Genomic DNA, 114,923 nt, shown 5'->3' with positions numbered 1-114,923 from the left:
TCCTGCGCCAGTTCGAGGTACCAGTGCTGGTTGCTCCGGTTGGTGCGGACTGCGCGTGCGGTGATCTCGAAGTCGCCCTCGGCGATGGGACCCGCGAAGTTGATGGTCAGAGAGATCGGGTCGCCCAGTCGATCGGGGTGCTGCTCGATCGCCCGGATCAGGGTCGCGGAAGTGAGGCCCCCGAACGGGCCGACCATGTTGTTGTACGGCGCCGACGTGCGTCCCGTGTAGCGACCGTCACCGATGCTCTCCAGAGCGAGTGCGTCGTCGAACTGATGGGGCGTGGGGTCGGACATCGCTCTCCCGGCGTCGGCGGCAACCATGCGGGCAGCGTAGTCAACGCCCGCAGTCAGTCGGCCAGGGCCTCGTCCACCGCACCGACGAGGTCTCGGTAGATCTGCGCGTCGGGATCGACGACGGCGAAGTGCCCGCCCGGCCCGTCGACCCATCGCACCTCGTCCCCGGCCGCCCGCGCCGCCGCGACGTACGCGCGGGCGATTTCCAGCAGGTTCGGATCGTCGGACAGTGCGCAGGCCACTATCTGAGGCATACCGAGTGGGAGCAGGGCGCGCGGTGACGATGCCTCGTAGATCTCCCGCGCGTCGTCATACCTGCCGCCGATGGCGTTCGACACCGCGCCGTCGCCCAGCCAGCGCTCGTCGGCGATCTTCAGGTCGAGCACGCCGGCCAGGCTCACGGCCACATCGGGCTTCGGGGCCGCGTCGGCGGCGAGACGCAGGGCGAGTTGGCCACCGGCGGAGTGCCCGAACACCACCACCTTGCTCGACGGGAACTCGCTCCGAGCTGCTTCCAGGGCAGCGGCGATGTCCGCTCTCGTGGTGTCCCAGCCGTGCTCGTCGGGACGTCGGTACTCGACGTTGCACGTGGCGTAGCCGCGAGCGGTGAGGTCGACGGCCATGGCGTCGAGCGAATCCAGTTCCCACGGCGTCCGCCAGTACCCGCCGTGCACGAGAACGGCCACGGGGAAGGGACCGCCGCCCTCGGGCGTGCGCACGTCGATGCGCTGGTCGACGTGCTCGCCGTAGGTGACGACCCTCGCCGGGTGCAGTCGATGGAAGTGCACGGTGTCGATGGCGTAGCGCAGTCCGCCGAGGCCGCGGGCGCGAATGTGGGCGCGGATGCCGTCCGAGCGGTCCGGCGCAGCGGTCCCGAGGTCGACGCGCACGACGCTCTCGTACGCGGAGGTGTCGACGGGGCGGCCCGATCCGGGCACCACGATCACCTCACCCGATCCCGACGCCCGGTCGACGATGCCCCCGGTCCGACCACGAGCGGTGAGGGCCTCGGCCACCAGGGCGTCGGCGGTCGGGCGGTCGGCGAAGACGTCGGGGCCGGCAACGATCTCGATCGGGTTCATGCCGACCACGGTACTGGTATTACGCTGATCTAGCGCCCGCCACGAATCTGTCATACGCTGACGCCATGAGCGTTCACGCGAACACCCGCGCCATCGAAGAATCGGTGGTCACCGATTTCCGGGATCGGATGAGTTACGGGGGTTACCTCGACCTCGACACGCTGCTGTCCGCACAGAAGCCGGTGAGCACGCCGGAGCACCACGACGAGTTGCTCTTCATCACCGCGCACCAGACCACCGAGTTGTGGCTCAAGCTGGTATTGCACGAAACGTTGGCGGCCCGAGCCGCTTTCGATGCCGACGACATCGCGACCGCCCTCAAGTGCGTCGCCCGCGTCAAGCACATCCAGAAGACGCTGACCGAACAGTGGTCGGTGCTCGCGACATTGACGCCCACCGAGTACGCGCAGTTCCGGGGCTTCCTGGGCAACTCCTCGGGATTCCAGTCGTACCAGTACCGGGCGGTGGAGTTCGTCCTCGGCAACACGAACGCGGGAATGCTGACCGTGTTCGAGTCGGATCCCGCTGCGCATGAACTGCTCTCACGACTGCTGGAGGAACCGAGCCTGTACGACGCGTTCTGGTCCTGCCTGTCCCGTCGCGGCTACGACGTTCCGGAGTCGGCGCTGCACCGCGACGTCACGCAGGCCTACACGTTCAACCCGGATCTGCTGCCGTTGATCATCGAGGTCTACGAGAACCACGCCGAGCACTGGGCGGTGTACGAGGCGTTCGAGGAGTTCGTCGATCTGGAGGAGAACTTCCAGCTCTGGCGGTTCCGGCACATGCGCACGGTGCTGCGGACCATCGGGATGAAGGGTGGCACCGGCGGTTCGAGCGGCGTCGGATTTCTGCAGAAAGCATTGCAGCTGACCTTCTTTCCCGAACTGCTGGCCGCGCGTACCGAGATCGGGCGCTCGTGAGCCGGGCGAGCGAGCTCGACGCCGCCGACCCGCTGGCGTCGTACCGGTCTCGTTTCCTCCTCGACGACGCGGCGGTCCCGGCATATCTCGACGGCAACTCTCTGGGCCGCCCCACCCGCGCGAGCATCGAGCGGGTCACGGCGTTCATGACCGACGCGTGGGGCGGACGGCTGATCCGCGGCTGGGACGAACAGTGGTTCGACCTACCGCTCACCGTCGGTGACGCTCTCGCCGCCGCGGCGTTGGGAGCGGCACCGGGCCAGACGACCATCGGCGATTCGACCACCGTGCTGCTCTACAAGATCGCGCGCGGAGCGATCGCGATGCGGCCGGGCCGTACCGAGATCGTCCTCGACCGCGACAACTTCCCGACGGACCGCTACCTTCTCGAAGCCATCTCCGGTGAGACGGGGCTGACGCTACGGTGGATCGAGACCGACCGACGCGGGGGAGTGACGTCGGAGCAGCTGGCCGACGCGGTGTCGGACAAGACGGCGCTGGTGGTGCTGTCCCATGTCGCGTACCGATCCGGCTACCTCCTCGACGGCGCCGAGGCCGCCCGCATCACGCGGGACGCGGGGGCGATGCTGATGCTGGACCTCTCGCACTCGGTGGGATCGGTTCCGCTGGAACTGGATTCGTGGGGAGTCGACCTGGCCGTCGGGTGCACCTACAAGTATCTCAACGGCGGACCCGGGTCCCCGGCGTTCGCCTACGTCCGGAGCGAACACCTCGACGCGTTCTCCCAACCCATCTGGGGGTGGATGGGCCGGGCGGAGCCGTTCGAGATGGCGCAGGGGTACCAGCCTGCGTCGGGCATCCGACGCGTCATCAGTGGCACGCCCCCGGTGCTCGCGATGATCGCCATGCAGGACACGATCGAGATGATCGCCGAGGTGGGAATGTCCGCCATCCGCGCGAAATCCGTCGCCCTGACGGAGTACGCGCTCGACCTGATCCGAGAGATGTTGGTGCCGTGCGGCGTCGAGATCGCCTCGCCGGTGGACTCGGCACGTCGAGGCGGTCACGTGACCATCGACCACCCGCAGTTCCAGGCGATCACGGCGCGCCTGTGGGAGAAGGGGGTCATCCCCGATTTCCGCTCACCACGGGGCATTCGGTTGGGTCTGAGTCCGCTGAGCACGTCCTTTGCCGAGGTTGCCGTCGGGATTCACGCGATCCGTGACGAACTCTCCTGACCCCGCGGGCGCGATCCTCGACGACGTCGACGCGCGTCCCGGTAGCGTCACCTCGCTCGTGCGGACCGTGCTCGGCGCTCACGTGAGGCCGCGCGGCGGGTGGTGCGCGATCGCCGATTTCGTCCGCTGGATGGAGGCACTGGGCGTGCCGTCGGACAGCACGCGCATCGCGGTGGCGCGCCTGAAGAAGAAGGGCGTGGTCGAGAGCAGCGAGCGCGGCGGGCGTTCCGGCTACGCGATCACCACGGCAGCGGAGGCCATGTTCGCCCGCGGTGACGGCCGCATCTTCGGGTTCCGTCGCATGGCCGACGGGGATCCGTGGCGGCTCGTGTCGTTCGCGATCCCCGAAGCGGAACGGGCTGCTCGCCACCAACTACGACGGCGGTTGACTGCAATCGGTTGCGGGACGGTGTCACCCGGTTTGTGGATCGCGCCGGAGTACCTGGCGAACGAGGTGCAGAACATCGTCATGGCCCTGGGGCTCGATGCGTACGTCACCACATTCGTGACCGCCGAGCTCACCGTGCCCGGGACTCTGCACGAGGCGGCCGCGTCGTGGTGGGACCTCGACGATCTCGAGGGAAGGCATCGGACCTTCCTCGCCCGATGCGGCGAGGTGGGTGACGGCCCCGTCGACGGTGAGGGTGCGTTCGTCCGCTTCGTGACGTTGCTCGACGAGTACCGCGTCATCCCGTACCTCGACCCCGGACTGCCGCCGGCTATGACTCCCGACGAGTGGCCGGGGGAGCGGTCCGTGGCCGAGTTCGCGCGGGCGCGGGAGCGGTATCTGGAGCCGAGTCGGGAGTGGGTGGGGTCGAGTTCCCGCTAGCCCTTGCGCGGCAATTCATCGGCGAACTCGTACGAGCACCCGAGCTCGTCGAGCGCATCCACACTTCCGGCGTCACGGAACCACGAGGCGCAGGCGCTGGCCACGAGAGTGCGATCGCGGCTGAACAGGTAGCCGTCCGTGCAGTCGTCGAACAGACCGTCGTGGTGCCACCGGTCGAGATCGAGTCCGTCGACACCGTGATCGACGAGCCGGAGTTGCTGCAGGAGCGTGCGTGACCGGCGGATGAGGTAGACGCCGTCGTCGAGAACGTGGATCTGTGCGTTGACGATCTCCAGGTCCTCGGCGTCCTCCTCGGGGATGTAGGTGTTGGGACCGAGGTCGATGATCAGGCCCGACGGCTTGTCCACCATCGACTCGACCAACCAGGCGATCATTCCGTCCCAGGGATCGATGCGCAGCACGCGGCCGTCGGGTGTCTCGAAGCTCTCCAAGAGTGCGGCGGCTTCGATCGTCGCGGTCCACGCCCTCGAGGACTGGCCGATCTCGCGAACGTCGACCACGCCGGCGTCGTCGATCCACACCTCCTGGCGGGAGAAGGACGAGACGTCGGGTGTCCCGTCGACGTGGTTGTAGTGGATCGACCATCCGTCGAGGTCGGCGAGCTCGTCGGTCACGACGACGAATCTGGTGCTGTGGTCGTCGGACGCGAACTGCCAGGACGGAATTGCGGGGACGGTGTTCGTCTCGTTCGGTTCCATGTTCCTCGTTTCGACGGCGTTCGGCTGCTGTCTACCGTTCTACAGCAGGGCAGCCCGGGTGCCGGAGGCCCATTCACAGCCACCCCATCCCCATCAACGGTTGATGCTCGGCGCACATCGAATAGCCGCTCTCCCAGGGAAAGCGGCCGCAATCGTCGGGCCACACCACCTGGAGCGCACGAAAGTTCGGGTACAGCTGAGCGGTGACGCGCATGTACGTCGTGTCGATCACCTCCACGATCGCGACATCGTGGCCGCCGCCGATGATGTACGGGACGCGTTCTCCCGAAACGTAGGTCGTGCCCGTCCGCATGCGGTCGGCGACATCATGGATCATGGCGCCGGCGGTCTCCGCGGGCAGCCCACACAGCAACAGTTCCGGGAGACCGAGCGCGGTGAGCCCCGTGGTGTACGCGAAGTGCGTCGACACGTCCTCCTCGTCGTCCCCCACCGCTGTGATGCACATGCCGTATCGGTAGATCTTCTCCACCGCAGCACCCACTGGATCGCAGTTCTCGCACATGATGTTCCCCCCCGGAAGTCGTCGTGAGGGAGCGAAGTTAGCGCGGTGGTCCGACAGGTTCCGCGGGGTAGTTCAGCCGGCGAGCCTGCCGTCCAGCCACGCGACGTCGATCCGCAGGGGAACGACGTCCTGGCGTCCCCGCCACAGCGGCGAGTTCTCCGGTTGGCTCGCGTAGAGGCCGCGGGCGGCGGTCACGACGCGCGTGTACTGCACGGGCCACTCGATCTCCGTGGCGAGGGCGGACAGTCGGTCGACGTCTCGATCGAGCGCCCGCGTCACGTGCAGCCGATCGGGCAGCAACTGCGATTTGCTCGAGTTGCAACGGGCGCACGCCAGCACCAGGTTCGCGAGACCGTCGATTCCTACCCGTGACCAGGGCAGGACGTGATCGACGTGGGAAGTGTTTCCCACACGAGTTGCGCAATAGAAGCATCGGTCGCCGAATTCGCTGAGCAGCACCGCGCGCGGGCGCTGCAGAGCCACCCGGTCGGTACCGAAGAGATGTCCTTCGAGGTCCGGAACCGCCTCGGAGAGAAACGGGTTCATACGCCGCACGTCGTCGACCCACGCCAGGAGCAGTCCAGGTTTCAGCAACCCGGACAGACGGGCGAGCGCGAAACACACGCCCGGGTAGAGCACGATCGCGTTGTGGTGCTCGTCGATACGGGCTTTGCTCACCGCGTCGTGCATCCACGAGTCGTCGTAGAGAAACGTGCTCCCGCCCGCGGAGCCGGGAACCCTTTGCAACCGATGGAGCGGTTGACGCACGAGGGTGATGCGCACCGTCTCGATCGTCCGGCGGTACAACGCCGGGTCACGACGTGCGGCTATGTCAAGGGTGATCTCCCGACCGGACGAACGGGTCTCCGAGGCAAGGTGCCGCACGGCGTCGGGGATTCTCGCGACGGTGTTCGACGACTGCCGGAGATACTGGCCGTCGAAGTCGCGCACCTGCCGCCAATACAACGCGACCACTCGTTCGGCCAGCTCGGTCAGATCGACCGATACCTCCGCATCCGGGTGAGCCGGGACGTGTTCGACGCAGTGTTCGAGTAGCGCGACGAGCACCGCCAACTTGTAGGTCGCCACACGCGCACCGCTCTCGAGCACGCCGACCAGGTGTTGCCCGAGCGTCAGCGGATCCGCTGGCGGCTTCGGCGTCATGACGGCAAGCTACCCCGCATGGGCAAACTGGTGCGTGACCTCATCCCCGACATCATCGAAGCGTCGGGCCGCACCCCGGTGACGCGTGAACTCGACGCGGCGGAATACGAGTCCGCCCTGCTGGACAAGCTGTTCGAAGAGGCGGACGAGGTACGCCGCGCGGATCGCAGCGATCGACCGGACGAGCTCGCCGACGTGTTCGAGGTGCTCAGCGCCCTCGCCGCGTCGCTGGACCTGACGATGGCCGACATTGCCGAGTTGGCCGCGGACAAGAGGCTTCGACGCGGTGGATTCGGCGGGCGCGTCTGGCTGGAGTGACGTGCCGCGTGTGTCGGCACGACGAACGCACACGCCCCAGCACTGCGCACAGCGCCGGAAGTGTGCGTTCTGCTGGGGCCTGTGCGTCTGACGGATCACCTCGGGTCGTCGGGCAGACTGCTGCGTCCTCCGGTCAGGTCCGCACTGTCTGCGGCCCGACGTCCCGCGTACCACCCCGCGGAGTTGCTGCTCGAGAACGACACCGACTCGCACGCGGGGAACATCTCGTTCACCGCGTGCTCGACGGCCTCGTCGCGTCGCGCCAATAGAGGGACGAGCTCACGTCCGTACTGTTCCGTCGCCTCCCGACGTGCCTGCACGTGCACCGCGATCAACCGCTCGCGAATCCGGCCGGCGTAGGCCAGCAGAAACGAGCGCCGGAAACTCGCGACGCGGGTGGTGTGCGCGCTGCCGTGTTCGCGCAATGCGCTCGCCGACTGCACCAGAAGCGAGGTGAACAACAACTCGCAGAGGTCCAGGTCCACCGGCATCCCGATGACACTGACCAGACCTGGCCGTTTGTGCCACACCACCTTGGCTCCGTTGGCCTCGGAGACGGCGTGCAGCAGGCGTACTTTCGCTTCGGGGTACGGGTTGTCGACGAGCAGTCGGCGCGTGACGACCCCCTCGTTCGGCGAGGCGAGCGCCGCGTCGTCCAGCACCGCGCTGTCGATCGCGTAGCGGGTCATCAGTTCCTGCGCTTTCGCCGAGAACGTCTCCGCCTCGGCGGGGAACGACGTGGCCTCGGCCTTGGCGAGCAGGCCCCGGATTCGGCTCAGCATCTTGGGGTCCGACGATCTGATCGACCTGGTCGGTGCCGAATCATCATCCCACTGCGTCGGGATCGGGCCGATGATCGGGAGCGCACCGATCTGGTTCACGACCCCGGCCAGCGTGAACACCGCGTTCCAGGCATCGAGGTCCGTAGCCCCTTCTGCAGCTCGCCAGTTCGACAGTCGTCGTTCGGTGCGGGTCCAGCTCGGAGTGATCCCCAGCTCGCGGAGCTGGTCCTGCCAGCCCGCCGGTGCCGCGGTATGCGCGGACGTTCGTCCGGAGTGCGAGCAGAGGAGTTCGAGCAGCAGCCGCGTCGGGCGGGCACCGGCGTCGCGCTTGACTGCGTGAACCAGTTCGGCAGGCTGCCAACCGTGCGCGAACACACTGTCCATCATCGAGTCCAGGGCGGAGACGACGTGGCCGACGAACCTTCCGTAGGGCTCGAAACGTAGAGGTGGGAGCCGAGAGGTGAAGCGCCGCAGAACCTCCGGGTTCGATCGTGGTCCGTGCGCGGCGGCGGCGCCGTAGAGGAAGGCCGCTCGTGGGTCGGCCGGTTCTGCGTCGTGTCGATGGTGGTCGGTGCTCATGGTGGTTCCCCCGGTTCTCCGCGCGCCCCCCTGGCGCTGGATGGCGGAGACAGTAGGTCGGGGTACCGACACGGCCGCGCGGACCTACTCGGCCGAGCGGCATTTCTGCTCCGGTCACGCCTGGAGCGCGCGGGATTCCGCTCCGAACGAGCGGAAAGGGAGCAGAAATGTCGTCGAAGCGACTAACCCTCCAACGCCTGCTGCAACCTCTCCAGCCGGGCGGCCAAGTCCGCGAATCCCTGCTGCGTCAGCCCGAGTGCATCACCGTGCCGATCGAGCGCGGTCAGGAAGGAGGTGACGATCGGCGCGTACTTGGCGCTCAGCTTCGCCCGCTTGGCCTCGTCCGCGAGGTAGCGGAGGCTGCCGGCATTGTCGATGAAGTCGGAGACCTTGACCAGAAAGACCCGCGGATCGGCTGCGATCACGGACTCGACGTGCTCCGCATAGGCGAGGCGCTTGTCCTCCGGGCCCAGGCCGTCGGGCCGGGGCGGGTTGCTGACCGCGGCGACGATATCGGCGACCCCGGACCCGAAGTGCTCCGTCAACGCACTCACCGCGTCGGGACCGCCGAGGAGGTCGACGATCTGTTCCGGCTGGTCTTCGACGGTGTCGTGCAGCGCGGTGGCCGCGAGCACGTCGAGGTCGGTGCAGCCGTATCGCATCAGGCGCAGCACATTGCGGAACGGATGGATGACGTATGGGTCGACGGGGTAGTCCTGATGACCTGCTCGCCGCTGGCCCACGTGGGCGAGCGCGGCCACCCGCATGGCAGTGCGCATCGCTGTCGTCTCGGTGTTCAGCGCGTCGAGGGCGTCATCGATCGCGATGGTCAGGAGGGCCGGATCCATCTCGCGGAGGTGCATGGACGCGGCGACGGTCTGCGTTGAGTGGGGCATCGAGGTACCTCTCGTGGGGGTGTGCCGGGAAGTCCGTCGGAGCGGAAAAAGGGATGAGGAGGTGAGGGCACCTCGACTCGAACGGCCCCCATCTTAACGTGATGAGTCGACGCACACGTTTCGTACCCCGTCAGGCCCCGTCGTGACTTGTCCCTGTCTTCGATCCGGATGTTTCGGAGTAGCGTGAAGGGAAATGCCGGTGCAGTTATTTCTGGGAGTCGAATAGTGTTATGGGCAGGAAATGACAAGATTTCGCAATGGGCGGATGCCAACGATTTCGGGTCGGACGGCCCCGCAGCCGAACGCCCGGCGAGCGGTCTCTACCTGCTGAGATACCCCGATGATGCTGTGTACGTGGGATATTCGGCGAATCTCGACGCGTATCTGACCGTCCACGGCATCGATCCGGACGCCGTGCGCACGCGCGCCGAATCAGGAAGTGCGTTGGATCTTCGGACGGCGGCGGCGACGGTGGTCGCGGGTGCGACCGACGCCGGATTGGACGTGCGGAACACCCCCCGGACCGTCGAGAACGGTCACGTGTCGACGGACGAAGAACAGCAGGAGTGGTTGCTCGACCCGCCCGCAGCCAACCGCAGTGACACCGCCGACGGCGCCGTCTACGACGCGCCCACCCTCGCGCGGCACGCCGACGATTTCCGGCACTTCGAGAGCCACCCTCGCCACGACGAGATGGTCGCCGCACTGGCCCTGTACCTCGATCTCTGTGTTCCGCACCCGTTGCGCACCGAGTCGACCGTGTGGACCGTGAACTGTCACCCCGGGTCGTCCCCGAGTCGGCTCGCGACGCTTTCCATGGCGCACTTCGACATGTTCTTCCTGTGGCACAACGAGGAGTCGGGCGCGATCGAGGCGCACTTCGTCGTCGACGAGCGGGAACTGCCGCAGCTGAGTTTTCGGGCCCGCTTCAAGCAGTGGACAGAGCTGTCCGAGCACGCGAAGCGCGGTCCCATCGGCCACATCTCGGCCGGCACGTTCGAGCGCACCGTGGTGGTCGACGACATCGCACATCTTGCGGAGACGTTCCAGCAGCCGGGAGTCGCGCGCGCCGCGGCGGTCCAGGCGCTCGCCGTCACGCGTCGGCACTCGTCGGACCACGCTCGGGCGCACTGCCCCCAGCTCGCCGCCGCGGCCACGGCCGCCATGGGCACGGTCCGAGTGGAGACCGAGCCCGCCCCCGACGCGGTCGGAATCGGCCAGTGCCTCGACAACCTGCCGACCTTCACCGAGAACCCGACCGTGCCCGCGAGCAAGAGCGCGACGGTGACCTTCACCGATCGTGAGCGCGTCGACAAGGTCAAGGCTCTCGATCCCGGCGGTCACGCCCTCACCTGGTTGGCGAAGTTCGTCTCCGCCGCGCTGCCGCACCACGACAGCGACATGGCCGCCAACTGGTCGCTAGCCAGTCTGCCGACCACCAGCGGGAACGACGGATCCCAGCGTCTCTACGTGCTGAACGTCGCCGGTATCGAGGTGGCGTACGCCGTGGACCGCGGGGACGGATCGGTGCAGGGTCACGTCGTCGTGTCCGCCGCCGACCTGGAGGAACGCACCGGTCGGACGATCGAGCAGTTGCGTCTCGACCACCCGTCGTTCTCGTTCGACGCGCCGGGTCACACCGCAGCGCACGGCGACGACATCGCCATCGGCTGGTCCTACGGCGACACCTCGCTGACCGAGTTGGACGAGCTGCCGTGGCGCGACGCCGGCGCGGTGTTGGTCGACCGGATCCGCGGTCAGCAGTGCCCGTACGCGAGGTATCACAGCCACGCGTTGTGCGAAGAGGTGTTGAGTCGGGCGGAGTCGTTGACCGTCGCCTAGTCGCGCCGGGACGAGAACGGGCATCGGAGCGCGCACACTGACGCGATGAGAGAAAAAGTCGCGCGGCTGCGGGAGTCGTTCTGGTTCGTTCCCGGTCTCTTCGGCGTCGCGGCGCTTCTGCTCGCGCAGGCGCTGGTCTCGTTGGATCGCTACCTGCTGGACGCATCGTCTCTGAACCTGAATGCGTCGCTGATCTACGAAGTCGGCGCGAGCGGGAGCCGTGACATTCTCGGAGCGATCGCCGGGTCGATGCTCGGTGTCGCCGCGACGTCGTTCTCCATCACGATCTCCGTCCTCGCGACGACGAGTTCGACCTACGGGCCGCGGTTGGTCCGCAACTTCATGGCCGACCGCGGTAACCAGGTGGTGCTGGGCGTCTTCGGGGCGACGTTCCTCTATTCGTTGATGGTGCTGCGGTCGATCCGGTCCCTCGACTCCGACGGGTCGACGTTCGTCCCCGATATCGCCGTCAACGTCGCGGTGCTTCTCGCCGTCATCGGCGTCGGTGTTCTCGTGTACTTCATTCACCACATCGCGCAGTCGGTGCAGGTGTCCACGCTGTCGGCCCGCGTTCGCCGCGAACTGACCACCGCCGTCGACGAGATGTACCCGGCGGAGCATCCCGACGACTCCGCGTCGGCCGTGGGTCTGCGGTACCCACCCGTGCGGACCACGGTGACCGCTCGCGGGTCCGGGGTGGTGGTCGATCACGACGAATCCTGCGCCGTGGACGTCGGAACCGAGCTCGACGGTCTGATCGTCGTTCACCGGGCCCCGGGTGAACACGTCATCGAGGGGGAGGTGCTCGTGGAGATCTGCACCGAGGCCGGCACGACGCCCTCGGACGAGAGCATCGATCGGCTGCGCGACTCGTTCGAACTCGGCGACGCCCGCACGCCTCGGCACGACATCTCCTTCGCCGTGGAACAGATGACCGAGTTGGCCGTCCGCGCACTGTCGACGGGAGTCAACGATCCGTACACGGCCCGCAACGCCCTCGACGACGTGTCCGTCGGGCTGGTCTCGATGGCGCAGCGGCCGGGACCGTCCGGGGCGAAGATGGACGCCAACGGCACGATTCGGGTGGTTCTGCGCCGGATACCGGTGGTCGAGTTGATCGACCACACGCTCGACGCGGTGCGCATCTACGGGATGGGCAGCCCGATGGTTATCGAAGCCGGCATCCGGCTCGCCGAGCGGGTGGGGCGCGCGGCCCGCGAAGAGACCACGGTCGACGCCGTGCTCGCGCACCTCTCGCTGTTGCAGGACGCCGCGTCGCGCGGCGACGGTGATCCGACCCGCACCACCGCGCTCATCGCGCGGATCGGGCGAACGCGCACCGCGGTGACCGAGCGGATCCCGCTGGGCAGCATGCCGACCGGCTGATCGTGTCGGGCTCGCCGAAGGTCGTGTCGGGCACAGTGGAGGGGACTCTGCCGAAAGGAACCCGTCGTGACCCGTCGTCTAGCCGCCGTGGGGACAGCCCTGATCGTGGTCGGCGCACTCGTCGTCCTCGTGCTCGACGTCCACACCGCACTCGGCAATTCCGCGCACCTTCGACGCACCATCAGCGAGTACGGGCTCGGCGCGCAGCAGTGGGTGTTCACCGCCGGCGTGGCGTTGCTGGCGCTGGGATCGACGGCCGTGTATCTCGCGGCGATCCGGACGCGGCTCGCGCAGGTCACCTCCATTGCGTCGATCGCGATGACGCTGTGGGTGGCGGGACTGGTCGCGGTGATCGCCGTGCCCAAGCAGGACTGGAGCAACGACGCGACGCTCGGTCTGGGCGGGGCGATTCACCGCTCGGGGGCGGCGATCGCCTTCGTGAGCATCCCGATCGCGCTGCTCGCCGTCGCGCTTCCGTGGCGGAAGGACGGACGGTGGGGCCGTCGTGCGCGGGTCACCATCACCCTGACGGTGCTGGCGATCGCGACGCTAATGCCCATCGCCTACGCGTTGATCGTCGGGATGACCACCACGACACCCTGGTATCGCGCCGTCACGCTCGGATACGTACAGCGAATTCTCGTCGTGGCCGAGGTCGTGGCGCTCCTGTCGCTCGCTCTCTGGGTGCGGGCCGCGGAACGTCGGGAAGGGTCGGTCAGTCCGCGATCACGTCGGTCACTCGCTGTACGAGCGGGAGGTCCTGGACACCCATGATGTTCGCCCACAACGCCGGCGCCTCGCCGCGATAGGTGTGTCCGTGGCCGTCGGGGACGTCGGCGGCCAACGCCATGTCGAGGGTCACCTGCCAGAAGGTGACCAGCGGAATCCAGGTCATGCCCTTGTCGACGTCGGCCCCGATCGGCTCGTTCAGCCAGTCGGGAGAGTCGTAGAGCAGATCGAAGGACCACCAGACGATGGGATCGCTGGGGTGCTGCCAGTAGATGATGCGGGGGAACTCCCAGTCGACGAACCGGTCGCCGACCAGGTCGTCCGCCGCCGCGGCGAAGCGCACGTTCTGACCGCCGTAGACGACGGGGAGGATCTCGGGGCTGCCGACGTCGCGTTGCTGCGTGACCCGCTCCCACTGCTCGGAGAAGTTGGGGGTGCCCACCCAGAGGGCGCCGTCGGTCCGGGCGAGCATGTCCTGCACGCCGGAGAACGCGTCCTGCCCGCCGTAGGAACCGAGCGATTCGCCGAAGGTGAGCAACTGCGGCCGACTCTCCTCGGGTAGTTCCTGCACCCGTTCGTAGACCGCTTCGAACAGTGCGCGGCCGGCGAGCAGCGGGGTGTCGCGATCGGCGAGAAACGCCATCGGACTCGGTAGGAACGAGTACTGGATCGCGGCAATGGCCGTGTCCCCGCCTGCGAGATACTCCAACGACGACGCCACGCTCTGGTTCACCCAGCCGCGCCCCGTGGTGGTGGCGACGGCCAGATACTCGCGGTCGAAGGCGCCGGTGCGCTCGAGCTCGGCGACCACCCGCTCGGACAGTTCTTCGACGGTTTGCGCCGACAGATCCAGTCCGTCGGCGTCGACGGACTTGCGGCCGGCGTAGACGCGGATGGGGGTTTGCGCGGGTGCGCCCGTGACGTCGGCGATCTCGTCGGCCGTCGGACCACCGGCGACGAAGGTGCGGCCCTCGCGCCCCAGCGTGTCCCAGTCCTCCAGTGATTCCGGTGAACCGGTGCGCTCCGGCGCGGTGGGCTGCGTGACGCCCTCGGCGCTGCCCTGGTCGGAGACGGACGCCGACCCGTTCGCGATCCGCGAGATGCCGTTGGCCAGCAGGCCCTCGACCGCGAGGACCAGGAGGACGACCACCACGATCACGCCGACGCCCTTCGCGACCGGCCGCGGCAGAACGACGCCCGCGGCACGAACCATGAGCCCGATGAGTCGCCGAATTCCGCGCGCGATCAGGATCAACAGCAGGAACAGGACGACGGCGATGACGAAGACCCCGGGGTAGTCGAGCGAGCGGCTGGGATCCTCGCCGACCAGTTCGCGGGTGATGCTCTGCCACCACGAGCCGAGCAGAAGGAACAGCGGCAGCACGATCACCGCTGCGAGCGCGATGGCGTACCACCCCAGTCGCCTGAGCCGCGGTGGCCACTCGCGCGTGAGCTCCATCCTGCGCAGACCCCACACCACGAACACTCCGACGCCGTAACCGCACGCCGCGCTGATACCGGTGGCGACGCCCTGCAAGAACCAGGGCCGGGGCAGGAGCGACGGTGACATCGACCAGCAGTAGAAGAGAAGAGCGAACGACAGTCCGACGGGTTCGAACCGCTGGAACCACGGGGTGGTGCGGCGTGCCAGGCGACGCGTCACGGACGGCTTCCGAGTTTCCGGCGCATTCTCGAGGGTGGGGGCACTCACAGGTCTACCTCGATGTCGCCGGTGGTCGGCGATGAGCGTCGACCGTTGATGTGGGAAATCCTAGATGGTCAGGGGCCCCGGGTCCTTTCTCCTCGTATCCCGATCTCACCTGGCACGCTGGGGACATGAGAATCACTCGCTCGCGTGCCGTCGTCGCTCTCGCCGGGGCCTCCGTGCTGCTGGTCGGGGGCTGCGGATCGTCCGATCCAGAACCTGCCGCGCCCGACGCCGGGTCCGAGACGTCCGCGGCCGAGACGTCCGCGGCCGAGACGTCCGCGGCCGAGACGTCCGCGGCCGAGACGTCCGTCGATGCCGCGGACGGCGCAACGGTGTACGAACTCCCCGGCAGCGAAGTGTTCCCGGAAGGCATCACCGCCGACGACGGCACCTTCTGGGTCACCTCCACCACCGACGGCGCGGTGTTCCGCGGAACTGTCGGCAATCCGGACGTCGAGGTGTTCTTGCCGGGCGGCGAGGACGATCGCAGCGCTGCGGCGGGTATCGACGTCGACGACGATCGGCTCGTCATCGCGGGCGGCGCCACCGGCACCGTGTGGATCTACGACACCGAGTCCGGCGACTTCGTGGGCAGTTTCAGCAATGGACTCGGTGAGGGCGAGACGTTCGTCAACGACGTCGCGATCGCCGACAACGGCGACGCGTACATCACGGACTCGCAGTCGCCGAACCTGTGGCGCATCCCCGCCGACCAGGTGGACAGCGGTGAGGGCGGCGAGTTGGAGTCGTTCGTCGACTTCACCGGATCACCGTTCGAGTACGGCGAGGGGTTCAACGCCAACGGCATCGTGGAGACGGGGGACGACTCGGCGTTGGTGGTCGTTCAGTCGAACACCGGCAACCTCTATCGCGTGGACATCGAGTCTCGAGAGGTGACGCCGGTGGACATCGGAGAGGAAACGGTGGCGAACGGCGACGGGCTCGAACTCGCCGACGAGGTTCTGTACGTCACGCGCAACCGCGACGGCCTCATCACCACGATCGATCTCGACGACGACGGCAGCGCCGGAGAAGTGACGGGCGAGGTCACCGACGACAGCTTCGCGTACCCCACGACCGCAGCCGTGTCGGACGATCAGCTCCTGGTGGTCAACAGTCAGTTCGACCAGCGCGGCGGAACTCCGGTCGAACCGTTCACGGTGAGTGGTATCAGCGTTCCCTGATCGCCTTCAGCGGCTCCGCGGTCACGGGGAACATCGCCGGGCGGCGCTCCCCGATGTGGCGGACGTCCTTGAAGAGTCGCTCCAGGGTGCGGTCGATGGTGTCGAATTCGGCTGCGTGCGTTGCGTGTTGGATACCTGTTCTCATTGTTCGGCCCTCCGGCTCGGTGTTGTTCTCGTACACACAAGGCTAGGGAGCAAGCCTTCGAGGGCCTTGGGAGAAGTCTGAGGATTTGGACTGAATCCGGGTGCGGGGGCAATCCGCACGGGTTCCACGAGTGCGCACGGGTTGCAGCCGGCCGCAGGCGGTGCGGGGCTCTGGAGAGTGTGCGGATCAGCGGGGGGCGCGGGTGCTGGGGACTGTGCGGGTGTCGATGGTGTCGGGCGGGGCGGCCTGCCCGGAGCGATCCGCACCGGTTCCGTGAGCGCGCGGGGTGATCCGCACACGTTGCGTGAGTGCGCACGGGCTGCAGCCGTCTATAGGCGGTGCGGGGCGCTGGAGAGTGTGCGGATCAGCGGGGCGCGGGTGCTTCGCGATCGGCGCGCGTCCATCCGCACAGCTCCCGGCAGTAGGCGCAGGTCCCGGCGTGTGCGGACTGCTGGGGGCTGTGCGGGTGTCGATAGGTGTCCGGCGGGGCGATCTGCTCGATGCGATCCGCACCGGTTCCGTGAGTGCGCACAGTTTGCAACCTGCTGTAGGCGGTGCAGAGCGCTGGAGCCTGTGCGGTTCAGCGCGGCCCAGCGGCGCGGTTCAGGTGCGCGGCGTTGTCGTCCTCTGTGGCCTGATAACCCGCGCCGGCGGCGAGGAACGCGTCGCGGAGGTTGGTGGCGACGGCAATGTGTGCGATGAGCGTCGACTTGAGCGAGTTGTCGTCGCCGATCGCCAGGTCGCGGTACTTCTTTCCGACCGCGATGCCGGACGGGAAAGTGCCGAACCCGTCTCCCCAGTCGAGTCGTTGCGTTGACTGCAAAACCTTCCTGAGTCCGTCGATGTATTGGTCGCACGCAAACGCGCAGGTTCGCGCGTCCTCCACGCCGAGCGAAAAATGGGTCATCGGGCAATACCCCCTGGGTTGTGGCTGTACTGGCTGAATCTATTGTCAAGCCGGAATATGTGGTCCTAGTAGCTCAGTCAATTCAGTTGCGAGCAAACACGTTTCACGTGGAATCGGTTTCAGCGCTTGACTACTTACGACTACGAGCGAAACTCCTCGTGACCAGGTGAATGCAAGTGCGCACATCTCCTGAGGTGTGGTGCTGTCGAAGCGAAATGTGATGGATTCTCGTCGGTTTGGGACTCTTACCTCTCGGACATCTATCGACTTGGGGTTCGAACGAATGTCGGTCAGCGACAGTGTTGTGGATTGCACGCTGAGGAAAAACCAATCCCCGCGCCACGTGCAGTCCGCCCATGCGTCGGGCGGGCCTGGTAATTCGAGCGTCACCACCTCCGGCTCCGCCCCCGCGGCCACGACCGCCTCCGGCGGGATCACCTCACACGGATCGAACAACTCGAAAGCATCGGCTGCCGGCGCGGGCGTCCCCTCGACCTGCGCCCCACAGCCGCACAGCACGAGGGCGAGCGCCAGTGACGCCCATCGAAGCCTTCCGTCGGAGTGCACACAGGTAAGGACGCAGTGGCCGTCGATCGGGTTCCGGCAAATCCGGATCGGCCCCACACGTGCACAGCTCCCAGCAGCGCGCACAGGTCCGGGCCTGTGCGTAGTGCTGGGGGCTATCCGGACGTGGAACCGACGCTCAGGACCGCAGCAGCGCAGCAATCGTCCGCGGCAGTTCGGCACCCGGGGTGCGGCGATACAGCTCCGCCGGTCGACCACCCCCGGCCGCGCTGGTGCGCCCGGTGCCGGTGACGGCGTCGGACACCTGCCGTCGAAAGGTGTCCTTGGGCAGGGATCGATCGAACACGATGTCGTAGAGGCGCCGCATGTCGAGGAGGGTGAATTCCGGTCCGGCGAGGAGATCGGGATCGAGGCGCTCGGTGTAGCGGGTCCGCAGGTCGTGTACCGCGGCGACCACCATGTCGGCGTGGTCGAAGGCGAGTTCGTCGACGGGACGGTCGGCCTCGATGGTCACCGTCCGGGAAGCGGGGGGAAGCGCATCGAACGGCACGGCGGCGGAGTGCGCCATCGACAGCACCCAACCACGATCGTCGCGGGTGGGGTCGTCGAACATCGCCACGGGGTGGAAGTCCAGCCCGGTGATGCCGGCCTTGAGGTCGAGGGCCCGGTTCGCGGCACGCGTCAGCGTCTCGCCCGGATGCAGGAAGGTGCCGGGGAGCGCGGCGCCGAACGGGGACTCGACGACCAGCACGGCCAGGGCATCGTCGACGACGGTCAGGACGGCGACATCCACCGCGACGGAGGGGCGCGGGTAGTCGCCGAGATCGCGAATCGGAGGCACGACTTGACCTTAGCGCATTTACGATTTATATTTAGCGCAGAAACGATCTAAGGGGTGAACATGAGATTGACCGACACGCAGATCGATCGCGCCGACGGCGTGCTGCTGGGAACGGCGGCGGGGGATGCGCTGGGAGCGGGGTACGAGTTCGGTTATCCCGCAGACGATGTGGTGATCGACATGATCGGAGGCGGACCGTTCGACTGGGCGCCGGGGGAGTGGACGGACGACACCTCGATGGCGGTGTGCGTCGCGCAGGGTCTCGCCTCCGGCGGCGGGCTCGACGCCATCGCCGCGAACTTCGTCGCGTGGTACGACACGGCACCCGCCGACATCGGCAACCAGACCCGCGCCGTGCTGAGCCGTCGCAGCCCCACGGCCGCAGCCATGACGGAGGTGGCGTCGGGACTGACCGGGCGCACGGGTGGGAACGGTTCTCTGATGCGTACTGCGCCCGTCGCGCTCGCCTACCTGAACAACGCGTCGGCGCTCGACATCGCCGCGGGCGACATCAGCGCGCTCACGCACTCCGACCCTCGGGCGGGGGAGGCGTGCCGGCTGTGGTCGGCCGCGATCCGCTACGCGGTGCTGAACGGCACCTACTACGGCATCGAGCAGTTCCTGACGGACTCTCCGCAGGACGTCGCGTCCTTCTGGCGTCCGCTGCTGGACGCCGCGGAGTCCGGGGAACCGGCGGACTTCGCGAACAACGGGTGGGTGGTCCACGCACTGCAGACGGCGTGGTGGGCGATCGCGACGACTCCGGACACGGGGCCCGAGCAGCTCCCGGCCGCACTGGAGAGGTGTGTGCGTGCGGGCGGTGACACCGACACGACGGCCGCGATCGCGGGAGGATTGCTGGGTGCCCGCTGGGGCGCCTCCGCCGTCCCCGACGCGTGGCAGTCCATCGTCCACGGCTATCCGGGGATGGGCGGCGGCGACCTGTCGCGGCTCACCCGACGCATCATCGGAGGAACAGCATGACCGTCATCGAAGTGATTCGCGCCGACATCACGACGGTGCGCGCCGATGTCATCGTCAACGCGGCCAACTCGTCGCTCCTGGGCGGCGGCGGTGTCGACGGTGCGATCCACCGCGCGGGCGGGCCCGAGATCCTGGACGCCTGCAAGGTCCTCCGCGCGACGACACTGCCGAACGGGTTGGACGTGGGGGCCGCGGTGGCCACTCCGGCCGGACGCCTGCCGGCGCAGTGGGTGATCCACACCGTCGGACCGCGGTACTCCGCACGCGAGGATCGCGCGCCTCAGTTGCGTGCCGCCTACGAGCGATGCCTTCTGCTCGCGGCGCATCTGCGGGCGTCGTCGATCGCGTTTCCGTTGATCTCCGGCGGGGCCTACGGGTGGCCGGTCGAGGCGGCGGTGGCGGAGCAGGTCCGAGCCGTGGCGTCCGCACCGGTGTCCGTCGACTTCGTGACGTTGGTGGCCTTCTCGCCGGACATCGCGAAGCTCACGGAGAACAGACTGGGCTGATCAGCGCCGCGCGCGCCACGCGGCCCAGGCTCCGGTGCACCAGAGAGCCCAGGCGACGAGCAGCGGCTGGAACACCAGACGCGTCGCGCGCGCGGCGTCCGAGTCGAGGCCGAAGGCGTCCGTACCGGTGACGTACTGCGAGATGTTTCCGGGGAACACCGCCACGAAGAACGCGGCCACGATCCACCCGACCACGACGCGGTAGCGCGTCAGGAAGATCAGCGACAGTCCCAGAACCACCTCGACGACGCCCGACGCCAGCACCACGAAGTCGGCGTCGAGCGGCACCCACGTGGGTACCTGCGCTCGGAAGTCCTCACGCGCCCAGAACAGATGGCTCAGCCCGGCGAAGGTGAGGAACGCGCCCAGAACGAGTCGGCCGATGGTCTTCGGGGCCGTGGTGGCCGGGCGCGTGGTGGTCATGCGAGAAAACTACGCGCCCGGCCCCGATGCCCTCAGCGCGGGAACACGCTGCCGAGCACGGGCACCTCACCGTCGCAGTAGAGCGGGCCGCCGGTGCATTCCTCGTCGTCGCACGAGCACCAGGTGTCCTCCCACCGGTCGTCCTCGTCGCGGTCCTCGATCTCCCAGCGCAACAGCAACTCGAGCGCGAGCTCGTCGACCTCGCGCCACGTTCGCCACACCCCGTCGGCGCCGACGTACCTCGTTTCCCGGCTCCGCGCCTTCTTGCGTTGCGACCTGCGGTAACCACCCATCGAACTCTCCCCCCGGTTGTCGGTGAGGAGAAGGTAGGTCGGGGGTCCGACACGGAATGCGTCGACGCACGATCGATGGAATCACCGTGAGTGCAACGGTGGGGGCGACGCGGGATGTACGCGAGGGTCGTTCCATGACATCCACCATCAGAACTTCGGTCGTGCCGTTCGTCGTCGAGGCGTCGGGAAGCGGCGTGGCTCAGCATCTCACCGTGCGGGGCGACGCCGGTCACGAGTTCGACGCCGATGCCTACCCCGCGTTCGGCGGCGCGGATTCCGCACCGAGCCCGCTCTTCTACGCGCTGGGGGCCTTGACGTCGTGCAATCAGGTCACCGCCAGCCTGGTCGCCAAGGACCTCGGCATCCGGCTCGGCGCGTTCTCCTTCCGTGTCCAGGGGGACCTCGACACCCGTGTGCTGGTGGCGGGCGAGAACGGAAACGCCAACTTCGACGCCGTCACCGTCGAGGTGACCGTGGAGACGGACGCGAGTGGCGACGCCTTCGACCACTTCGTGGCCGAGGTCGAGCGTCGGTGCCCGGTGAGTCAGCTGTTCGTCCGCAGCGGCCTCGACTTCGTCAACCGCTGGACGCGCGCCGACCTGCCCTGACCCTCTAGCGTCGACGCATGACCGAAACTCGTCACCTGTCCGTCGTCGTGAACGCGTCCCGTGAGCAGGTGTACACCGTCGCGGCCGACCTCGATCGACTCCCGGAGTGGGCGTCGGGACTGGCGTCCGGCATCACGCGCGACGGGACGGACGTGCTGGCGTCGTCGCCGATGGGCGTCGTCCGTGTGCGGTTCGCCCCGCGCAACGAGTGGGGCGTGCTGGATCACGATGTCGAACTTCCCGACGGCACCGTCGTCAACAATCCCGTGCGCGTCCTCGTGCATCCGGATGGGGCAGAGGTGCTGTTCACCGTGCGTCGGCTGGACATGACCGAGGAACAGTTCGACGACGATTGCGCGACGGTCTCGCGCGATCTGGCGGCTCTGAAATCTCTCGTCGAGAACGGATCCGTCGGGGAATGAACCCGTAGCACCGCCGGTTGTTCATCAGTGACGGTGCCCGTATCAATGCCCCGGGTACCACCCCATAAGCCGCTGCGAGCGGCCACTTGCCGAGAGGCGCACTGGCGGGCACCGTCGCCGAACCACCTAAGCCGCCACCCTGAACAGGGTGGCGGCTTTCGTTCTTCGGACGTGCCTCAGACCTCCGACGGTGCGGTGCGGGACTTCACGACGCGGCGGTAGACCGCGTAGCCGGCCAGAACGACGACGAGTGCTGCGATCACGTACTTGAACATGGACGCGTAGCCCTCGACTCGGTACCAGTTCTCGCCCAGGAAGTACCCGGCCATCACGAAGATCGTGTTCCAGATCAGGCTGCCCAGCGTGGTGTAGATCACGAACTGCCAGACCGGCATGCGCGAGACGCCGGCGGGAACCGAGATCCCGGACCGCACCACGGGAATCATGCGGCCGAAGAAGACCGCTGCGCGTCCGTGGCGGGTGAACCAGTCCTCGGCACGTTCGAGCGCCTCGGTCTTGACCACCGGCATCCGGTCGACGATGCGGTACATCCGCTCTCGGCCGAACTTCATGCCGAGGAAATACAGGCACAGGGCACCGACGACCGAGCCGACCGTGGTCCAGAACAGCGCGCTGAACAGCGTGATCCCGCCCTGCGATGCCGTGAACCCGGCCAGGGGGAGGATGATCTCGCTGGGAATCGGCGGGAAGAAATTCTCGATGGCGACGGCCAGGCCCGCTCCGGGACCACCGATCCGGTCCATCAGATCGACCGTCCACTGGGCGATCCCGCCGAGTTCCGGGGTGTCCTGAGCGAGCAGGGTTACGTCGTTCACCCTGACACTGTACGAAAGGTCCCGTCGAACCGAACAATTCGAACTCCTCGGTCCAAGAGGACAGTTGTCAGCTCGCGTGCGCCTTCAGCTTCCCGAACCGGTACCGCAGCTTTCCGATGCGGTCGCGTTCCGTGGTGAGCATCGCGGTGCGCTCGATGTGCGCCTCCCCGAACCGGTCGAGCAACAGATCGTCGACCAAGCGCACCTGCCCGGGACGGTGTTGATAGTCCATGGCCTCGGAGACGAAGTCGACGCGGGACGGATCGAGCGCGGCCTCGAGTTCGGCGCCGGTGGTGATGCCGTTCGCGGAGACGAGGGCGAGCAGCCACTCGTAGTGACCGCTCTTGCTCGCGGTGTACCCCGGGAGGAGTTCGGTCACGATGGTGCGCAGTTGCTCGGCGGTGAGCTGCAGGTCCATGCCCCGCGCCCGGTCGGCGGCGCGCAGTTCCGCCATCATCGCCTTGTGGTGCAGGTCGGCCTGCTCGAACTGGGCGTCGGCGAGTTCGATCAAGCCGGCGGCCAGGGTGAAGGCGCGGTCGATGACGGGGGAGCCGGCGGTGCGCGAGTTCTTGAAGCGGATGTCGTGCTCGATCTCCGCCCAGGCGTGCTGCAGCACCGTGCGGATCTGGACCTCGAAGGACAAGCCCACGAAATCCGCGCATTCGTCGGGCACCCGGTCGCCGTCGGCGCTCATGATCAGATGTTTGCCGCCGTAACCGAACACGCCGGAGTGCTGGGCGAGTACCGACTTGTCGATGGTCTTGACCACGACGAACTTGTCCGCGATGGCGTCGACCACGCGGTCGATGTCGGAGGTGAGGTAGGTGATGACGCGGATGCCCACGAGATCGGTGACCTGCACCAACGGGTCGGTGAACTCCAGCGATCCGTCGCTGCGCAGTCGGCCGAACTTGCCCGCCGCGGACTCGACCGTCTTGGTGCGGGACTCGACCGCGTCGATGTCGATGTCGGCATCGGAGACGAAACGCTCGATCGCGGCGGTGATACCCGCCGTCGCGGCCACGAAGTAGTCCAGTCGGGCCTGGTACTCGTCGATCGCGGTGGTCATGGAACTCCTGAGCTCGGGTGAGTCGAATTGTGCCCCACGGCCCTCAACGGCGGTGCACCCCGCCGTGTGTGTCGTCGATCGTGGTGCAATGCGCAGGTGACTCTCGGCATCGACACCGCGCTGCTCGTCCTCGCGTCGGGACTGCTTCTCCTGTGGGCGTTGCTGCTCGGAGTCTGGAAGTTCCGCGGGATGGCGACCTCGGAGACCGGTACCGCACACCCCTACGTGGACATCGCGCACCGCGCGGCGCTGATGTACTCGTTCGCGACGCTGGTGCTCGCGGCGCTGGTGGAGTTCGGTGCGTGGTCGACGGCGGTGAACCTGGTGGCGTCGGGCGCGGTGGTGTTCTTCTTCGTGGCCGCCATCGCGAGCTACACCGTCCACGGCGCCCTCCGCGACACCGACAACCAGTTCGTGAACCCCGTGCCGGGCACGCACGCCTTCATGTACGTGCTGGCGGCGACGGAGATCGTGGGGCTCACGGTACTGATCGCCGGTTTCGCGAAAGCGCAGTTCTGGGCCTAGCGGCCGAGGGAACTAACGCGCCAACTCGACCTCGTCTGTCTCCTCGGCGAACGGATCTCCGTTGCGCGGAGCATCGAAACGCTCCCGGTCGAGGATGCCCTCCCGCTTGGCCACGATGGTGGGGATCAGCGCCTGGCCGGTGACGTTGAGGGCGGTGCGTCCCATGTCGACGATCGGCTCGACCGCGAGGAGCAGGCCGACGCCGGCGAGCGGCAGACCGAGCGTGGACAGGGTCAGCGTGAGCATCACGGTGGCGCCGGTGGTGCCCGCGGTGGCGGCGGATCCGATCACCGAGACGACGACGATGAGCACGTAGTCGGTCAGGGTGAGCTGAATGCCGTAGAACTGCGCGACGAAGATCGCCGCGATGGCCGGGTAGATGGCGGCGCACCCGTCCATCTTGGTGGTCGCGCCGAGCGGGACGGCGAACGACGCGTACTCCCGCGGGACGCCGAGGTTGCGCTCGGTCACGCGCTGGGTGAGGGGCAGTGTGCCGATCGACGAGCGGGAGACGAAGCCGAGTTGCGTCGCGGGCCAGACGCCGGAGTAGAAGCGGCGCACCGAGAGTCCGTGGGCTCGCACGATCAGCGGGTAGACGACGAAGAACACGATGGCCAGGCCGAGGTAGATCGCGACGGTGAACACCCCGAGCGATCCGATGGCGTCCCAGCCGTACGAGGCGACGGCGTTACCGATGAGCGCGGCCGTGCCGATGGGCGCCAGCCGGATGATCCACCACAGCACCTTCTGCACGATCGCCAGCAACGACGCGTTGAAGACGAGGAAGGGCTCGGCGGCCTTGCCGACCTTCAGCGCGGCGATGCCGATCGCGGCGGCGATCACCAGCAGCTGCAGGATGTTGAAGTTCAGGGTGGTGGTGACGGTGTCGCCGTCGAGGGTGCTGCGGCTGCCGAGGCCCAGGAAGTTGTTGGGCACCAGCCCGGTGAGGAACGACCACCACGAGCCCGCGGTGGCGGGTTCGTCCGCGGCGGCCGCGGAGACGCCCGTCCGCGAACCCGGTTGCGCCACAAGCCCGATGACGATGCCGATGATCACGGCGATGAAGGCGGTGATGGCGAACCACAGCAGGGTCTGCCCGGCCAGGCGGGCCGCGTTGGTCACCGCGCGAAGGTTCGCGATGGAGCTGACGATGGCCGTGAACACGAGCGGAACGACGGCGACGGTCAGCAGCTTGACGTAGCTGGAACCGATGGTGTCGAGGGTCTCGACGAGCCAGTTGGGGTTGCCGTCCGCGGCCGCGGACATGGATCGGGCGACGAGCCCGAGGAGAACACCGACGACGAGGCCGGCAACGATCTGGGGACCGAACGACGTGGCCCACTGGGGCAGTCGACGGCTGGAGGCAGCGCTGGGCGCAGACATGGGGGACCTTTGCAGGGGTGCAGAGAAGTGGTGAGCGAGATGCTCGAGGGACGCCGGCTCTAGCGCGGCATCAACAGATGGCGCTGGCCTGAAGGCGAAGGTCGACGTATCGACGCGAGGTCAGCAAGGGGGTCACCGGTGAAACAGTACGCCTCGGTCCGGTTCTCTCGCGCCCTCGCCCGAGCGATCCTCGTCACGCCCGGTGAGCGACCACCGTCGGCTCCGAAGCGAACACCGACGGGAGGTCCTCTCCCGACGCGAGGGCGGCCGCGAGCACGATGCGTGCCTGCGCGGGGCCGAGTGTCCCGGCGGACAGGGCGCCGGCGCGGACGAGGTCGGCTCCGCCCCCGCCGCCGCCGTACGTGGTGACGACGCCCCCGTCGGGCACCCGGGTCGAGAGCACCACCGGAATGTCGGCCTCGGTGCACCGGCGTACGGCGTCGACGATGCGCGCGTTCGTGTTTCCCGCGCCGAGAGCCTGCAGCACGATGCCGTTCGTGCCGTGCTCGCGAAGGGCATCGACGACCACCTCGTCCACTCCGGCGTACAGCGCGACGACATCGACGCGGACCCCGGCGATATCGGTGCGCGGCATGACCGTTCGAGGCAGGGGCGTGGTCACTCGGACCCCGTCGTACGCGTCGAGATCGACGGTGTGCGTCTTGCGGACCCCGCGGGCGTGCATCAAGCGGGGACCGAAGGCGACGAGGACGCCGTGATCGCGGAAGCGGGAGTTCGCCGCAACTCGCAGCGCCGCTTCGATGTTGGCGGGACCGTCCGGCCGGGCGTGGTCGGCCGTGCGCTGGGCGCCGGTGAAGACCACGGGGCGAGGGTCGGCGTGCATGAGGTCGACCAGCAGTGCCGTCTCCTCCAGCGTGTCGGTTCCGTGCAGCACGACCACCCCGACGATCGTCGGGTCGCGCAGCTCGCCCTCGACACCGCGTCGAACCCGGTCCATGTCGGCGGACGTCATCGCCGCGCTGTCGACGGACATGAGATCGACGACGCGGACGTCCACACCCGCCCGCGCGCCGATGTCGGCCAGGAACTCGACGGACGGCTTGCCGGCCCGACTCGTACCGTCGACCCCGACGCGGCTGGCGATGGTGCCACCGGTGGTGATGACGGAGACGCAGGAGCGTCGGGTCGAGGCGGGGGTCATCGGAGCAGCGTATCGGCAGGAACGGGCGGTCGGTGGTGGGGTGGCCGCGGAGTCATTCGCTCAGGTTCGCCAGATGCTCGGGTCGGAGCAGTTCCTCGAGCCGTTCGGCGGTCAGGAGGCCGCGTTCGAGGACCAGATCGGCGACTCCGCGCCCGGATTCGAGTGCGGCCATGGCGATCTCGGTGGCGGCCTGATAGCCGATGTGCGGATTGAGGGCGGTGACGAGCCCGATCGAGTGTTCGACCCCGTGACGCAGGTGCTCCTCGTGCGCGGTGATGCCGACGACGCAGCGCTCGGCCAGGACGCGGCACGCGGCACCGAGGTGGGTCATGCCGCGGGTGAGCGACTCCATGATGATCGGTTCGAACGCGTTGAGCTGCAACTGACCTGCCTCGGCGGCCATGGTGATGGTGACGTCGTTCCCGATCACCTCGAAGGCGACCTGGTTGAGCACCTCGGGGATCACGGGGTTCACCTTGCCGGGCATGATCGACGAACCCGCCTGCACGGCAGGCAGATCGATCTCGCCGAACCCCGCTCGGGGGCCCGAGGAGAGGAGCCGCAGATCGTTGCAGATCTTGGACAGCTTCACCGCGCACCGCTTCAGCACGCCGGACAGGTGGACGAACTGGCCCACGTCCTGGGTGGCCTCGACGAGGTCGGTCGCGCTGATCAGGTCCAGGCCGGTGATCTCGCGAAGGTGACGAACGGCGGCTTCGCGGTAGCCGGGCATCGCGTTGAGGCCCGTGCCGATGGCCGTGGCACCGAGGTTGATCTCCCGAACCAGGAACGACGCCTCCTCGAGGCGTTGACGGTCCTCCTCGATCATGACGGCGAAGGTGCCGAACTCCTGGCCCAGGGTCATGGGCACCGCGTCCTGCAGCTGGGTGCGGCCCATCTTGACGATGGTGCGGAACTCGACGGCCTTCGCGCGGAACGCGTCCTGCAGCACACCCATCGACGCGGCCAGTTCGGCGACGGCGTAGATGGTGGCGATGTTGCAGGCGGTGGGGTAGACGTCGTTGGTCGACTGGCCCAGGTTCACGTGCTCGTTGGGGTGCAGGTAGCCGTACTCGCCGGGACGGTGGCCGAGCAGGACGAGGGCTCGGTTGGCGATGACCTCGTTGGCGTTCATGTTGGTGGAGGTGCCGGCGCCGCCCTGAACGACGTCGACGACGAACTGGTCGTGCCACTGTCCGTCGAGGATCTCGCGGGCAGCGGTGGTGATGGCCTCGCCGCGCTCGGCGTCGAGCACGCCGAGTTCCATGTTCGCGGCGGCGGCCGCGTACTTGACCGCGGCGAGCGCGCGGATCAGACCGGCGTTCGTGGAGATCGGCTGACCGGTGATGGGGAAGTTCTCGGTGGCGCGGAGGCTGTGGATACCCCAGAGAACGTCTGCGGGGATCTCTCGGTCGCCGAGTAGATCGTGCTCGATGCGGGTGGTCGTCACGGTCCGGGTCCTCCGAGGGGTGGTTGCCTGTCAGGCTGTCTGACAGGTTGAGTGTGGGCCACCGTTCTCGGCCTGTCAACGGCTGAACGAGAACCGGTGTCGGCGGGCCGGGTTACGGTCGGTCGACGATCGGCCCACCGACGGGTCGTTCACCCGACGGGAGGCCGTGTTGTTCGAGCTCCACCGTGCCGAACGCTCCGACACTCTCGCCGACGGGCTCGCCGCACTGGTGACCGAGCCGTTGGCCGATCCGTTCGTCGCCGAGATCGTCTCCGTTCCCGCCAAGGGGGTCGAGCGATGGCTCACCCAGCGGCTTTCGCTCACCCTCGGGGTGGGGGCTCGTGGTCACCGCGACGGCATCGCGGCCAATATCGTCTTCCCCTCACCGTCCCGCCTGGTGGACGACGTCGTCGCCGGCGTGACCGGCGTCGACCCGGCCACCGATCCGTGGAGCCCGGGCCCGTTGATCTGGTCGACCCTGCGCGTGATCGACGCGAGTCTCGGCGAGCCGTGGTGCGGTGCGCTCGCTCGTAACCTCGGAGCCGACGGCGGTGATCCGGACGATCATCGCCGCGGGCGTCGCTGGTCCACGGCCGCGCACCTCACCGAACTGTTCCGCTCGTACGCCGCGCAGCGTCCCGCGATGCTCGTCGACTGGACCGCGGGACGCGACACGGACGGTGCCGGTGCGTCGTTGCCGACCGATCTTCGGTGGCAGGCCGAGCTGTGGCGTCGCCTCAGGACCTCGATCGGGCAACCGAGTCCCGCCGAGCGGGTCGAGGAGGTGACGGCCGCCGTGCGTCGCGATCCGGACGCCGTGGACCTGCCGGCACGGCTGTCCCTGTTCGGCCCGACCCGGCTGACGTCGATGCAGCTCGCGGTCTTCGATGCGCTGTCCGTCCACCGCGACGTGCACCTCTGGTTGCCTCACCCCAGCCCGGCGCTGTGGACCGCGGGGCGAGGATCACGGGCCGGTGTTCGCCGCGCCGCCGCGGCTCCCGCGCTCTCGTCGGGCCACCCGCTGCTGATCTCCTTCGCCCGCGACGTGCGCGAGATGCAACCGGCCCTCGCCGCGATCGCGACGGTCGACACCGAGCATCCCGGACCGGCGCGACCGCACACCCTGCTCGGCCGGGTGCAGGACGACATCGCGGCCGATCGCGATTCGGTCTCCCGTTCGCCCGTGGGTCTCGACGACACCGTGCAGGTTCACGCGTGCCACGGCGCGCCGCGGCAGGTCGAGGTCCTGCGCGAGTCTCTGCTGCACCTGTTCCAGAGCGACCCGACGCTCGAACCCCGCGACGTGTTGGTGATGTGCCCGGACGTGGAGACGTACGCGCCGCTGGTGCGCGCCGCGTTCGGCGGTGTCGGTGACGCCGCGCCGACAGACCTCGGCGTCGACCGCCACCCCGGTCACGGGCTGCGGGTGCGCATGGCCGATCGAGGGCTGAAGCGCACCAATCCGGTCCTGGCCGTTCTCTCGGCCGTCATCGATCTCGCGGGCGGGCGCGTCACCGCCACGCAGATGCTCGATCTCGCCGCGTCCGACGCGGTCCGGGCCCGGTTCGGTTTCACGGACGACGATCTGGAGCGGATACGCGAATGGACGCGGACCTCCGGGGCGCGGTGGGGGATCAGTGCCGCGCAGCGAGATGCGTACGGGCTCGGCGGCTTCGGGCAGAACACCTTCAACGCGGCGCTCGATCGCCTGCTGCTGGGGGTCGCGGCCGACGAGTCCGAGGGCGCGTGGTTGGACCTCGCTCTGCCCGTCGACGACGTGGACGGCAACGACATCGACGTGGTCGGGCGCTACGCCGAACTCGTCGACCGCACCGCGGTGGCCCTGCACGGCATGCGCGGAGAGCACACGTGCGCGCAGTGGGCGGCGCACCTGCGGCGGACCGTGGATCTACTGACCGACGTCGCCCCCGCGGACTCGTGGCAGTACGTCGATGCCCTGCGGGAGTTGGCGGCCGCGTTCGAGGGCGGCGACGAGGTGGTGCTGCGAGTCGCCGACATCCGGTCGATGCTGCGTCGCCGTCTCGACGGGAAGCCCACGCGGTCGAACTTCCGCACCGGCGAGCTGACGGTGTGCACGATGGTGCCGATGCGCTCGGTGCCTCATCGCGTCGTTGTGCTGCTCGGTCTCGACGACGACGTCTTCCCCCGCGCCGGCCATCTGGACGGCGACGACGTCCTCGCCCGCGACCCCGTCGTCGGCGAACGCGACGCCCGCAGCGAGGACCGCCAACTGCTTCTCGACGCGGTGATGGCGGCGGGGGAGACCCTGATGCTGATCTACACGGGCGCCGATCCGGTCTCGGGAACCGTTCGCCCCCCGGCCATTCCGCTGAGCGAACTCGTCGACGTCCTCGACCGCACGGCCGGGGAGTCCGTGGTGCGGCGGCATCCCCTGCAGCCCTTCGACCCGAGCAATTACGACGCGGCGCGCCCGTTCGGCTTCGATCGCGCCGCCCTCGGCGGAGCGCGCGCCACGCGGGTGCCGTCGACGCTGCCGCCGCTCTTTCTGGCCGAGCCGCTTCCCGCGCGGCCGGCCGGCGACGTCGCGCTGGCCGATCTGGTGTCCTTCGTGCAGAACCCGGTGACCGCGTTCCTGCGGCAACGCCTGTCGGTGCGGCTCACCGAGACGGACGACGATGTCCAGGACGCTCTCGACGTGGAGCTCGATCCGCTCGCCAAGTGGAACATCGGCGATCGGATGCTCACCGCGCTGCTGGCGGGGCAGGACGTGGCGGATTTCCGGGCAGCCGAGTGGCGCCGCGGGACGCTGCCGCCCTTCGCCCGGGGCCGTCGCCAACTCGAGGACATCGAACGGGGCGTCACGCAGATCGCCGCGGCGGCGCAGGCGGTGCACGTGGGGGAACCCGCGTCGCTGGACATCGCCGTCGACCTCGGCAACGGCCGCCGCCTCACCGGAACCGTGGGCGGGATCCACGGCCGGACCCTCGCTCGCACCCGCTACTCGAAGGTCGGGATCAAGCATCGACTCGAATCCTGGGTGCACCTGCTGGCCGTGGCGGCGCACGACGATGCGGCGAACCGCGACGGAGCCGGGGTTTCTGCGGAGCCGTGGTCGGCCGCGACGACCGGTCGCGGCCGGGGACACCGAGCCACCTGGCGCTCGACGCTCACGGCACCGGACTCGGCGTCGACCGTGCTGCGGGACCTGGTCGAATTGCGCGACGGAGGGCTGCGTGAACCGCTGCCGATGGCACCCGAGGCCACCGCGGCCTACGCCGACCGTCGCACGCGCGGAGTCAGCGAGGAGATGGCTCATGACGCCGCGGCCACCGCCTTCGCCGACACCTACGGCGACCACACCGACGCGGGGATCACCCTGGTCCACGGGACGGATGCCGGATTCGCCGCCCTGTACGGCTCCGGCCCGGCGGACGCCGGCACGTCGGACGAGAGCACCCGCTTCGGTGCTCTCGCCCTGCGGCTGTGGAAACCACTGCTGGACAACGAAAGCCAGGCGCAGCCATGACGTCCTTCGATCTCACCGGTCCGCTCCCGCTCGGGACCACGGTGCTCGAGGCCAGCGCCGGAACCGGGAAGACCTACGCGATCGTCGGGCTCGCGACCCGGTTCGTGGCCGAGGGTGTCGCCGACATCTCGCAGGTCCTGCTGGTCACGTTCGGCAAGGGTGCGACCGAGGAACTGCGGGAGCGGGCGCGCACCCGGTTCGCGCAGGTGGCCGCCGATCTCGCCGACCCCGACGCCGCGCGGAACCACCGGGACGAGTTGGTCGCGCACCTCGCGGCGACCGACGACGCCGAGGTGGAGCTGCGTCGTTACCGGTTGCTGAAGGCACTGTCGGAGTTCGATTCCGGAACCATCGCCACCACCCACAGCTTCTGCCAACGCATGCTCGACGGACTCGGCATCGCCGGCGAGCGGGAACCCGAGGCGACGTTCGTCGAATCGGTCGACGACGTTGTCACCGAGGTCGTGGACGATCTCTACCTCCGCGCCTACAGCGGCACGGAGGGTGATCCCCTGGTGACGGTGAGGGACGCGCACGCCGCGTGCCGGGCCGCGGTGCACGACCGCCGCGCTCACCTGAGCCCCGAGGCGCCCGAGGAGACGCCCGCCGGGCAACGGGTGATGCTCGCCGCCGCGGCCCGCACCGAGACCGAACGCCGCAAGCGGCTGAGGGGCATTCGCGACTTCGACGATCTGCTCGAGCTGCTCCATCAGGTGCTCACCGATCCCGTTCACGGGACCGCGGCCTGCGAGCGTGTCCGCAACAAGTTCACCGTGGTCCTCGTCGACGAGTTCCAGGACACCGATCCGCTGCAGTGGTCGATCCTGCGCAACGCGTTCCACGGACACGGCGTACTGGTTCTCGTCGGCGACCCCAAGCAGGCCATCTACGCCTTTCGCGGGGCCGAGGTGCTCAGCTACCTGGAGGCCGTCCGGCTCGCCGACCGTCACCTGGTGCTCTCGACGAACTGGCGCAGCGACGAGGCGCTGGTCAGATCCCTCGGCCATCTCTACGAGGGAGCGTCGCTGGGACACCCGGACATCGTGGTCGGCGAGGTCGGATCGGTGCATGCCGATCGGCGGATTTCGGGTTCGCCTCCGTTGCGCCTGCGCGTGCTGCCCCGCACCGGCATGGGCCCGCTGAACCGCACGGGCTTTCCCTTCGTGCCGGCCGTCCGGGCTCGGGTGGCGCGCGACGTCGCCGAGGACATCGTCGCGCTGCTCGCCGGCAACCAGGTCCTCACGACGGACGCTGAGCCGCGGCCGCTCGCACCCGGCGACATCGCGGTGCTCGTGCGTACGGGAAAGCAGTCGGAGATGGTGCGAGCGGAACTCGACCGCGCCGGCGTTCCGTCCGTCCTCCGCGGCGGCTCGAGTGTCTTTCTCACCGACAGCGCCGGGCACTGGCTCCGCGTCCTGCACGCCCTCGAGCAACCGCACCGCGCCGACGCCGTGCGCCGCGCCGCGCTCACCCCGCTGCTCGGGTGGACGGCCGCGGAACTGGACGCGGGGGGCGACGAGGCGACCTCGCAGCTGAGCAACCGGCTCCGCGACTGGGCCGCGCTGTTCACTCGATCCGGCTTCGCGGCGGTGGTCGAGAACCTTTCCGCCGCAACGGAATTGCAGTCCCGTCTGCTGGCCGTCGACTCCGGGGAGCGTCACCTCACCGATCTGCGGCACCTGGCCCAGCTCATCGATCGCGAGTCCGTCGAGCACGGGCACGGGTTGACGGCCCTGCATCGGTGGTTGAGCGACCGCGTCGCGGACCCCGGTGGGGGAAGCATCACCGACCGCAGTCGGCGCCTCGACAGCGACGCCGCCGCCGTGCAGATCGCGACCATCCACTCCAGCAAAGGTCTCGAGTACCCGGTGGTCTACGTTCCCTACGGCTGGGACGGGGCCAAGAACCCGAATCCGTCGACCCTGCTGTTCCACGACGAGTCCGGTCGCCGGGTGCTCGACGTGGGTGGCAAGGACGCGGCCGGGTACTCCGGACGCAAACTCGACCACGAGCGGGAGGAACTCGGTGAGGAACTGCGGTTGTTCTACGTCGCGCTCACCCGGGCGCAGTGCCGGATCGTGGCGTGGTGGGCGCCGACGGCCGGTACGTCCGCGTCGCCGTTGCACCGATTGCTGTTCGGTCGACTTCCCGGGGAGAGCGAACCCGAGCCCCGCCCCAAGGTGCACGCCGATTCGCCGCAGTGGACGGCGCTCACCGAGCGCGCCGGCGAATTCCTGACCCTCGAACCCGTTCTGGGGCATCGCGATGCGACAGCACAGGACATCGGCCGCGAGTACCCCGAGGGAGAACTGGCCGCCGCGGTGTTCGATCGGTATCTCGACTACCAGTGGCGTCGAACGTCGTACTCGGCGCTCACGGCGGGCGCCCACGACGCGGCGGCCGCGTCCGCCGAACAGGAGGACGCGTCGACCACCGACGAGCCGACCGAGGACCCGGCTGTCGCCGCCGATTCCCCGCGTTCCGCCGAGCCGTCCGGGGTGCCGTCGCCGATGAACGGGCTGCCCGCCGGGGCGGCGTTCGGCACGCTGGTCCACGAGATCCTCGAGTACGTGGACACCTCGGCCGAGGACCTCGACGCCGAGGTGCGCCGCCGCTGCCGTGAGGCGGTGTCCATCGGCGGCGCCGATCTCGATGCGGATCGACTCGCCGCGGCCCTGTCCGCCGTCCTGCGAACGCCGCTGGGCTTCGCCGAACCCGGCTCCGCCGCATTCGACACCCTGGGGGAGTTCCCACCGTCCGATCGGTTGTCGGAGTTGGACTTCGAGTTGCCGTTGGCCGGCGGGGACCGACCCGAGGCCACGTCCGCCACGGTCCGCGGGATCGCCGAACTGTTCGACCGGCACCTGCCGGCCGACGACGCGCTCGCCCCGTACGCCCGCGCGATGCTCGCTCTGGACGATCGCGCGCTGCGCGGCTATCTCACCGGCAGCATCGACACCGTGTTGCGCGTGGGATCCGGGGCAGCCGACGACCTGCGGTTCGTCGTGGTCGACTACAAGACCAATCGCATCACGGCCGGGGACCTCACGACCGAGAACTTCACCAGGCCCCGCATGGCGGAGGAGATGATGCACGCCCACTATCCGCTGCAGGCACTGCTGTATTCGGTTGCGCTGCATCGGTATCTGCGGTGGCGGTTACCCGGCTATCGTCCGGAGCAGCATCTCGGCGACGTGCAGTACCACTTCGTCCGAGGCATGGTGGGGCCGCAGACCCCACCGGGGTGCGGCATCTTCGACTGGCACCCGCCGACGGCATTGGTCACGGACCTGTCGGACTTTCTCGCCGCGGCACCGGGGGTGACGGCGTCATGAGCACTGCGTCCTTCTCGGCCTCGATCGCCCAGCGCGGCAAAGGAATCCTGCGCACGTTCAACGACGCCGGAGTGCTCTCCGCCGCGGACGTCCACGTGGCGGTGCGGTTGGGAGCACTCGGCCAGGAGTCCGACGACGGCGTACTGCTGGCGATCGCCCTCGCCGTACGGGCGGTTCGCGCGGGCTCGGTCTGTCTGGACATGACTCGGTTCACCGAGGTCACGCTGGACGGCGACGCGGGGGAGTTCGACGTGGAATCGCTGCCGTGGCCCGATCCGTCGGACGTGCTCGACGCCCTGCGCCGCAGCCCCCTGACCGTCGGCGGCGAGCGAGGTCCGCTGCGTCCGGTGCGGTTGGTGGACACCGACTCCGGGCCGTTGCTGTACCTGGAGCGGTACTACCTCCAGGAGAAGGTGATCCGGGATGTGCTCGATCGACGATCGGCGACGCTGCCGCCGGTGGACGTCTCCGTCGTCGCGGCCGCGCTCGACCGGTTCTTCCCCGCCGCGGCCGCTCCGGACCGGCAACGCATCGCCGCCGCCCTGGCCGCCACCACGTGGACGACGGTCATCGCCGGCGGGCCGGGCACCGGAAAGACCCACACCGTCGCGCGGATCCTCGCGCTGCTGACCGATGGTCGCGCGGAACGCTTGCGGATCGGGCTGGCGGCTCCCACCGGGAAAGCGGCTGCGCGCCTGCAGGAATCGGTGTCCGAGCAGGCGTCGGGCCTGGGACTGTCCGCCGACATCGCAGCCATGACGCTGCACCGGCTCCTGGGGTGGCAGCCCGGAAGCCGAAGCCGCTTCAAGTACGACGCGCACAACGCGCTGCCCTACGACGTGGTGGTGGTGGACGAGACGTCGATGGTCTCGCTGACCATGATGAGCCGTCTGCTCGAAGCGATGCGCGACGACGCGCGGCTGGTCCTGGTGGGGGATCCGGACCAGCTCACCTCGGTCGACGCCGGCGCGGTCCTCGCCGATCTGGTGGCCCGTCCCGTTGCCGTGGACGTGCCGCCGGCCCTCACCGAGCTGGTGGGTGCCGACCTCGAGGCCGCCGACGATCCCGACGAGAAGGCACTCGGGGACCGAGAGCGGCAACGGCTGGGGGCGGGCATCGTGCGGCTCAGCCGCGGACGACGTTTCGGAGGACACATCGCCCGTCTCGCCGTGGCCATCCGCGACGGGGACGACGACGAGGTGATGCGGTTGCTCTCCGGAGGGCACGACGACGTGGTCTTCGACGCCCCGACGGACATCGAGGCGCTCGAGCTCGACGTGGTGGGAACCGCCCGCGCGGTCACCGACGCAGCGACGCGCGGTGACGCCTCGTCCGCGTTGGCGGAGATGGAACGGCACCGGTTGCTCTGTGCGCATCGAGAAGGCCCGTTCGGTGTCGATTCCTGGGCGCGGTGGGCGGCCGAACGCGTCGGGACGGCGCAGGGAGTGTTCCTCGACTCCGCCCGGTGGTACCCGGGTCAACCGCTGCTGGTCACGGCCAACGATCACGACACGAAGATCTACAACGGGGACACCGGCGTGGTCGTCGACGACGGCCGCGGTGGGGTGACGGCTGCGTTCGCGCGCGGCGACGAGCCCTTCCTCGTCCACCCGAGTCGCCTGTCCTCGGTGCACACCGTCTACGCGATGACGATCCACCGCAGCCAGGGCAGTCAGTACGACACGGTGTCGGTGGTCATCCCCGGTGAGGAGTCGTCGCTGCTGACGCGTGAGCTGCTCTACACCGCGGTCACTCGCGCCCGGTCCACGGTCCGCGTGATCGGCACCGAGGCGGCCGTGCGGGCGGGTGTGCGACGGCAGGTCCTGCGCGCCAGCGGATTGCGGCGGCAACCGACACCGGACCCCGGGGTGCGCTGACCCCGCCGTCGAACCCGGCGCGCAGCGCAGAGGTGTGCGTTATATTGCACGCGGGAAAGGTCGGGGGGCCCGAAAGGGGACCGAAAACGGGGGGCGGGGAATGTTGGCGTACGCGTGTCGTGTCCCGTGCCCGGAATCTCGCCCGATGCGGAACGGAACCGGGTTCCGGTGATGGCGGTGTTCACCGATCGCGACGTTCGGCGCGCGCAGACGGCGCGTTCTCTCGCGGCCGGTCCCGCGCGGGAAGGTGGCCGCGGGCTCCTCAATACCGTCCTCGGTCCCGTCGGGATCGTTCCTCCCGGTCGGGGCGAACGGCGCAGTCGCAATGCTGCGACCTTGCTCTCCGGAGCCCTGCCGCTGCGCCACTGCATCGTGGTCGCGGACGTCGTGCCCGCGCCGTCGGGATGGAGTTCCGACGCGATCACCGCCGTGGCGGAGGCGATCGGCGACCGGCGCCGCGACGTCGTCGTCTGGGATCTCGCCGGGGGAACGACAGTCGGTGCGGGTCCGCACGCCGGCCGTCTCGCGGCGGACGCGGACCGACTGCTCGCCGCGGACCTCGAGCTCGCGCCCCCTACCCTCTCGGCCTACCTCGAACGCACCGCGCGCGGCGTCGAGACGTTGCCCGCCGACCCGTCGTTCCGGACGCGGGACGCCGAGGCCGTTCTCTCCGTCCTGACCCACCATCGCCAGATCGTGATGCTCCACGCCCGTCGCGGCGACCCGCAGTGGCTGTGGTCGCTGAGCCGGTCGACGGTCGTCGTGATCCCCGTACCGCACCGCGAGGAATCGATGGCGGATCTCGCCGCCACGATCGACGATCTCCGTAGCGCCGGCCTCGGTGAGGTGGTCGATCGCGTCGTGGTGGTCAACTGCACGATCGGTGGCGCGAACCCGAGGTCGGACACGATCGAGATGCGGCGCCGGCTGGGAGAGCTCGGCGTTCGTACCGTTCTCGACGTTCCGTACGCCCGGCCGCCGAGGATCGGTTCCGGCCGCGGCGGATCCGAGCGATCGGACACCGACCGGGCGTGGCTGCATGCTTCCGCGGTCATCGCGCGCACTCGTCCTCGGCCCGAGTCCCCGACGGTCCGCTCCGGTGGTGGATCGGATCTCCTCGGCTCCGCGGCGGTTCCGCCGTCGGACCCGTCACTGCTGGACCCGCGTCCGGATCCGACGTTCGAGGTGACCACGGCGACGCTCCGCGCCCACGTCGGCAGTGGATCGACCGAACGGAGGAGGCGTCGCCGAATGGGTCCGCGCTCGGCCGCGGCAGGCGTCCTCCTGGTCGTCGCCGCGATGGGGGCGGCCGTGGTGATCGGGCAGCCCGTCGCCGCCGACCGCGTCGCGGTCACCGCCGGAACTCAGCCGGTCTCCGTCGCGCGCGACGAGGCCGTCGTCGACAGCTCACCGAGTGCGCCGGACGTGATCGCGGCCTACGACGACTTCTACTATCGCGATCGCGACGCCGTGGGTGCGGCCGGACTGTGGGAGCTTCCCGCCGTCCCGGAACCCGAGTCCGCCGCTCGGATCGCGGACCTGCAGCGCGTCATCGACGCCGTCGATCCCCGCATCCGCCATCGCATCTCGGTGACCGACACCGGCGACCCCACGGTGTTCGACGCCGTGCTGACCCTCACCACCGCAGATGGATCGGATCATCGCTACCACCAACAGTTCACGATGCGCGAGACCCCGGACGGGATGCGCATCGTGAACAAGATCGATTGCGAGACACAGTGCCCCGCACCCTGAAGGCCGGTACGCCGCGACCTGACCGCCAGTGCCACGGACCTCGAAAGGCTGTGCCCATGACCGCGTTTCCCGGTGCTCGCTCCTGGCGGCCCGCCCTGATGTCCGCCGCCATCGCGTTCGGTGCCGTGACGGGAGCGGCGGTGGTGTGCGCACCCGACGCCGGCGCCGCACCGGTCAACGGACCCATCACCGAGGCGGAGAAGCGCGCGGAGAAGAAGCGGGTCGCCGAACTCAGCGATGCCGACCGCAAGGCCGAAGAGAAGGCCGCCGCGGCGATCGAGGCGGAAGCGGCGGAGGAAGCCGCGGAGGAGGAAGCGCGTCGAGCCGAGGCCGCCGAACGGCGTGCGGAAAGCCGAGAACAGGCCGCCGCGAACGGCGGTGTCGCACCGGCGCCGGGCTGGACGTTGCCGACGATCGTGCTGCCGCCGCTCCCGTTCGAGATCCCGGGGATCACGCCGCCGGTGAATCCGGTGGTCGGCGCGCCGCCCGCACCGGCGCCGACCGCCCCGGCTGCGCCCCCGCCGCCGCCGCCCGTCGACCCCGACGTCGTCACGCCGACCGCGCCGACCGACGCCACCGTGCCTCCTCGCGAGCCGGAAGCCCCGACGATCGCCGAGTCCGTCGAGACCCCGACCGAGCCCGCCGCGGTGGAGCCGCCCCGCGAACGTGAACGCGAACCCGAGCGCCCGGTTCCTGCGCCGACGCCGGGACCGGCCCCGCTGCCGCCCACACCGCAGGTGCACTCGGGTGGGGGGAGCGGACCGCAGCCGACCGGGCCCGACCCCGATCCGGAACCGGTCGACCCACCGACCCCGCCCGACGACGAACCGATGTCGAACCCGGCACCGCCGATGGACACCCCACGCTCCGACGACTCGGGGCCGCACGGAGCAGGGCCGTCGGGTCCGGGGTGGACCAACCCGACGCCGGAGTGATCGGACGCGACTCCTAGCGGCTCACCGCGTTCTTGTAGCGGTTGATCGCGAGCGGAACGAACACGGCCAGGATCAGCGCCGACCATCCGAGGGTCGCGAGCACCGGATTCTGCATGGGCCACGCATCCGGGGTGGGAATCGCAGGATTGGTGTTGCCGAACTGCTGGCGACTGGCCTGGGTGATCGCGGAGACGGGGTTCCAGTCGGCCATCGGTCGCAGGATGCCCGGCAGATCGCTGGACTGGACGAAGGTGTTCGCGATGAACGTCAGCGGGAAGATGACGATGAAGGTGGCGTTGTTGAACACCTCGGGCGTCCGGATCCACAGTCCGATCACCGCCATCACCCAGCTCAGCGCATAGGCGAACAGGAGCAACAGCAGGAACCCCACGAGCGCGTCGAAGAACGACGAGCGGATGCGCCACCCCACCAGCAGGCCGGTCACCGACATCACCACCAGGCTGATGATGTTGATGAAGATGTCGCTGCTGGTGCGGCCGACGAGCACCGCGGACGGCGCCATCGGCAACGACCGGAAGCGGTCGATGATGCCCTTCTGCATGTCCTCGGCGAGTCCGAGCCCGGTCCAGGTGGACCCGAAGATGACCGTCTGAGCGAAGATGCCCGCCACGAGATACTCGCGGTAGGACATTCCGGGGATCTCGATGGCCGAGCCGAAGATGTAGGCGAACACCAGCACGAACATGATCGGCGAGAGCAACGTGAACACGATCAGGTCCGGGACACGCTTGATCTTGATCATGTTGCGCCGCGCGATGGTGGCCCCGTCCGTCAGGGCCATGGTCAGCGAGCTCATCGGGACTCCTTGCCCGTAGCGGTGGCGGCGGGGTCGGACGAATCCGAACCGTGACCGGTGAGTGAGAGGAACACGTCGTCCAGGCTGGGCTTGCCGAGCGACACGTCGCCCGGAGTGACCCCGTGATTGCGGAGCAGGACCAGTGCGTCGACGAAGGTCTCGGTGCCGCCCTCGGCGCCGACGGTGACCACCCGGTTGCCGGCGTCCGACGACACCTGTCCGGGCGCGAGTTGCTCCATGACCGACACCGTGGTCTTCAGATCCTCGTCCGTGGCGAGGGTGAGCTCGATCCGAGTTCCGCCCACGCGAGCCTTCAGCTCGTCCGCCGTACCCCGCTCGATCACCCGGCCGCGGTCGATGACGGCGATCTCGTCCGCCAGCCGATCGGCCTCCTCCAGGTACTGGGTGGTCAGCAACAGCGTCGTGCCGCCGGCCACCAGCTCCTCGATGACCGCCCAGAGCTCGATGCGGGCTCGGGGATCGAGGCCGGTGGTCGGCTCGTCGAGGAACAGCACCGGGGGATCGGCCACGAGGGCCCCGGCCAGATCGAGGCGTCGACGCATGCCGCCGGAGTATCCCTTGACGGGTCGGTCGGCCGCATCGACGAGATCGAAGCGTTCCAGCAGCTCGCGCGCGCGGTCACGGCTGCGCTTCTTGCCCAGGTGGTACAGACGTCCCACCATGTCCAGGTTCTCGAAGCCGGTGAGGTACTCGTCCACCGCCGAGTACTGCCCCGACACCCCGATCTTCGACCGCAGCTCCGCCCCGTCCTTCATCACGTCGAGGCCCACGACGGTGCCGGTGCCGCTGTCCGCCTTCAGCAGCGTCGTCAGAACCCGGATGGTGGTGGTCTTTCCGGCGCCGTTGGGTCCGAGCAGGGCCATGACCGTGCCCTCGGTGACCTCCAGATCGAGCCCGTCGAGAGCGTGCACGTCTCCGTAGTGCTTGGTCAGACCCCGCGCGGTGATCGCGATGCCCTTACCGCCGATACCGACACTGCCCATGAGCGACGTCCCTTTCTCGAGAATGCGACCTGCCCCGGTGTGGACTCGGCTCGCCGCGCGAACTCATCGGATCACACTGCACCGACACGATGTCGACACGCGAGCGAATTTTCCGTGCACCGGCGGTCCGGTGTTTCCGAGGCACCGGGTTCGGCTACTCGGTCGACAACGGTGCGGCGATCCGAAACCGGTCGCGCACGTTCGACGAAGGAGTGTTCACCATGTCGCAGAACTACCAGTACGTGATCGTCGGAGGCGGAATGGTCGCCGACAGCGCGGCCCGCGGAATCCGGGAGCAGGACTCGGACGGGAGCATCCTCGTCCTCGGAGCGGACATCGACCCGCCCTACGCTCGACCCGCACTGAGCAAGAAGCTGTGGACGGACGACGAGTTCACCACCGACAAGGTGCCGCTCGGAACGGACGAGACGGGCGCCACGGTCAAGGCCGGAACCACGGTCACCGCGATCGATCGGGACGCCAGGACCGTCACCACCGACGACGGCGAGACCGTCACCTACGGTGAACTGCTGCTCGCCACCGGCGCGTCACCGACGACGCTCGACGCGGCGCCGTCCGAGCGCGTCATCTACTTCCGCACGTTCGCCGACTACCGGCGGCTGCGCGCGCTGGCCTCGGAGAGCACGCACGTGGCCGTCGTCGGCGGCGGATACATCGGGACCGAGATCGCCGCGGCGCTCGTCCAGAACGGCGTGTCCGTCACCCTCGTCAGCAGCGACGAGACCGTGGGCGGCCACATGTTCCCGGCGGATCTCGCGCAGACGTTCGACAAGGGGTTCGTCGACCGCGGCGTGACCGTGAAGCGGGGCACCAAGGTCGACTCCGCTGCCCAGCAGGGCAACTCGGTGTCGCTGACCCTGAGCGACGGTTCGACCGTCGACGCGGACGCCGTCGTGTTCGGCCTCGGGGTCACCCCGAACACCGACCTCGCGGACGGTGCGGGACTCGACGTCGACAACGGCATCGTCGTGGACGAGTTCCTGCGCACGCAGGACCCGCACGTCTACGCGGCGGGCGACGTCGCGAGCTACCCCGACGCCATCCTGGGGCGGCGTCGGATCGAGCACGTGGACAACGCGACGTCCATGGGTACGACGGTCGGCAAGATCATGGCCGGTTCGACCGAGCCCTACACCTACACGCCGTACTTCTACTCCGACGTCTTCGACGACGGCTACCAGGCGGTGGGGACCATGGACGCCTCGCTGACCACGGTCACCGACTGGAAGAAGGACGGCGATCGGAAGGAAGGCGTCGTCTACTACCTCGACGACGACTCGGTGCTGCGCGGTGTGCTCATGTGGAACGTCTGGGAGGGTCTGGACACCGCACGAGAGATGCTGGCCTCGAACGAATCCCGCACGGAGGAGTCCCTGCGCGGAGCGATCTGACTCCCCTGCGCGGAGCGATCCGACCCGACCGAACCGCGGGCACGTCCGAGAAGGGCGTGCCCGCGGTGCGCGTCAGTCCACCAGGCGCGGGGCCGTACGAAGATCGTCGACGTGCACGGCCCGTCCGTCGCCGTCCGCCAACGGGATACGCCAGTTCTCGTACTGCGTCTCGTCGGTTCCCGGCTGGTTCTGGATGCGATGCTCGCCGACCATGTCCACCAGCGCGACCCCGAGCAGCATCGAGGGGCTGCGCTGGATCAGCCGGTACAACGCCGTGACGGTTTCCTCGGTGTCGGTCACGTCGTCGCCGAGAAGGCCGCGTTCGCGCGCCAGATCCAGCACCGACTCTCGTTGGCGTCGGTCCTGCTCCTTCTCCGACTCGAGGTCGCGTTCCAGAAGGCCGAGCCGAGAACGTAAGTCGATGTGCTCACCGGCGAGGTACCCCGCCGTCGGCGGCAGGTCGTGTGTCGTCACCGACGTCAGGCACAACTCGCGGTAGGACTCCGGGGCGATGGGACCGTCCTCGTCGCGTTCGAACCACAGAATCGACGTTCCGAGGATGCCGCGCTCGGCGAGGTACTCCTGGACGACGGGTTCGAAGACGCCGAGATCCTCACCGACGACGACGGATCCGGCCCGCTCGGCCTCGAGCGCCAGGATGCCGATGAGGGCCTCGTGGTCGTAGGTGACATAGGTGCCCTCGGCGGGCGACGACGCGTCGGTGGGAATCCACCAGAGTCGGAACAGCCCCAGAATGTGGTCCACGCGAAGGCCGCCCGCGTGCCGTAGCACGGTGCGCAGCATGTCGCGATACGGCCCGTAGCCCAGCTCGGCCAGGCGCTCCGGATGCCACGGCGGCTGATTCCACTGCTGCCCTTGCTGATTGAAGTCGTCCGGGGGCGCCCCCACGGTGACACCGTCGGCGAGCGCGGAACCCAGCGCCCAGGCGTCGGCGCCGGCGAGCTGTACTCCGACCGCGAGGTCGTGCATGACGCCGATGTCCATACCGGCGCGCTCGGCGGCCACCCTGGCCTCCGACAACTGCTCGTCGCAGATCCACTGCAGCCAGCTGTGGAACTCGATGCGTCGGGACAATCGTTCCTGTTGGCGAAGCACCCAGGGCGCGTCGGGACCGCTCGCCTTGCTCTCCCACCGCGAGTCGTTCGGTCCGAGTTTCTCGGTGAGGGCGCACCACGTCGCGAAATCGCGCAGTCCGGGCCCCTCGACGGCGCGGTAGGTGTCGAACGCGGCCTGTCTGGACGCGCTCCGCGGTACCTCGAAGACGGCTTCGAGCGAGCGCAGTTTGGCCTTGAAGGTCCTGTTGCGAAACAGGTCTCGGGTCGCGTCGTTCGCTCGGGAGAACCGGCGCGCCGTCTGCCGCAGCCGGGCGTACTTCTCGCGCGGGAGCATCGACGTCTCCCGGATGTTCTCGACGCGAATGTAGAGCGGGTTGAAGAACCGCCGCGTGGTCGGCAGGTACGGCGACGACTCGATGGGCGGCCGGGGAGCGGCGGCGTGCAGCGGATTCACCAACACGTAGTCGGCGCCGTGCTCGGACCCGAAGATCGTGGCCATGTCCGCGAGATCGGCGAAATCGCCGACGCCCCAGGAACGCTGCGAACGCACCGAGTAGAGCTGGGCGAGGACTCCCCAGCGCTGCCGATCGGTGAGCGCCTCCGTGGTGGACAGCTTCGCCGGGGTGACGACCAGGGTGCAGGCGGCACCCGATTCGCCGTCGACCTCGGCTCGGAGCGTGTGCCACCCCAACGGCAGGTCGGACGGCACCGTGAAGGTCGCCCGTCCGCGCAGCGCGCCGTCGATCTTGCGGGGATCGACCCACACGTCGAGTTGCTCGGCGTCGACACGTCCGCCGTCCTCGAGATCGACGCTCACGGTGACGGATCGGCCGTGGGGGAGGTGTACGGGAATCTGCGGACGGGTTCCGGACGTGGTCACCACCACGGGCGGCAGCGTCCGTCGCCACGGGGCCTCGTCGTGAGCGTCGGTCGCCGCCGCGACGGCGTCGTCCGTCCGCGCGTCGACGTCGAGGGCCGCCAGCACGGAGACCAGCGTCTCCTCACCGACGTCACGACGGGTCTTGTCCCAGCCCTCGTACGACGTCGCGACGCCGTGGAGTTCCGCGAGTCGGCGCAGTGCTTCGATGTTTCTCACCGCCTGATCGTAGGCTCCGCGGTGTCCGGATCGCCCGGTAGCGCCGCTCGCAGGCACCGTTCCGGTGCACGGAAACGAAAATCTGGAACAGTGGAGACCGTGACGGGTGACGCGACGAACGAGCGGGCGCGGCGGGCGGACATGATCCGGACCATCGCCGAGTCGGCGCGCATCGAGTCCACACACGACCCTCTGTCCGATCGGGCCGCCCTGCTGATCGCCACGGCGCGACTCGACGAATCGGTCCGGACGATCGTGCTCGCCAGGCTGCGCGCCGGACGGAAGTTCCCGGCGCTCGGCGGTTTCGGACGGTTGCGGCTGATGACGGAGGAGCTGCGGTGGCTCGACGGCCGCATCGCCGAGGCACGCACCGGACCCACCAAAGTCGCGCTGACCCAGCGCCGCGCCCTGCTCGCCCGTCGGCTGGGGGGACAGCGCACGACGTTCGTCATGTCCTCCGGCCACTACGCCCACGGCGTTCGCGCCATCCGCCGCGAGCGCCGCGAGGGCGTTCACCTCGATGTCGACCAGCGAACGGCGTTGTTCGACGCGCTGTGCGCCACCCCCACTCCTCTCGGAGTCGGCCCCGGACCGCTCGGGCGCGTCCGGGAGATCGCAGGCACCATCGTCGCCGAACGGCTCGAATCGGTGCACGAGCGGTCTGCGGAGATGGCTCGCAGCGTCGCCGGTCGGGACGCGGACCGGTTCGCCGATCGCTACGACACCGTGCTGTTCCTGGCCGGGATGTATCACGACCGCATGCACGCGTCGCGCATGTGGGAATCGGAACTGTTCGCCATCGCCCGCGCTCAGCTCGATCCGGGGACCGAGCTGCTGCACATCGCCGTCGACGTGGTCGCGCTCGCGCAGATAGACGCCGAGCTCACCGCGGCCCTCGCGGTGCAGGGCGACTCCGCGGACGACGCCGGCCGCCGCGAGATCCTGGTCCGACGCGGTGATCTCTTCCCGGTGTGGGACCAGGTGATCGACCGCGTCGCGGCTCTGTCGCGGATCGTGGACGAGCTCGCCGTCGCCGAGGTGGAACACCGCAGCCTCGACGCCGTCCAGCGTTCGGTCGGGCTCGACGAGCGTATCGGTGAGCTTCTCGGCCGATCCGGCGATCGTGAGATCTCCGCGGACTCCACGCATGCGGTATCCGATCGGATCTCCCGCGACCAGCTGTGACAACGTGTGACCCACGGACTCGTGGGGTAGACCACAGTTCTGGCGTCGTCTTTTCGGAAGGATCCCCGTGATACCGGCTGTACTCGAACGCGCGCGCATCGTCGCGCCACCCGGATGGAGCCGTTGGCTCATCCCCCCTGCAGCACTCGCCATTCACCTCGCCATCGGCCAGGCCTACGCGTGGAGTGTGTTCAAAGCAGCCATCTCCTCCGAGAGCGCGATGGGTCTGAGCGGAACGGTCACCGCACTCCCGTTCCAGCTCGCCATCGTCATGCTCGGTCTCTCGGCCGCGGTTCTGGGAACGAAGGTCGAGGTCCACGGCCCGCGGTGGGCGATGACCGTCTCCCTGATGTTCTTCTGTTCCGGCCTGCTGATCTCCGCCTTCGGCATGAGCATCGGGCAGTTCTGGTTGGTGATCGTCGGCTATGGCCTCGTCGGCGGCATCGGTCTGGGCATCGGCTACATCTCACCGGTGTCGACGCTGATCAAATGGTTCCCCGACCGTCCGGGAATGGCCACGGGTATCGCCATCATGGGCTTCGGTGGTGGCGCCCTCGTCGCGTCGCCGCTGACCACCCAGCTGTTGAACACCTACGGCGGTCAGACCAATTCGTCCATCGCCGCCACCTTCCTCACCCTCGGCATCGGCTACGCCGTGTTCATGGCGCTCGGTGTCATCCTCATCCGGGTGCCGGCCGAGGACTGGAAGCCGGCCGGGTGGAACCCTCCTCCCGCTCCCGAGGGTCAGCACAAGCAGCGGGTCTCGGCGGCGAACGCGATCAAGACGCCGCAGTTCTGGTTGCTCTGGATCGTCCTGTGCTTCAACGTCACGGCGGGAATCGGCATCCTCGAGCGTGCCGCCGGCATCTACACGGACTTCTTCCCCGACCCCGCCGCGCCGGAATCGGTGGCCGCGGCCGCCGCCGGCTTCGTCGCGTTCCTCTCGCTGACCAACATGCTCGGCCGCTTCGTGTGGTCGTCGGCGTCGGACGTGATCGGGCGCAAGAACATCTACCGCATCTACCTCGGTGTCGGCGCGCTGCTGTACCTGTACATCACACTGTTCACCAACACGAACAAGGTGTTGTTCCTGGTCAGCGCCCTGGTGATCCTGTCGTTCTACGGCGCGGGCTTCGCCACCGCACCCGCGTACCTGCGTGACCTGTTCGGCACCTACCAGGTCGGCGCCATCCACGGTCGCCTGCTGACCGCGTGGTCGGTGGCCGGTGTCCTCGGACCGCTGATCGTCAACGCCATCGCCGACCTCGGTGATCCCGGCACCACCAGCCGGTACATCCCCGCGTTCATCACCATGATCGTGCTGCTGTCGATCGGATTCATCGCCAACGAACTGATCAAGCCGGTCGACCCGAAATGGTCCGAACCCGTACCCGGGGTCGACAAGCAAGGAGCACCCGCATGAGCGACGACACGAAGACCCCGGCGGCGTCGACCCTTCCCGTCATGATCGGCGCGTGGGTGTGGGTCACCGTCCCGTTCGCCTGGGGCCTCTACGAACTGATCCTGAGGGCCAGGAACCTGTTCGGTGTGTGATCGAGGACCGTCACTCTGGCCGCGGCCGCCTCGGCTGCCGCGGCCGGTGCTCCTCGATCAACACTGGGAACGACTCGTCTTCCTGCACTGGCGGGTCGACAGCACGCTCGTCGCGCCGTACCTCCCGTCGGGATGTCGGCCGGACGAGTACGACGGTTCCTCCTGGGTCGGGCTGATCGGATTCGAGATGGTCGGCGCCGGCTTGGGGTACGGGCGACCGGTGCCGAAACTCGGCACCTTCCCCGAAATCAATGTGCGGCTCTACAGCGTCGACTCCGAAGGGCGCCGCGGCGTCGTTTTCCGATCCCTCGATGCGGCCCGTCTCGCCGTGGTGCTGGCGACGAACGTGGCCGGCGTGAACTACCGATGGTCGGACATGAGCATCGAGGACGACGGCTCACGCATCGAATACCTCAGCCGGCGGTTAGCTCCCCCGCACCGCGGGGCGCGGACCGCGTTCGCCGTGCGGCGCGGCACCACCGACATGAGCGACGATCCGCTGGCGGTGTTCCTCACGGCGCGGTGGGGGATGCACACCGGCCTCCCGGGGCCGCTGCCGACGATCTTCGCGCCGAACGTCCACCGCCGCTGGCCCCTGGTCGACGCGACGCTCGAGCGGTGCGACGACGAACTGCTGGCCGCGGCCGGCTTCCCGACGGTCGCGGATCGGCCGCCGGAGTCCGTTCTCTACTCGGACGGGGTGCGCACGCAGTTCGGCCGACCCATCCCCGTGCGGCGCGACTGACCGAATCGGGTCACCGCGGTTCTGGCCCGGAAGGTCGGGTCACAACAGGCCGTGCCGCGGTGGGTGCTCACCGATGAGCGCGTACCGACCGACGTGCTGCACCTTCCACCGCGCGGGGTCGTGGAGGGTATGGGTGCGGGCGTCGCGCCACAGTCGGTCCAGCCGCAGAGATGCCGTCGCACTCCGCGTTCCGCCCACGTCGAACACCGCGGTCGTCGTGTCCACGGCCGCCCTCGCGGCCGTGACCTTCGCCGCGGCCGTGCCCACCGACGCCTCCGCGGTGGACTCGTCCGTCGGATTCGCATCCGCCAGGTCGACGAGATCCCCGGCCCGCAGCAGCAGGGCCTCGGCGCCGCGCACCGAGATCTCGAGCTCGCCGACGTGCTGCAGAAGCAGTGGATCGCGGTCGGCCCGGTCGACTCCGGCGTCCACGGCCGGCCGCGCGGACACCACGACGTCGCGTGCGGCATCCAGGGCGGCCCGCGCAATTCCGACGTCGATGGCCGCGTGCAGCAATTGAGCCTTCGCACCGTACGTGGTGGGGACGTCGAAGATGGGGGAGTACGGCACCACGGACTCCGGTGACACCACCACCTCGTCCAGCGTGACCGTGCCGCTGGCGGTGGTGCGTTGACCCAGTCCGTCCCAGTCGTCCTCGATCGCGACGCCGGCGGTGTCGGCGCGGATGTACGCCAGGACCTTGTGCTGCGGAGCATCGGGTGCGGAGGCGTGGTCGGCCACGGCCGCACGCACCACCAGCCAGTGCGCGAACAACGCTCCCGTGCAGTAGAACTTGCGACCGGTCAGGACGAACGATCCGTCCGCACGCGGGGTCAACGTGGTGTGATCGATCGCGATCGACGGCGTGCCTCGCTCGCTCTGCGCGTTGGCGAACCTCTCGCCCGCCGTGGCCGCACGGAACCAGCGCTGCTGTTGATCGGCGGTGCCCTGCAGTCTCAGCGCCTCGAGAAACGTCATGTGGCTCTGCGGAATCTGCGCGAGGCTGGCGTCGCCGCGGGCCAGGGACACGAAGACCGCGGCGAGCGTACGCGAGCGCACCGGTGATCCGCCGAACCGAGCGGGAACCGTGATACCCAGCAGGCCCGACGCCGACAGGTCGTCGAGTTCGGCCGCCGGCAACCGTCGGTCACGGTCCCGCTCGTCCGCGGTCGGGGCGAACTTCTCGCCCAGTGTCTCGGCGACGCGGCAGGCCTGCTCGTCGGTGAGGACGGGCACCGTCATCGGGACGCGGCCGGGAGGAACGGGGTGTGCGCGGACGTGCGGAGATCGCTCGGCGCGTCGAACAGGCCCCGCCGCCGGAGCTGCGGAAGAACTCCCTCGCCGAACCAGTACAGCTCCTCGAGGTGGGGGTAGCCGGAGAGGACGAACTCGTCGATACCGAGCGCCGCGTACTCGGCGATTCGGTCGTCGACCTCCGTGTGACTTCCGACGAGTGCCGTTCCGGCGCCGCCGCGCACCAGTCCGACGCCGGCCCACAGGTTCGGCGCGATCTCGAGTGCCCGCGGATCCTTCCAGGAGCCCGATCGCCGTGCGTCCTCGTGCAACGCGAGCATGGACCGCTGGCCCACGGATTCACTGCACGCGAGGTTGGCCTGCGCGGTGGCGACGGTGTCTTCGCCGAGGGCTTCCACGAGTGCCCCCGCGGCCCGCCACGCCTCGTCCGACGTGTCACGGGTCAGGACGTGAAGGCGGATGCCGAAACGTACCGTGCGACCTCGGGTTGCGGCGAGGTCGCGGATCCACCGAATTTTCGCGGCCACCGCGTCGAGTGGTTCTCCCCAGGTCAAGTACACGTCGGAGTGCTCGGCCGCGATCGGACCGGCGGCGGCCGAGGAGCCGCCGAAGTACAGCGGCGGGGTGGGTTCGGGGACGAAGGGGATCGACGCCTCGTCCACCTGGATGTGCGGGCCGTGGTGGGTGACCGATTCCCCGCGCCACAGGCCACGAACGACGGTCAGGAACTCGTCGGTGCGCGCGTAGCGCTCGTCCTTCGACAGATGGTCGCCGTACTGACGCTGCTCGTGCGCCTCACCTCCGGTGACGACGTTGAGCAGCAGCCGTCCGGGCGCGTGGTTGCTGAACGTGGCCGACATCTGAGCGGCGAGCGTCGGGCTGATCAGGCCCGGTCGGAAGGCGACGAGAAACGCCAGCTTCTCGGTTTCCCGTGCCAGCATCGCCGTCGTCAGCCACGCGTCCTCGCACCAGGCGCCGGCGGGCGTCAGAGCGCCGCGGAACCCGAATTCCTCGGCCGCCCGGCCGATCGACGACAGGTAGCCGATGCTCGCTCGCCGGTCGCCTCCCGCGGCGCCGACGCGGGTTCCGTGACCGCCGCCGACGATGGAGCGGCTGTCCCCGTACGTCGGAAGAAACCAGTGCAGGGTCAGCGGCGAGGGGGTGGTCGCGTCGGACCGTTCGATCAGCGGGTCGGCAGGCATTCGGCCAACGTAGGCGCCGCGCCCGCGCCGAGGAACGGTTGTGCTCGCGGTGATTCGAAACCCGGCCCGGTTCTCGGTCCGCGTCAGCGCACGACGGCGAGGGGCACGTACATCTCCGCCTCGGTCAGCGAGCCGTGGTGCCCGAGCAATTTCGACTGGTTCGGCTCGGCGCCGCGGCGAATCAGCGCACCGGAGCCCAGGGCCAACGCGAGGACGTCGCCGATCATCGGCTCGACGCGGGGGTGCACGGTGGGTCCGAACCACCCGCGATCGATCGCGTCGGCGCGGGTGACGACGAGGTAGCTCTCGCCCAGCTCGCCCTGCCACGCGGCGTGGACGTCGGCCGCCGCTCCGGACTCGGCGAACACGTGGCGAGCGCGCGGTTCGCCGGCGATCATGCGGACACCGTCGGCGAGGGGCGCCACGGCGTCGACGTCGAGGGGATCCAGTACGCGCACCATGCCGTGGTCGGCGGTGACCACCAGGGCCGCGTCCGACGGGAGGCCCGATGCGATGGCGCTCACGATGCGGTCCACGTGGGCGAGCTCGAATCGCCATGCGGCGGAATCGGGTCCGCGTACGTGGCCCGTCAGGTCGAGTTCGGAATAGTACGAGTAGACGAGCGAACGGTCACCTCGGCCGAGGGCATCGAGCGTCTCGGCGGCGAGATCACCCGCCGAGACGCAGGATCGAAAGTCCCCGCCCCGCAGCACCGCTCGGGTCAGACCCGACTCCCGCTGATACGACGGCGCCACTCGGGTGACCGTCACGCCGGCGGCGTCGGCGCGCTCGAACACCGTCGGGTGGGGTTGGAACGTCTCGGGCGGCAGGGCGGTCAACAGGTCCGTTTTGGGGCCCTGGCCGTGCAGCCGCCACTGCAGGGGATTCATCGGCCGGTCGAATCCCGGTACGGCCGTGAGGTATCCGACGATGCCGTGCGATCCCGGTGGGCTTCCGGTGCCCAGGGACGCCAGCGAGGTCGCGGTGGTGGAGGGGAAGGTCGCGGTGAAGGTCCGGGCGGCGACCTCGGTGAGAAAGGGCGCCTCGGCCGGGTGTGCGGCGAGTTGCCGGGCACCCAGACCGTCGATCACCAGCACGCACAGTCGGCGTATTCCGTCGAGCCCGAGGCCGACGGTGTCCGTCTCGCCGGGAACTCCGAGAGCGCCGAGTGCGGAGGGGAGAAGATCGGCGAGACTGCCGTCGCCGTATCGGGGAGTGACCACCATCGTTCAAGGCTATCCGGTGCCGTCAGTCGAACAGCGTGTCCTCGGAGCCGAACAGGTCGAGGGTGCCCAGGGGGTCCGGACTCCCGAAGAGTTCGAGCTGAGCGCCACGGGACCCGGCGTCGTCGGACGGGGAGGTGGTCTCGTTCCGAGCCACGAGGTGGCGGTGCGCGGAGATGAGCAGATTCGCGGTCACTCGCCAGATCCGTGCGTCGAGGCCCGCTGCGGCCGCCGCCCGCGGATCGTCCTCGGGCAGCGCGCGATCGAGTGCCGCGGCCTCGCAGTCGCGAGCGACCTCCAGGAACGAGGAAAGGACCGTCCGATCGTGCCCGCAGTGCCCCAGCACCTCCTCGACGTCGATGTCCGCTCCGCGCGCCCAGACGTCCTCGGCCAGTGCACAGAGCAGCGGCGGCAGCCGCGTCGACCCGGGCGAGGGCACGGACGGCTCGCCGAGCCGATCGAGATACGGCACGGCACCGAGCTTCGCGACCAGGTTCTCCGCGGCCTCGCCGACGAAACGCTCCATCAGGGCCAGCATGTCCACGATCTGCTGCGGCACGCACGGAACGACCGGCACGTCGATCGTGGCGACCACCCGATCCTGATCCAGCAGAACCTTCACGTGCGGCCAGCGACGGTTGACGTCCGCGATGACCACGGCGGCCCGCTGCGGATCACGCACGCCGGTGGCGATGGGCGCGAGGATCTGTACGAACGGTGCGTCGTACGTGGGGCACAGGTAGAGGAATGCCGGACCCAGCCGAAACGGGAAGTCACCGTCCTCGTCGGCCTCGGGGACGAACCCCAACAGCCGATGCAGGGTGTTCTCCACGACCTCGCGGCGATGATCTCCGCCCCCGGTGCGCACGGCGACGAACGGGTCGGCGGGCGCATGCGGCGGCTCGTGGATCCGCTCCACCAGCGCCGCGACGTCGAGGCGCTCCGGTGACTCGGGGCGGACGAACGCGGGGTGCGGCACGTCCCAGACCTCGCGCAGCACCCCGACCGCGGCCGCGGCCAACTGATCGGCGTGCGATCGCGGCCGATCGAGGAACCAGTTGCTGGGCACGTCGGACGGGACGGCCTCCGCATCGTGCGCGGAGACGACGGGCGGTGAGAACGCCCACCGGTCGAAGACCGCCACGTGCTCGGATCCCAGCGCGTACGACGGGCAGTCGTCCGGCAGGTACTCGACGGTCAGCGCCTCGCAGCGAACCAGGTCGATGTCCCACGCGTACAGCTCGACGCAGGGCACCTCGGCGTGGGCGGCCGACGGCAGGCAGTGCAGCACGAGAGACCCACCGATGGGCATCTCGTCGATGTGGTCCGCCAGAGCGGAGCGAAAGCGCGTCCATGCCTGCTGCACGGAGCGGTCGAAAGCGTCGACGTCGTTCATGATTCGCACGCTAGACCCGACCACCGACACGAACGGTTCGGTCAGGCCAGCAGGTCCTGATACGCCTCGTGCGTGGCGATGAAGTGGTCGACGTAGGAGCACGACGCGACGACCGTGGCGCCCGCGTCGCGGGTGTCGTCGAGTGCGAACGTGGTCACCTGGCCGGCGACGCCGCGACCGCGGAACTCCGGGAGGGTGACGGTGTGGTCGAAGTCCCGGACACCGTCCCTCTCGCGGTATTCGGAGTACCCGGCGAGCTCACCGTCGATCCGGAGCTCGAAGCGGTGCGCGGTCTCGTCGTGGGTCAGCTCGGTTGCCATGTCGCGACTCTATCCGCGGCGTATCACCGCAGGTGCAGTGCGCCGAGCAGTTCCCGCTCGTACGCGGCGAACGCGGGCGTCGTCACGGCGTCGATGCCGCGTGGACGCGGCAGTTCGATCGTCAGGTCGGCGACCACCGTCGCGGGCCGCGGTGACAGGACGACGACGCGATCCGACAACTGCACGGCCTCGCGGATGTCGTGGGTGATCATGACGACGGTCCATCGATACCTCTCCCACACGGACTGCAGCCAGTCCTGCATCGACGTGCGGGTGAGGGAATCGAGCGCGCCGAACGGCTCGTCCAACAGCAGCACGTCCCGTCCCTGGACGACGGTGCGCAGCAGCGCCGCTCGCTGCCGCATTCCACCCGACAGAGCCGACGGTCGCGCGTTCTCGAATCCGTCGAGACCGAACACGGGGAACAGCTCCTGCGCCTGCGCTCGGGCGGCAGCAGCCGGGACGCCCTGGACCTCGAGACCGAGGGCGGTGTTCGCGAGCACCGTCCGCCAGGGGAAGAGCAGATCCTTCTGCGGCATGTACGCGGACGCCTCGACCGTCACGGTGCCGGCGTCGGGCGAGCGCAGGCCGGCGACGATGTCGAACAGGGTGCTCTTGCCGCAGCCGCTGGGCCCGATGACGGAGACGAATTCGCCGCGGCGAACCGTGAGGTCGATTCCGCCCAGGACCGGGGTGCCGGGAAATGCCGTGACCACCGATCGGAGGTCCAGCACGACGTCGGTCATCGGGACCGCCCCTCTCCGGAATCGACCAGGGCCCACGGCGCGACGATCCGCTCGGCCAGGTAGGTGAGCAGGAACAGGGTGATGCTGAGCAGTGCGGTGACGAGGACGGCGGCGAGGACCAGATCGGTGCGGAACGAGTTCTTCTGCTGGCTCATGTAGATCCCGAGACCCGAACTGGCTCCGACGTATTCGGAGAACACCGCACCCACCACCGCGTAGGTGATGCCGATGCGCAGCGAGGTGAAGAAGCGGGGCATCGCCGACGGCAGTCGAACGTACCGGAACTGTTGACGCCGATTCGCCCCCATGCTGCGCAGCAGCGCGTCGGACTGCCGGTCGGCCGAGGCGAATCCCTCGATGAGACCGAGCGTCATCGGAAAGAACGTCACCAGCGCGACGACCAGCAGTTTGGGAAGGACGCCGAAGCCGAACCAGATGATCATCAGCGGTGCGATCGCGATGATCGGCAGAGTCTGCGAGACCACCAACAGCGGAACCAGCGCTCGACGCAGCCACGGCGAGAAGTCCACCGCCGTCGCCAGGGTCCACGCCACCGCCAGGGACAGCGCGAAACCCAGCAACGTCACCTGCAGGGTCGACGCCGCGTGGCCGGCGATCACCTCACGATTGGCGTACCCCTGTTCGAGCACCCGCATGGGCGACGGCAGGATCTGCGGTCGAATTCCACTGACCTGCACGTAGATCTGCCAGATCACCACGCCGACGACGACCAGCACGACGGCGGGCAGAATGTGCCGAATCCGCGGCAGGGTCACCCGAGGTAGTCGTCGGTGAAGTACGTGGACCAGTCCGGTTCGTCGGTGAGCGGTGCTCCGTCCGGTCCGGTCAGGACCCCGGCGTCGTAGAGGAACTTCGAGTACCCCGTCCACTTCTCCAGTGTCTGTGTTCCGACGCGACCAGCGTCGTCGAGCATGTAGTCCGCGGCGAGCATCCGCTGGCTCTCGAACACCAACTCCTCGTCGGTGAAGGTTCCGGGGTTGGCGTCGATCAGATCCTGCGCAGCGGCGTCGGGGTCCTCCGCCGCGAGCTGATACCCACGTTGCAAGGCCTGCACGAAATCTCGGGCCCGACCCGGATTCTGCGCCATCCACTCGTCGTTCCCGTTGACCACGATGGCGTACGCGTCGGGGAAGCCGTGATCGACGTAGTCGAAGTACTTCATCGGGGTGCCGCGGCGCTCGGCCTCGAGCCCTTCCCACGCGAAGTACGACACCGTGAAATCGGCTGTGCCCGAGTAGACGGCCTCGTAGGCGGACGTTCCGAGGACGACGGTCTCGAACGTGCCCGTTCCGCCGTCGGCCCGGATGACCTCCTGCAGGGTGACGTTCTCACCGGCGTCGCCGAAGCCGGCGTACGTGGTGCCGTCGAGGTCACGCGGGCTCGCGATGTCGTCGCGGTCCGCGCGCACGCCGATCCCGGTGGCCCAGTGTTGAAGTGGGGCCATGACGGAGGTGATCTGTGCGCCCGCCGCGCGGGCGAAGGTCGACGAACTCTGGAAGCTGATCCCGAATTCCGCGTTCCCGGAGTCGATCAGCGTGTCCGGCGACGCGGAGTTGTACGGCAGGACCTCGACGTTCAACCCGGCGTCGTCGAAGAACCCCTGCTGCTGCGCCACGAACAACCCGGTGTGATTGGTGTTGGGGGTCCAGTCCAGGGCGAAACGGATGGTGTCCGGGTCGGACGACGCGGTGGCGCATCCCGCCGACGAGCCGGCGAGAACGACGGCAGCCGCGGCAATTCCGGCGAGCCGCCTCACGAGGCGGGCCAGGGAGCGGTGTTCAGGGCGGTGTCCCAGAACAGCAGTTCGTAGCGCATCGCGATCGCGAAGGCCGTGGCCATGCGGGCGCGCTCGGCCTCGGTAGCGGCGTCGGCGGCGGCGTCGACCAACTCGCGGGCGCGGGCCGCGGAGACCTGGAACTCCTCGGCGTCGTACGTGGTGACCCACCGCGCGAAAGGGTGATTCGGATCGGCGTCCAGCACGGCCCGCGCCGACGCGGCCAGGGTGCGGCCTACTTCCGCGTAGATCCAGAAGCAGGGCAGGGCCGCGGCGGCGCCGACGGCGTAGGTGTCGGTGGCGGCCGTCGCCGTCAGGTACGAGACGTATCCCAGGCAGGCCGGGGTGTGCTCGATCGGTCCGTCGACGTCGACGGCCAGGGCGGGATCGGCGAGAAGTGTTGCGTGCAGTTCTTTCTCGGCGGTGATCGCCGTCGCCGACGACGACGCCCAGAAGGCTCCGGCGTCGGGATCGGTGGCCTTGGAGGCCAGGAGCGCGAGCGCCTTCGCGTAGCCCTCGAGGTAGAGACCGTCCTGCTCGATGTACGTCCGGAAGACCGGGACGGGCAGGGTGCCGTCACCCAGGCGGGTGAGGAATTCGAGTTCGTCGATCTGTCGGCGCACCCCGGAGGTGCTCTCCCACAGTCGATCGGAGAAACGGGCAGCGGCGTGCCCGGGTGAAGACGGCGTCATGGCCGTGACATCCCTTCGTCAGAATTACCTGCATCAGGTTCTCGGGTGTCATCTCAGCCTCGCCGTCGTGGCGAAGCACCCCGTGTCAGAACGTGCTCAACATAACACCGGCCTCCCGTCCGCGGTGCGGATGGGAGGCCGGTGAGCGTGAATCGGGAGCGGATCAGAACTTCATGTCCTCGAGTTCCATGCCCTTGGTCTCCGGAATCTTCGCCTTGACGAAGAAGAACGACACGACGGCGAAGAACGCGAAACCGCCGTAGACGATGGACAGGCCGATGGCCTCGGTCATCGCCGGGAACAGCAGCGAGATCGTGAAATTGGCGATCCAGTTCGCGGCGGTGCCGATGCCCAGCGCCATCGCGCGCATTCGGTTCGGGAACATCTCGCCGAGCAGAACCCACATGATCGGTCCCCACGTCGCCGCGAAGAACACCACGAAGAGGTTGGCGCCGATGAGGGCGACGACGCCCCACGGCTCCGGAAGGGACACATCGTCTCCGGTGCCGATCTGCTGGGAGAAGGCGATCGCGGCCATGATCAGACCCACGAACATGCCGAGGGATCCCGCCATGAGCAGGTTCCGGCGGCCGACCCGGTCCACGAAGAGAATGGCCACGAAGGTCATGCCCACGTTGATGATCGAGGTGATCACGGACGTCGTGAACGACTGACTCTCGCTGAATCCCACCGACTGCCACAGCGTCGTCGAGTAGTAGAAGATCGCGTTGATACCGACGAACTGCTGCAGGACGGCCATGATGATGCCGACCCACACCAGGGGCTGGAGTCCGAAGCGTGGTCCGCGGATGTCCGCGAAGGACGACTTCTGCTCCTTCCGCAACGTCAGCCGGATCTCGTGGATGCGCTGATCCGGGTGCTTCTCACCGGTGATGTTCGCCAGTACCTCGGCCGCCTCCTCGTCGAGGTGCTTGCCCACCAGGTAGCGGGGAGATTCCGGAATGAGCAGGGCCAGAACGCCGTACACCAGGGCGGGGATGACGCCGACGAGGAACATCCACCGCCAGGCCTCGATGCCGAACCAGAACTTATTGGCCGCGCCGCCCGCCGTGTTCGCGAGCACCGCGTTGGACAGCAGGGCCGCGAAGATGCCGATGGTGATTGCGAGCTGCTGCAGCGACGCGAGGCTGCCGCGCATCCGTGCGGGGGCGATCTCGGCGATGTAGGCCGGGGCGATCACCGAGGCGATACCGATGCCGAGCCCGCCGAGAACTCGCCAGAACATCAGATCGGGGACGCTGAACGCGAAGCCGGATCCGATCGACGAGATCACGAATAGGGCCGAGCCGAGCAGCATGACCTTCTTGCGACCCCACCGGTCCGCGAGGCCACCGGCGAACCAGGCGCCCGCCGCGCATCCCAGTAGCGCGACCGCGACCGCGAATCCGGTGAGGAGCTCGCTGAGGGCGAATTCGCCCTGAATGGCTTCGACGGCACCGTTGATGACGGAGCTGTCGAAACCGAAGAGAAAGCCCCCGACGGCGGCGGCGACGGTCACGCCGATGGCCTTGGCCGTGTGATTATTCGACGCTTGGGTCGTCATCGTTCCCTGCCTACGTATCGAGAGGCCGCCGACCCGGCGTCGACGGCGAAGCAGAACATCTCGTCGGACCATACGCTCGGTACGTGGTCGCCGAAACGGTTCCCATCGTCGGAGTCCGGTTTGTCCAGGGTCGATTCGGTGAACCCGCTGCGTATGCAAACAACACTGCGGCGAACGGGCCGCGCGTCGGCCGAGCTGGCCTGGGAGCGGTACATGGACACCTCGCTGTGGCCGGTGTGGGCTCCGCAGATCATGGGGGTCGACGCGTCCACCGATCGTCTGGAGGCAGGCACGACCGGCACGGTCCACGGGCCCCTCGGTGTCCGGGTGTCGTTCGAGGTTCTCGCGGTCGACGAGCCTGGCAAGGTGTGGAAGTGGCGGGCGTGGATCGGTGCGCCCAGCGCGGGGCTGACACTCGAGCACGGCGTCGAACCGGCCCGGTCGGGCTCGCGCACGTGGCTGACCGTGGAGGGTCTCGCGGTGTTCGTGATTCCGTACTCACCGGTGGCGCTGTTCGCGCTGGGCCGGCTCGTCGCCGCGCCCTGAGCGGCCATAGGTGGCGGCCCGGGTTACCCGTGGGTAACGTCGGACACCGTGTCGAGCAGTGATACCTCCCCGGTCGTGACGACGCGGGACGGCGCAGTGCGTGGTTCCCGGCACGGTGACATCGTCGGGTGGAAGGGCATCCCCTTCGCCGCCGCGCCCGTGGGCGACCTCCGATTCCGAGCACCGCGGCCGCCGTCGCCGTGGGAGGGCGTGCGTGACGGCGACCGATTCGGTGCCATGGCGCCTCAGGGACGTGGCGGTCCGGTGCCGATGGACGACAGCATCCCCATCGACGAGGACTGCCTGTCGCTGAACATCTGGGGACCCGAACTCGACGGCACGCCGCGACCGGTGATGGTGTGGATCCACGGCGGCGCCTACTGCCTGGGCTCGTCCGCTCAACGCATCTACGACGGCCGGAACCTGGCGCGGCTGGGCGAGGTCGTCGTGGTGACGATCAACTATCGCGTCGGAGCCCTCGGCTGGCTCGATCTCTCGTCGTTCGGGACCGAGGACGAGGTGTTCGAGACCAACATCGGTCTGCGCGATCAGATCTGCGCGCTCGAATGGGTGCGGGACTGTATCGCCGATTTCGGCGGTGATCCGGGCAACGTCACGCTGTTCGGGGAATCGTCGGGCGGGGCGTCGGTGACCACGCTGATGACCTCGCCTCTCGCCGAGGGGTTGTTCCACAAGGCGATCGCGCAGAGTGCGCCGGCCACGTCGGTCTACGGACCGGAGCGAGCCCGGCAGGTCTCCGCGCGTTACCTGGAATTGGTGGGGGTCTCACCCGACGAGGTGGGCAGGCTCCGCGAACTACCCGTCGACCTGCTGGTCGACGCCGCCGAGAAGCTCGTGTACGAGGTTCCCGAAAAAGTACCCGGCACACTCGGTTTCGCCCCCGTGGTCGACGGGGACGTGGTGCCGCGGTACCCGGTGGCCGCGTTCCAGAAGGGGTATTCGCACGACATCCCGCTCATCATCGGGTCCAATCACGACGAGGCGTCGGTGTTCCGGTTGATGAAGTCACCGCTCATGCCGGTCACGTCGGACACCGTCGCGGCGATGTTCGAGGCCATCGCCGTCGACCATCCGGATCTACCCCCGGATCGTGTCGCGGAGATCATGTCGGCCTACCCGGATCTGCCGAAGAGCACCGGCGCACTGGCGTTGGCCCGCGACGCGGGCTTCCGCATGCCGAGCCAGTGGATCGCGGATGCGCACTGCGTGCGATCGCCCACCTTCGTCTACCGGTTCGACCACGCGACCCCGGTGCTGCGTGCTGCTCGGATCGGAGCGGGCCACGCGACGGAACTGCCGTACGTGTTCGGCAACTTCGGCACGTTCGACCGCGACCCCACCTTCTGGCTCGGCGGACGCAAAGCAGCGCAGCAGGTCTCGCGCCGGATACAGAGACGGTGGGTCGCCTTCGCGTGGCACGGAGTACCCGCTGCGCTGGACGGCTCGAAGCACTGGGCGCCGTACGACGAACGTCGCAGGACCCTCGTCATCGACACCCACGATGCGCTGATCGCGGATCCCGATCGCGAACTCCGCGAGGTGTGGGGCGATCGAGTCCTCGGATTCAGTTGACGGTCAGGCCTTTTCGTAGGTGAGGCAGTTCGCGGTGTCGGACGCTTCGCCGGCGCCGATGCGCACGGCCGCGGCGCTGCACTCGAGGTTCGCGTTGAACGTGCAGTCCACGCGCTGGCAGGCGCCGACCTGAGTGGTGACCGTCTCGAGTCCGCCCTTGGTGTCGAGGGGGATGAAGGTGCCGCAGTCGGCGGTGCCGTTGCTTCCGCCGACGTTGATGGCGAAGGCGTGGCAGCCGTCGTGGTTGTAGGAGCAGCTGCTGACCGTGCACTCGCTGACGTGGGGCATTTCGACGGTGGTCATGGGTCCTCCAGGGGGAATCGGGTGTCGCTTCTCCCGTGACGGTAATACGAAAAATGGCTTCGCAACAGCAAGGTCAGGCTGACCTATTCGGCGTCGAAGTTCGGGAACACCGTTGTGCCGTAATGGTTCTGAGGCGAGGCTAACCATTGATCCGCGGTGTGGGGCGGGGGTGCTGGGTTATCGCGCGGCTGGGGTGCCGCGCACCCTGCAGTGAGACGCGCACGCTGCACGGTGCGCAGAGCGCTGGTGGGTGCGCGGGGGTGGGGTGCATTCCCCACTGCCGGCATCCGCACGGTCCGCGGAGCGCTGGGTTATCGCGCGGCTGGGTTGGCGGCCGCGCACCGTGCAGCGAGACGCGCACGCTGCACGGTGCGCAGAGCGCTGGTGGGTGCGCGGGGGTGGGGTGCGCTCCCCACTGTCGGCATCCGCACGGTCCGCGGAGCGCTGGAGGGTGCGCGGAACGGGCGAGGCTGTGGATAACTTTTCTCGGGGGTCCGGCCGTCGGGTCAGCATGTACGGATGGACATCACCGGGGGCGATGCACTGTTGCGACGCGATGCCGTCGTACGGGGTGTGACCGACAACGACCTGCGGACACACGTTCGCCGCGGCGACATCGAGTCCGCGAATCGAGGGCTCTATCTGCCCGCGGGTGCGCTGGCGTCCATGGACGATCGTGCGAAGCACCTCGTCGCGGTGCGGGGGAGTGTCGTCCGATCGGGGCCCGACGTCGTTGTCAGTCGCGAATCCGCCGCGATGCTGCACGGCTTCGAGATGTGGGAGCCGAACCTCGAGACGGTCCACTTGAGTTCGCCGCGAACGTCGGGTGGACACGTCAACGCGATCCGGCACCTACACGCAGATGGACTGCCCGCGTGGGAGGTCGCCGAGGTCGGGGGACTCCGCGTGACTTCCACGGCGCGAACGGTCGCGGATCTGGCGCGCTGTCTGGACTTCGAGCACGCGGTGTGTGTCGGCGACTCCGCGTTGCGAATGGCCGCCGTGTCCGTCGACGAGATAGGGAAGGCGCTCGCTTCCACCACGTCGAAGGCCGGGAAACGTCGCGCGACGAAGGTCCTGGAGTTCCTGGACGCTCGCGCGGAATCCATCGGTGAATCTCGGAGCCGCGTGTACCTCGATCGGTACGACTTCCCGGCGCCGACACTGCAGATCGACCTGTTCGACAGCGACGGTTCGTTTCTCGCGCGGCCCGACTTCTGCTGGGAGAGCGAGGGTGTGATCGGCGAATTCGACGGTGTGGCGAAGTATCGCGAGTTCGTTCGCGCGGGTGAGCGACCCGCCGACGTCGTGGTGCGGGAGAAGCGCCGCGAGGACCGACTGAGATCGCACGGGTGGGTGGTGGTGCGGTGGACGTGGTCGGACCTCTACTCCAGCGAGACCGCGGCGCGGATCGAGCGCTGCTTCGCCCTCGCTCGGGGGTTGCCCGCTCCCACCACGCACACCGTGCAGTGAGACGCGCACGCTGCACGGTGCGCGGAGCGCTGGAGGGTGCGCGGGAACCGGGCGGAGCGCTGGAGGGTGCGCGGGGGAGCCGCGGAGCGCTGGAGGGTGCGCGGGGAGCGCAGGTGGCGCAGAGCCCGCTACAGCACCGCCCCCGGGTTCAGGATCCCCGCCGGATCGAGGGCGTCCTTGATGCGCCGGGTCAGCTCCATGACGTCCTCGCCCACCTGGTCGGGCAACCACGCCTTCTTGAGTCGACCCACCCCGTGCTCACCGGTGATGGTGCCGCCCAACGAGATCGCGAGGCTCATGATCTCGCCGAAGGCGAGGTGGGCGCGGGCTTCCATGTCGGCGTCGTTCGGGTCGAAGACGATGAGCGGGTGCGTGTTTCCGTCGCCGGCGTGGGCGATGACGGCGACCACCACCTGCCGGGCATCGGAGATCTTGGCGATGCCCTCGACCAGATCGGCCAGCGCGGGGAGCGGAACCCCGACGTCCTCGAGCAGCAGGGAGCCGGTGCGCTCGACGGCGGGGATGGCGAATCTGCGGGCGGCGGCGAACGCTTCGCCCTCGTCGGGGTCGTCGGTGACGAACACCTCGGTGGCGTGCGCGTTCTCGCACGCGTCGGCCATGATCGCGGTCTCCTCGGTGCGATGCGCGCCGGGGGAGTCGGAGCGGGCGATGATCATCGCTGCGGCGGTGCGATCGAGCCCCATCTTCAGGGCGTCCTCGACCGCGTTGATGGACACCTTGTCCATGAACTCGAGCATCGCCGGGCGCAGCGATCGCGAGATGCCGAGGATCGCGTCCATCGCGTCGGCGAGGGTGGAGAAGGTGGCGACCACGGTGCTCGCGGGTGGTTGCGCGGGAATGAGCCGCAGAGTGATTCCGGTGATGACGCCCAGGACCCCCTCGCTGCCCACGAAGAGCTTGGTCAGCGACAGCCCCGCGGAGTCCTTCAGTCGGGCGCCGCCGAGTCGAACGAGCATGCCGTCGGCGAGCACCACGTCGAGACCGAGGATGTAATCGGTGGTGACGCCGTACTTCACGCAGCACAATCCGCCCGCGTTGGTGGCCGCGTTGCCGCCGATCGAACACATCTCGAACGACGACGGATCCGGCGGATACCAGAGCCCGTGCTCGGCCGCGGCCTTCTTGACCTCGACGTTCAGCAATCCGGGCTGCACGACGGCCGTGCGTGTGACGGGATCGATCGTCATCTCGCGCATCGCCTCGGTGGTCAGCACGATGCCGCCGTCGACGGCCGTGGCGCCGCCGGACAGTCCGGATCCGGCGCCGCGCGGAACCACGGGTACGGAATGCTCGGTCGCCCAGCGCATCACCGCCTGCACGTCCTCGGTGCTGCGCGCCCGGACGACGGCGAGTGGAGTGCCGGCGTCGGGATCGCGGGCCCAGTCCTGGCGGTATCCCGCGGTGACGTCCGGATCGGTGACGATGCAGTCGGCCCCGACGATGTCGGACAGGGCCTCGAGTCGTGGATCGATGGCGGTTCCCCCTAGCGAAGTGTCACGACCTGGCGAAGTGTGACGGCGGTCTCTGCGTCCGACGCTACTCGTCGGTGTCGGCACGACGCGGCGAATCGAGTGAGCGAACCGGCCGGTCGGCAAGCAACACCAGTAACAGCAGTAACTCTGTTACCAAGTTGTGGCCCGATGGCAGCCGATTCGTGTGCACCGCGGCGTTACCGTTCGTCGATACGGACGTCGGCACTCCCGCCGAAGCCGAGGGGGCGAGAAGGAGGCACTCATGGCACCGTCGAAGAGCACGTCGAAGAACACGGCACCGTCGAAGCTGGCGGCGGCACCGACACCGACGGCGTCGGGAAACGGGCCGGCAGAATGCGCGGCAGCGCTGTTCTCCTACGACTTCGGCACCACCGGGGTCGCGTACGACACCCTCGAGTCGCTGCACCGCGGTGAGGTCGACGAGTGGACCGACGCGTTGGAACGGTCCGGCCTGTTCGCCCCCGCAGAAATCGCGCACCTCGACCGCCAGTGGCGCGAACAGCCGTCCTTGCTGCTCGAGATCCTGCTCCGCGACGCCGATCAGGTCACCGCCCGGCGGTGCCGCCTCGCCTGGGCCTCGATGGACCGGCTCGCCCCGTTCGTCGTCCCGATCTCGCACATCGGCTGATCCGCCCTCCCGGAACCGAGCGCCCCCCAGAACCGAGCGCACTCACAGAACGGTGACCGTGTCCCCTCGGCGCAGGTAGACCTGACCGTCGGTCAGGGTCGCGAACGGCGTTCCGGCGGAGCGGTATTCGTCGACCATCACGGCGCCGGCGTCGTCGGGATCCAGTTCCGGCGAGCGCCAGTGCGGCACGAGAACGACGTCGACGACTCCGAGCCCGTCCCACAGCACCGGGCCACCGGTGGTCGGCTCGACCTCCTCCGGCGGGTCCGCGTGCTCGATGCCGCGCAGCGTCGGACCGAGAACGCACGATCCGGCGCTGTATCCGCCGTAGACCAGAGCGTCCTTCTCGAGCAGCGATCGGATCGCGACGTCCGCACCGGACAGCGCCATCTGGCTGCGCAACACGAAGGTGTTGCCGCCGCGCACCCAGACGGCGCCCGCGTCCGCGAGTACCTCCTCGACCTCGGCGCCGGACCGCACGCGCCGAAGATCGAGCTCCTCGGGAGCGAAACCCGCCGCGCGCAGCAGCGTCATGTCGGACGTCACGGCCGACGCACGCGCCTCGGTCGGAAACGCGTCGACCGCGTTGGCGATCACCACGATCCGACCCGGTTCCCCGGTCATCTCGAGGAATCGCTCGCGGTGCAGGCCGAACCGATACGACGCCAGGAAGAGACGCATCGTCGTCAGGTCGTTCGCAGCAACTCGTCGGCGGAGACCACCGTGGCGACCATGCTTCCCAGGGCGGCCATGATCGCGGCGTGCACCTGCGCCCCGGGGATCTCGGTGTCACCGAACGTGAGATCCGGTGCAGCGCAACCATCGTGGACCACCGTGACCCGGTACCCCAGATCGGCGGCCGCACGGACCGTCGCGTCGACACACATGCTGCTCATCATCCCGACCACCACGAGCTCGTCGACGCCCAGCGAGTTCAGCGTCTCGTGCAGATCCGTCTCGTGGAACGAGTTGGGGAAATTCTTCGACACCACGGTCTCGCCCTCGGCGGGCGTCACCGCCGCGTGGGTCTCGATGCCGTCGGTTCCCGGACGCATGAACGTCGCGTCCGGTCCCTCCCACACGTGCCGGACGTGGACGACGGGTGCGTTCGCCGCCCGCTGCGCGTCGAGAACGCGGGCAGCGACTCGCACCGCCGCATCGGGTTCGACGAGGGGAAAGGCCCCGCCGGGGAAGTAGTCGTTCTGCAGATCGATGAGCAGGAGTGCGGTAGTCATTCCTCCACTGTCCTCTCGAGGCTCGCTGCCCGACACGAAACGCCGGGATGCGACCGCACGACCTCGTAGGGTCGAAGCATGTCGCTGCAGAAGATGATCGATTCGCCCGCCGACCTGATCGCCGACGCCTCGCGCGCTGCCGCCGCCGCGGCGCCCGACCTCGCCTGGAACCCCCGCCCCGGGTACTTCACCCGGCGCACCCCCACCGACGAGGGTCGGGTCGCGCTCCTGTCCGGAGGCGGGTCGGGCCACGAACCCATGCACGCCGGCTTCGTCGGTGCCGGCATGCTCGACGGCGCCTGCCCCGGGCTGGTGTTCACCTCTCCCAACGCCATCCAGATCGAAGCGGCCACGCGCGCAGTCGATTCCGGTGCGGGCGTGGTGCACATCGTGAAGAACTACACCGGCGACATCATCAACTTCCGGGTCGCCGCGACCATGTGTCGCGACAGCGGCATGCGCGTCGGGACCGTGGTGGTGGCCGACGACGTGGCATCGGAATCCGACGACGGACCCGGCCGTCGGGGAACGGGCGCGACCATCGTGGTGGAGAAGGTCTGTGGCGCGTCCGCGGCCCGCGGTGACGATTTCGACACCGTGCTCGGCTGGGGACAACGCGTCGCCGACGCCTCGCGCAGCATGGCCGTCGCCTACCGCGCGTGCACCGTCCCGGGCTCGACCGAACCGTCGTTCGAGCTCGGAGACGACGAGGTGGAGTTGGGCGTCGGCATCCACGGCGAGCGGGGGACCTCCCGTGTCTCGACCCCGACGGCGCGCGAGTTGGTGGCGGCCCTGCTCGACCCGATTCTGGCGTCGTCGGGTATCGAGGAGGGTGCGGACGTCATCCTCGTCGTCAACGGTCTCGGTGCGTCCCATCCGCTCGAGCTGAACGTGGTGTTCGGCGACGCGGCCGAGCACCTGCGCGAGAAGGGAGTGCGGGTACGACGCGTGCTGGTGGGCACGTTCGTGACCGCGTTCGACATGGCCGGTGTCTCGCTCACCCTCGTGACGTGCGACGACGACATGCTCGAGCTGTGGGATGCGCCGACCGCCGCTCCCGGGTGGCCCAACGCCCCGGTGCGGGACATCGAGTGGGCCGACCGGGAGACGGACGACCGGCCCGTGGCGCAACTCGGTGACGGAGGCGAGCCCGACGCCGTCGTCTCCCGCTGGGTCTCGTCGTTCGTGCAGCGAGTGTCCGACGCCGTCGACGACCTCACCGATCTCGATCGCCGGGCCGGTGACGGCGACTTCGGCACCAACATGTCTGCCGGACTGGCCGGTGTCGAGCTGCGCGAGACCGATTCTCCCGCAACGCTGTTCGAGAGGTTGGCGCGGGGATTTCTCGAGGACGCCGGTGGTACGTCCGGTGCGCTCTTCGGGGTGTTCTTCCACCGACTCGCGGTGACCTTCGCCGATCACGGGGTGAGTGCCGAGACCCTCGCGGACGGAACGGCCGCGGGGCTCGATGCGATCACCGAACTCGGTGGCGCCCGGGTCGGCGACAAGACGATGGTCGACGCCCTCGCGCCCGCATCGGAGGCACTGCGCGCGGAGCCCGGCCGATCGCTCGCCGACGCGACGGCGGCCGCCGCCTCCGCCGCGGCGCGCGGAGTGGAGGAGACCGCCGACCTGCTCGCGCAGCGTGGGCGCGCGAGCTACGTGGGCGATGCCGCGCGAGGCGTCGTGGATCCGGGCGCGCTGGTGATCTCCTGGTTCTTCGAGGAGGCCGCGGCCGCCGCTCGCTGACACGAGTCGCGCAACTGGGGAACGGGTCAGGTGAGGGCGGCGCGAATGGCCGCGGCCGTGGCCTCCGGTTCGCTCTGCCTGCGAGTGAGGAACCCGGCGATGAACCGGACCTTGTCGCCGTGGTGGCGGGGGACGACGTGCAGGTGCGAGTGGAACACCGTCTGGAACGCGGCGCGCCCGTCGTTCATCGCGAGGTTCACCCCGTCTGCCGCGATGGTGCTGCGCCGCATGGCTGCGGCGAGCGTCTGACCCGTCGCGAACACGTCCGCGCCCACGGCGGGGTCCAGTTCCGCGAGCCCCGACGAGTGCGTCTTGGGAATGACCAGCGTGTGACCGCGGGTGACCGGTCGTATGTCGAGGAACGCCAGCACGGTGTCGGTCTCGTGGACGACCGTGGCCGGGGCGTGGCCGTCGACGATGTCGCAGAACACGCACTCGGTCATCGGCCGACCCCTGCCGCCAGCGCGGTCACCAGGGCGGGCAGCGCAACGGCGGCGCTCGCTCGCCATCGGTGGTGGGCGAGGTCGGACACCGCGGTCTCCTCGGGGTTGATCTCGACGACCGTGGCGCCGACGCTTCGCGCCATGCCGGGCAGTCCGGCGAAGGGGTAGACCAGCCCGGACGTCCCCACGACGAGAACCACGGACGACGCCTCGACCGCGGCCACCACGGCCTCCCACTGATCCTCGGGGAGAGGTTCGCCGAACCACACCACACCGGGGCGCACCGGGCTGCTGCACTCCTCGCACAGCGGCGGCGGCGACCGCAGCTCCTCGGTCTCGATCGTGTCGAGGGGTCCGACGTACGGGCGGTCGCAGATCGAACACCGCACCGCGGCCAGGGTGCCGTGGACGTGGGCGACGACCTCGGATCCGGCGCGCTCGTGCAGGTCGTCCACGTTCTGTGTGCCGATCAGCACCCGACCCCCGCGCACGGCGGCGTCGTTCTGCCACTGTGCGAGTGCGGTGTGCCCGGCGTTCGGCTGCGCCGCCGCGACCAGACCTGCGCGCCAGCGATACCACCCCCACACCAGGTCCGGGTCGCGGGTGAACGCGTCGGGACTGGCGAGTTCCGTCGGATCGAATCGCTTCCACAGACCGGTCTGCGCACCGCGAAAGGTGGGGACACCGGATTCGGCGGACATCCCGGCTCCGGTGAGGACCGTGACGGTGGCGGCCGCGGCGATCGCGTCGAGGACGGCGGCGTCCGGTTTCGGCGAGTCCACAGGGGGTTCGAGCGAGGTCATGAGTGCGAGTGTGCCAAAGGGCTCCGACACGACGGGCCAGGTCTATGAGTTCTCTCACATTCCGTGAACACAACGAACAAAACCTTGTCGTAAGTTACTTTTCGGTAGCCGCGCCTGGCTACGATCAGGCCCCCTCGCAGGGGTCACTGGAGCTTCGACAGGAAGAACTGAGCCGTTGGAAACAAGTCGTGAGGCAGGGCCGCTCGTCGGGGTCGTACGCGAGACGAACGCAGGGGAGCGGCGAGTCGCACTGGTCCCCAAGGTCGTCGCGTCGCTCGTCGGCAAGGGCGTTCGGGTGGTCGTCGAATCCGGCGCCGGACTCGGTGCGCTGATCCCGGACCAGTTGTACGTCGACGCGGGCGCCACGGTGGGCGATCCGTACTCGGCGGACGTCGTGGTGAAGGTCGCGCCGCCGTCCGAGGCGGAGGTGAGCAAGCTGAAGAGCGGTTCGACGCTCGTCGGGTTCCTCGCCCCGCGCAACGCGGACACCATCATCCCCACGCTCGCCGCCGCCGGCGTGCAGGCGTTCGCGGTCGAGGCCATCCCCCGCATCTCGCGCGCCCAGGTGATGGACGCGCTGTCGTCGCAGGCCAACGTGGCCGGGTACAAGTCCGTGCTGCTGGCCGCCTCGGAGTCGACTCGGTTCTTCCCGATGCTGACCACCGCGGCGGGCACGGTGAAGCCGGCGTCCGTCCTGGTTCTGGGCGTCGGGGTCGCCGGGCTGCAGGCACTCGCCACGGCGAAGCGACTCGGTGGCCGCGCCACCGGGTACGACGTGCGGCCCGAGGTCGCCGACCAGGTTCGCTCGGTGGGTGCGCAGTGGCTCGACCTCGGTATCGACGCGGCGGGCGAAGGTGGCTACGCGCGTGAACTGACGGACGACGAGCGAGCGCAGCAGCAGAAGGCTCTCGAGAACGCGATCACGGGCTTCGACGTCGTGATCACCACCGCGCTGGTGCCGGGTCGACCGGCGCCGCGGCTGGTGACGGCCGCCGCGGTGGAGGGCATGAAGCCGGGCAGCGTGGTGGTCGATCTCGCCGGTGAGACGGGCGGCAACTGCGAGCTCACCGAACCCGGCGAGACGGTGGTCAAGCACGACGTCACCATCTGCTCGCCGCTGAATCTGCCCGCGACGATGCCGGAACACGCATCCGAGCTGTACTCCAAGAACGTCTCGGCCCTGATCGAACTCATGCTGGACGACACCGGTGCGTTCGCTCCGGATTTCTCGGACGAGGTGCTCGCGCAGTCCTGCGTGACCCGTGACAAGGAAGACGCCTGATGGACTACACCGGCCTGCTGGCCAATATCGGCATCCTGGTGCTGTCGGGATTCGTCGGCTTCGCCGTCATCTCGAAGGTGCCCAACACTCTGCACACGCCCCTGATGTCCGGCACCAACGCCATTCACGGCATCGTGGTGCTCGGCGCGCTCGTGGTGCTCGGCAGCGTCGAGAACCCGTCGATCCTCATGCAGATCATCCTGTTCGTCGCCGTCGTGTTCGGAACCGTCAACGTGATCGGCGGCTTCGTCGTCACCGATCGCATGCTGGGGATGTTCAAGGGCAAGGCGCCGGAGAAGGTCTCGGCCGATCCCACGAAGGGTGACGCGCAGTGAACAACCTCGTCGCGGTCCTCTACATCGTCTCGTTCTCCATGTTCATCTACGGTCTGATGGGTCTGACCGGGCCCAAGACGGCCGTGCGGGGCAACAAGATCGCCGCCGCCGGTATGGCCCTCGCGATCGTCGCCACGCTCATCTCCATCCGTGACACGGGGAACTGGCTCCTCATCGTCGCGGGGCTCGTGGTCGGTGTGATCCTCGGCGTTCCGCCGGCCCGCCGCGTCAAGATGACGGCCATGCCGCAGCTCGTGGCGCTGTTCAACGGTGTCGGCGGCGGCACGGTCGCCCTCATCGCCTGGTCGGAGTTCCTGGACACCAGCGGCTTCTCCGACTTCCACGGTGACCGCGGCCCCACAGCTCCCGTCATCATCGGCTCGTTGTTCGCCGCGATCATCGGTTCCATCTCGTTCTGGGGCTCCTCGATCGCGTTCCTCAAGCTTCAGGAGACGCTTCCGGGTCGGCCGATCACCGTCGGCCGACTGCAGCAACCGCTCAACGCGCTGCTGCTGATCGCCGCGGTCGCCGCCGCGGTGGTGATCGGCCTCGGAGCGTCGAGCGGTGGGGTGTCCCAGTGGTGGATCATCCTGGTGCTCGTCGCCGCGGGCATCCTCGGTCTCACCGTCGTGCTTCCCATCGGTGGCGCCGACATGCCCGTCGTGATCTCGCTGCTCAACGCCCTGACCGGATTGTCGGCCGCCGCCGCGGGTCTCGCTCTGGACAACACCGCGATGATCGTCGCCGGCATGATCGTCGGCGCGTCGGGCACCATCCTGACGAACCTCATGGCCAAGGCGATGAACCGGTCCATTCCGGCGATCGTCGCGGGTGGATTCGGTGGCGGTGCGGTCGCTGCGGCCGCGGGGGGCGCCGAGGAACGCACGGTCACCTCCACCTCGGCCGCCGACGCCGCGATCCAGATGGCCTACGCCAACCAGGTCATCGTCGTACCCGGCTACGGGCTCGCCGTGGCCCAGGCCCAGCACGCGGTCAAGGACATGGCCAAACTGCTCGAGGCCAAGGGCGTCGAGGTCAAGTACGCGATTCACCCCGTCGCGGGTCGGATGCCCGGGCACATGAACGTGCTCCTCGCCGAGGCCGATGTCGACTACGACGCGATGAAGGAGATGGACGACATCAACGACGAGTTCGGCCGCACCGACGTGACGTTGGTGATCGGCGCGAACGACGTCACCAACCCGTCGGCCCGCAACGATCCGTCGTCCCCCATCCACGGCATGCCGATTCTCAACGTGGACCAGTCGAAGTCGGTCATCGTGCTCAAGCGGTCGATGAGCTCGGGCTTCGCGGGCATCGACAATCCGCTCTTCTTCGCGGCGGGAACGTCCATGCTCTTCGGCGACGCCAAGAAGTCCGTCGCGGAGGTCACCGAGGAGCTCAAGGCCCTGTAACTCGAGGCCCTGTCATCGAGGCCCAGTCATCGGGGTCCCTCGACCCGCTGCCCTGATGTCCCGTTCGCCTAGTCGCGGCGGAGCATCAGGGCAGCGGTGTTCATGGGGTTCTTCGCTTCGCGGGCGGCGGCGATGGGCGAGTGCGCCATGATGACCGCGGCCACCGACCACCAGAATCCGACGACCGCGAGCGACCCGACGACACCGACGATGCTCGCGGACGCCGTCACGAGCGCGGCCCCGGACACGGCCACGACGACCGCGGCGCCCAGACCCACGACCGCGGGAACGACGCGTGCGGGAAGGGTCAGCGACGCGGCGGCCACGATGGCGGTCACGGCGACCAACCGAGCATCGGGGAGAGCGGACGGCGTCACGTAGGTACCCACGAGGGAACGCCCGATGGCCGTGCCGATGGTGGCGCCCAGCGAGAGCAGCAGGACGGCTCCGATGCCGTAAGGAAGTCCGCGCACCACCGTGACGACGGCCAGAACCGCCACGATCACCAGGACCGAGGTGACGTCGACCGCGTTCAGCAGAGCGGCCGACGGCCGGTAGAGCACCTCGGCGACGTTCGACGCGGGGGAGAATGTGACGCCGAGCGCCGGAAGGGCGGCGTACAGGGCCAGGAGCAGGGCGGCGAACACCGCCGCGCTACCCCACAGTCGTGGCGTGGTGCGAGAAATCTTCAGGGCGATCTGCTGTGTGGTCGTGGGTGTCACGGGTCCCCATGATGGCGAAGGACTCTGGCAACAGTCTGTGATCGACGGTGTGTTCTTCCCCACTCCTGCCGCCGGTGCGGCCACCGCGGCTCAGGCGAGCACGCTGTCCACGGCGGCCAGGATCCGATCGACGTCGGGAAGGTGGTGCTTCTCGAGTCGGGCCGGCGGATACGGCGTGTGGAATCCGGTCACGCGTTCGACGGGTGCTTCGAGCGAGTAGAAGCACTCGCGGGAGACATGGGCGGCGACCTCGGCGGCGATCCCCAGGTAGCCGGTGTCCTCGTGCGCGACCACGAGTCGGCCGGTACGCCGCACCGACGCGCAGACGGTGTCGGTGTCGAGGGGGGACAGCGAGCGCAGGTCGATCACCTCGAAGCTGTGCCCCTCGTCGGCGGACACGGCCGCCGCCGCGAGGGCGGTCTTGACCGTCGACCCGTAGGCCACCACGGTGACGTCGGTGCCGGGACGGCAGACGCGAGCACTGTCCAGCGCGAGGTCCGGCGCGTCGGTGGTCCACTCGCCCTTGTCCCAGTAGCGGCGCTTGGGCTCGAAGAAGATCACCGGATCGTCCGAGGCGATGGCCTGCTGCAGCATCCAGTAGGCGTCGTGCGGGGTGCTCGGTGAGACGACCCGCAGGCCCGCGGTGTGGGCGAAGTAGGCCTCGGGAGACTCGGAATGGTGTTCGACGGCGCCGATACCACCGCCGTACGGGATGCGGATGGTGAGAGGCGCCCCGACCAGACCCTGCGTGCGGTACCGGATCTTGGCCACCTGGGACACGATCTGATCGAACGCGGGGTAGACGAAGCCGTCGAACTGGATCTCGACGACGGGCCGGTAACCACGCAGCGCCATTCCGAACGCGGTACCGACCATGCCGGACTCGGCCAGCGGCATGTCCATCACGCGGTTGTCGCCGAAGTCCTTCTGCAACGCGTCCGTGACGCGGAAGACGCCGCCGAGCTTGCCGATGTCGAGTCCCATGAGGACGACCTTCGGGTCGCGTTCGAGGGCGACGCGGAGGCCGGCGTTGAGGGCGCCGCCGAGCGTGCCCTTCTCCGTCGGTGCCGACGCGTCGGTGGTGTGCTCGAGGGTTCCGGTACTCACAGCAGGACCTCCTTCTGGGTGTCGACGAGACGGTGCGGCTCGGCGTACACGTGATCGAGCAGGGTCGACGGAAGGGGATCCTCGGCGTCGATGGTGGCAGCGCGCAGTCGGGCGGCGACGTCGTCGGCCGCGGCGGCGATTTCGGCGTCGACGGCCGCGGTGAGAATGCCTTCCCGACGCAGAAGTCGGTCGAGTCGATCGAGGGGGTCACGCGCGGCCCAGACGTCGCGCTCGGCGTCCGCGCGGTATTTCGAGGGATCGTCCGACGTGGTGTGCGGACCCATGCGGTAGGTCATGGCCTCGATGAACGTGGGGCCACCGCCGGTGCGGGCGCGGTGCGTGGCCTCGCGCGTCACGGCCAGGACCGCGAGCACGTCGTTTCCGTCGACGCGTACGGCGGGCATGCCGAAGCCGGCCGCTCGGGCCGCCAACGGCAGCGGACTCTGCAGGGCGACCGGTTCGCTGATGGCCCAGTGATTGTTCTGGCAGAAGAAGACGACGCCCGCGCCGAAGGAGACGGAGAACGACAGGGCTTCGGAGATGTCGCCCTCGCTGGTGGCTCCGTCACCGAAGTAGGCGACGGTGGCGATCTCGGCGCCGTCGAGCCGGGCGCCCATCGCGTAGCCGGTGGCGTGCAGTCCCTGCGCACCGACGATGATCGCCGGGTTGGAGATGTTGAACTCGTCGGGGTCCCAGCCGAAGTGTGCGGTTCCGCGCCACAGCGCGGTCAACTTCTCGGGCGGGACGCCTCGGCAGAACGCGACGGCGTGCTCGCGGTAGCTGGTGAAGACGTAGTCCTCGGCGGCGAGGGCGTGCGCGGAGCCGACCTGCGCGGCCTCCTGCCCCAGCAGCGGGGCCCACAGGCCGAGTTCGCCCTGCCGTTGCAGGGCGGTGGCCTCGGTGTCGATGCGGCGCGCGATCGTCATGTCGCGGACGAGGCCGATCATCTGTTCCGGGCCGATGTCGGAGAGCAACGACCAGTGCTCGCGGTCGTGCACTCGTAATCCGTCGGGTTGGACCAATTGGACCGGATGCGCGATGTGGTCCACGGGGGGTCGCACCGAGCGGGGAGGTGCGAGCGGTCGGGGATCGGGATCGGGAATCATCACGTCTACCTCCGGTCCGACGCCCGTGTTCCTCGTGGGAATCGTGGACGTCGTCAGCGATCGAACGCGTTCGGGCGAACGGTGCGACGAACCGTGTGTGGTTCACCTCACAGCATGCCCCGTGGGGCGAAATGCGCAAGTGTCGACTTTCGGATTGCGCATCTCGCCCGACGGAACTCCTCGCCGGGTGCCTCGATCGATCACCGTGCCCAATGCCGCGGGCACCGGGCCGTCGGGTGGGGGTCAGTCCTTCTCGAGCTCGCTGTCCAGTTTGAGCAGCTGCGTGCCGTCCTCCTGTTCGAGAAGGTAGGCGGGGTTGTCGTCCGTCCCGTTACGCGTGATCTCCGAGCCCTTGATGGTCTTGGAGATCTTCTCCTTGTGGACCTCGACGACCTTTCCCTCGGCCGTTCCCTGGCCCCAATTCCAACTGACCTTCGTACCTTTGCTGTATGCCATGAACGAGTATTCGAACCTGTCCGCCGCTCGGGATTCGGAGGTTCGATTCACGCGGTCCGGGGCATTCGGCTCCCATGTCTGGATCTTCCGCACTCGCGCCGCTCTGGGTCTTCGCCGATCAACTGGGCTCGCACGTGCACTCGACCGACGCCCACGCCGAGCGCGACGTGGTGATCATCGAGTCCGCCCGCGCACTGGGGCGCCGACGAGGGCATCGGCAGAAGGCTCACCTGATCCTGTCGGGGATGCGGCATCTCGCGGAGGAGTTGGGAGACCGCGCGACCTACATCCGGGCAGACACGTACCGGGACGGGCTCGTGGAGTTCGGTCGACCGGTGGTGGTGCACGAGCCGACCTCTCGCTCGGCCGAGGCGTTCGTCGCGCGGCTGCAGGACGAGGGGTTGGTCGAGGAGGTGCTCCCGACGCCGACCTTCGCTCTCTCGCGGGCGGAGTTCGCCGAGTGGGCGTCCGACAAGAACAAGTTCCTGATGGAGAACTTCTATCGCGACCAGCGTCGACGGTTCGACATCCTCATGGACGGCGAACTTCCCGCCGGTGGGTCGTGGAACTACGACGCGGACAATCGCGAGAAGCCGCCGGCCAAGCAGACCGATCTCGGTGTACCCGCTCCGTGGTGGCCCACCGAGGACGAGATCGACGAGGCGGTGCGAGCCGACCTCGACGCCATGGACGTCGACTGGTCCGGTGAAGACGGTCCGCGGCTGTTCGCGGTCACCGCCGACGAAGCGAAGGCGGCACTGCGCACGTTCGTCTCGACCCGGCTCGCGTCGTTCGGCCCCTACGAGGACGCGGTCATGGCGCAGGACTGGACCATGTCGCACTCGTTGCTCTCGGTCCCGTTCAATCTGGGCTTGCTCCACCCTCTCGACGCGGTGCGCGCGGCCGAGCAGGCCTACCTCGACGGGGACGCTCCGTTGTCGAGCGTCGAGGGATTCGTCCGGCAGATCATCGGGTGGCGGGAGTACGTCTGGCACCTCTACTGGCATCTGGGCGCGGAGTATCGGGACGGCAACGCCCTCGACGCGAAGACGCCCCTGCCCGAGTGGTTCGCCGAGCTCGACGCCGAGAAGGTGACCGCACGATGCCTGTCGGATTCGTTGGCCGGGGTGCACGACCGGGGATGGGTGCACCACATTCCGCGGCTGATGATCCTCGGCAACCATGCGTTGCAGCGGGGGTACGACCCCATCGCGCTGACCCGCTGGTTCACCGAGAACTTCGTGGACGGGTTCGAGTGGGTGATGCCGGTGAACGTCATCGGAATGAGCCAGCACGCGGACGGCGGTGTCATCGCCACCAAGCCGTACAGCTCCGGGGGCGCGTACATCAACAAGATGACCGACTACTGCAAGGGCTGCGCGTTCGACCCGAAGAAGCGACTCGGCGACGACGCCTGTCCGTTCACCGCCGGGTACTGGGCCTTCACGCACCGCCACCAGGATCGACTGAAGAAGAACGTGCGAACCTCGCGCGCCGTCGCGTCGATGAACAAGCTGGCCGATCTCGACGCGGTCCTCGAACAGGAGAAATTCCGCGAGTCCTGGTGACACCCCGGTGGCGGACACCGGGCTCGCAGGCTCGAACTCGAGTTCGGACTCGAGTTGGACCGCCCCGGCTGATCCGGCAGCGAGTGGACGACCTACCATCTGAGAGATGCAGGTCACAGACAAGGTAGCCATCGTCACGGGAGGCGGAGCCGGCATCGGTGCCGCCATCGCCACCGCCCTCGTCGACTCCGGAGCGTCGGTGCTGGTCGCCGACCTGAACGCCGACGCGGCGAGCGCCGTGGCCGCCCGACTCGGGGAACGGTGCATCGCCGCCGGCGGCGACGTGTCCGACCCCGCCGTCATCGATTCCCTGATCGCTGCCGCCGAGGCGACCTTCGGGCCCGTCGACATCTTCGTGGCGAACGCGGGCACGACGGCCGGGATGGGGCTCGACAGCTCCGACGAGTCGTGGGGCGTCGCTCTGGACGTCAACGTGCTCGCCCACGTCCGTGCGGCTCGCGCGCTGATGCCCGGGTGGCTCGAGCGCGGCAGTGGGTACTTCCTCTCCACCGCGTCCGCCGCCGGACTCCTCACCCAGATCGGATCGGCCACCTACTCGGTGTCCAAGCACGCCGCCGTCGGGTTCGCCGAATGGCTCGCCGTCACGTACGGCGATCGCGGCGTCGCGGTCAGCTGCCTCTGCCCGATGGGGGTGAACACCGCGTTGCTCAACTCCGGCTTCGACAGCGGCGCCGGCGCGGATGCCTCCGTCGCGGCCTCCGCCGTCACCGCCGCCGGAACCGTCCTCGAACCCGAGGACGTCGCGCGAGTGGTGCTCGAGGCGATGGCCGACGAGAGGTTCCTGATTCTCCCGCACCCCGAGGTGCTCACCATGTACTCCCACAAGAGCGCCGACTACGACCGGTGGATCGCCGGCATGCAGCGCTACCGCACCTCTCTGGAAGCCCGTGCCACCTCCGGTGGCCGGTAGACCTCGACCCGGACAAGGACCCATCATGGATTTCGCGTACACCGACCGTTGCAAGGACTACCAGAAGCGGCTCATCGCGTTCATGGACGAGCACGTCTACCCGGCGGAGGCCGTGTACGAGAAGCAGATTCGTGAATCGGGTGATCCGCACTTCCAGCCCCCGATCATCGAGGAGCTGAAGGCGGAGGCGAAGTCCCGCGGACTGTGGAACCTCTTCCACCCGGATCCCGCCTACGGTCCCGGTCTGACCAACGCGGAGTACGCACCGCTCGCCGAGATCATGGGCCGCAGCCCGTCGATCGCCCCCGAGGCCTGCAACTGCGCGGCACCCGATACCGGCAACATGGAGGTGTTCACCCGCTTCGGAAGCGACGAGCACAAGGAGAAGTGGCTGAAGCCGTTGCTGGAGGGCACGATTCGCTCTGCTTTCGCGATGACGGAGCCCGAGGTCGCCAGCTCCGACGCCACCAACATCGCCATGAGCATGAAGCAGGACGGTGAGGACTGGATCCTGAACGGGCGCAAGTGGTGGACCTCGAACGCGCTGCACAAGAACTGCAAGGTGCTCATCGTGATGGGCAAGACCGCACCCGACGCGGCGACGTACGAGCAGCAGTCGATGATGGTCGTCCCCATCGACGCTCCCGGCGTCACCATCCTGCGCGGACTCCCGGTGTTCGGCTACCAGGACCGGGAGGGCCACGCGGAGGTGCTCTTCGAGAACGTCCGCGTGCCCGGCAAGGACGTGTTGGCCGGTGTCGGTGCGGGATTCATGATCGGCCAGGCCCGCCTCGGCCCCGGACGCATCCACCACTGCATGCGCGCGATCGGCATGGCCGAGCGCGCCCTCGAGCTCATGTGCGACCGGGCGTCCTCGCGCGTGGCGTTCGGTAAGCCGATCGCGGCACAGGCGAACATCCAGGACTGGATCGCGGAGTCGCGCATCGACATCGAGATGGCTCGGCTGCTCACGCTCAAGACCGCCTGGATCATGGACGAGTACAGCAACAAGGAAGCGCGCGTGGAGATCGCGGCCATCAAGGTCGCCGCTCCGCAGATGGCGCTGCGCATCGTCGATCGCGCCATCCAGGTGCACGGCGGCGGCGGGGTGTCCGACGACTTCCCGCTGGCCAGCATGTACGCGCATCTGCGCACGCTGCGGCTCGCCGACGGTCCCGACGAGGTGCACAAGCGGACCATCGCCCGGACGGAGCTCGCGCCGTACCGAAAGACCACCACGTGAGCACCGCGGGACTCGACGACGGTGCGGTGACCACGTGGATCACCGGACTCGGCCTCGGTGCCGTCGCCCCGCTGACCTTCGAGCGCATCGGGAACGGGAAGTCGAACCTGACGTACCTCGTCCGAGACGCCGAGGGATCGCGGTGGGTACTGCGTCGCCCGCCGCTCGGCACCCTGCTCGCGTCGGCGCACGACGTGGCGCGTGAATATCGCATCCTGTCCGGGTTGCAGGACACCGCGGTTCCGGTCCCCGAGACCATCGCCCTGACCGACGATCCCGCCGTCACCGACGCACCGCTGGTGCTCATGAGTTACGTGGAGGGCCTCGTGGTGGACGATCTGTCCGTCGCCGAGGGGCTCGACGTCGATCGTCGCCGCACCATCGGGTTCGAGATGCCGGCGACGCTCGGGCGGATCCACGGAGTCGACCTCGAGCGAACCGGGTTGATCGACCTGGCCAGCCACAAGCCCTATGCCGCACGGCAACTCAAGCGGTGGTCCGCGCAGTGGGAGCAGTCCAAGACCCGAGAGGTCCCGGACATCGAACGGTTGGCGGCCGCGCTGTCGGCCTCGGCGCCGGAGCAGGCCGAGCTCTCGTTGGTCCACGGCGATTTCCATCTGAGCAACGTCATCACCTCGACGGACGACGGATCGATCGTCGCGGTCGTCGACTGGGAACTGTGCACGCTCGGTGATCCGCTCGCCGATGTCGGTGCGCTGCTGGCCTATTGGTCGGAGGCCGAGGACGACACGGCCGGGTTCTTCCTGTCCTCGACGCTGCCGGGATTCCCGAAGCGCGACGACCTCGTGGCGGCGTACGCCGAGTCCACCGGTCGCGACGTCGCCGCGGTGGGGTACTGGCACACGCTCGCGCTGTGGAAGTTGTCGATCATCGCCGAGGGCGTGCTGCGCCGGGCCATGAACGACGAGCGCAACCGGGCCCGCGACGGCGGCCCGGACACCGGGCTCATCGACGGCATCATCGGCCGCGCGATGTCCACCGCCGCCGACGCCGGGATTCTCTGACGCCCGCTCAGGTCGCTGCGGCCGCGGCCGCCCGGATCTCGGTCGGAATCTCGACCGGTGTCCGGGTGGTCGCGTCGACGTAGACGTGCACGAACCGCCCGGTCGCGGCGGGCTGGAGATCGGCCGCGTCGTCGGGGTTCTGCCGAAAGATGGCGAGCGAGTACACGATCGAGCGGGTGCCGAGGCGCTCGATCGAGATGCCGACCTGAACGGCATCCGGGAAGCTCAGCTCGCGCAGGAAGACACACGACGTCTCCGCCACGATGCCGATCGCCGGCAGTGCACGGATGTCGACCCCCGACGCGTCCATCAGCCAGGCGTTGACCGCGGTGTCGAAGAAGGCGTAGTAGGCGACGTTGTTGACGTGGCCGTAGTGGTCGTTGTCCGCCCAGCGTGTGGGCACGGGCCACAGCACCGGATAGTCGGCTGCCGCAACGGTCTTCTTCTCGCTCTCGCCAGTGCTCACGCCCTCGACAGTAACGCGGCGCGCACCGCCAACCCGACGACGAGGGCCCAGAACGCCGAGCCGACTCCGCCGATGGTCACTCCGGATGCGGCGATGACGAAGGTGATCACGGCGGCCTCCCGTCCGCGTTCCTCGCTCAGGCACGCGGCGAGCGAGGACGCGAGAACACCGAGAAGTGCGAGCCCGGCGACGGTTTCGATGATGCCGTCCGGCGCGGCGGCGACGAGCGTCACCAGGGCCGCCGATCCCAGCCCGAGGACGAGGTAGGTCACCCCGGCCGAGAACGCCGCCGTCCACCGTCGCTCGGGATCGGGGTGCGCGTCGGGTGAGGCCGCGAGCGCGGCGCTGATGGCGGCGAGGTTGACCGCGTGCACGCCCGCGGGTGCGTTCAGCGCCGTCCCCACCCCCGTCACGGCCATCGCCGGCCGCCAGGGCACGGCGTAGCCGTACGACGCCATCACCGCGCTGCCCGGAATGTTCTGCGAGGCCATGGTGACGACGTAGAGCGGAAGGGCGATACCGATCATGGCCTGCCACGTCCAGGTGGGCGCGGTGAGATCCACGAGCGGGACGAGGGTCGCGGTGTCCAGCGTCGCGGAGCCCGCGACCACCTCGACGGCGATCACCACGGCCGCGGCGGCGAAGGCGGCCGGGACCGCCCACCGCGGAGCGAACCGCACGAGGACCAGCCACACCACCACGACCGGGGCCACCGCCGCCGGGTTCGCGGCGAAGGCGCTCACCGGCGCCAGGCACAGGGGGAGGATCACCCCGGCCAGCATCGCCTGCGCCAGCGATACCGGGATCGACGCGATCAGTGCCCCCACGCGTCGGGACAGGCCCGTGACGACGATCGCGAGTCCGGTCACCACGAAGGCCCCCACCGCCGCGGGCCAGCCACCGACCACGACACCCGTGCCCGCGAGCAGGGCCGCCCCCGGCGTGGACCACGCCAACGTGATCGGTATGCGATACCGCCACGCCAGGAACATGATTCCGAACGCCATCACCAGCGACATCGCGAACAATCCCGACGCCGCCTGCGCGGTGTCGGCGCCGACCGCCCGGAGCCCCGCGAGGACCACCGCGAACGAACTGGTGAAACCGACCAGGGCGGTGACGATCCCGGCGCCGACGGGTTGCGAGAGCGGCGTGGGCGGGGTCGTCGGGGTCTCCGGCGACGGGGGTGGGTCCGGCGGCATGCAGACAACCTAGTGCGGCCGCGGCCGCCGGTTAGGCTGGCGACACGCACCACCCGACCACGACGCAGATCGGAAGGTACCCGACGTGCCCAGCTCGAGTTCCGGATCCACCCCGAGTTCGCTCACCGGCCGCACCGTCGTGGTGACGGGAGCCAGCGACGGCATCGGAAAGATCGCCGCACAGACCCTCGCCCGTCGCGGCGCCGACGTGCTGGTGGTCGGTCGGTCGGCGGAGAAGACTCGGGACGCCGCTCGGTCGATCGGCGGGCGCGCGTTCGTCGCCGACTTCGCGTCGTTCGACGATGTCCGCCGAGTCGCGGGCGAGATCTCGGAGTCCGTCGAGCACATCGACGTACTGCTCAACAACGCCGGCGGAACGTTCGATCCGAAGAAGCGCACGGCGGAGGGGCACGAGCCGAACGTTCAGATCAATCACCTCTCGCCGTTCCTGCTGACGCACCTGTTGCTCGCCCGCCTCGGCGGTGAGCGGGGGAGCCGCATCGTCAACACGTCGTCGGTGGGAAATCTGGGCGGCAGGATCGACCTCGACGATCTGGCGTACGACCGGTCGAAGCCGGCGGAGTTTCGCGCCTACTGCACGAGCAAGCTGATGAACATCGGCTTCACCTACGGCGCGACGGCGCGGTGGTCCGACAAAGGCATCACGTCCGTGGCCGTGCATCCGGGCCCGGTGCGCAGCAACTTCGGGCACGACAACCCGCTGTTCACCGTGATCTACCGGACGCCGCTCAAGTACCTGGTGTCCATCGACGCCGAGTCCGGCGCCGCGCCGCTCGTCTCACTCGCGGCGGACAAGTCCGACGCCGAGATCGCCGGGAAGTACTACAGCCGGCACAAGGCCGACGGGCGAACCAACAAGCAGGTCGAGGACCGGGCCGTGGTCGACGGTCTGTGGACCGGGTCGCAGAAGTTGGTGGGGCTGACCTGACGGGCGGGCCGACCGAGACGCGGCGCGGTGCCTCGCCGCCACGACGCGTCGGAAAACCGTCCGCGGACGGTCGCGTCGGCCGTATCCTGTGTTGGACCGGACCAGTCCGTACCGCTCGCGTCCGTACCGCCCGAAAGGTCGCAGAACCGTGGTGATGCCCGTCCATCTCCGTGACACCGCCGTTCCCAAGCACGAGCAGCTGCGCGCCATCCTGCTGCACCAGTGCACCAAGGAGTTGCAGCCCGGTGATCTGATGCCGAGCGAGCGAAAGCTGATGGAGGACTACGGCGTCAGCCGCATCACCGTCCGCGAGGCCATCGGTCAGCTGGTGAACGAGGGCCACGTGGTGCGGGTGCGCGGCAAGGGCACGTTCGTGGCGAGTCGACCGGTGCAGTCGCGACTGCACCTGGCGTCGTTCACGGAGGAGATGCGCGCCCAGGGGCTCGAGGCGACGACGGTCGTGCTGTTCGCTCGGCTCGAGGATCCGTCGGCGGCGACCGTGCGGGCGCTCCGAATCCTGGACGGCGCCAAGGCCTATCACATCAAGCGGTTGCGGCTGGCCGACGGCGAGCCCGTGAGCGTGGACGACGGGTGGTTCGACCCGACGGTCCTTCCGGGCCTGATCGACCACGATCTCGCGTCGTCCATCTACGACGCGGTGTTCACCCACTACGGACTGACCATCGATCGCGCGGAACAGACGGTCAGCGCCACCGCCGCGGACAACGACACCGCGACGCTCCTCGGCACCAAACGTGGTGCCCCCGTGCTGTATTTCGACCGCGTCTCCTTCAGCGCCGATCGCCCCATCGAACACACCGAGAGCTGGTACCGATGCGATCGGTACCAGCTCTCGATGGAGGTGCAGGGCCAGCGGCGGACGATGAGCCGCGACTGACGCAGCGCGCGAGGCTCAGACCGAGAAGAGTGCCTCGCCGACGGCGACGCCGCGACCGACGGACGGCGTGGCGAGAGAGTCCGCCGCGGTGTCCATCACCACCACCGGGCACACGTCGCTGTAGCCGGCCGCGGCGACGGCGCGGGGGTCGTAGCGCACCACGACCTGGCCGGCCTCGACCGAGTCCTTCTCGGCCGCGACGAGCTCGAAGCCGGATCCGGCCATCTTCACGGTGTCGATGCCGACGTGCACCAGGACGCCCTGCTTCGCCTCGGTCATCACGACGAAGGCGTGGGGATGCAACTTGAGGATCCGGCCGGCGACGGGGGAGTGCACGTCGACCATGCCGTCCGCCTCGTCGGGGACCACGGCCACGCCGGCGCCCACCATCTGGGACGAGAAGACCGGGTCCGGAACGCCGGCCAGTGCGACGACGCGGCCGCCGAGCGGGCTGAGGACGTCGGTCACAGAATGTCCTCGATGTCCTCGGCGAGAGTGTCGGCCTCGGGTCCGACGATGACCTGGACGGCGGTGCCCTTGTGGAAGACCCCGTGAGCGCCGGCCGCCTTCAGCGCGCTCTCGTCGACCAGGGATCCGTTCTTGACCTCGGTGCGCAACCGCGTGATGCACGCTTCGATCTCGACGATGTTGTCGGCTCCGCCGAGACCGGCCACGATCGCGTCTGCTTTGGACATCTTTCGAACTCCCATTCGTCGGGCGATGCGCACACATCGCGTGTAGCAGCGGTCACAACCCGAGGTTGACATCACGTCGCTACCTGGTCAAACTACAACTGGTTATGACCGGACAGTACCCCTTGGGTCCCCGGTCCACAACAGTCACCGAGAAGAGGGTCTCCCATGGCAGCGGACAGAACCGACACGACGAAGGCCGACGGCGCGGCATCGCCGTCCGAACCCGTCAAGGAATCGAAGAGCCTCGCCGGTCTGCAGCGCTTCGGACGCTCGCTCATGCTGCCCATCGCGGTGCTGCCGGCGGCGGGCATCCTCCTGCGCATCGGCCAACCGGACCTCCTCGGTCGCTTCACCCCGCTCGAGACCACCGCATCGATCATCTCCTCCGCGGGCCAATCCGTCTTCACGTGGCTCCCGCTGATCTTCGCGGTGGGCATCGCCATCGGGTGGGCTCGCAAGGCCGACGGTTCCACCGCTCTCGCCGCCGTGGTCGGCTACATGGTGGTCGACGGTGTCTTCGCCGCGATGTCCCCGGTGGTGCTCGCCGACGAGGTCGACGCGAACGGTGATCCGGCCATGATCGACTACGGCGTGCTCGCGGGCATCGTGATCGGACTGCTGTCGGCGATCCTGTGGCAGCGCTTCTATCGGACGAAGCTTCCCGATTACCTCGGCTTCTTCAGCGGTCGCCGACTCGTCCCGATTCTCACCGCGATCACCGGACTCGTCGTGGGCGTCCTGATGTCTCTGGTCTACCCCCTCTTCTACCGTGCCCTGAGCTGGGTCGGTACCACGGTCGCGGACAACGCCGTGGTCGGCGGCGGCATCTACGGCTTCGCGAACCGCATGCTGATCCCCACCGGTCTGCACCACATCCTCAACTCCGTGGTGTGGTTCCTCGTCGGTGACTACACCGACGCGAGCGGTCAGATCGTGCGCGGTGACCTCAACCGGTTCTTCGCCGGCGATCCCACGGCCGGCGTCTTCATGACGGGCTTCTTCCCGATCATGATGTTCGCCCTTCCCGCCGCCGCGTTCGCGATCTACCGGAACGCGAAGCCCTCGCAGAAGAAACTGGTCGGCGGCATCATGCTCTCCACCGGCCTCACGGCCTTCGTCACCGGCATCACCGAACCCCTCGAGTACTCGTTCATGTTCGTCGCGTGGCCGCTCTACATCGTGCACGCGGTGCTCACGGGAACCTCGATGGCGTTGGTGAACGCCCTCGGCATCCAGGACGGCTTCTTCTTCTCCGCCGGTGCCATCGACTACGTGCTCAACTTCGGTATCGCCACCAACGCCTGGATGCTGATTCCCATCGGCCTCGGCTATGCGGTGGTCTACTACTTCCTCTTCAGCTTCGTGATCAAGAAGTGGAATCTGCGCACGCCCGGCCGTGAGGACGACGCGGTGCTCGACGGGGCCGACAGCACGACGAAGGCGTGACCTCGATCCATCGCGGCACCGTGGTGACCCGCGACGCCGTCCTGTCCGACGGCGTCGTGGTGATCGACGGCGACCGCATCGAGTGGGTCGGGCCCGCGGCGGATCTCCCGAACTGCCCGGCCCCGCAGTCGGATCGAACGATCCTGCCCGGAATGATCGACGTCCACTGTCACGGGGGAGGTGGCTTCGGCTTCCCCGAGGCCGACGCGGACGGTGCCCGCGCGGCGGTGGACTTCCACCGCCGCGGCGGCACCACCACCATGCTGGCCTCGCTGGTGTCCGCTCCGCCCGCCGTGCTGATGCGCCAGGCCGCCGTCCTCGCCGAACTGCGGGACTCCGGCGACATCGACGGTGTGCATCTGGAAGGTCCGTTTCTGGCCCGATCACGCTGCGGGGCACAGGATCCACGTTCGATCCTCGCGGGCGACCCCGCGCTGTTCGAGGACATCGTCGCGGCCGCTCGCGGCGCGGTCCGGTCCATGACGCTCGCGCCCGAGACGTCGAACGCATCGGCTCTGGCGGCCGCCATGGCCGCTCGCGGTGTCCTCCCCAGCTTCGGTCACACCGACGCCGACGCGGCGCTCGTCACCGCGTCGTTGCCGCTGTTCGGTCCCCGGGTCAGCGCGACGCATCTGTTCAACGGGATGCCGCCGATGCATCACCGGGCGCCGGGACCGGCCGCCGCGTGTCTGGCCGCCGCGGCGCGAGGTGAGATGGTGCTCGAATTGATCGGCGACGGCGTGCATCTCGCTCCCGAGACCGTGTCCATGGTCGTCGACCTCGTGGGCCCCGAACAGGTGACCTTCGTGTCCGACGCGATGGCGGCCGCCGGGATGTCGGACGGCGCGTACCGGCTCGGCGCTCTCGACGTCACGGTCGAGGGCGGGGTCGCTCGCCTCGCGGGCGAGTCGGGGGCGATCGCGGGTGGTACCGCGACGGTGCTCGACATCGTGCGACGTGCGGTCACCGAGTCCGGCATCGACCTCGTGGCGGCGGTCCGCATGGGGTCGGACACCCCGGCGCGGTTGTTGGGGCGCGAGGACGTCGGACGGCTCGAGCGGGGGCTGATCGCCGATCTGGTGATCACCGACGCAGATCTGAACGTACACAATGTGATTCGACGAGGACAGGTGCTCTGACATGGAAATCGTGATCCGGCCCGACGCGGCCGCCGTGCACGCGACGGCGGCCGACGTCATCGACCGGAGGGTGCGAGCGGGCGCAGCGGTCGTGGGCCTGGCGACCGGATCGACGCCGCTCGGGACGTACCGCGAACTCGGTCGGCGGTGCCGTGAGGAGGGACTGTCCTTCGCCGACGTACGCGCGTTCCTCCTCGACGAGTACGTCGGTCTTTCGCGCGACCACGAGCAGTCCTACCGTTCGGTGATCAGGAACGAGTTCGCCGCGCTCGTGGACATCGATGTGGACGCGATCCAGGGTCCGGACGGGGAGACCGCGGACGTGGCGGCCGAATCCGGACGGTACGACGCGGCGATCGCGAACGCCGGGGGAATCGACGTGCAGCTGTTGGGAATCGGCACCGACGGGCACATCGGATTCAACGAACCGGGCTCGTCGCTGGCGTCGCGCACCCGGGTGAAGACGCTCACCGAGCAGACCCGCGAGGACAACGCCCGCTTCTTCGACTCCGTGGACGACGTTCCGCACCACGTCATGACGCAGGGCCTCGGCACGATCCTCGAAGCGAAGCACCTGGTGCTGTTGGCGCTGGGCGAGGGAAAAGCGGAGGCGTTGGCTGCGGCCGTCGAGGGGCCGCTGTCCGCCTTCTGTCCCGCGTCGGTGATCCAGTTGCACCCGCACGTGAGCGTCGTCGTCGACGAGGGAGCGGCCTCGGCGTTGCGGTTGGCCGACTACTACCGGTACGCCTACGCGCAGAAGCCGGACTGGCAGAGTTTGTGAGATCCCGGTAGTCGCCCGTCCATGATCGACGCGGCTCGGCGTGGGCGTCTACATTGGCGGCCATGACGACGCGAACCCTTGCCCAACGACTGCGCGGCGGAACGACTCTGGTGACCGGCGCCAGTTCCGGCCTGGGGGTGGAGTTCGCGGAGCGCTTCGCGCGCTACGGCAGCGACCTCGTCCTGGTCGCGCGCCGGTTGGACCGGCTCGAGGCCCTGGCCGCGAGGCTGCAGGTGGAGTACGGCATCTCGGCCACCGCGGTGGAAGCCGACCTCTCGGTACCGGGCGCGTCCGCGACGCTGAAGTCCGAGCTCGACGCGGCCGGGATCACCGTCACGTCGCTGGTCAACAACGCCGGCTTCGGGACGTACCAGCCGTTCCTCGACGAGGATCCGGACCGCATCACGGCGGAGGTCGCGCTCAACGTCGGCGCCGTCGTGGATCTGTCGCGGGCGTTTCTCCCCGGCATGGTGCGCGCCGGAGGCGGCGTTCTGCTGAACGTCGCGAGCACCGCGGCCTACCAACCGCTTCCGGGCATGGCGGTCTACGCGGCGACCAAGGCATTCGTCCTGAACTTCACGGAGGCGCTCGCCGTGGAGACGAAGGGAACCTCGGTCACGGTGCTCGTGGTGTCACCCGGTCCCACCGAGACGGAGTTCTTCGACGTGCTCGGTAACTCGGAGGCGGCGTTCGGGGCGATGCAGATTCCGGCTCAGGTCATGGACACCACGTTCGGCGCGTTGGAGAAGTCGCGACCGCCCGCGTCGGTGGTGTCGGGCCTCGCGAACACCCTGCAGTCGTTCGGCGTGGGGCTGCTGCCGCGACCGGTGGTTCTCGCGGTGACCGGACGGATGTTCGCGCGAAACCGCACCAGCCGACCGTGACGACGACCGGTCAGCGCCGGGAGAACTCGGACGCCCGCTGAATCTGCTCCGCCCGCAGCGTCACCCCGGTGTAGAGGGTGAACTGCTCGGCGGCCTGCAGGGCGATGACCTCGGCGCCGGTGATCACGGGGACTCCGGACCGGCGCGCCGCAGTGATCAGCGGGGTCTCCGCGGGTGCGGCGACCACGTCGACGACACCGCGAGCCGAGGCGATCTGCTGCTCGGTGAACGGTGAGGCGTCGCTGTCCGGCCCGCCCGCCATCCCGACCGGGGTCACGTTGACCAGAAGGTCGGCGTCGACGTCGTCGGCCGACGCCTGCCAGCGGTATCCGTAGCGCTCCGCGAGCGCGGGGCCGGTGGACGGATTGCGGGCGATCACGGTGCCGTCGGTGAAGCCGCAGCCGGTCAGTGCCGCCACCACCGCCTTGGCCATCCCGCCGCTCCCGGTGACCGCGACCGTCCACGACGATTCGAACGCCGAGCGCGTCACCAGATCGGCCACGGCCTGATAGTCCGTGTTGTACGCGTGGAGCACGCCGTCCTCGTTGAGGATCGTGTTCACCGAATCGATCGCCGCCGCCGATTCGTGCATCACGTCCACGTGCTCGATGCACGCTTCCTTGAACGGCATCGAGACACCGCACCCGCGGATTCCGAGGGCGCGGATGCCCGCGACGGCGGCGGGGAGATCGGTGGTGGTGAACGCCTTGTAGACGAAGTTCAGATCCAGTTCGTCGTACAGATAGTTGTGGAAGCGAGTGCCGATGTTGCTCGGCCGTCCGGACAGCGACATGCAGAGCTGGGTGTCTTTGGTGAACACGCGAGACATTCGCCGCATGGTAGTCGCCGAATCGGATTCGTCCATCGGCTATCCACAGGTCTCGGCGACATCGGTGAGCGTGTCGTGATCCGCCGCGGTGACGGGGAGTGCGTACTTCACGGCAACGCTCAGGTACCGCCCCGCGTAATAGCAGTGGTACGCCGCGTTCGGCGGCATCCACTCCGACGGGGACATGTCGCTCTTCGACTGGTTCTCCTCGCCCGAGACGGCCAACAGGTTGTAGGTGATGTCGTTGGCGAAGCGAATGCGCTCGTCGAGGTCCCACGCCCACGCGCCCATGTCCCACGCCGCGGCCAGCGGGTAGAGGTGGTCGATCTGCACATCGCTCGCGGACTGCTTCGCGAACGGCATCGAGGTACCGGTGTAGGGATCCGCCAACGTGCCCGCGACGACCACACAGTCGTTGGTCCCGGGCCGGTACTGCACGTCGGTGAGGGCGAGCGCGAGCACGTTGTCCCTGGTCCCGCAGCCGTCGCGGCCGCCGGGGCCCTCGTAGTCGTCCGTCCACGCCGGGCCGAACACGCATCCGTCCCCGGGGCTGCAGCTGCGCTCGTACCCGTCGACGTCCGGCCGCTCCGGCACCACGGACACCTGCGCGAGCAACTGCTCGAGCTGGGTCGTCGGCGGCGAACCCGGCGCGGGCGTCGTGTCCTCGAAGAACAGCCCGCACCCGGCGGTGAGCGCCGACAGCAGGACCACCGACACCCACAGACGCAGCGCTGCGAACGGTGCCGGGGAGACGCGCCGAACGCGGGAAGGACTCACGAAACCGAGTATGCCGCCTCCCTCCGACACTCCACCCCACCCGTCGACCCCCTGTGCACGGATGGTCACTCCGCAGGCTCCGCTCCTGTGCACGGACGGTCCACACCTGTCGGCCCCCGGTGATTGGATGGACCGATGCTGCACGGTCTCTGGTCCCCGGGCTCCGGCCTCATGCTGTGGGACGACGAGATCGACGACGGCGCGGACGCTCCGGAGTTGCCGCCGCTCGTGGTGAAGACGCTCGCGCGCCGCATGCGCCACCGGCCCCGGATCACCCTGCCCACGCCCGGCGGAAGCGTCGCCGTCGCGATGCCCGCCGTGGGACTCGCGCCCGCCGATGCCGTCGAGGTCCTCCTACGCATTCCCTCGGGGCACTCGGCGGTCTCCGGCGATCTCCACTACCTCGCACTGGTCGCGGGCGGCATCGACCGGTGGGTGCGAGCCGGTCGCGTGGTGCCCGCGCAGACCAGGGCGGACAACCGCTGGTGGACCCGCTGGCGCCTGGTGGGCGGCGAACCGCAGCGAGCGTGGCGCACGGAGTTGCTCGAGGCGATGCCGCCGGTGCAGGTGGCGGAGGGCGATCCCGGTGCCGTTCTCGACGACATGATCGTCGAGCTGACCGATCCCGCGGTCCGACGCGTCCTCGGTCGGCCGGACGTGGCGCACCCGCTGCTGGTCTCGTTGATCGAGGACGAACCGTACGAGGAGGGATCGGCGCGCTCGGAGGCGGCGCTGGCCGATTGGCGAGCCAGCCTGCGCACCGACGAACCCGATCTGGTCCTGCGCCTGAGCGAACCGGACGAGGACGACGACGCGCTCCCGGGGGACGACTCGGATCCGGTGGTGTGGCGGCTCGAGGTGATGTTGCGACCGGAGGGCGACGCGCCTCGGCCCGTCGGGACCCTGCGGCCGGGCGGCGAGGGCGGTGTCGACGCGGCGATGGCGCGCGTCGCCGTGACCAAACTCGGCGAGGCGGTCGCCGCGTACCCGCCGCTGCGGTCGGTGCCCACGGACGTCGGCTCGCTGGACCTGCTTCTTCCCACCGACGCCGTCGTGGATTTCGTCGTGCGCGGGGTCGAGGCCCTGCGCGAGGTGGGTGTGAGCGTGCTCCTGCCGCGCGCGTGGAGCCGCGTCGACGCGTCGTTACGGCTCGCGGTCGACTCTCCGCCCTCGCCGACGGCCGAGAACCGGGCCGTGGGGATGGACGAGATCGTGGGGTACGACTGGCAGCTGGCCCTCGGTGACGTCCTCCTGACCGACGAGGAGATGACTCGCCTCGCGCGCTCCAAGAGCGACCTGGTTCGGTTGCGCGGCAACTGGGTCCAGGCCGACGGGTCCGCCCTCGCCCGGGCGGCGGAGTACGTGCAGGAGCAGGCGCGAGGTCGCTCGGCCCCGCTCTCGGAGGTCCTGGGCGCACTGTCGTCCGACCGGCCACCACCGCTGCCCGTCGAGGAGATCGTGGCCACGGGGTGGGCGCAGAAGCTGCTCGACCCGGATCGGCGACCCGAGCCCGTCGAGATCCCCGACGGTGTGCACGCCGTCCTGCGTCCGTACCAACAGCGCGGTGTGGAGTGGCTGGCGTTCATGAGCTCGGTCGGACTGGGCGCGGTGCTGGCGGACGACATGGGACTCGGCAAGACCCTGCAGCTGCTGGTGCTGCTCGCGCACGAGCGCAGCGCGACGCCGACGCTGCTGATCTCACCGATGTCGGTGGTCGGCAACTGGCAACGCGAGGCGCAGAAGTTCGTCCCCGACCTCACCGTGTACGTGCACCACGGCCCGGACCGGCTCGCGGGCGACGAGTTGCGGTCCGCGATCGAGGCGAGCGATCTCGTCGTCACCACCTACGCGCTGCTCGCCCGCGATGTCGCCGAGTTGGCGGCGCAGACCTGGCGGCGGGTGGTGCTCGACGAAGCGCAGCACATCAAGAACAGCCGCACGGCGCAGTCCAAGGCGGCTCGGGCGATCCCCGCGGCGCACCGCATCGCGCTCACCGGAACACCGGTGGAGAACCGGCTCGACGAACTGCGATCGATCTTCGACTTCTGCAACCCCGGAATCCTGGGCACGCCCACCACCTTTCGGGCGCGCTTCGCGACGCCGATCGAGCGGGAGAAGGACGAGGTCGCCGTCCAGCGACTGCGGTCGATCACCTCGCCCTTCGTTCTGCGTCGCCTCAAGACCGACAAGACCGTCATCGCCGACCTGCCGGACAAGTTCGAGATGACGGTGCGCAGCAACCTCACCTCGGAGCAGGCCGCGCTGTACCAGGCGGTGGTGGACGAGATGATGCGCACCATCGAGGAGAGCGAGGGCATGGCGCGCAAGGGTGCGGTCCTCGGCGCCCTCACCCGGCTCAAACAGGTGTGCAATCACCCGGCGCACTTCCTGGACGACGGTTCGTCGATCCTGCGCCGCGGTCAGCATCGCTCGGGGAAGTTGGCGTTGGTCGACGACATCCTCGAATCGGTTCTGGGCGACGGGGAGAAGGCGCTGCTGTTCACCCAGTTCACCGCGTTCGGGTCCATGGTCGCGCCCTATCTCGCCGAGCGCTTCGGGGTCGAGGTTCCGTTCCTGCACGGCGGTGTCGCCAAGAAGCGTCGGGACGAGATGGTGCAGAGCTTCCAGAGCGGCGACGGACCGCCGATCATGCTGCTCTCGCTCAAGGCCGGTGGCACCGGACTGAACCTCACCGCGGCCAACCACGTCGTGCACCTCGACCGGTGGTGGAACCCGGCGGTCGAGAACCAGGCGACGGACCGGGCGTTTCGCATCGGGCAGCATCGGGACGTCCAGGTCCGAAAATTGCTGTGCATCGGCACGGTGGAGGAACGCATCGACGCGATGCTGACGACCAAGAAGGATCTCGCCGATCTCGCGGTCGGTGCGGGGGAGAGCTGGATCACCGAGCTGTCGTCCGGACAGTTGCGGGAGCTGTTGACGTTGTCGTCGGATGCGGTGGGGGACTGATGACGGAAGACATCGAGCGATGAGCACGGATTTCGGGGGATACGGCCCGCGGCGTCGGATCAAGGACGGCATCGAAGCCCGCACCACGCGCGGCGCGTTCGGAAAGACCTGGTGGGGAAAGCAGTTCGTGACCACCGTCGAGGGATTGGCGGACGCCGGACGGTTGTCGCGCGGGCGGACCTACGCGCGCGGCGGACAGGTGATCTCGATGGAGATGCGGCACGGGCTGATCGAGGGCGACATCCAGGGCAGTCAGGTCGAACCGTTCTCGGCCACCGTCAGCGTCGCCACCCTCGACGCGTTCGACGTCGATGCGCTGATGGACCAGGTGCGCAGCACGCCCGGCATGCTGACCGAACTGGCGTCGGGATCGGTGCCGCGGGCCCTGGGTCCCCGGTTGTTGCCGTCGAGCGCGTCGGATCTGGATTTCGACTGCACCTGCCCGGACAGTGGGTGGCCGTGCAAGCACGCGGCCGCGCTCACCTACCTTGCGGCGGAACGCATCGACGAGGACCCGACGCGGTTGCTGCGGTTGCGTGGGGTCGATCTGGACCAGCTCATGGGTGACCCCGGCGAGGCTCGGTCGCGAGTGGATCCGGACGATCATTTCGGCGACCGCACCGAGCTCCCGGCGCTTCCCGACCCGGAGTTCGCTCCGGCCCCGATCGATCTCGAGGCGTCGTTGCTGCGCATCGCGTTGCGCACGGCGGACGTCGACGAGATCGAGGTGCGGCACGCCATGAACCAGTTGACCGGGTTGTACCGACGCCTGGGCAGCTGACGCCCATGGGGAAACTGCCTGTTCCTGGACATGCATGGACGTCCGACTATAGGATCCCCGTATTCAATCGAGGTCGAACTACGAGCAGGGTGGACCGATGACACGAGAACTGACGCACTTCGTCGGCGGCAAGCACATCTCCGGAACGTCGGGCGCCTTCGCCGACGTCTTCGATCCGAACACCGGGGCGGTGCAGGCTCGTGTTCCGTTGGCGAACAAGGCCGACACCGAGGCCGCGATCGCCGACGCCGAGGCGGCGCAGCGGGAATGGGCGCTGCAGAACCCGCAGAAGCGGGCTCGCATCATGATGAGGTTCCTGCAGCTGGTGCAGCGGGACATGGACTCGCTCGCGCAGCTGCTCTCCTCCGAGCACGGCAAGACCGTCGCCGACGCGCGCGGTGACATCCAGCGCGGCGTCGAGGTCGTCGAGTTCGCCGTCGGCATCCCGCACCTTCTCAAGGGCGAGTTCACCGAGAGCGCCGGCACCGGGATCGACGTCTACTCCATGCGGCAGCCCCTCGGCGTCGTCGCCGGCATCACGCCGTTCAACTTCCCCGCCATGATCCCGCTGTGGAAGGCCGCTCCGGCGATCGCTTGCGGCAACGCATTCGTCCTCAAGCCGTCCGAGCGGGACCCGTCGGTTCCGCTCCGGCTCGCTGAGCTGTTCCTCGAAGCGGGGCTCCCGCCGGGCGTCTTCAACGTGGTGAACGGCGGCAAGGAATCCGTCGACACCCTGCTCACCGACGAGCGGGTCAAGGCGATCGGATTCGTCGGCTCGACCCCCATCGCCCAGTACATCTACGAGACCGCGGCCGCGCACGGCAAACGCGCTCAGTGCTTCGGCGGAGCCAAGAACCACGCGATCGTGATGCCGGACGCGGACCTCGACGAGGTGGCCGACGCGCTGATCGGCGCCGGCTACGGCAGTGCGGGCGAGCGATGCATGGCGATCTCCGTGGCGGTGCCGGTGGGCGAGGAGACCGCGGAGGCGTTGCGCGCCAAGCTCGTCGATCGCGTGGAGAAGCTGACCGTCGGCACCAGCGACGACCCCGCGTCCGACTTCGGTCCGCTGATCACCGCCGACGCCGTGCAGCGGGTCACGGACTACGTGCAGATCGGGGTCGACGAGGGCGCCGATCTGGTGATCGACGGGCGTGGGTTCTCGCTCGCCGGACACGAGGACGGCTTCTTCACGGGCGCGTCGCTCTTCGACCGGGTCACTCCGGAGATGCGTATCTACAAGGAAGAGATCTTCGGGCCCGTCCTGCAGATCGTCCGGGCCGCCGATTACGAGGAGGCACTTCGCCTTCCGTCCGCTCACGAGTACGGCAACGGCGTGGCGATCTTCACCCGCGACGGTGACACCGCCCGCGACTTCACCTCGCGGGTGAACGTCGGCATGGTGGGCGTGAACGTCCCCATCCCGGTTCCCATCGCGTACCACACGTTCGGTGGCTGGAAGCGCTCCGGATTCGGCGACCTGAATCAGCACGGCCCCGATTCCGTGCGGTTCTACACCAAGACGAAGACGGTCACGCAGCGGTGGCCGTCGGGCGCGAAGGAAGCGGTTGCCACCAACCACTTCGTGATCCCGACGATGGACTGATCGGCCGTGGCGATGGATCAGGGCGACATCTTCGCCCTCGACGAGGACGAGCGCGCCATCTCGGACACCGCCGCGGAGTTCGCCGCGGAATTCCTCGCGCCGCACGCCGTGGAGTGGGACCGCGACAAGCACTTCCCCGTCGACGTGTTGCGCAAGGCGGCGGCGCTCGGCATGGGCGGCATCTACGTCGCGGAGGACGTGGGCGGCTCGGGTCTGCGCCGAGTCGACGCCGTGCGCATCTTCGAGAAGTTGGCCACGGGCGACCCGTCCATCGCCGCGTACCTGTCCATCCACAACATGGTGGCATGGATGATCGACACCTACGGAACGAACGAGCAACGGCAACAGTGGCTTCCGGCGCTCTGCACCATGGATCGTCTCGGTAGCTACTGCCTCACCGAGCCGGGAGCCGGTTCCGACGCGGCCGCGCTGTCCACCAAGGCGGTCCGTGACGGGGACGATTACGTCCTGACCGGGGTCAAGCAGTTCATTTCCGGGGCCGGGGCGTCCGAGGTCTACGTCGTCATGGCCCGCACCGGCGGGTCCGGACCGTCGGGAATCTCGGCGTTCGTCGTCGAGAAGGACACCGACGGCCTGTCGTTCGGCCCCAACGAGGTCAAGATGGGCTGGAACGCGCAGCCCACCCGCCAGGTGGTCCTCGACGGTGTGCGCGTCCCGGCGGCCAACCTCCTGGGCGGCGAGGGCAACGGATTCAGGATCGCGATGAACGGGCTCAACGGTGGGCGCATCAACATCGCGGCCTGCTCGCTCGGTGGCGGGGTCGCCGCGTTCGACGGCGCGGTGCAGTACCTGGCCGACCGCCGCGCCTTCGGCTCCCGGCTGCTCGATGCCCAGGCACTGCAGTTCAAGTTGGCCGACATGCGCACCGACCTCGAGGCGGCGCGGGTGCTGCTTCTGCGGGCCGCCAGCGCGTTGGACGCCGATGCACCGGACAAGGTGCAACTGTGTGCGATGGCCAAGAAGTTCACCACCGACACGGGGTTCACCGTGGCCAACGACGCGCTGCAACTGCTCGGCGGCTACGGCTACCTCAGCGAATACGGACTGGAGAAGATCGTGCGAGATCTGCGAGTGCACCAAATTCTCGAAGGAACCAACGAGGTCATGCGCATCGTCATCGCGCGCTCGGTGGTGGCGGCGCTGTGAGCGACGGGGCTGTGGGCAACGGCGAGGTTCTGCTGTCCGTCGACCGAGGCGTCGCCACGATCACCCTGAACCGACCGAAGGCGATCAACGCCATCAATCAGGCCATGGTGACCACCATCGACGCGGCTCTGATTGCCTGGGAGACCGACCCGCAGGTTCGGCTCGTGGTGATCACCGGAGCCGGGGAGCGCGGACTGTGTGCCGGCGGAGACATCGTCTCCATCCACGACGACGCCCGGAGCGCCGGTCCCAATGCGCGCCCCGCGGACTCGGCCACGGCCAGGTTCTGGCGCGACGAGTACATCATGAACGCGCGCATCAACCGCTACGCGAAACCGGTCGTCTCCTTGATGGACGGCATCGTGATGGGCGGCGGTGTGGGAATCGCGGCGCACGCGTCGGTTCGCATCGTCACGGAACGGTCGAAGGTCGGAATGCCCGAGGTGGGCATCGGATTCGTCCCCGACGTCGGCGGTACGTACCTGTTGTCCCGGGCTCCGGGCGAGGTCGGCACGCACGTCGCGCTGACCACCGCCCGCATGACCGCGGGCGATGCCATCATGGCCGGGTTCGCGGATCACTTCGTGCCCTCCGATCGGCTCGACGATTTCGTCGAGGCACTGCACACCGGGACGGTCGACACTGCGTTGGCACTCGCCGAGGACGCTCCGCACTCGCCGCTCGCCGATCAGCGGACCTGGATCGACGAGGCCTATCGCGGTGACGACGCGGTGGCCGTCGTCGCCGCGTTGCGCGCTCACGGTGACCCCGCCGCCGCGGCCGCGGCCGACGACATCGAGTCGAAGTCGCCCACCTCGGTGACGGTGACGCTGCGATCGCTCCGTCGGGCCGCCGACGCCCTGTCGCTCGACGAGGTGCTCGACGAGGAGTACCGGGTGTCCGTCGCGTGCCTGTCGTCGCCGGACCTCGTGGAGGGCATTCGGGCCCAGGTGATCGACAAGGACCGCTCCCCGTCGTGGTCGCCGGCGCGCCTCGCCGACGTCACCGCGGCCGACGTCGACCGCTTCTTCGCATCACTCGGCGACGCCGATCTCGGTCTCTCCGACGTCTCCACATCCAACAGTTCGGAAGGACAGTCATGAGCATCGTCGCGTTCCTGGGTCTGGGTCACATGGGCGGGCCGATGGCCGCCAACCTCGCGGCCGCGGGGCACGAGGTCCACGGTTTCGATCTGGTTCCCGCCGCTCTGGAGGAGGCGCGCAGTCGGGGCATCACCGTGGCGTCGTCGGCCGCGGATGCGGTGGCGAACGCGGACGTCGTGCTCACCATGCTGCCCAGCGGTCGGCACGTCCTCGATCTGTACGAGTCGATCCTGCCGTCCGCCAAGGCCGACACCCTGTTCGTGGACTCCTCCACCATCGACGTCGCCGATGCTCGGTCGGCCGCGGAGGCCGCGTCGCACGCGGGTCACCGCGCGGTCGACGCGCCGGTGTCCGGCGGTGTCGGGGGTGCCACCGCCGGCACCCTGACCTTCATGGTGGGCGGTTCGGACGCGGACGTCGCGGAGGCGACCCCGCTGCTGGACGTGATGGGACGCAAGGTCGTCCACTGCGGACCCAGCGGTAACGGTCAGGCGGCCAAGCTGTGCAACAACATGATCCTGGGGGTGTCGATGATCGCGGTGAGCGAAGCCTTCGTCCTCGGCGAGAAGCTCGGTCTGACGAACCAGGCACTGTTCGACGTGGCCTCCACCGCCTCCGGACAGTGCTGGGCGCTGACCACCAACTGCCCGGTGCCCGGCCCCGTGCCGACCTCGCCGGCGAACAACGAGTACCAGCCGGGCTTCGCCGCGGCGCTGATGCGCAAGGACCTCGGTCTGGTCGCGGAAGCCGTGCGGGCCAACGGGGTCGACGCACAGATGGGGATGCTGGCGGCCGCGATGTACACCGAGTTCGCCGAATCCTCGGGCGGTAAGGACTTCTCGGGCATCGTCGAGGACATCCGGCAGAAGTCGGGGGAGACGGCGTGAGCGATCACGAGACCATCCTGGTCGGCACCCACGGCCGAGTCGGCCTGATCACACTGAACCGGCCGAAGGCGCTCAACGCGCTGAACTCCCAGCTCATGACCGAAGTCGTCTCGGCGGCAACCGCATTCGATCGCGACCCGAACATCGGCGCCATCGTCGTCACGGGTTCGGACCGGGCGTTCGCCGCCGGTGCCGACATCAAGGAGATGCAGGCCAAGACGTACATGCAGGTGTACGCCGAGGACTTCTTCGCCGAGTGGGAGCGCTTCGCATCCGTCCGCACACCCACCGTCGCCGCCGTGAACGGGTACGCGCTCGGTGGTGGGTGCGAGCTCGCGATGATGTGCGACATCCTCATCGCGTCGGACACGGCCCAGTTCGGGCAACCCGAGATCACGCTCGGAGTCATTCCGGGAATCGGTGGCTCGCAACGGCTCGCACGCGCGGTCGGCAAGGCCAAGGCGATGGAGATGTGCCTGACGGGTCGCCGGATGGACGCGACCGAAGCCGAGCGCGCGGGACTGGTCTCGCGCATCGTGCCCTCCGGCGAGCTGTTGGACGAAGCGATGTCGACGGCGACGACGATCGCCTCGATGTCGCTGCCCGTGGCCATGATGGCGAAGGAAGCGGTGAATCGATCCTTCGACACCACCCTTGCCGAGGGGATCAGGTTCGAGCGCAGGCTCTTCCACTCCTCGTTCGCCACCGAGGACCAGAGCGAGGGCATGGCGGCGTTCACCGAGAAACGGTCACCCGACTTCCGGCACCGCTGATCGGCCGAGAGCAACGGACGGGTCGACACTCACCAGGTGGGGGTCGACCCGTCGTCCTCGAAGTCTCCGGCCCGCCGGCGCACCCGCGCCAGAATCGAGACGAGCGTGTCGAGTTCGCTCTCGGCCACCCCGGGCCGGGTGAAGACCTCCGCGTTGAGTGCTTCCGTCGCCTCCTTGGACAGGCTCCGACCGGTGTCGGTGATCTCGACGAGCGTCGTCCGGCGATCGGTGGGGTGGGGGACGCGTCGAACCAGGCCCGCCTTCTCGAGGCGGTCCACCCCGTTCGTCACGGACGTGGGATGCACCTGGAGCCGCGCGCTGGCCTTGGCCATCGGGAGGGCGCCGGTCTTGGTGAACGTCAGGAGCGTCAGCAACTCGTACCGTGCGAACGTCAACCCCGTCGGCTTGAGCACTTCCTCCACTCGCGCCATCATGATCTGCTGCACGCGCATGATCGACGTGACCGCAGCCATGCCGTCGGCGGCGTCCGACCACCCGTGGCGGGACCACTGTCGATGGGCCTCGGCAATCGGGTCGAGCGGAAGCTTCGGCGCGGACGTCATGGGTCCCATCTTCCCACGTCGCGGCGCTCGTTCCGCGGATCCGGCGGCGCCCCGCCGCAGCGACCTTCGATATCACTCGCAACATCAGCACCATGCGTCACTTCGGTATCGGTACGATCTCGATGGGCGCCGGGGGCGAACCGCGTGGTCCACTATCGGGAGACCGCTCGCCCACACCCGTCTGCTCGAGGAGTTCTTCATGCGTACACCCCGTCGATTCCGGCGATCCGTCGCCACGATGGCGATGGTCTGCGCCGGCGCGTTGACGCTGCCGGCGATCGCGTCCGCAGATCCCGCCCCCACCGACCCGCTCCAGCAGGCCCTCTCCGCGCTCGAGGCGTCCGGTAGCGCCGGCGACGCGCTCGACGCGGGGCGTGCCGTCTTCGCCGCGGCCCCCGAGGTCGCCGTCGCCGAACCGGCCGGAAGCGATCCGTTGGCGCTGCTGAACTCCGCGAACGCGCTCATGACCGGGTTCGGACTGACCCCGTTCTTCTACCCGACGGCGGCGATCAACTGCTCCGCCATCCCCGGCGTGCCCCTGGGCGTCGTTCCGGCCGTCGCGGGTGCAGCCGGTGGGCCGTACACCCCGCGCATCCCCGGAGTGGCCATTCCCGCGATCCCCGGCATCGACACCCGGATCGCCGATCCCGGCGAGACGCTCTACGCGTTCGTCCCCGCGCCCGGCGGCATCGTCGACGACGGAGCGAACAAGTCCGGCATGCAAGTGGCGTGGTTCAACGTCAACACCCTGCAGGGCGGCTTCGCGGACATGGGCGGCGTGACCGACGTGATCCTCGACGAGATCATCGATCCGTTGCCGGAGCCCATCAAGGGCCTCGCCGCCGGCTTCGTGACGGCCAACCTGGCGTCGTTCCCCAACGCCGGCGTGCGTCTGGCGCCCGTGGCCACCGGATCCGGAACGGTGCTCTCGGCCGTGTTCGGTCAGGTGACGCACGGCGGCAAGACCTGCGCGTTCTTCCCGACGGTCGGACTCACCACCGTTCGCTGATCGTCGAATTCGGGTGCCGGTCCGACAACCTCGGGGCCGGCACCCGTTCTTCGTAGACTGGTGGGATGCCGTCCGAACACCCCTGGAGCGCCGACGGAATCCGCGGCGTGATCCACGAGCCGGACGGTTCGCCCACTCTGGTCGTGGTGCTCTCCCACGGGGCCGGAAGCAATTGCCACGCACCGATTCTCGTCGCCGTGGCCGACGAGTTGGCACGGCGTGGTGCCCTGGTCGCGCGAATCGATCTCGCGTTCCGGCAGCAGCGGGAGAAGGGCCCACCCAACCGTGCGCGCGCCGCGGAGGACCGCGAGGGACTGGCACGGGCCGCACAGGCCGCGCGGCAATGGTCACCGTCGACTCCGCTGATCCTGGGCGGGCATTCCTACGGGGGACGACAGGCGTCGATACTGCTCGCGGAGCGCCCCGAACTCGCCGACGGGCTGCTGGCGCTGAGTTATCCGCTGCACCCGCCCACGAAGCCGGACACACTGCGCACCGAGCACTTCCCGTCGCTGACGGTGAGATCGGTGTTCGTGCACGGTGTGCGCGACCCGTTCGCCACGAGCGAGGAACTGCGGCGGCACACGGCGTCGATACCTGCGGACACCACCATCGTGTCCATCGAGAAAGCGGCGCACGATCTGGCGCCGACTCGCGCATCGACCGCGACGACCGTGGCCGACGCGGTGACGGAGAATTTCGAAAAGTGAGTGCCCCCGGCAGGATTCGAACCTGCGGCCTTCCGCTCCGGAGGCGGACGCTCTATCCCCTGAGCTACGGGGGCAAGCCGGTGAACACCGACGTGCCGTTGACGGGCTGACACAGACTATCGCATCGGCGGGGTGTCGTTCACCCGGCCCGGCTCGGGTGGCGGTGCCACCCGAGCCGTCGGGCGATCTACAGGGGAGTCGATCCCTTGTCGGTCAACATCTGTGTCATCAACTGCGATTCGCTGGTCTGCGTGTTCACCATGGTCTGCGCGAGGTTGCGCACCGCGGCGACGCTCGCGTGGGTGGCGCCGTACTCCATCATCTCGATGCCGCCCTCGTGGTGGCGAAGCATGAGCTGCAGGAACAGCACGTCCTTCGCCTCTCCGGTCGCGGCACGGAGGTTCGTCATGTCCTCGCTCGTCGCCATGCCCGGCATCGCCGCCACCGGGCCCGTGTCCGACGCCATCGCCATACCGTGCGAGCCGTGGCCCCCGTCCTCGGTCATCCATCCCATGTAGCCGCCACTGGGCAGGGGAGCGGCGTTCCACAGGGCCAACCAGCCCTGCATCTGACCCACCTGGTTCTGCTGCGAGGTGAGGATGTCGTAGGCGAGGTTGCGGACCAGCGGATCCTCCGCGCCCGTCAGTGCGATCGTCGCCATCTCGATGGCCTGGTTGTGGTGCACCGTCATGTCCTGCGAGAAACCGACGTCGACGGAATCGGCGCCCGGAATCGGACGAGGTTCGTCGCCGATCGGGATTCTCGCCAGTACCCCGACCGCGAAGCCGACCACCAGGAGTGCGACGACGCCGAGAACGATCAGCGCGGTGCGCTGACTCCTCTTCGGGGCGGCGGACTCCCCGCGGAGCTCACCGGTGTCCTGATCGATGGTCACGGTGCGGGAACGGTGTCGGCGGGTGCCGGAAGGTCACTCGGCAGCTGCAGGTCGCCCGGCAGCTCGGTGATGTTCTCGGTGGAGTCGGGCGTGATGCCCGCCCCGTCCATCGGCACCGCGTCGGGCCCGGGGGGAGTCGGATCGAAGGGCGGCGGGTTCTCGGGATCGTAGGTGGCCGGGGTGGTGGAGCAGCTCGCGCCGACCTCGGGGTACGCGAAGCGGTTCAGACGAAGCGCGGCGATGAAGTGATCGATGCGGGCGTCGTCGACGCTGTCGAGCTTGAGCTGGCGGCCCCAGGACTGCAGCGAGACGGGCGAATCGAGACCGGGGTACGGGGACATGAGCATGTACTGCTCGCCGTCGACCCGGCCGGCGAGGGTCTCGACCTGGTCCTCGCTCAGCTCGTCCGGGTTGTAGGTGACCCACACGGCGCCGTGCTCGAGGGAGTGCACCGCGTTCTCGGTACGGATCGGCTCCGGGTAGACCGTGCCCATGCAGTTCGCCCAGATCTGATCGTGCGGTCCACCGAACGGGGGGGACTGGTCGTACGCCACGCGCTGGGTTCCGGACACGTGGAGCGCGGCCGGGTAGTCGATCATCTGCACGCCCTCGATGTCCGTCGAGGGATCCTGGTTCTCCTCGGTCGGCGCGAAACGCTGTGCCTCGGCCTGGTCCTGGTACTTGGGCACGAGGTTGATCGCGAGAGCGGCGATGAGACCGAGGACCACCACTGCGGCACCGAGCGTGAGCCACGGGATCTGCCGACTCTTGCCGGCCTTGCCGGCGCCGGCGGGAACGCCGCCCTTGCTCTTGCTGCTCTTCTTGCCGGCAGCCTTGATGGCTTTGGCGGACTTCTTGTCGGAACCGCTTGGCATGGTCGTCGGTGCTCTTTCCTCGTGGGCGCTGGTGTGTGTTTCGAACGCGTCATCTGCTCAGGGCATCACCACTGTACGGACGAAGCCTGAGTCTTTGCTGATCCACGGCGGTGGCGGTGAGATCGTCCGCGGGGACACCGATGACGCGGCGGTGTCGGTGCAGACCATAGGATAAGACCCCGTGACTCCCGCCGAACTCGCCGAACTGCTGCGTGCCACCGCGGCGACCGTGCTCTCCGAGCGCGGACTCGATCCCGCCGTGTTGCCCGACGTCGTGACGCTGGACCGTCCGCGCAATCCGGAGCACGGTGACTACGCGTCCAACGTCGCGATGCAGGTGGCCAAGAAGGCCGGTGTCTCGCCGCGTGATCTCGCGACGTGGTTGTCCGAGTCGCTGGCTGCCGTCGACGCCGTCGACGCCGTCGAGGTCGCCGGGCCCGGATTTCTCAACATCCGGCTCGCGAAGTCCGCCCAGGGAGCGATCGTCGAGCGGGTACGGACCGAGGGCGAGCAGTACGGATCGTCCACCGAACTGACCGGCACGCGCATCAACCTGGAGTTCGTCTCGGCCAACCCCACCGGCCCGGTGCACCTCGGGGGAACCCGGTGGGCAGCCGTCGGCGATGCTCTCGGTCGCATCCTCGCCACCCGCGGCGCCGAGGTCACCCGCGAGTACTACTTCAACGATCACGGCGCGCAGATCGACCGGTTCGCGCGGTCGCTCGTGGCGGCGGCGAAGGGGGAGCCCGCGCCGGAGGACGGGTACGCGGGCGAGTACATCGCGGAGATCGCCGCTGCCGTGGTCGCCGCCCGGCCGGACGCGATGGAACTGGCCGACGCCGAACGGCAGGAAGTGTTCCGTGCGCTCGGTGTCGACGCGATGTTCACGCAGATCAAGGCGAACCTGCACGAGTTCGGCACCGATTTCGACGTGTACTTCCACGAGAACTCGCTGTTCGAATCGGGTGCCGTCGAGCGTGCGGTGGAGACCCTGAAGGGTTCGGGGAATCTGTACGAGAAGGACGGCGCCTGGTGGCTGCGCAGCACCGAGTTCGGCGACGACAAGGACCGGGTGGTCGTCAAGAGCGACGGCAACGCGGCCTACATCGCCGGTGACATCGCCTACTTCCAGGACAAGCGTTCGCGCGGATTCGACCTGTGCATCTACATGCTGGGCGCCGATCATCACGGCTACATCGGCCGACTGAAGGCGGCGGCCGCGGCGTTCGGTGACGATCCCGCCACCGTCGAGGTTCTCATCGGCCAGATGGTCAACCTGGTCCGCGACGGTGTCGCGGTCAAGATGAGCAAACGGGCCGGCACCGTGATCACGCTCGACGATCTGGTGGAGGCGATCGGAGTGGACGCCGCCCGCTACGTGATGGTGCGGTCGTCCGTGGACTCGTCCATCGACATCGACCTCGCGCTGTGGGCCAGCAAGAGCAACGACAATCCGGTCTACTACGTGCAGTACGCCCACGCCCGGCTGTGTTCGCTGGCGCGCAACGCGGTCGATCTCGGCGTGGTGAGCGACGATCCGGATTTCGCCCTGCTGGTCCACGAGAACGAGGGCGATCTGATTCGCACCATCGGCGAGTTCCCCCGAGTGGTGGCGAGCGCGGCGTCCCTGCGCGAGCCGCACCGCATCGCGCGGTACCTCGAGGAGTTGGCCGGTTCCTACCATCGCTTCTACGGAGCGTGTCGAGTACTTCCCCGCGGAGACGAGGACCCCATGCCGGTACACACCGCCCGCCTCGCGCTGGGCAACGCCACTCGCCAGGTCCTGGCGAACGGCCTCGCTCTCCTCGGCGTCGGCGCACCGGAGCAGATGTGAGCGCGCATCCCGCCGGACCCCGGCACGCCGAGTCGCTTCCGGCCCCCGGCGCGCCCGAGCGTCCCGCGACGGCCGAGCTGACGACGCTTCCGGAATCGGTCTTCCCGCGTGGTGCCCGCCGCGGCGACGACGGTGTGGTCACGCTCGCCGGTGTCTCGGTGACCGACCTGGCCGCCGAGTTCGGCACACCGCTCTTCGTGATCGACGAGGACGATTTCCGCTCCCGATGCCGCGAGATGGCGACCGCTTTCGGCGGCGCCGAGCGAGTCCACTACGCCTCCAAGGCTTTTCTCTGCGGAGAGATCGCCCGATGGGTGGCCGACGAGGGTCTGTCGCTGGACGTCTGCTCCGGCGGAGAGCTGGCCATCGCACTGCATGCGGGCTTCCCGGCCGACCGAATCGCCATGCACGGCAACAACAAGTCGCGCGCGGAACTCGAAGCCGGAGTGTCGGCCGGCGTCGCCCACGTGGTGCTCGACTCCATGATCGAGATCGATCGCCTGGACGAGGTCGCGGCGGCGGCGGGCACCGTGCAGGACGTGCTGATTCGCGTGACCGTGGGCGTCGAGGCGCACACCCACGAGTTCATCGCGACCGCGCACGAGGACCAGAAGTTCGGCTTCTCCCTGTCCGACGGGTCCGCGATGGCGGCGGTCGCCCGCGTCTTCGAGACCGACAACCTCCGACTCGTCGGCCTGCACTCGCACATCGGCTCGCAGATCTTCGAGGTCGACGGATTCGAACTGGCCGCGCACCGTGTCCTGGGTCTGCTCCGGGACATCCTCGGCAAGTACGGCCCCGAGAAGACGTCGCAGATCACCGTCGTCGACCTCGGTGGCGGTATGGGCATCCACTACGTGCCGGGTGACAGTCCACCGCCGATCGACGAACTGGCGGCGAAGCTGCGGGGGATCGTCGAGACGGAATCGTCGTCCTTCGGCATCGCGACCCCCACCCTCGCCGTGGAGCCCGGTCGAGCCATCGCCGGCCCGGGCACCGTCACCCTCTACGAGGTGGGCACCGTCAAGGACGTCACCGTCGGCGCCGCCCTGACCCGTCGGTACATCAGCGTGGACGGTGGAATGAGCGACAACATCCGGACCTCGCTGTACCAGGCGGAGTACGTCGGCCGCCTGGTCTCGCGCGACTCCGAGGCCGCACCCACCCTGGCGCGGATCGTTGGAAAGCATTGCGAGAGCGGCGATATCGTCATCCGTGACACGTGGCAGCCCAGCGACCTCGGTCCGGGCGATCTGTTCGCGGTCGGCGCCACGGGCGCGTACTGCTACTCGATGAGCTCGCGATACAACCTTCTTCCCCGTCCGGCTGTCGTCGCCGTACGGGATGGTGAGGCCCGACTGGTGCTTCGCCGAGAAACGTTCGACGACCTGATCGGCTTGGAGGTAACCCGGTGACCATTCAGGATGCCGATAACGCATCGTTCGTCAGCCCGGTGGACAAGCCCCTCGGTGTGGCGGTCCTGGGCATGGGCAACGTCGGAAGCGAGGTCGTGCGGATACTGCTCGACCACGCGACCGATCTGACCGCCCGCGTGGGGGCACCGCTGGTGCTTCGCGGTGTCGCCGTGCGCGACATCGACCGCGATCGAGGAATCGATCCCGAGCTGCTCACCACCGACGTGGCGGGACTGGTCGCTCGCGACGACGTCGACCTGGTGGTCGAGGTCCTCGGCGGTATCGAGCCCGCTCGCGAGTTGATCCTCGCCGCGCTCAACGCGGGCAAGTCCGTGGTCACCGCCAACAAGGCGTTGCTCGCCGAATACACGGGCGAACTCGCGGACGCCGCCGAGCGGCACCGCGCTGACCTCTACTTCGAGGCCGCGGTCGCCGGTGCCATCCCGGTCGTGCGCCCGTTGATGCAGTCGCTCGCGGGAGATCGCGTCGATCGCGTCATCGGCATCGTCAACGGCACGACGAACTTCATCCTGTCCGCCATGGACGAGACCGGTGCGGATTACTCGGACACCCTCGCCGAGGCCGGCCGCCTGGGATACGCGGAAGCGGACCCGACGGCGGACGTCGAGGGGTACGACGCCGCCGCGAAGGCCGCGATTCTCGCCTCGCTCGCGTTCCACACCCGGGTGACCTCCGCGGACGTGCACCGCGAGGGAATCTCGGGCATCACCGCCTCGGACATCGCGACCGCGCGCGCGTTCGACTGCACGGTCAAGCTGCTCGCCCTGTGCGAACGGGTCGCGGACGAGGACGGCAACGATCGCATTTCCGTTCGCGTCTACCCGGCGCTGGTTCCGCTCTCGCACCCGCTCGCTGCCGTGAGCGGCGCGTTCAACGCCGTGGTCGTCGAGGCGGAAGCGGCCGGGCGACTCATGTTCTACGGCCAGGGCGCGGGCGGTGCTCCCACCGCGTCCGCGGTCATGGGTGATCTGGTGATGGCGGCGCGCAACAAGTTCTACGGCGGGCGTGGCCCGGGGGAGTCGACCTACGCCAAGCTCCCCATCGCCTCGATGGGCGACACACCGACTCGGTACCACGTGAACATGCAGGTCGCGGACCGTGCCGGGGTTCTCTCCGCCGTGGCGGCCGAGTTCGCCAAGAACGGCGTCAGCATCTCCACCGTGCGGCAGGAGGGTGCGGACGCGTGCGCCCGTCTCGTGGTGGTCACGCACCGTGCGAAGGACTCCGCGCTGGCGGCTACCGTGGCCTCACTGAGCGAACTCGACATCGTTTCCGCAGTGACCAGCGTTCTCCGGTTGGAAGGCACGTCCGAATGAGCACCAGCGCAACAGACCGCACCGCCGTCCACACCCCGTGGCCGGGACTGATCGCCGCGTATCGGCACCGGTTGGCGATCGGACCGGATTGGGTCCCGATCACGCTGCGCGAGGGCGGTACGCCGCTGTTGCCCGCCGCCCGGTTGTCCGAGATCACCGGTTGCGAGGTGCACGTCAAGGTCGAGGGGCTCAACCCCACCGGTTCGTTCAAGGACCGGGGTATGACCATGGCCGTCACCGACGCCCTCGCTCGCGGTCAGCGGGCGGTGCTGTGCGCATCGACCGGCAACACCTCGGCCTCCGCCGCCGCCTACGCCGCGAAGGCCGGCATGACCTGTGCGGTGTTGATTCCGCAGGGCAAGATCGCGATGGGCAAGCTCGCGCAGGCCGTGATGCACGGCGCCAAGATCGTCCAGGTCGAAGGGAACTTCGACGACTGTCTGGAGCTGGCGCGCAAGACGACGGCCGAGTTCTCCACCATCGGTCTCGTCAACTCCGTCAATCCGGTGCGCATCGACGGCCAGAAGACGGCGGCGTTCGAGGTGTGCGACGCACTCGGTCGCGCACCCGATGTCCACGTTCTGCCGGTGGGCAACGCCGGCAATATCACCGCCTACTGGCGCGGCTACTCCGAGTACTACGCGGACGGTGTCACCTCCGTGCTCCCGCGCATGCTCGGAGTGCAGGCGGCCGGCGCGGCCCCGCTGGTGAACGGTTCGCCGGTCAAGAACCCGGAGACCATCGCCACCGCAATCCGAATCGGTTCTCCCGCGTCCTGGAACGGTGCGGTCACCGCGAAGGAAGAGTCCGGTGGCGCCTTCCGTGCCGCCACGGACGAGGACATCCTCGAGGCCTACCGCCTCCTCGCCTCGACCGAGGGCATCTTCGTCGAGCCGGCGTCCGCGGCGAGCATCGCCGGTCTGCTGGCCGCACACCGGGAGGGGTGGCTCGAGAAGGGGTCCACCGTCGTGTGCACCGTGACCGGCAACGGCCTCAAGGACACCGACACCGCTCTCCTCGGAATGCCTGCAGTGCAACCGATCCCGGTCGATCCGGTGGCCGTGGCGTCGGCGCTCGAGCTGGCCTGACGGTGGTGAAGGTTGCTGTGACGCAGACTCTGCCGACCGGCGCCCGCGCCCGTGCGCTCGTTCCGGCCTCGAGTGCCAATCTCGGCCCCGGGTTCGACTCGCTCGGCCTCGCCCTCGGTCTGCACGACGAGATCGAGGTGACGGTTGCCGCGTCCGGTCTGGACATCGACGTCGAGGGTGAGGGTGCCCACGATGTTCCCTGGGGCCCTTCGCATCTCGTCGTGAGAGCCATCGAACGCGGACTCGAGTCCGCGGGTGTCTGGGCCGACGGCCTGTCCGTGCGCTGCCGCAACCGCATCCCGCACTCGCGAGGTCTCGGCTCGTCGGCCTCGGCGGTGGTGGGCGGTCTGGCGGCCGCGAACAAACTGGCGGCGTCCGTCGATCCGTCGCTCGCACTGTCGGTCGATCAGATGGTGCAGTTGGCATCGGAGTTCGAGGGGCACCCGGACAACGCGTCCGCGAGTGTCCTCGGTGGCGCCGTCGTGTCGTGGAGTCTGGAATCCGGACCGCCGGAGGGTCCGCGCTCCTACGCCGCCGCCCGAGTCGATGTTCATCCCGACATCGGTGCCACGGTGCTGATCCCGTCGGTGCGCTCCTCCACCGCGCACACACGTGGTCTGCTACCGGATCTCGTTCCGCACCGCGACGCCGCGTTCAACGTCAGCCGAGCGGCGCTCGCCGTGGTCGCGTTGAGCACCCGGCCGGACTTGCTGCTCCGCGCCACCGAGGATCGATTGCACCAGCCGTACCGAGCCTCCGCTCTGCCGTCGACCACCGAGTGGATCGCGACGTTGCGTCGTCACGGACACGCTGCGACCGTGTCCGGGGCCGGGCCCACGGTCCTCGTGCTCGGCACGTCGTCGCTCTCGCGCGAGTTGGTGGATCAGGCCGAGGACGACGGTATGACGGTGCGCGAACTCGAGATCGCGCAGGGCGTCGTCGTCGACTGACGCCCCTCGTCGGGCGGGCGCGCCGCGGTCCGCGACATTCTTGCTCGCTCCGCTCATCGCGGCTATTGTGGTCTGCAGTCCGTACGTCGTGCGCTGCAAGCGCCGATCTTTCCAGGGCGTCCATTCCCGGCAACATCGCCAGACTCGGCTCGGTCATCCGAAGTCACCACTTCGAGACCGTCGGTCGGGGAGTGTTCACCTCCTGGGTCAGCTTCCGTTCTTCCGCCCGACGCGAAGTGCGTGACATCCGAGCTCGATACGTGATTCGAGCTACGGGACGAACCCTCGATCTGCGCACCTGGCGCGCGAGGGAAGGAAAGGACCTCCGTGACCGATACGGACATGACTGCTGCTCCGGCCACCGACCCCGAGACGGCATCACGTGCACCGCGCGCATCGCGTCGCGGTGCCGGACTCTCCGGGATGGTGCTCACCGAACTTCGCGGGCTCGCCTCCGAGCTCGGCATCAAGGGTGTTTCCGGGATGCGCAAGGGCGACCTGGTGTCGGCCATCGAGTCGAAGCAGGTCGCACCGCCGGCCGGTGGCGCCGACGCCCCCGTCAAGGGCCGCAGCCGCTCCGCTGCGCGTGTATCCGAGAACGCACCCACCGAGAGCGCACCCACCGAGGCTCGACAGACCGAGACCCCGCAGACCGAGACCCCGCGCGCGACGGCTCCGTCCAGCGACTCGCCGAAGGCCGATGCGTCTCGCACCGATGCCTCCGACAACGCTCCGGCCTCGGGCGAGAACGACCAGAACGAGGGATCCGACGGACCGCGTCGCACTCGCAGCCGGCGTGGAGCGTCGCGCCGCGCGGGAGCCGCGGAGTCGTCGTCCGACGGTTCCGACGACACGCAGACCACCGAGCGCGGAATGGATTCGAACGCCCCCTCGCCGACGTCCGACGACGCGTCCGGTGACGACAACGACGGTCAGAACGACCGTCAGGGCGGAGACCGCCCCCGTCGCGAGCGCGGCAACCGCAACCAGGGCGACCGCAACCAGGGTGATCGCAACCAGGGTGATCGCAACCAGGGTGATCGCAACCAGGGCGACCGCAACCAGGGCGATCGCAACCAGGGTGATCGCAACCAGGGTGATCGCAACCAGGGCGACGGCGACCGGCAGGGTCGTAACCGCAACGATCGCAACAACAACGATCGCAACGATCGCAACAACAACGATCGCAACAACAACGATCGCAACGATCGCAACAACAACGATCGCAACGATCGCAACAACAACGATCGCAACGATCAGAACGATCGCAACAACGGTCCTCGTGAGGACCGCAACAACGGTCCTCGCGACGACGAGGACGGCGACGGTCGCGGCCGACGGGGGCGTCGCTTCCGGGAACGTCGCCGTGGACGGGATCGCGACGGTTCCGGCTCGGGTGGCGGGCAGGACCGCGATCAGCGCGAGCCCGAATTGCGCGACGACGACGTCCTGCAGCCGGTCGCCGGAATCCTGGACGTTCTCGACAACTACGCGTTCGTCCGGACCTCCGGTTACCTGGCGGGGCCGAACGACGTCTACGTCTCCATGAACATGGTCCGCCGCAACGGTCTGCGTCGCGGTGACGCCCTGACCGGTGCGGTTCGGGTGGCCCGCGAGGGCGAGCAGAACAACTCGCGGCAGAAGTTCAACCCGCTCGTGCGGCTGGACACCGTCAACGGTGTCGCGCCGGACCCGTCGCGACGGCGTCCGGAGTTCAACAAGCTCACCCCGCTCTACCCCAATCAGCGACTGCGTCTCGAGACCACGCCGGACATCCTCACGACGCGCATCATCGACCTGGTGATGCCTATCGGCAAGGGACAGCGCGCGTTGATCGTGAGCCCGCCCAAGGCCGGTAAGACCAGCGTGTTGCAGTCGATCGCCAACGCGATCGCGGTCAACAACCCGGAGTGCTACCTCATGGTCATCCTCGTGGACGAGCGTCCCGAGGAAGTGACGGACATGCAGCGCAGCGTCAAGGGTGAGGTGATCGCGTCGACGTTCGACCGGCCGCCGGGCGATCACACCTCGGTGGCGGAACTCGCCATCGAGCGAGCGAAGCGTCTCGTCGAGGACGGGCGCGACGTCGTGGTTCTGCTGGACTCGATCACCCGCCTCGGTCGGGCGTACAACAACAGTTCGCCGGCGTCGGGACGCATCCTGTCCGGTGGCGTCGACTCCACCGCGCTGTACCCGCCCAAGCGCTTCCTCGGTGCGGCCCGCAACATCGAGCACGGCGGCTCCCTGACGATCATCGCGACGGCCATGGTCGAGACCGGTTCCACCGGTGACACCGTGATCTTCGAGGAGTTCAAGGGAACCGGTAACGCCGAACTCAAGCTCGATCGCAAGATCGCCGAGCGTCGGGTGTTCCCCGCGGTGGACATCAACCCGTCGAGCACGCGTCACGACGAACTGCTTCTGAGCCCGGACGAGGCCGCCATCGTGCACAAGCTTCGCCGCGTGCTCTCGGGACTGGATTCGCACCAGGCCATCGACCTGCTGGTCGACCGGTTGAAGAAGAGCAAGAACAACGTCGAGTTCCTCATGGAGGTCTCGAAGACGGCTCCGGGTTCGGGCAACTGACACGCGCCGACCCCGCCCGGAACAACCGGCGGGGTCGGTGGGTTGAACGATTAGTCCGAGCCATCGGCGCTCTGGCATACTGAACAGCCGAGTCCGGTTCCGGTTCACGTCTCGACAGGCGAGGCGACCCGGCGACCACGAACAGAAACGGTAAGGAACATCATGAAGGCTGGCATCCACCCCGACTACACCACGACCACCGTCGTGTGCGGTTGCGGACATACTTTCGAGACCCGTAGCACCAATTCGGCCGAGCGCATCAACGTCGAGGTCTGCTCGCAGTGCCACCCGTTCTACACGGGCAAGCAGAAGATCCTCGACACCGGCGGCCGCGTTGCTCGCTTCGAGGCTCGCTACGGCAAGCGCGCCGGCGCCAAGGCCGACGCCGACAGCTAGCTCGTTCGCCGACGCCCGTCCCGACTCCACGTCGGGACGGGCGTCGGCTTTTTTCTGTCTCCGGCCGCGCCGACGCGCGGCCACCCACCGCTCGATTCCGGGAGGAACCCATGGCCGGCTCCACTTCTCCGTCGGCCATCGACGACATCCTGGCCGAGCACGCCGGGTTGGAACGGGACCTGTCGGACCCGTCGCTGCACGACGACCCTGCGGCCGCGCGCCGGGCCGGTAAGCGATTCGCCCAGCTCGCCCCGATCATGAGCGTGCACGCTCGGCTGTCCGCCGCGCGGGACGATCTCGAGGCCGCGCGGGAACTCGCCGCGGACGACGCGAGTTTCGCGGCCGAAATCCCTGCGCTCGAGGCCACCGTCGACGAACTCGACAAGACCCTGACGGATCTGTTGGCGCCGCGTGATCCCCACGACGGTGACGACATCGTGATGGAAGTGAAGTCGGGCGAGGGCGGCGAGGAGTCGGCACTGTTCGCCTCCGACCTGGCGCGCATGTACGTCCGGTACGCCGAGCGGCACGGGTGGCGCGTCGACATTCTCGACGCGACGGTGTCGGACCTCGGGGGCTACAAAGAGGCCACGCTGTCCATCAAGTCGAAGTCCGACAGCGCCGACGGCGTCTGGTCGCGCTTCAAGTTCGAGGGCGGCGTGCACCGCGTGCAGCGGGTTCCGGTCACGGAGTCCCAGGGGCGCGTGCACACCTCCGCGGCCGGAGTCCTGGTGTACCCGGAGCCCGACGAGGTCGAAGCCGTGCAGATCGACGAGACCGACCTCCGGGTCGACGTGTATCGCTCCTCGGGCAAGGGTGGTCAGGGCGTCAACACCACCGACTCCGCCGTCCGGTTGACCCACCTCCCCACGGGGATCGTCGTGACGTGCCAGAACGAACGCTCGCAGCTGCAGAACAAGGCACGCGCGATGCAGGTTCTCGCCGCGCGCCTGCAGGCCGCGGCCGACGAGGCGGCCGATGCCGAAGCCGCCGCCGGTCGCGCGAGTCAGGTTCGCACGGTGGATCGATCCGAGCGCATCCGCACGTACAACTTCCCGGAGAACCGGATCGCCGATCACCGCATCGGGTTCAAGGCCCACAATCTCGACGCCGTTCTCGACGGGGACATGGACGCCCTGCTCGACGCTCTGGGCGTCGCCGACCGTCAGGCGCGCCTGCAAGCGGAGTGATCGACCGTCGTCGACGCGTGCGAAGCTGTACCGGTGAGTCGAGTCCCGCTTCGCCTGGAGATCGTCGAGGCGACCAAGATCCTGGCGGAGGCCGGTGTACCGAGTCCTCGGGTCGATGCCGAGTTGCTCGCCGCGCATCTGCTGTCCGTTCCGCGCGGACGGTTGGGACTGACCCCGCTCGTCGACCCCGAGATGGCCGACGCCTACCGCGCGACCGTCGCCCAGCGTGCGCAGCGAATTCCGTTGCAGCACATCACCGGAACGTCGTCGATGGGCGACATCGACGTCGAGGTCGGGCCCGGTGTCTTCGTCCCGCGGCCCGAGACCGAACTTCTCTTCGCCTGGGCCCTGGCCTTTCTGGAGACCGTCGACACCCGGCCACCCGTCGTGCTCGATCTGTGCACCGGGACCGGGGCGCTCGCGCTCGCCATCGCCCACGCCCGGCCCGACGCGGTGGTCCACGCCGTGGAGAAAGATCCGCACGCCCTGGCCTGGGCCCGCCGCAACGCGGATCTG

At 68.7% G+C, this 114,923-nt stretch carries 111 protein-coding genes, 1 tRNA gene and 1 riboswitch (2 of these 113 cut by a window edge); of the genes, 59 read left to right on the top strand and 53 right to left on the bottom strand.

What is annotated here, in order from left to right:
- Together ACY466_RS15945 and ACY466_RS15940 are read right to left on the bottom strand one after the other, a co-directional pair.
- On the bottom strand, positions 1-296 hold the 5' end (the start) of the coding sequence (locus ACY466_RS15945; protein ID WP_463252328.1) for an acyl-CoA thioesterase. The gene continues 511 nt to the left of window position 1, outside the view; 296 of the gene's 807 nt are visible here — the first part of the coding sequence; it begins with the start codon at positions 294-296; the stop codon falls past the left edge of the window.
- A gap of 53 nt (positions 297-349) precedes the next feature.
- A complete protein-coding gene (locus ACY466_RS15940) occupies positions 350-1,378 on the bottom strand; it encodes an alpha/beta hydrolase (protein ID WP_463246493.1) in 1,029 nt (342 codons plus the stop codon).
- Between the two features lie 65 nt (positions 1,379-1,443).
- Between ACY466_RS15940 and ACY466_RS15935 the strand changes: the two genes are divergently transcribed.
- From ACY466_RS15935 to ACY466_RS15925, 3 genes are read left to right on the top strand one after another with little or no spacing between them, the layout of a single operon-like run.
- Positions 1,444-2,301, top strand: coding sequence for a tryptophan 2,3-dioxygenase (locus tag ACY466_RS15935; RefSeq protein ID WP_463246491.1), 858 nt, complete (start codon positions 1,444-1,446; stop codon positions 2,299-2,301).
- The gene (locus ACY466_RS15930) at positions 2,298-3,500 is read left to right on the top strand and encodes a kynureninase (RefSeq protein WP_463246489.1); all 1,203 of its coding nucleotides are present in this window, start codon (positions 2,298-2,300) and stop codon (positions 3,498-3,500) included. Before ACY466_RS15935 ends, ACY466_RS15930 begins: the two co-directional genes overlap by 4 nt.
- Complete coding sequence (locus ACY466_RS15925) at positions 3,484-4,329, top strand: PaaX family transcriptional regulator (RefSeq protein ID WP_463246488.1); 846 nt, start codon at positions 3,484-3,486, stop codon at positions 4,327-4,329. Before ACY466_RS15930 ends, ACY466_RS15925 begins: the two co-directional genes overlap by 17 nt.
- Here the strand turns inward: ACY466_RS15925 and ACY466_RS15920 are convergent.
- From ACY466_RS15920 to ACY466_RS15910, 3 genes are all read right to left on the bottom strand, one after another.
- Positions 4,326-5,048 carry a hypothetical protein gene (locus tag ACY466_RS15920; RefSeq protein ID WP_463246486.1) on the bottom strand — a complete coding sequence of 241 codons (723 nt, stop codon included), beginning with the start codon at positions 5,046-5,048 and terminating at the stop codon, positions 4,326-4,328. The genes ACY466_RS15925 and ACY466_RS15920 overlap by 4 nt on opposite strands.
- A gap of 73 nt (positions 5,049-5,121) precedes the next feature.
- The gene (locus ACY466_RS15915; RefSeq protein WP_463246485.1) at positions 5,122-5,538 is read right to left on the bottom strand and encodes a DUF4262 domain-containing protein; all 417 of its coding nucleotides are present in this window, start codon (positions 5,536-5,538) and stop codon (positions 5,122-5,124) included.
- 105 nt (positions 5,539-5,643) lie between these two features.
- Positions 5,644-6,735, bottom strand: coding sequence for an HNH endonuclease (locus ACY466_RS15910; RefSeq protein WP_463246483.1), 1,092 nt, complete (start codon positions 6,733-6,735; stop codon positions 5,644-5,646).
- Between the two features lie 18 nt (positions 6,736-6,753).
- On the opposite strand from ACY466_RS15910, the gene ACY466_RS15905 reads away from it, so the two are divergent.
- On the top strand, positions 6,754-7,053 hold the full coding sequence (locus ACY466_RS15905; protein WP_463246482.1) for a phosphoribosyl-ATP pyrophosphohydrolase: 300 nt from the start codon (positions 6,754-6,756) through the stop codon (positions 7,051-7,053).
- Positions 7,054-7,148: 95 nt separating this feature from the next.
- Here the strand turns inward: ACY466_RS15905 and ACY466_RS15900 are convergent, their stop codons facing one another.
- Complete coding sequence (locus ACY466_RS15900; protein ID WP_463246480.1) at positions 7,149-8,414, bottom strand: DUF2786 domain-containing protein; 1,266 nt, start codon at positions 8,412-8,414, stop codon at positions 7,149-7,151.
- A 182-nt stretch (positions 8,415-8,596) separates the two neighbouring features.
- Complete coding sequence (locus ACY466_RS15895) at positions 8,597-9,310, bottom strand: HD domain-containing protein (protein WP_463246479.1); 714 nt, start codon at positions 9,308-9,310, stop codon at positions 8,597-8,599.
- A 354-nt stretch (positions 9,311-9,664) separates the two neighbouring features.
- Between ACY466_RS15895 and ACY466_RS15890 the strand changes: the two genes are divergently transcribed.
- The 3 genes from ACY466_RS15890 (at position 9,665) to ACY466_RS15880 (ending at position 13,312) form a co-directional block, all read left to right on the top strand.
- A complete protein-coding gene (locus tag ACY466_RS15890) occupies positions 9,665-11,152 on the top strand; it encodes a hypothetical protein (RefSeq protein ID WP_463246477.1) in 1,488 nt (495 codons plus the stop codon).
- 45 nt (positions 11,153-11,197) lie between these two features.
- Complete coding sequence (locus ACY466_RS15885; RefSeq protein WP_463246475.1) at positions 11,198-12,538, top strand: DUF2254 domain-containing protein; 1,341 nt, start codon at positions 11,198-11,200, stop codon at positions 12,536-12,538.
- 66 nt (positions 12,539-12,604) lie between these two features.
- Complete coding sequence (locus ACY466_RS15880; protein ID WP_463246473.1) at positions 12,605-13,312, top strand: DUF998 domain-containing protein; 708 nt, start codon at positions 12,605-12,607, stop codon at positions 13,310-13,312.
- Here ACY466_RS15880 and ACY466_RS15875 read toward each other — a convergent pair.
- A complete protein-coding gene (locus tag ACY466_RS15875) occupies positions 13,254-14,978 on the bottom strand; it encodes an alpha/beta hydrolase (protein WP_463246471.1) in 1,725 nt (574 codons plus the stop codon). The genes ACY466_RS15880 and ACY466_RS15875 overlap by 59 nt on opposite strands.
- Before the next feature lie 125 nt (positions 14,979-15,103).
- On the opposite strand from ACY466_RS15875, the gene ACY466_RS15870 reads away from it, so the two are divergent.
- Positions 15,104-16,159 carry an SMP-30/gluconolactonase/LRE family protein gene (locus tag ACY466_RS15870; RefSeq protein WP_463246469.1) on the top strand — a complete coding sequence of 352 codons (1,056 nt, stop codon included), beginning with the start codon at positions 15,104-15,106 and terminating at the stop codon, positions 16,157-16,159.
- Here ACY466_RS15870 and ACY466_RS15865 read toward each other — a convergent pair.
- The 5 genes from ACY466_RS15865 to ACY466_RS15845 all read right to left on the bottom strand — a co-directional run bounded on the left by ACY466_RS15865 (position 16,146) and on the right by ACY466_RS15845 (position 18,577).
- Complete coding sequence (locus ACY466_RS15865; RefSeq protein WP_463246467.1) at positions 16,146-16,304, bottom strand: hypothetical protein; 159 nt, start codon at positions 16,302-16,304, stop codon at positions 16,146-16,148. The two genes, ACY466_RS15870 and ACY466_RS15865, sit on opposite strands and share 14 nt — an antisense overlap.
- Before the next feature lie 364 nt (positions 16,305-16,668).
- Positions 16,669-16,836, bottom strand: a complete 168-nt coding sequence (locus ACY466_RS15860; RefSeq protein ID WP_463246465.1) for a hypothetical protein — start codon at positions 16,834-16,836, stop codon at positions 16,669-16,671.
- A 48-nt stretch (positions 16,837-16,884) separates the two neighbouring features.
- Positions 16,885-17,211 carry a hypothetical protein gene (locus tag ACY466_RS15855; RefSeq protein WP_463246464.1) on the bottom strand — a complete coding sequence of 109 codons (327 nt, stop codon included), beginning with the start codon at positions 17,209-17,211 and terminating at the stop codon, positions 16,885-16,887.
- A 45-nt stretch (positions 17,212-17,256) separates the two neighbouring features.
- Positions 17,257-17,730, bottom strand: a complete 474-nt coding sequence (locus ACY466_RS15850; RefSeq protein ID WP_463252327.1) for a DUF3558 family protein — start codon at positions 17,728-17,730, stop codon at positions 17,257-17,259.
- Positions 17,731-17,914: 184 nt separating this feature from the next.
- On the bottom strand, positions 17,915-18,577 hold the full coding sequence (locus ACY466_RS15845) for an NUDIX hydrolase (RefSeq protein WP_463246462.1): 663 nt from the start codon (positions 18,575-18,577) through the stop codon (positions 17,915-17,917).
- Positions 18,578-18,637: 60 nt separating this feature from the next.
- Here ACY466_RS15845 and ACY466_RS15840 point away from each other — a divergent pair, with 60 nt between their 5' ends.
- Complete coding sequence (locus ACY466_RS15840; protein WP_463246461.1) at positions 18,638-19,561, top strand: ADP-ribosylglycohydrolase family protein; 924 nt, start codon at positions 18,638-18,640, stop codon at positions 19,559-19,561.
- A complete protein-coding gene (locus ACY466_RS15835; protein ID WP_463246459.1) occupies positions 19,558-20,067 on the top strand; it encodes an O-acetyl-ADP-ribose deacetylase in 510 nt (169 codons plus the stop codon). Before ACY466_RS15840 ends, ACY466_RS15835 begins: the two co-directional genes overlap by 4 nt.
- Here the strand turns inward: ACY466_RS15835 and ACY466_RS15830 are convergent, their stop codons facing one another.
- Positions 20,068-20,490: a DoxX family protein gene (locus tag ACY466_RS15830; protein WP_463246457.1), complete on the bottom strand. Its 423-nt coding sequence runs from the start codon at positions 20,488-20,490 to the stop codon at positions 20,068-20,070.
- A 32-nt stretch (positions 20,491-20,522) separates the two neighbouring features.
- Entirely contained in the window at positions 20,523-20,783 is a 261-nt protein-coding gene (locus tag ACY466_RS15825) for a hypothetical protein (RefSeq protein ID WP_463246456.1), read from the bottom strand.
- 134 nt (positions 20,784-20,917) lie between these two features.
- Here ACY466_RS15825 and ACY466_RS15820 point away from each other — a divergent pair, with 134 nt between their 5' ends.
- Both ACY466_RS15820 and ACY466_RS15815 read left to right on the top strand, forming a co-directional pair.
- Positions 20,918-21,391, top strand: a complete 474-nt coding sequence (locus tag ACY466_RS15820; protein ID WP_463246454.1) for an OsmC family protein — start codon at positions 20,918-20,920, stop codon at positions 21,389-21,391.
- A gap of 17 nt (positions 21,392-21,408) precedes the next feature.
- The gene (locus tag ACY466_RS15815) at positions 21,409-21,813 is read left to right on the top strand and encodes an SRPBCC family protein (protein WP_463246453.1); all 405 of its coding nucleotides are present in this window, start codon (positions 21,409-21,411) and stop codon (positions 21,811-21,813) included.
- A 176-nt stretch (positions 21,814-21,989) separates the two neighbouring features.
- Here ACY466_RS15815 and ACY466_RS15810 read toward each other — a convergent pair whose 3' ends face one another.
- Together ACY466_RS15810 and ACY466_RS15805 are read right to left on the bottom strand one after the other, a co-directional pair.
- The gene (locus ACY466_RS15810) at positions 21,990-22,649 is read right to left on the bottom strand and encodes a DedA family protein (protein WP_463246451.1); all 660 of its coding nucleotides are present in this window, start codon (positions 22,647-22,649) and stop codon (positions 21,990-21,992) included.
- Positions 22,650-22,716: 67 nt separating this feature from the next.
- Positions 22,717-23,718, bottom strand: a complete 1,002-nt coding sequence (locus ACY466_RS15805) for a GTP pyrophosphokinase (RefSeq protein ID WP_463246449.1) — start codon at positions 23,716-23,718, stop codon at positions 22,717-22,719.
- A 96-nt stretch (positions 23,719-23,814) separates the two neighbouring features.
- On the opposite strand from ACY466_RS15805, the gene ACY466_RS15800 reads away from it, so the two are divergent.
- Positions 23,815-24,243 carry a hypothetical protein gene (locus tag ACY466_RS15800; protein ID WP_463246448.1) on the top strand — a complete coding sequence of 143 codons (429 nt, stop codon included), beginning with the start codon at positions 23,815-23,817 and terminating at the stop codon, positions 24,241-24,243.
- A gap of 12 nt (positions 24,244-24,255) precedes the next feature.
- Here ACY466_RS15800 and ACY466_RS15795 read toward each other — a convergent pair whose 3' ends face one another.
- The 3 genes from ACY466_RS15795 to ACY466_RS15785 form a co-directional block, all read right to left on the bottom strand.
- Positions 24,256-25,626, bottom strand: a complete 1,371-nt coding sequence (locus ACY466_RS15795) for a dicarboxylate/amino acid:cation symporter (protein ID WP_463246447.1) — start codon at positions 25,624-25,626, stop codon at positions 24,256-24,258.
- A gap of 193 nt (positions 25,627-25,819) precedes the next feature.
- Positions 25,820-26,788, bottom strand: coding sequence for an asparaginase (locus tag ACY466_RS15790; protein ID WP_463246445.1), 969 nt, complete (start codon positions 26,786-26,788; stop codon positions 25,820-25,822).
- 52 nt (positions 26,789-26,840) lie between these two features.
- On the bottom strand, positions 26,841-28,238 hold the full coding sequence (locus tag ACY466_RS15785; protein ID WP_463246443.1) for an aspartate ammonia-lyase: 1,398 nt from the start codon (positions 28,236-28,238) through the stop codon (positions 26,841-26,843).
- A gap of 169 nt (positions 28,239-28,407) precedes the next feature.
- Between ACY466_RS15785 and recC the strand changes: the two genes are divergently transcribed.
- From recC to ACY466_RS15760, 5 genes are all read left to right on the top strand, one after another.
- Positions 28,408-31,746 carry an exodeoxyribonuclease V subunit gamma gene (recC, locus tag ACY466_RS15780; RefSeq protein ID WP_463252326.1) on the top strand — a complete coding sequence of 1,113 codons (3,339 nt, stop codon included), beginning with the start codon at positions 28,408-28,410 and terminating at the stop codon, positions 31,744-31,746.
- Positions 31,743-35,081: a UvrD-helicase domain-containing protein gene (locus ACY466_RS15775; protein ID WP_463246441.1), complete on the top strand. Its 3,339-nt coding sequence runs from the start codon at positions 31,743-31,745 to the stop codon at positions 35,079-35,081. Before recC ends, ACY466_RS15775 begins: the two co-directional genes overlap by 4 nt.
- The gene (recD, locus tag ACY466_RS15770) at positions 35,078-36,958 is read left to right on the top strand and encodes an exodeoxyribonuclease V subunit alpha (protein WP_463246440.1); all 1,881 of its coding nucleotides are present in this window, start codon (positions 35,078-35,080) and stop codon (positions 36,956-36,958) included. Before ACY466_RS15775 ends, recD begins: the two co-directional genes overlap by 4 nt.
- A 171-nt stretch (positions 36,959-37,129) precedes the next feature.
- Positions 37,130-38,713 (top strand): hypothetical protein, encoded by a 1,584-nt coding sequence (locus tag ACY466_RS15765; protein WP_463246439.1) that lies wholly within the window; start codon positions 37,130-37,132, stop codon positions 38,711-38,713.
- A gap of 56 nt (positions 38,714-38,769) precedes the next feature.
- On the top strand, positions 38,770-39,648 hold the full coding sequence (locus ACY466_RS15760) for a hypothetical protein (RefSeq protein WP_463246437.1): 879 nt from the start codon (positions 38,770-38,772) through the stop codon (positions 39,646-39,648).
- A 13-nt stretch (positions 39,649-39,661) separates the two neighbouring features.
- Here ACY466_RS15760 and ACY466_RS15755 read toward each other — a convergent pair whose 3' ends face one another.
- Positions 39,662-40,465, bottom strand: coding sequence for an ABC transporter permease (locus tag ACY466_RS15755; RefSeq protein ID WP_463246436.1), 804 nt, complete (start codon positions 40,463-40,465; stop codon positions 39,662-39,664).
- Positions 40,462-41,469, bottom strand: coding sequence for an ATP-binding cassette domain-containing protein (locus tag ACY466_RS15750; RefSeq protein ID WP_463246434.1), 1,008 nt, complete (start codon positions 41,467-41,469; stop codon positions 40,462-40,464). The genes ACY466_RS15755 and ACY466_RS15750 overlap by 4 nt, the downstream gene beginning before the upstream one ends.
- Positions 41,470-41,690: 221 nt before the next feature.
- On the opposite strand from ACY466_RS15750, the gene ACY466_RS15745 reads away from it, so the two are divergent.
- On the top strand, positions 41,691-42,881 hold the full coding sequence (locus ACY466_RS15745) for an NAD(P)/FAD-dependent oxidoreductase (protein ID WP_463246433.1): 1,191 nt from the start codon (positions 41,691-41,693) through the stop codon (positions 42,879-42,881).
- Between the two features lie 72 nt (positions 42,882-42,953).
- Here ACY466_RS15745 and malQ read toward each other — a convergent pair whose 3' ends face one another.
- On the bottom strand, positions 42,954-45,053 hold the full coding sequence (malQ, locus tag ACY466_RS15740) for a 4-alpha-glucanotransferase (RefSeq protein WP_463246431.1): 2,100 nt from the start codon (positions 45,051-45,053) through the stop codon (positions 42,954-42,956).
- Between the two features lie 99 nt (positions 45,054-45,152).
- Here malQ and ACY466_RS15735 point away from each other — a divergent pair, with 99 nt between their 5' ends.
- The 4 genes from ACY466_RS15735 (at position 45,153) to ACY466_RS15720 (ending at position 48,537) form a co-directional block, all read left to right on the top strand.
- Entirely contained in the window at positions 45,153-46,238 is a 1,086-nt protein-coding gene (locus ACY466_RS15735; RefSeq protein ID WP_463246430.1) for a hypothetical protein, read from the top strand.
- Between the two features lie 67 nt (positions 46,239-46,305).
- Positions 46,306-47,661 carry an OFA family MFS transporter gene (locus ACY466_RS15730; protein WP_463246429.1) on the top strand — a complete coding sequence of 452 codons (1,356 nt, stop codon included), beginning with the start codon at positions 46,306-46,308 and terminating at the stop codon, positions 47,659-47,661.
- Positions 47,658-47,792: an MFS transporter small subunit gene (locus ACY466_RS15725; protein WP_463246427.1), complete on the top strand. Its 135-nt coding sequence runs from the start codon at positions 47,658-47,660 to the stop codon at positions 47,790-47,792. The genes ACY466_RS15730 and ACY466_RS15725 overlap by 4 nt, the downstream gene beginning before the upstream one ends.
- 46 nt (positions 47,793-47,838) lie before the next feature.
- The gene (locus ACY466_RS15720) at positions 47,839-48,537 is read left to right on the top strand and encodes a YqjF family protein (RefSeq protein WP_463246426.1); all 699 of its coding nucleotides are present in this window, start codon (positions 47,839-47,841) and stop codon (positions 48,535-48,537) included.
- A 39-nt stretch (positions 48,538-48,576) separates the two neighbouring features.
- Here ACY466_RS15720 and ACY466_RS15715 read toward each other — a convergent pair whose 3' ends face one another.
- From ACY466_RS15715 to ACY466_RS15670, 10 genes are all read right to left on the bottom strand, one after another.
- On the bottom strand, positions 48,577-49,779 hold the full coding sequence (locus ACY466_RS15715; RefSeq protein ID WP_463246425.1) for an SfnB family sulfur acquisition oxidoreductase: 1,203 nt from the start codon (positions 49,777-49,779) through the stop codon (positions 48,577-48,579).
- Positions 49,776-50,993 carry an LLM class flavin-dependent oxidoreductase gene (locus tag ACY466_RS15710; RefSeq protein ID WP_463246423.1) on the bottom strand — a complete coding sequence of 406 codons (1,218 nt, stop codon included), beginning with the start codon at positions 50,991-50,993 and terminating at the stop codon, positions 49,776-49,778. The genes ACY466_RS15715 and ACY466_RS15710 overlap by 4 nt, the downstream gene beginning before the upstream one ends.
- Before the next feature lie 83 nt (positions 50,994-51,076).
- On the bottom strand, positions 51,077-52,219 hold the full coding sequence (locus ACY466_RS15705) for an alkaline phosphatase family protein (protein ID WP_463246422.1): 1,143 nt from the start codon (positions 52,217-52,219) through the stop codon (positions 51,077-51,079).
- Between the two features lie 22 nt (positions 52,220-52,241).
- A complete protein-coding gene (locus tag ACY466_RS15700; RefSeq protein WP_463246420.1) occupies positions 52,242-53,612 on the bottom strand; it encodes a T3SS (YopN, CesT) and YbjN peptide-binding chaperone 1 in 1,371 nt (456 codons plus the stop codon).
- A 41-nt stretch (positions 53,613-53,653) separates the two neighbouring features.
- Complete coding sequence (locus ACY466_RS15695) at positions 53,654-53,932, bottom strand: GNAT family N-acetyltransferase (protein ID WP_463246419.1); 279 nt, start codon at positions 53,930-53,932, stop codon at positions 53,654-53,656.
- 23 nt (positions 53,933-53,955) lie between these two features.
- On the bottom strand, positions 53,956-54,678 hold the full coding sequence (locus tag ACY466_RS15690) for an ABC transporter ATP-binding protein (RefSeq protein WP_463246418.1): 723 nt from the start codon (positions 54,676-54,678) through the stop codon (positions 53,956-53,958).
- Positions 54,675-55,448 carry an ABC transporter permease gene (locus ACY466_RS15685; protein WP_463252325.1) on the bottom strand — a complete coding sequence of 258 codons (774 nt, stop codon included), beginning with the start codon at positions 55,446-55,448 and terminating at the stop codon, positions 54,675-54,677. Before ACY466_RS15685 ends, ACY466_RS15690 begins: the two co-directional genes overlap by 4 nt.
- Before the next feature lie 2 nt (positions 55,449-55,450).
- Positions 55,451-56,455, bottom strand: a complete 1,005-nt coding sequence (locus tag ACY466_RS15680; protein WP_463246416.1) for an ABC transporter substrate-binding protein — start codon at positions 56,453-56,455, stop codon at positions 55,451-55,453.
- Complete coding sequence (locus tag ACY466_RS15675; RefSeq protein WP_463246415.1) at positions 56,452-57,165, bottom strand: TenA family protein; 714 nt, start codon at positions 57,163-57,165, stop codon at positions 56,452-56,454. The genes ACY466_RS15680 and ACY466_RS15675 overlap by 4 nt, the downstream gene beginning before the upstream one ends.
- Positions 57,159-57,258: riboswitch (TPP riboswitch) on the bottom strand. Its footprint overlaps the gene before it by 7 nt.
- Positions 57,259-57,328: 70 nt before the next feature.
- Positions 57,329-58,729 (bottom strand): sugar porter family MFS transporter, encoded by a 1,401-nt coding sequence (locus ACY466_RS15670; protein WP_463246413.1) that lies wholly within the window; start codon positions 58,727-58,729, stop codon positions 57,329-57,331.
- A gap of 138 nt (positions 58,730-58,867) precedes the next feature.
- On the opposite strand from ACY466_RS15670, the gene ACY466_RS15665 reads away from it, so the two are divergent.
- Entirely contained in the window at positions 58,868-59,275 is a 408-nt protein-coding gene (locus ACY466_RS15665; RefSeq protein WP_463246412.1) for an SRPBCC family protein, read from the top strand.
- A gap of 48 nt (positions 59,276-59,323) precedes the next feature.
- Positions 59,324-60,868 (top strand): carboxylesterase/lipase family protein, encoded by a 1,545-nt coding sequence (locus tag ACY466_RS15660; RefSeq protein ID WP_463246410.1) that lies wholly within the window; start codon positions 59,324-59,326, stop codon positions 60,866-60,868.
- Between the two features lie 3 nt (positions 60,869-60,871).
- Here the strand turns inward: ACY466_RS15660 and ACY466_RS15655 are convergent, their stop codons facing one another.
- Entirely contained in the window at positions 60,872-61,171 is a 300-nt protein-coding gene (locus ACY466_RS15655) for a DUF1540 domain-containing protein (protein WP_463246408.1), read from the bottom strand.
- A gap of 519 nt (positions 61,172-61,690) precedes the next feature.
- Between ACY466_RS15655 and ACY466_RS15650 the strand changes: the two genes are divergently transcribed.
- On the top strand, positions 61,691-62,644 hold the full coding sequence (locus tag ACY466_RS15650; protein WP_463246406.1) for a type IV toxin-antitoxin system AbiEi family antitoxin domain-containing protein: 954 nt from the start codon (positions 61,691-61,693) through the stop codon (positions 62,642-62,644).
- 128 nt (positions 62,645-62,772) lie between these two features.
- Here ACY466_RS15650 and ACY466_RS15645 read toward each other — a convergent pair whose 3' ends face one another.
- Entirely contained in the window at positions 62,773-64,137 is a 1,365-nt protein-coding gene (locus tag ACY466_RS15645; RefSeq protein WP_463252324.1) for an FAD-binding oxidoreductase, read from the bottom strand.
- A 262-nt stretch (positions 64,138-64,399) separates the two neighbouring features.
- Here ACY466_RS15645 and ACY466_RS15640 point away from each other — a divergent pair, with 262 nt between their 5' ends.
- Positions 64,400-64,786, top strand: coding sequence for a hypothetical protein (locus tag ACY466_RS15640; RefSeq protein WP_463246404.1), 387 nt, complete (start codon positions 64,400-64,402; stop codon positions 64,784-64,786).
- A gap of 42 nt (positions 64,787-64,828) precedes the next feature.
- Here ACY466_RS15640 and ACY466_RS15635 read toward each other — a convergent pair whose 3' ends face one another.
- Together ACY466_RS15635 and ACY466_RS15630 are read right to left on the bottom strand one after the other, a co-directional pair.
- Complete coding sequence (locus ACY466_RS15635) at positions 64,829-65,467, bottom strand: Type 1 glutamine amidotransferase-like domain-containing protein (protein WP_463246402.1); 639 nt, start codon at positions 65,465-65,467, stop codon at positions 64,829-64,831.
- 5 nt (positions 65,468-65,472) lie between these two features.
- Complete coding sequence (locus tag ACY466_RS15630) at positions 65,473-66,021, bottom strand: cysteine hydrolase family protein (protein WP_463246400.1); 549 nt, start codon at positions 66,019-66,021, stop codon at positions 65,473-65,475.
- A 78-nt stretch (positions 66,022-66,099) separates the two neighbouring features.
- Here ACY466_RS15630 and dhaL point away from each other — a divergent pair, with 78 nt between their 5' ends.
- Complete coding sequence (dhaL, locus tag ACY466_RS15625) at positions 66,100-67,770, top strand: dihydroxyacetone kinase subunit DhaL (protein ID WP_463246398.1); 1,671 nt, start codon at positions 66,100-66,102, stop codon at positions 67,768-67,770.
- Between the two features lie 26 nt (positions 67,771-67,796).
- On the opposite strand, the gene ACY466_RS15620 is transcribed toward dhaL, so the two are convergent.
- Complete coding sequence (locus tag ACY466_RS15620) at positions 67,797-68,213, bottom strand: HIT family protein (protein ID WP_463246396.1); 417 nt, start codon at positions 68,211-68,213, stop codon at positions 67,797-67,799.
- Complete coding sequence (locus tag ACY466_RS15615) at positions 68,210-69,016, bottom strand: SIR2 family NAD-dependent protein deacylase (RefSeq protein WP_463246394.1); 807 nt, start codon at positions 69,014-69,016, stop codon at positions 68,210-68,212. Before ACY466_RS15615 ends, ACY466_RS15620 begins: the two co-directional genes overlap by 4 nt.
- A gap of 175 nt (positions 69,017-69,191) precedes the next feature.
- Here ACY466_RS15615 and ACY466_RS15610 point away from each other — a divergent pair, with 175 nt between their 5' ends.
- Genes ACY466_RS15610 through ACY466_RS15600 form a run of 3 tightly spaced genes read left to right on the top strand, consistent with a single transcriptional unit; the run spans position 69,192 to position 72,048 of the window.
- Positions 69,192-70,298: an NAD(P) transhydrogenase subunit alpha gene (locus tag ACY466_RS15610; protein ID WP_463246392.1), complete on the top strand. Its 1,107-nt coding sequence runs from the start codon at positions 69,192-69,194 to the stop codon at positions 70,296-70,298.
- Positions 70,298-70,633: an NAD(P) transhydrogenase subunit alpha part 2 gene (locus ACY466_RS15605; RefSeq protein ID WP_463246390.1), complete on the top strand. Its 336-nt coding sequence runs from the start codon at positions 70,298-70,300 to the stop codon at positions 70,631-70,633. The genes ACY466_RS15610 and ACY466_RS15605 overlap by 1 nt, the downstream gene beginning before the upstream one ends.
- On the top strand, positions 70,630-72,048 hold the full coding sequence (locus tag ACY466_RS15600; protein ID WP_463246388.1) for an NAD(P)(+) transhydrogenase (Re/Si-specific) subunit beta: 1,419 nt from the start codon (positions 70,630-70,632) through the stop codon (positions 72,046-72,048). Before ACY466_RS15605 ends, ACY466_RS15600 begins: the two co-directional genes overlap by 4 nt.
- 68 nt (positions 72,049-72,116) lie before the next feature.
- Here the strand turns inward: ACY466_RS15600 and ACY466_RS15595 are convergent, their stop codons facing one another.
- The 4 genes from ACY466_RS15595 to ACY466_RS15580 form a co-directional block, all read right to left on the bottom strand.
- Complete coding sequence (locus tag ACY466_RS15595; protein ID WP_463246387.1) at positions 72,117-72,770, bottom strand: hypothetical protein; 654 nt, start codon at positions 72,768-72,770, stop codon at positions 72,117-72,119.
- A 90-nt stretch (positions 72,771-72,860) separates the two neighbouring features.
- Positions 72,861-73,877 (bottom strand): alpha-ketoacid dehydrogenase subunit beta, encoded by a 1,017-nt coding sequence (locus ACY466_RS15590; RefSeq protein ID WP_463246385.1) that lies wholly within the window; start codon positions 73,875-73,877, stop codon positions 72,861-72,863.
- Complete coding sequence (locus tag ACY466_RS15585; protein ID WP_463246383.1) at positions 73,874-74,983, bottom strand: thiamine pyrophosphate-dependent enzyme; 1,110 nt, start codon at positions 74,981-74,983, stop codon at positions 73,874-73,876. The genes ACY466_RS15590 and ACY466_RS15585 overlap by 4 nt, the downstream gene beginning before the upstream one ends.
- 243 nt (positions 74,984-75,226) lie before the next feature.
- Complete coding sequence (locus tag ACY466_RS15580; protein WP_463246381.1) at positions 75,227-75,439, bottom strand: hypervirulence associated TUDOR domain-containing protein; 213 nt, start codon at positions 75,437-75,439, stop codon at positions 75,227-75,229.
- Positions 75,440-75,513: 74 nt separating this feature from the next.
- Between ACY466_RS15580 and ACY466_RS15575 the strand changes: the two genes are divergently transcribed.
- The 4 genes from ACY466_RS15575 to ACY466_RS15560 all read left to right on the top strand — a co-directional run bounded on the left by ACY466_RS15575 (position 75,514) and on the right by ACY466_RS15560 (position 80,206).
- Positions 75,514-77,007: a cryptochrome/photolyase family protein gene (locus ACY466_RS15575; RefSeq protein ID WP_463246379.1), complete on the top strand. Its 1,494-nt coding sequence runs from the start codon at positions 75,514-75,516 to the stop codon at positions 77,005-77,007.
- A 106-nt stretch (positions 77,008-77,113) separates the two neighbouring features.
- Complete coding sequence (locus tag ACY466_RS15570; RefSeq protein WP_463246377.1) at positions 77,114-77,938, top strand: SDR family oxidoreductase; 825 nt, start codon at positions 77,114-77,116, stop codon at positions 77,936-77,938.
- 25 nt (positions 77,939-77,963) lie between these two features.
- Positions 77,964-79,181 carry an acyl-CoA dehydrogenase family protein gene (locus tag ACY466_RS15565; protein WP_463246375.1) on the top strand — a complete coding sequence of 406 codons (1,218 nt, stop codon included), beginning with the start codon at positions 77,964-77,966 and terminating at the stop codon, positions 79,179-79,181.
- Entirely contained in the window at positions 79,178-80,206 is a 1,029-nt protein-coding gene (locus ACY466_RS15560; protein ID WP_463246373.1) for a phosphotransferase family protein, read from the top strand. The genes ACY466_RS15565 and ACY466_RS15560 overlap by 4 nt, the downstream gene beginning before the upstream one ends.
- A 7-nt stretch (positions 80,207-80,213) precedes the next feature.
- On the opposite strand, the gene ACY466_RS15555 is transcribed toward ACY466_RS15560, so the two are convergent.
- Together ACY466_RS15555 and ACY466_RS15550 are read right to left on the bottom strand one after the other, a co-directional pair.
- Positions 80,214-80,672, bottom strand: coding sequence for an acyl-CoA thioesterase (locus ACY466_RS15555; RefSeq protein ID WP_463246372.1), 459 nt, complete (start codon positions 80,670-80,672; stop codon positions 80,214-80,216).
- The gene (locus tag ACY466_RS15550; protein WP_463246370.1) at positions 80,669-81,874 is read right to left on the bottom strand and encodes a benzoate/H(+) symporter BenE family transporter; all 1,206 of its coding nucleotides are present in this window, start codon (positions 81,872-81,874) and stop codon (positions 80,669-80,671) included. Before ACY466_RS15550 ends, ACY466_RS15555 begins: the two co-directional genes overlap by 4 nt.
- 85 nt (positions 81,875-81,959) lie before the next feature.
- Between ACY466_RS15550 and ACY466_RS15545 the strand changes: the two genes are divergently transcribed.
- Both ACY466_RS15545 and ACY466_RS15540 read left to right on the top strand, forming a co-directional pair.
- The gene (locus tag ACY466_RS15545) at positions 81,960-82,823 is read left to right on the top strand and encodes an SDR family NAD(P)-dependent oxidoreductase (RefSeq protein WP_463246368.1); all 864 of its coding nucleotides are present in this window, start codon (positions 81,960-81,962) and stop codon (positions 82,821-82,823) included.
- A gap of 151 nt (positions 82,824-82,974) precedes the next feature.
- Positions 82,975-83,721 (top strand): GntR family transcriptional regulator, encoded by a 747-nt coding sequence (locus tag ACY466_RS15540; protein WP_463252323.1) that lies wholly within the window; start codon positions 82,975-82,977, stop codon positions 83,719-83,721.
- A 15-nt stretch (positions 83,722-83,736) separates the two neighbouring features.
- On the opposite strand, the gene ACY466_RS15535 is transcribed toward ACY466_RS15540, so the two are convergent.
- Complete coding sequence (locus ACY466_RS15535) at positions 83,737-84,189, bottom strand: PTS sugar transporter subunit IIA (RefSeq protein WP_463246366.1); 453 nt, start codon at positions 84,187-84,189, stop codon at positions 83,737-83,739.
- Complete coding sequence (locus ACY466_RS15530) at positions 84,186-84,416, bottom strand: glucose PTS transporter subunit EIIB (protein WP_463246365.1); 231 nt, start codon at positions 84,414-84,416, stop codon at positions 84,186-84,188. The genes ACY466_RS15535 and ACY466_RS15530 overlap by 4 nt, the downstream gene beginning before the upstream one ends.
- Positions 84,417-84,692: 276 nt before the next feature.
- Here ACY466_RS15530 and ACY466_RS15525 point away from each other — a divergent pair, with 276 nt between their 5' ends.
- From ACY466_RS15525 to ACY466_RS15510, 4 genes are all read left to right on the top strand, one after another.
- Positions 84,693-85,862, top strand: a complete 1,170-nt coding sequence (locus ACY466_RS15525) for a PTS transporter subunit EIIC (RefSeq protein WP_463252322.1) — start codon at positions 84,693-84,695, stop codon at positions 85,860-85,862.
- Positions 85,859-87,001, top strand: coding sequence for an N-acetylglucosamine-6-phosphate deacetylase (locus ACY466_RS15520; RefSeq protein WP_463246363.1), 1,143 nt, complete (start codon positions 85,859-85,861; stop codon positions 86,999-87,001). Before ACY466_RS15525 ends, ACY466_RS15520 begins: the two co-directional genes overlap by 4 nt.
- Before the next feature lies 1 nt (position 87,002).
- Positions 87,003-87,782, top strand: coding sequence for a glucosamine-6-phosphate deaminase (gene nagB, locus ACY466_RS15515; RefSeq protein WP_463246361.1), 780 nt, complete (start codon positions 87,003-87,005; stop codon positions 87,780-87,782).
- Between the two features lie 62 nt (positions 87,783-87,844).
- The gene (locus ACY466_RS15510) at positions 87,845-88,666 is read left to right on the top strand and encodes an SDR family NAD(P)-dependent oxidoreductase (RefSeq protein ID WP_463246359.1); all 822 of its coding nucleotides are present in this window, start codon (positions 87,845-87,847) and stop codon (positions 88,664-88,666) included.
- 10 nt (positions 88,667-88,676) lie between these two features.
- On the opposite strand, the gene ACY466_RS15505 is transcribed toward ACY466_RS15510, so the two are convergent.
- Together ACY466_RS15505 and ACY466_RS15500 are read right to left on the bottom strand one after the other, a co-directional pair.
- Complete coding sequence (locus ACY466_RS15505; RefSeq protein WP_463246358.1) at positions 88,677-89,495, bottom strand: shikimate 5-dehydrogenase; 819 nt, start codon at positions 89,493-89,495, stop codon at positions 88,677-88,679.
- 39 nt (positions 89,496-89,534) lie between these two features.
- The gene (locus ACY466_RS15500) at positions 89,535-90,272 is read right to left on the bottom strand and encodes an HNH endonuclease family protein (protein WP_463246356.1); all 738 of its coding nucleotides are present in this window, start codon (positions 90,270-90,272) and stop codon (positions 89,535-89,537) included.
- A 135-nt stretch (positions 90,273-90,407) separates the two neighbouring features.
- Between ACY466_RS15500 and ACY466_RS15495 the strand changes: the two genes are divergently transcribed.
- The 7 genes from ACY466_RS15495 to ACY466_RS15465 all read left to right on the top strand — a co-directional run bounded on the left by ACY466_RS15495 (position 90,408) and on the right by ACY466_RS15465 (position 99,559).
- A complete protein-coding gene (locus ACY466_RS15495) occupies positions 90,408-93,242 on the top strand; it encodes a DEAD/DEAH box helicase (protein WP_463246355.1) in 2,835 nt (944 codons plus the stop codon).
- Between the two features lie 19 nt (positions 93,243-93,261).
- Entirely contained in the window at positions 93,262-94,023 is a 762-nt protein-coding gene (locus tag ACY466_RS15490; RefSeq protein ID WP_463246353.1) for an SWIM zinc finger family protein, read from the top strand.
- A gap of 97 nt (positions 94,024-94,120) precedes the next feature.
- Positions 94,121-95,629 carry a CoA-acylating methylmalonate-semialdehyde dehydrogenase gene (locus ACY466_RS15485; RefSeq protein ID WP_463246352.1) on the top strand — a complete coding sequence of 503 codons (1,509 nt, stop codon included), beginning with the start codon at positions 94,121-94,123 and terminating at the stop codon, positions 95,627-95,629.
- 27 nt (positions 95,630-95,656) lie between these two features.
- Positions 95,657-96,796, top strand: coding sequence for an acyl-CoA dehydrogenase family protein (locus tag ACY466_RS15480; RefSeq protein WP_463252321.1), 1,140 nt, complete (start codon positions 95,657-95,659; stop codon positions 96,794-96,796).
- Positions 96,793-97,899 carry an enoyl-CoA hydratase/isomerase family protein gene (locus ACY466_RS15475; protein WP_463246350.1) on the top strand — a complete coding sequence of 369 codons (1,107 nt, stop codon included), beginning with the start codon at positions 96,793-96,795 and terminating at the stop codon, positions 97,897-97,899. Before ACY466_RS15480 ends, ACY466_RS15475 begins: the two co-directional genes overlap by 4 nt.
- Entirely contained in the window at positions 97,896-98,786 is an 891-nt protein-coding gene (mmsB, locus tag ACY466_RS15470) for a 3-hydroxyisobutyrate dehydrogenase (protein WP_463246349.1), read from the top strand. The genes ACY466_RS15475 and mmsB overlap by 4 nt, the downstream gene beginning before the upstream one ends.
- Positions 98,783-99,559 carry an enoyl-CoA hydratase gene (locus tag ACY466_RS15465; protein WP_463246347.1) on the top strand — a complete coding sequence of 259 codons (777 nt, stop codon included), beginning with the start codon at positions 98,783-98,785 and terminating at the stop codon, positions 99,557-99,559. The genes mmsB and ACY466_RS15465 overlap by 4 nt, the downstream gene beginning before the upstream one ends.
- Positions 99,560-99,588: 29 nt before the next feature.
- On the opposite strand, the gene ACY466_RS15460 is transcribed toward ACY466_RS15465, so the two are convergent.
- Positions 99,589-100,122, bottom strand: a complete 534-nt coding sequence (locus tag ACY466_RS15460; RefSeq protein WP_463246345.1) for a MarR family winged helix-turn-helix transcriptional regulator — start codon at positions 100,120-100,122, stop codon at positions 99,589-99,591.
- 199 nt (positions 100,123-100,321) lie between these two features.
- Here ACY466_RS15460 and ACY466_RS15455 point away from each other — a divergent pair, with 199 nt between their 5' ends.
- Together ACY466_RS15455 and ACY466_RS15450 are read left to right on the top strand one after the other, a co-directional pair.
- Entirely contained in the window at positions 100,322-101,131 is an 810-nt protein-coding gene (locus tag ACY466_RS15455) for a hypothetical protein (RefSeq protein ID WP_463246344.1), read from the top strand.
- 65 nt (positions 101,132-101,196) lie between these two features.
- A complete protein-coding gene (locus tag ACY466_RS15450; protein WP_463246342.1) occupies positions 101,197-101,841 on the top strand; it encodes an alpha/beta hydrolase family protein in 645 nt (214 codons plus the stop codon).
- A gap of 1 nt (position 101,842) precedes the next feature.
- Here ACY466_RS15450 and ACY466_RS15445 read toward each other — a convergent pair.
- The 3 genes from ACY466_RS15445 to ACY466_RS15435 form a co-directional block, all read right to left on the bottom strand.
- Positions 101,843-101,915 (bottom strand) — tRNA-Arg (locus tag ACY466_RS15445).
- 113 nt (positions 101,916-102,028) lie between these two features.
- Entirely contained in the window at positions 102,029-102,736 is a 708-nt protein-coding gene (locus tag ACY466_RS15440; protein ID WP_463246341.1) for a DUF305 domain-containing protein, read from the bottom strand.
- Positions 102,733-103,611, bottom strand: coding sequence for a DUF3105 domain-containing protein (locus ACY466_RS15435; RefSeq protein WP_463246339.1), 879 nt, complete (start codon positions 103,609-103,611; stop codon positions 102,733-102,735). Before ACY466_RS15435 ends, ACY466_RS15440 begins: the two co-directional genes overlap by 4 nt.
- A gap of 181 nt (positions 103,612-103,792) precedes the next feature.
- On the opposite strand from ACY466_RS15435, the gene argS reads away from it, so the two are divergent.
- From argS to prmC, 9 genes are all read left to right on the top strand, one after another.
- Positions 103,793-105,445 (top strand): arginine--tRNA ligase, encoded by a 1,653-nt coding sequence (gene argS / locus ACY466_RS15430; RefSeq protein WP_463246338.1) that lies wholly within the window; start codon positions 103,793-103,795, stop codon positions 105,443-105,445.
- Positions 105,442-106,860 (top strand): diaminopimelate decarboxylase, encoded by a 1,419-nt coding sequence (lysA, locus tag ACY466_RS15425; protein ID WP_463246336.1) that lies wholly within the window; start codon positions 105,442-105,444, stop codon positions 106,858-106,860. The genes argS and lysA overlap by 4 nt, the downstream gene beginning before the upstream one ends.
- On the top strand, positions 106,857-108,197 hold the full coding sequence (locus ACY466_RS15420) for a homoserine dehydrogenase (protein ID WP_463246334.1): 1,341 nt from the start codon (positions 106,857-106,859) through the stop codon (positions 108,195-108,197). Before lysA ends, ACY466_RS15420 begins: the two co-directional genes overlap by 4 nt.
- A complete protein-coding gene (gene thrC, locus ACY466_RS15415) occupies positions 108,194-109,285 on the top strand; it encodes a threonine synthase (RefSeq protein ID WP_463246332.1) in 1,092 nt (363 codons plus the stop codon). The genes ACY466_RS15420 and thrC overlap by 4 nt, the downstream gene beginning before the upstream one ends.
- Positions 109,286-109,302: 17 nt before the next feature.
- Positions 109,303-110,235 (top strand): homoserine kinase, encoded by a 933-nt coding sequence (thrB, locus tag ACY466_RS15410; protein ID WP_463246331.1) that lies wholly within the window; start codon positions 109,303-109,305, stop codon positions 110,233-110,235.
- 423 nt (positions 110,236-110,658) lie between these two features.
- On the top strand, positions 110,659-112,821 hold the full coding sequence (rho, locus tag ACY466_RS15405) for a transcription termination factor Rho (protein ID WP_463252320.1): 2,163 nt from the start codon (positions 110,659-110,661) through the stop codon (positions 112,819-112,821).
- 162 nt (positions 112,822-112,983) lie between these two features.
- A complete protein-coding gene (rpmE, locus tag ACY466_RS15400) occupies positions 112,984-113,217 on the top strand; it encodes a 50S ribosomal protein L31 (protein WP_463246329.1) in 234 nt (77 codons plus the stop codon).
- Between the two features lie 110 nt (positions 113,218-113,327).
- Positions 113,328-114,407, top strand: a complete 1,080-nt coding sequence (gene prfA / locus ACY466_RS15395; protein ID WP_463246327.1) for a peptide chain release factor 1 — start codon at positions 113,328-113,330, stop codon at positions 114,405-114,407.
- 33 nt (positions 114,408-114,440) lie between these two features.
- Positions 114,441-114,923, top strand: the 5' portion of a protein-coding gene (gene prmC, locus ACY466_RS15390; RefSeq protein WP_463246326.1) for a peptide chain release factor N(5)-glutamine methyltransferase. The gene runs 399 nt beyond the window's last position; the window shows 483 of its 882 coding nt (coding positions 1-483); it begins with the start codon at positions 114,441-114,443; its stop codon lies off the right edge, out of view.

This window comes from Rhodococcus sp. K11/5 (assembly GCF_055193735.1).
This window is presented reverse-complemented; position numbering and strand designations above follow the sequence as displayed.

Coding starts and splice junctions, on each gene's coding strand:
- ACY466_RS15940 (WP_463246493.1), bottom strand. CDS start 1,378: ATGAACCCGATCGAGATCGTTGCCGGCCCCGACGTCTTCGCCGACCGC.
- ACY466_RS15935 (WP_463246491.1), top strand. CDS start 1,444: ATGAGCGTTCACGCGAACACCCGCGCCATCGAAGAATCGGTGGTCACC.
- ACY466_RS15920 (WP_463246486.1), bottom strand. CDS start 5,048: ATGGAACCGAACGAGACGAACACCGTCCCCGCAATTCCGTCCTGGCAG.
- ACY466_RS15910 (WP_463246483.1), bottom strand. CDS start 6,735: ATGACGCCGAAGCCGCCAGCGGATCCGCTGACGCTCGGGCAACACCTG.
- ACY466_RS15905 (WP_463246482.1), top strand. CDS start 6,754: ATGGGCAAACTGGTGCGTGACCTCATCCCCGACATCATCGAAGCGTCG.
- ACY466_RS15900 (WP_463246480.1), bottom strand. CDS start 8,414: ATGAGCACCGACCACCATCGACACGACGCAGAACCGGCCGACCCACGA.
- ACY466_RS15895 (WP_463246479.1), bottom strand. CDS start 9,310: ATGCCCCACTCAACGCAGACCGTCGCCGCGTCCATGCACCTCCGCGAG.
- ACY466_RS15885 (WP_463246475.1), top strand. CDS start 11,198: ATGAGAGAAAAAGTCGCGCGGCTGCGGGAGTCGTTCTGGTTCGTTCCC.
- ACY466_RS15870 (WP_463246469.1), top strand. CDS start 15,104: ATGAGAATCACTCGCTCGCGTGCCGTCGTCGCTCTCGCCGGGGCCTCC.
- ACY466_RS15865 (WP_463246467.1), bottom strand. CDS start 16,304: ATGAGAACAGGTATCCAACACGCAACGCACGCAGCCGAATTCGACACC.
- ACY466_RS15855 (WP_463246464.1), bottom strand. CDS start 17,211: ATGACCCATTTTTCGCTCGGCGTGGAGGACGCGCGAACCTGCGCGTTT.
- ACY466_RS15840 (WP_463246461.1), top strand. CDS start 18,638: ATGAGATTGACCGACACGCAGATCGATCGCGCCGACGGCGTGCTGCTG.
- ACY466_RS15835 (WP_463246459.1), top strand. CDS start 19,558: ATGACCGTCATCGAAGTGATTCGCGCCGACATCACGACGGTGCGCGCC.
- ACY466_RS15830 (WP_463246457.1), bottom strand. CDS start 20,490: ATGACCACCACGCGCCCGGCCACCACGGCCCCGAAGACCATCGGCCGA.
- ACY466_RS15825 (WP_463246456.1), bottom strand. CDS start 20,783: ATGGGTGGTTACCGCAGGTCGCAACGCAAGAAGGCGCGGAGCCGGGAA.
- ACY466_RS15820 (WP_463246454.1), top strand. CDS start 20,918: ATGACATCCACCATCAGAACTTCGGTCGTGCCGTTCGTCGTCGAGGCG.
- ACY466_RS15815 (WP_463246453.1), top strand. CDS start 21,409: ATGACCGAAACTCGTCACCTGTCCGTCGTCGTGAACGCGTCCCGTGAG.
- ACY466_RS15805 (WP_463246449.1), bottom strand. CDS start 23,718: ATGACCACCGCGATCGACGAGTACCAGGCCCGACTGGACTACTTCGTG.
- ACY466_RS15795 (WP_463246447.1), bottom strand. CDS start 25,626: ATGTCTGCGCCCAGCGCTGCCTCCAGCCGTCGACTGCCCCAGTGGGCC.
- ACY466_RS15790 (WP_463246445.1), bottom strand. CDS start 26,788: ATGACCCCCGCCTCGACCCGACGCTCCTGCGTCTCCGTCATCACCACC.
- ACY466_RS15775 (WP_463246441.1), top strand. CDS start 31,743: ATGACGTCCTTCGATCTCACCGGTCCGCTCCCGCTCGGGACCACGGTG.
- recD (WP_463246440.1), top strand. CDS start 35,078: ATGAGCACTGCGTCCTTCTCGGCCTCGATCGCCCAGCGCGGCAAAGGA.
- ACY466_RS15765 (WP_463246439.1), top strand. CDS start 37,130: ATGGCGGTGTTCACCGATCGCGACGTTCGGCGCGCGCAGACGGCGCGT.
- ACY466_RS15760 (WP_463246437.1), top strand. CDS start 38,770: ATGACCGCGTTTCCCGGTGCTCGCTCCTGGCGGCCCGCCCTGATGTCC.
- ACY466_RS15755 (WP_463246436.1), bottom strand. CDS start 40,465: ATGAGCTCGCTGACCATGGCCCTGACGGACGGGGCCACCATCGCGCGG.
- ACY466_RS15750 (WP_463246434.1), bottom strand. CDS start 41,469: ATGGGCAGTGTCGGTATCGGCGGTAAGGGCATCGCGATCACCGCGCGG.
- ACY466_RS15745 (WP_463246433.1), top strand. CDS start 41,691: ATGTCGCAGAACTACCAGTACGTGATCGTCGGAGGCGGAATGGTCGCC.
- ACY466_RS15725 (WP_463246427.1), top strand. CDS start 47,658: ATGAGCGACGACACGAAGACCCCGGCGGCGTCGACCCTTCCCGTCATG.
- ACY466_RS15715 (WP_463246425.1), bottom strand. CDS start 49,779: ATGACGGTGCCCGTCCTCACCGACGAGCAGGCCTGCCGCGTCGCCGAG.
- ACY466_RS15710 (WP_463246423.1), bottom strand. CDS start 50,993: ATGCCTGCCGACCCGCTGATCGAACGGTCCGACGCGACCACCCCCTCG.
- ACY466_RS15705 (WP_463246422.1), bottom strand. CDS start 52,219: ATGGTGGTCACTCCCCGATACGGCGACGGCAGTCTCGCCGATCTTCTC.
- ACY466_RS15700 (WP_463246420.1), bottom strand. CDS start 53,612: ATGAACGACGTCGACGCTTTCGACCGCTCCGTGCAGCAGGCATGGACG.
- ACY466_RS15695 (WP_463246419.1), bottom strand. CDS start 53,932: ATGGCAACCGAGCTGACCCACGACGAGACCGCGCACCGCTTCGAGCTC.
- ACY466_RS15690 (WP_463246418.1), bottom strand. CDS start 54,678: ATGACCGACGTCGTGCTGGACCTCCGATCGGTGGTCACGGCATTTCCC.
- ACY466_RS15675 (WP_463246415.1), bottom strand. CDS start 57,165: ATGACGCCGTCTTCACCCGGGCACGCCGCTGCCCGTTTCTCCGATCGA.
- ACY466_RS15670 (WP_463246413.1), bottom strand. CDS start 58,729: ATGACGACCCAAGCGTCGAATAATCACACGGCCAAGGCCATCGGCGTG.
- ACY466_RS15655 (WP_463246408.1), bottom strand. CDS start 61,171: ATGACCACCGTCGAAATGCCCCACGTCAGCGAGTGCACGGTCAGCAGC.
- ACY466_RS15650 (WP_463246406.1), top strand. CDS start 61,691: ATGGACATCACCGGGGGCGATGCACTGTTGCGACGCGATGCCGTCGTA.
- ACY466_RS15640 (WP_463246404.1), top strand. CDS start 64,400: ATGGCACCGTCGAAGAGCACGTCGAAGAACACGGCACCGTCGAAGCTG.
- ACY466_RS15635 (WP_463246402.1), bottom strand. CDS start 65,467: ATGCGTCTCTTCCTGGCGTCGTATCGGTTCGGCCTGCACCGCGAGCGA.
- ACY466_RS15630 (WP_463246400.1), bottom strand. CDS start 66,021: ATGACTACCGCACTCCTGCTCATCGATCTGCAGAACGACTACTTCCCC.
- dhaL (WP_463246398.1), top strand. CDS start 66,100: ATGTCGCTGCAGAAGATGATCGATTCGCCCGCCGACCTGATCGCCGAC.
- ACY466_RS15620 (WP_463246396.1), bottom strand. CDS start 68,213: ATGACCGAGTGCGTGTTCTGCGACATCGTCGACGGCCACGCCCCGGCC.
- ACY466_RS15615 (WP_463246394.1), bottom strand. CDS start 69,016: ATGACCTCGCTCGAACCCCCTGTGGACTCGCCGAAACCGGACGCCGCC.
- ACY466_RS15605 (WP_463246390.1), top strand. CDS start 70,298: ATGGACTACACCGGCCTGCTGGCCAATATCGGCATCCTGGTGCTGTCG.
- ACY466_RS15585 (WP_463246383.1), bottom strand. CDS start 74,983: ATGATTCCCGATCCCGATCCCCGACCGCTCGCACCTCCCCGCTCGGTG.
- ACY466_RS15580 (WP_463246381.1), bottom strand. CDS start 75,439: ATGGCATACAGCAAAGGTACGAAGGTCAGTTGGAATTGGGGCCAGGGA.
- ACY466_RS15575 (WP_463246379.1), top strand. CDS start 75,514: ATGTCTGGATCTTCCGCACTCGCGCCGCTCTGGGTCTTCGCCGATCAA.
- ACY466_RS15570 (WP_463246377.1), top strand. CDS start 77,114: ATGCAGGTCACAGACAAGGTAGCCATCGTCACGGGAGGCGGAGCCGGC.
- ACY466_RS15565 (WP_463246375.1), top strand. CDS start 77,964: ATGGATTTCGCGTACACCGACCGTTGCAAGGACTACCAGAAGCGGCTC.
- ACY466_RS15550 (WP_463246370.1), bottom strand. CDS start 81,874: ATGCCGCCGGACCCACCCCCGTCGCCGGAGACCCCGACGACCCCGCCC.
- ACY466_RS15530 (WP_463246365.1), bottom strand. CDS start 84,416: ATGTCCAAAGCAGACGCGATCGTGGCCGGTCTCGGCGGAGCCGACAAC.
- ACY466_RS15525 (WP_463252322.1), top strand. CDS start 84,693: ATGCTGCCCATCGCGGTGCTGCCGGCGGCGGGCATCCTCCTGCGCATC.
- nagB (WP_463246361.1), top strand. CDS start 87,003: ATGGAAATCGTGATCCGGCCCGACGCGGCCGCCGTGCACGCGACGGCG.
- ACY466_RS15510 (WP_463246359.1), top strand. CDS start 87,845: ATGACGACGCGAACCCTTGCCCAACGACTGCGCGGCGGAACGACTCTG.
- ACY466_RS15505 (WP_463246358.1), bottom strand. CDS start 89,495: ATGTCTCGCGTGTTCACCAAAGACACCCAGCTCTGCATGTCGCTGTCC.
- ACY466_RS15495 (WP_463246355.1), top strand. CDS start 90,408: ATGCTGCACGGTCTCTGGTCCCCGGGCTCCGGCCTCATGCTGTGGGAC.
- ACY466_RS15490 (WP_463246353.1), top strand. CDS start 93,262: ATGAGCACGGATTTCGGGGGATACGGCCCGCGGCGTCGGATCAAGGAC.
- ACY466_RS15485 (WP_463246352.1), top strand. CDS start 94,121: ATGACACGAGAACTGACGCACTTCGTCGGCGGCAAGCACATCTCCGGA.
- mmsB (WP_463246349.1), top strand. CDS start 97,896: ATGAGCATCGTCGCGTTCCTGGGTCTGGGTCACATGGGCGGGCCGATG.
- ACY466_RS15460 (WP_463246345.1), bottom strand. CDS start 100,122: ATGACGTCCGCGCCGAAGCTTCCGCTCGACCCGATTGCCGAGGCCCAT.
- ACY466_RS15455 (WP_463246344.1), top strand. CDS start 100,322: ATGCGTACACCCCGTCGATTCCGGCGATCCGTCGCCACGATGGCGATG.
- ACY466_RS15450 (WP_463246342.1), top strand. CDS start 101,197: ATGCCGTCCGAACACCCCTGGAGCGCCGACGGAATCCGCGGCGTGATC.
- ACY466_RS15435 (WP_463246339.1), bottom strand. CDS start 103,611: ATGCCAAGCGGTTCCGACAAGAAGTCCGCCAAAGCCATCAAGGCTGCC.
- thrC (WP_463246332.1), top strand. CDS start 108,194: ATGAGCACCAGCGCAACAGACCGCACCGCCGTCCACACCCCGTGGCCG.
- rho (WP_463252320.1), top strand. CDS start 110,659: ATGGTGCTCACCGAACTTCGCGGGCTCGCCTCCGAGCTCGGCATCAAG.
- rpmE (WP_463246329.1), top strand. CDS start 112,984: ATGAAGGCTGGCATCCACCCCGACTACACCACGACCACCGTCGTGTGC.
- prfA (WP_463246327.1), top strand. CDS start 113,328: ATGGCCGGCTCCACTTCTCCGTCGGCCATCGACGACATCCTGGCCGAG.